Origin of the sequence: Thermomonospora sp. CIF 1 (genome assembly GCF_001896795.1) — a bacterium.
In the GTDB taxonomy this organism is placed as follows: Bacteria; Actinomycetota; Actinomycetes; order Streptosporangiales; family Streptosporangiaceae; genus Thermomonospora; species Thermomonospora curvata.
Map to the genome: position 1 here is coordinate 1 of NZ_MOYN02000002.1, position 113,054 is coordinate 113,054.

Genomic DNA, 113,054 nt, shown 5'->3' on the forward strand with positions numbered 1-113,054 from the left:
CCAGCCGGTCCAAGTGTTGCGATCCCTCTGAGGGGTGATGAGGACCAGGCTCAGCGCCGCTGTGAGATGGTCCGGCTCGCTGCGTTGCGATCCCTCTGAGGGGTGATGAGGACCCCCAGGGTAAAGCCGCAGGCCAGAGGCACGGAAGCCCACCGGCTACGGTCCGGTTTTGCAGCGGACCGTCGGTTGTGCATCTGCCCAGGTAGGACGCACAAGCACGGCGGGAGTAAGAGCTGCACGACCACGGTAGCTCGCCAGTGGGCATCGTGTCGCTGGGTGAGCGAGCGTGCCTTTCCTCTGGAAGGCTGGGCATGGGTGGTGGTCTCGGGGTTGGCTGTTCAGCGTCTCTTGGAAGCGGACTAGGCGGCTTGGTGGTCGTTTCGCCTCCGAAATGGGGTGGTCGAACCGTCTCCGGGATGGTTCTCGGCAGGGGTGAGGAGCTGCTCGGTCCAGTCGATTCCCGCTGTTGCGATCAGGGTGGTCAGGCGGCGGACGAGGTGGTGTGCGGCCTCGGGGGACAGGCCGAGGGAGCGACGGGCGATTTCGGTGGGGGCGGTGTTCTCGCCTGCGGCGAGAGCGCAGAGGGCGGCGATGATCGGGCGGTGGGGGTGGGAGGTGAGGAGGGCGCGCAGGGTGCTTTGGGCTTGGACGCGCTCTGGGGGTGTGGTGGGGGCGGGGTGGAGCAGGGAGAAGGCCGAGGTGCCGAGGTTGGCGGTGAAGAAGGCGGGGTTGACGGTGTGCAGGGTCTGCAGTGCCTTGCGCATCTTCTCGGTGGCCTGGGTGGGGGTCAGGTTGAGACGCTGCCGCACGTCCTCGGGGACGTGGAGCAGGTCGGTGAGGCCGCGGCGGGCGCGGAACACCGCGATGATCGCCAGGTCCAGCAGGGACGGGTCGGTGCGCAGCGGAGCCGCCCAGCGGGCCTGGCGCAGGTCGCGCTCGGGGCGGGCGGCCGCGCCGCGGGCCACCGCGTCCTGGCGGCGGACTCGTCCCTCCAGGTGCCGCAGCGGATAGTGGACGAGCTGGGCGCGGGCGGTGCGCAGCCAGCGGGGGTCGGTGTCGGTGGTGGGGCGGGTGAGGTCGGCGGCGTCCTGCTGTTCGGCTTCGGGGGAGGCCAGGTGGGTGCGCAGCACGAGCCACTCCCGCACGGGTTCGCCGTTCCGGGTGGTGGGTACCGGGCCGTGCAGGGCCTTGCGGAGCCGGCGGAAACTGGTCGTCAGCAGGTCGTCGGCCGTGGCCTCGCAGTCGGCGCACCATCCCCGGCCGGTTGGCGCCTGGCAGGCGCGGCCGGCGTGCCGGGCTCGGCTCAGCGGATTGTGGGCGGCGGCGCACGGCGCGGGTCTGACCAGGGTGCAGAACGCGGCGAAGGCGACGATCTCGTCAGAGTCGGCCAGCTGGGCAGCTGGGCGACAGGCCGCATGCGGTCCCCTTCTGGGGCGGTAGAACTCGGCCGCGTTCTGGACGTGATGTCCGAGAACAAGCCAAGCTCAGGATGCCGATAAACCTCGAAACTCTCTCAGGCAGCAGCTGTTAGATGACACCGCTTCCTTATGTCCTTATGTCAGGGATGGCGGATGAGGAGATCTCTAAGGTTATCTCGGGGATCGCATCTGATATATGCCGCTGGCTATTCCAATTAGATTGGAGACAAGTCCGATTGTGGCGAGTATAGGGTTTTGTGAGTCGATGAAGGTTAGTATTGAAAAGCAGATGATGCCAACTATCAAAGTGGCTGTTGTCGTTCGCAAAATCCTTCGCACGTGGATGAGTTTTCGGAAGACAGATTGTACTGCCGGGGATTGTCTGAGTGGATAGTAGGAAAATCCCCCAGGTGGGATAAAGAAGTACAAAGACTTCTCGGGGTGTGCTCTGTCTGGTTGCTTGTGCAGCTCAAAAGCATACGTTTCGTGGCCGCCGGCAATTCCGATCAGCATAACGTGGGACATGAGAACCTTTGGTAGCCCGGTGACATCAATGAAAAGTCTTCCAGGCCTGGCCTGCTTTGATTGTCTTTCTAGGAACTTCTCCAGTTCTTCCAGTGGAACTGGCTGAGCCAGCTCCTGGTTTGACTGGCTTGCCTTGAGATTGTCTACAGTAGCTGCACAGCGAGATTTGATCCTGTCATCGATCTCTATGGAGGAATTCTTATATATTCCTGCCGAGAGGTCTTCTAGTCCAGATACGATCTTGTCGGCGAAGTCGGTTGAGGGGCCCTCTATTGTTGCTCCTGTGACGAATATGAAGGAGAATTTTGAGACAGCATATTTGTCGCCAAGGTGCAAGATGGAATTAATGTAGATGTCAACGTTGTTTGAGAAGGTAAAGATAAGCGCGGTATTCACCGTAGTGTCTCCGGCGTGAACGGGATGATCTTGTTCTTCCCGGTGGCCTTTGCCAGCTTGAGGGCCAGGTAGGCATCGCGCATTGTCTTTCCGTAGCCGCCGGAAAAGGTAAAGCTTGTTCCTCTGGACGTGGTACGGATCAGGTTGACTGTTGTCTCAATTTCTGATCTTGGCATTTCCAGGAGTATGCTGTCTCCGCCATGCAAGAGGACTTTGATGGAGGGGTTTTTGTTAATTTGATTGAAGAGCTCGTTTATTAGGTTCTCAAATTCTTGAGAGAGTTCCCTTAGCTTATTTTTGTTCTCTGTTATAACGTACACTTCTAGGTGGCGACCAATGTCGTCACCGTCTATCGCTAGGAACCAGTTGGTAGCCACTCTGACATCTTGCCGTACGTGTGGGGTATGTGCACACCGACTGGGACTGTTGAAGCTGTTGGGCCCTAGTTAGGGGATCCCTCTGTCGTGTGCGGTGGTGTGTAGCCATGGTGCGTTAACAGAGTTCCTGGGGGTGTGGGTTTTGTGGTATTACCCAAATTTGGGCGACCGAATTCCCCTATAAGGGATGTCTTATATTAAGGTGGAGTGAGAGCGGTGAGCCGTGAGCGGCGAGGGGGGTAGCGCTGAGGGTTCAGGAGTGTGTTCGAATTAGTGATATAGAATGGTTCTCTTCGGGTGTTGCGGCCCTGGCGGGGTGAGGACGTCAAAATTTCCCGTTCTGTTTGTGCGGGTGTAGTCCCTGCCGGAGAACCTAGTGCTCCCTGCTTATCTGCTTTCTTCTGAAACGTTTGGTGGCCGTGGTCGTCGGCAGGATCGGCGGGTGGGACAGGCCAACGCTCATGAGGACCAGCACGTCGCCACTGCCCGGGACCGGCCAGGGGGCAGACCGGTACTGGACAGCAGGGAGGGGACGAGGCCGCCGGTCTCCCAGGCGTCGGCCTGCTCGATGATCGTGCGAGGAATGGGCGTACTTCGGCGCCCGGTTCGCGGAAGTGGGTGCTGTGGGTGGCAGCGTCACGGTTGAGGGCCGTCAGCTCGGTGTCACGTAGCATCGCCGCGCACTCGCTGCTCACTGCGGGGGGAAGCAGCCGCCGGACCTGCTCGATCAGGTCTGCACCGCAGCGTTGTCCTTCGGCGCGCTGGTGCAAGCGCGTCCACCAGGGCGAAGATCAGCATGCCGGTGCAGCGTGGGAGCCGGTCGCGTTCCTTGTCTAGCCGACTGGCCAGACGCCGCCGGTGCCAGGCGCGCAGCAGGGACTGGTCGATGGCTTCGCCGTGGGCGACGCGTTCAAAGAACGTCGCCTGCACGGTCGGCCGGGACTCGGTCAATTTCTGCAGGTGCCTGGCGGGCGGCGGTGACGGCGCCGTGCTGCCGGGCCGCCAGCAGGCGCCAGGTCTCGGCATGTTGGGGGTCGAGCACGGCCAGCTCGTCCCAGAGACGGTGCCGCACCAGCCAGGCGTGCAGCTTTTCTGGTCATAGTACGGAGAATTTCGTCGGTTCTGGGACTTGCTGTCTGTGAAAAACTGAAGAAGGGGTGGATATGCGATTACGTGTGAAGATCGCGACGTCCGCGGAGAGTATTCCGTGGTCGGTGGTGTTGGCGCCCGGGCGGTCGTTGGTCTATGGCCTGCTGGCTCGTGTGGCGCCGGAACTGGGGACCAGGCTGCACGATTTCGGGTGGGGGCCGTATGGGATGGCGCCGTTCGGGTACGGGGCGCCGATGTTTCCGGAGGCGAGGCGGCGTCGTGGGGTGTATGCGGCCGGAGGGAAGGGATTTTGGGAGTTGGGGAGTCCGCTGCCGGCGGTGGTCGAGGTCTGGGCGGCGGGGTTGCGGCGGCGGGAGCTGATCGACTGGGGCGGGGTGGCGTTTCGGCTGCTGGGGGTCACGGTGGTGGAGCCGCCGGCGTTCGCCGCGGGGCGGGCGCGCTGAGGACGGTCACGCCGGTCGTGTTGAAGGGGTCCGGGCGGGACGAGTGGGGGGTTCGCCAGACCCGGCAGGCTTGGCTCATGCCCACAGATTCGGAGTTCCCCGCTTACTTCGAGGGGAATTTGCGGCGCAAGGCCGAGACACTGGGGTTGGACCCGGAGATCAGTCTGGAGAGGATCACCTGGGTCGGGGCGCGGCGTTCCTATGAGACGGGCAAGGGCAAGAAGCCCGGGGCGCTGATCGAGGTCGAGTTGCGCGGGGCGCCCGAGGTGCTGCGGGCGTTGTGGAGCTGGGGGCTCGGGCAGGCCAACTCGGCAGGCTTCGGGTGGGTGGCGGCGTGAGGCCGGGCGAGGTCGCTGTCGGCCGGGCGTCCGCTTCGACAGGTCGGCGCGTAATGCCATGGCGGTGCCCTCGTCGGCGCCGAGATGTGCGGTGAGCGCTTTCCATGTGGGCGGGGGATTTTGTGGAGGGCGTCCCGTGCGGTCGGCGGTGGGCCGGGAGCGGGCACAAGGGACCGGCCGGGGTGGTGCCGGCCGGTCGTTGTGCGGGTTCGCGGGTCAGGCGGGGACGGGTGTCTTGCGGCGCTGTTTGAGGATGCGGAGGGCCTCCAGCAGGTAGAGGCGGAAGACCGGGTAGTTCTCGCTCATGGGGAAGTGGCCGATCTTCTCCATCTTCAGGAAGGTGCAGTTCTTGATGGCCTTGGCGGTGCGGGCGCTGTCTTCTGGGGTGGTCAGGTAGTCGTACTCGCCGGTCATCATCACCAGCGGGCAGCGGTCCCCGTCGATCTCGCCGAGGCGGTCGCGCAGGTCGTGGTCGACCGAGTAGAAGTACAGGTCGCCCTTGAACGCCTCAGAGCCCTGGGTGTAGTAGAACCAGGTCTTGCGGCGGTCGGCTTCGGGGGACTGGGGTGCCATCAGGTCCCACACCCCGCTGGCGCACACCTGGGCGGCGTTGGCGTGCGGGTGCTGCCACCAGTCCAGGTAGAAGCCGGGCGAGTAGTCGGCGCCCTCCACCGCGATGATGCCGGCGAAGCGGTCCGGGCGGCGCAGGGCCAGTTGCAGGGCGACGTTCCCGCCGAACGAGCAGCCCATGAAGATCGGGTCCTTCAGGTCCAGGGCGTCGCAGAAGGCGATGATGAAGTTGGTGTAGTGCTCGGCGGTGAGCTTGTACTCCTCCTTCCACCACTCGGTGTTCTCGGGCGGGTCGGACTTGCCGTGGCGGGGCAGGTCGTAGGCGATGATCCGGTAGTCGGAGGCGATCTGTTCGTCCTCCAGCAGGCCGCGCCACTGGTGGTTGTGACAGCCCGCGGTGTGCTGGCAGACCAGCGGCTGTCCGGTGCCGTTCTCCAGGTAGAAGACCTTGTATTCCAGGCCGTCCACCTCGACGGTCACATAGTGCCCGGTTACCGGAGAGATCCTGCTCATGGCGGTGTCCTTCCTCAGACTGGGGAGCCGACGGTGCGCAGCAGCTCCAGCTGGCGGGTGATGCAGCGCAGGTTCTGCATGAGGACCAGCAGGTCGCCTTCCAGGCGCATGTCGCGCTGGAAGCTGGCGGCCCAGATCCCGTGGAACATCGGCGGCGGTTCCGGCTTGCTGAAGTTGCGCCAGGTCTCCGCGCTCGCCCGGATGGCGAACTGGTAGCGCACATCGAGCGGCCCCGGGTCGACGGCGACCTGGACCACCCGCCCGGACTCCACGCGGATCACGAAGGCGTGGTCGGTGGCGTCCAGCAGGTACGAGCAGGTGAAGTCCTTGCCGTGGGCCTGGATCTCGGGGTCTTCGTTGCTGGCTTTGGCGAAGGCGTCGGCCCACTGCTGGGCCGTGCGGGTCAGGGTCGGTGCGGTCATCGTCATGCTCCTCCTTGAGCTGGACGGGGCTGACCGCCGTCGCGTACGGCGTTCGGGCAGGTCTTTCGCGGTGTGCTCGCCGTGCCCGTTACGTCGCCCATACCCGCAGGACGACGCCCAATAGTTCACATAAAGATTCCTTTGACAGCGATTACCGGTGATTTACGGGCATGGGAAGGTTGCGGCATTTGCGCTGGTCGGGCGGCCAAAGAGGGGCAAGGGTCAGTGCCGCGCCGTGCCGGGGGTGTCCCGGGAAGGGCCGAGCACACCGGTGAAGAAGTCGGCCACGGCCAGGCGCAGCTCCTCCAGGGTCGGCTCGGTGCCGGCGCCGGCGAGCACGTAGAACATGACGCCCTCGCAGAACATCACCAGCTGGCGGCCGTGGCGGTCGGGGGCGCTGGAGCCGGCCGCGGTCATCAGCGCGATCGCCAGGTTGCGGAAGCGCCGGCCGCTTTCGTCGTAGAGCGTGCGCAGTTCCGGGCGGCGGGTGGCCTCCAGGGCCAGTTCGTAGCGGGCCAGGGTGCGCCGGCGGTCCTCGGTGAGCTGGGCGTGCAGCAACCGGGCGACCGCTTCGATCAGGACGTGCCTGCCGGGGCGTTCGGGCAGCGGTCCGGCGGCGGCGAATTGCCGTTCTTCCAGTTCGTTCAGTCGTTCCAGGGCCAGTGCCAGCAGGGCGGCGCGGGTGCGCGCCACGTTGGAGGCCGACCCGGGCGGCAGGGCGGCCGCCTCGTCCACCGCCCGGTGGGTCAGCCCGCGCATCCCGCGCTCGGCCAGCAGCGTGAGGGCGGTCTCGGCGACCAGCTCGGCGCGCGGCGATTTCATGCCCCCGGATACTACTTCCGTAGTGCCACTACAGCTATAGTGAAATCACTACGGATGTAGTGAGGAGTGGAAGTCATGCGGAAGGCGATCGTGATCGGCGGCGGGATCGGCGGGCTCACCGCCGCGGCGGCGCTCAAAGGCAAAGGCTGGACGGTGCGCGTCTACGAACGCGCCCCCGGCCTGGAACCGGTCGGCTCGGGCCTGGCCATCGGCCCCAACGCGCTGCGCGCCCTGGACACCCTGGGCATCGGCGACCGGGTGCGCGACCTGGCCGCCCTCGCCGGGGACGGCGGGCTGCAGCGCCCCGGCGGCGGCTGGCTCAGCCGCACCAGCGCCGAGGACGCCGCCGTGCGCTATGGCGACCTCACCGTGATCATGCTGAGGTCCCGGCTGGTCTCCCTGCTCAGCGGCCTGCTGGAGACGGACGATCTGCACCTGGGCGTCACCGTCGAGTCGGTCTCCCCCGACGACGGCACCGTGATCACCGACCGGGGGGCCGACCGCGCCGACCTGATCGTGGCCGCCGACGGGATCGGCTCCCGCACCCGGGCCGCCCTTTTCCCCGGCCACCCCGGGCCGCGCTACTTCGGGCTGACCGCCTGGCGGCTGCTGACCGCCGACCCCGGGACGATCGAGGCGTTCTCCGAGACCTGGGGCCGCGGCCTGCTGTTCGGCGTCACCCCGCTGGCCGACGGCATGCTGTACTGCTACGCCGCCGCACCCGCCCCCGCCGGGCGGCGCGCCCCGGACGAAAAGCGGGAACTGCTGCGGCTGTTCGGGACCTGGCACGACCCGATCCCCGGCCTGCTGGCCCAAGCCGACCCGGCGCGGATCCTGCGCAACGACATCTACTTCATGGAGCGTCCCCTGCCGGCCTTCCACCGGGGCCGCGTCGTCCTGCTCGGGGACGCCGCCCACCCCATGACCCCCCACCTCGGGCAGGGCGCCTGCCAGGCCATCGAGGACGCGATCGTGCTGGCCCACGAGGTCACCGACGGCGGCGGCCCGGCCGCCTACACCGCGGCCCGCCTGCCCCGCACCACCGAGATCATGCGCCGTTCCCGGCGGATCGGACGCCTGGCCGCGCTGCAGAACCCGCTCCTGGTGGCCCTGCGGGATGCGGCCATGTGGACCGCCAACCGGCTGGGCCCCTCCCTGGTGCTGCGCCAGGGCGACCCGGTTTTCGCCTGGCGTCCCCCGGCCGCGGCGGCGGGCCTCATCCGGCGGTAGGGGTCGATCCGTCCCGGATGCGGGCGGGATACGCGACCGGGACGTCGCTCATCCGCTTTTGGCAGTGGTCAGCAGGACGGCGGAGTCCTCGACCGCCTCCAGGGCGTGCCGGGCCGGTGGTATCACGAGCAGTTCCCCGGCCGTCCCTTCGATAGAGGCGTCGCCGCTGCGCAGCCGCACCCGGCCGCGCAACACCAAGAGCGTGGCCTCGCCGGGGGACTCGTGCTCGGCCAGTGCGCTGCCGGCACGCAGGGACAGCACGGTCTGCCGCAGGACGTTCCCCTGCCCGCCGTAGACGGTCTCGGCACCGCGTCCGCTGGAGGAGGACGCGGCCCGTTCCAGGAGCCGGTGTTCGATCTCGTTCAGGGAGAACTTCTCCATACCGCCGAGTCTGTCACCGCCGCCGGCGTGGATCTCGGCGCCCCGTTTTCCCGCGTGGCCGGACACCGGTCCTAGCTCTCCAAGCCCTTGGGCGCAGGGCGGTGGGCGGCGTGCTGATCACCGGTACGTATGATGCACGCGGTATGCATCCGTGCATATCTCCCGGTTCCGGCTCCTGGAAGGAAGCAGTCCGGTGAGCGACGCCCCTGAGCTTACGGACGAGACGATACGCGTCGCCGAGCTGCCCGAGGAGCAGCGCGAGTACGTGCAGTCCATGTTCCAGTCGGCGCAGCTGAGCGCGCTGCTCGACCTGCGGCTCGTCGAGATGAGCCCGCGGCACGCGCTGGTCTCCATGCCCATCGCCCCGCAGGCGTTCAACAGCGCCGGCCGGCTGCACGGCGGCGCCATCGCCACGCTGATCGACCAGGCCGCCGGGACCGTCGCCGCCCGCGCCGGCGACCTCGACCTGGCCACCCACAACCTGGTGACCGTGGACATGCACGTGCGCTACTTGGCACGTGCCAAGGGCGAGCGGGTGTACGCCAGGGCCGAGATCATCAAGGCCGGCAGCCGGCTCATCACCGTCGAGTGCAAGGTCACCGACGACGAGGAGCAGCTGGTGGCCTCCGCCGACTTCGCCATGATGATCATCCCGCGCACCGACCGTCCCCGGGCCAACGGGCAGGCGCCCGAGAGCTGAACCGGCCGTTCGGCGTCTCCACGCGCGGTGACCCCTGGCCGTTGGCGCGGCCTTGGCGGGCTGCACGTCTTTGAGCGGTGAGGTCCGCGGCGCCTCAGGCATGTCCCTTCAGTCCCGGGAGTTGAACTTCGCCCCGTCCCGGAGCCGTATCGCCCGGACGTAGGTCCAGACATCGAAGCCGGGAGGGGCCATGAGGCGTCCGGGTGCAGGTGATGAGAGCCGTCTGCGCACCGTGGTTCTCGCCGCCGGAGTGGTCGTCGGGACCGCCGGGCTGGCGGCCGGATCGCTGTATGCGGTGCAGGCCGGGGAACCGGCCGAACGCCCTGCGGGAACGGCGGACGCCGCGCTGACGGGAGCCGGCGGCACCCCGGGCGAGGCGGTGCGGGCGGAACCGGCCACGGCGGACCGGGTCGGCGCCGACGTCCTGGCCGCCCGGCTGGCCCGGCGGCTCGGCGACCGCACGGCCGGGGCCTACCTCGACGACGCCGGCCGCCCGGTCGTCACGGTCACCAACGCCGCGGACGCCGCCATGGTCCGCCGGGCGGGCGCGGTGCCGAAGCCGGTGCCCCGCAGCCCCGCCACGCTGAACAGGATCACCGGCACCCTGCGGCGCTCGGTGGGGAGCATCCCCGGCACCGGGTGGGCCATCGACCCCGCCGCCGGCCAGGTGGTGATGTGGACGGACGACACGGTCACCGGGGCGCGGATGGCGAGCGTCCGCCGGGCGGCGCGGCAGATGGGCCCGGCGGTGCGGATGGTGCGCATCCCCGGCCGGCTGCGCACGTTCGCGCTCGGCGGCGACGCCATTTTCGGGCAGGGCGCGCGCTGCTCGCTGGGCTTCAACGTCCGCCGCGGTCGGCAGAACTTCTTCCTGACCGCCGGGCACTGCGGCAACGTGGTCCGCACCTGGACCGCCGACCGGCGGGGCGCCCAGGTGCTGGGCACCACGGTGCGCAGCAGCTTCCCCGGCAACGACTTCGCGCTCGTGCGCTCCGCCCCGGGTGCCGCCGGGCGGGGCGCGGTCAACCTCTACAACGGCCGGGCGCAGGACATCGTCCGGGCCGCAGACCCCGTGGTGGGCCAGCGGGTGGTGCGCAGTGGAAGCACCACCGGGGTCAGCACCGGCCGGGTCACCGCCGTCAACGCCACGGTGAACTTCCCCGAGGGAACCGTCACCGGCATGATCCAGACCACCGTCTGCGCCGAGCCGGGCGACAGCGGCGGCCCGCTGTTCAGTGGCACCACCGCGCTGGGCCTGACCTCCGGCGGCGCGGGCGACTGCCGGATCGGCGGCGTCACCTTCTTCCAGCCGGTGACCGAGGCGCTGCGCGCCTTCGGCGTCGAGGTCTTCTGACGTCCCCGCGCCCACCTGATGGAGATGTCCGGGGACCGGGAGGCGGCCCGCGAGGCCATCAACCTCGCCCGGCAGCGCTGCCTCTACGGCCGGGCGGCCCGCCCGGCCGATGCCGCGGACGGCTCACAGCGGCCGTGGCGCGCTGGTTGAGGACGCCGAAACCGGGCATGCACAGCACTCACAGCGGACCTTTGTGCAACACGTGGCCTCCGGCCCTCACGCGGTGGACGGGTGCGGAAAGAAGGTTCGGGGCGGGCGAAGACTTCCGCGTCCATCCCCGGCCGGGGAACGCCTGAGGGCCCGAGGCACCGGGCGGATGCCGCCGTGAACGAGGAAGGGGCACGTCGATGACGACCAGCGAGTCGAAACCGGTCACCAGGCGGCAGGCGGAGGCCGACCGGACGGGTGCGCACCGGGCCGGGGACGGAGGCGGCGTCCAGACCGCCGAGCCCGCGGAGCGCAGGCGCGGCGCGCCGAGCCCCGAGGAGCTGCGGGCCGACATCGAGCGCACCCGCGCCGAGATCGGCGACATCGTGGAGGCGCTGGCGGCCAAGGCCGATGTGAAGGCCCGCGTCAAGGACAAGATCGGGCGGGTCAGGGGGAACCTGGCCGGCAAGGCGCAGCGGATCTCCGCGCCGCAGGCGCGTTCCACGGCGGCGGTCGTCATCGGCGCCGGGGCGGTGACGGCCGGGACGTGGATGTGGCGTCGCCGCCGGGCCGCCCGGCGGGCCAGGGCGCGGGCACGGGCCGCGGCGGTCGCGCTCGCCCTCACCCGCCCCGTCCTGACCTCGGCCGCCGCCAGGAACCCCTGGGTGCGGGGAGTCGCGGCGGCGTCGGTGGGGGCGATGGCGATCCGGCGCATGCGGCGGCGCCGCCGGGTGCACCGGATGGTCGTCGCGCCGAAGTGAGCCGAAAAGGGAACGGGACCGGCCTTGATGAAGACCGGTCCCGTTCAGGCGTTCCGCGGCCCGCTCCACCGCGGAGGCGCCGTGCGGCGATCAGCTCACGCCGAGCAGTTCCTTGATCGGGTCGAGGGTGAAGTAGATCACGAACATCAGCGAGATCACCCACATCAGCGGGTGGATCTCGGCGAACTTGCGGCGCGCGGCCTTGATCACCACGTAGGCGATGAAGCCGGCCCCGATCCCGGCGGTGATCGAGTAGGTGAACGGCATCAGCACGATCGTCAGGAAGGCCGGGATGGCCATGTCGTAGTCGCTGAAGTCGATGTTGCGGATCTGGGTCATCATCAGGAACCCGACCACCACCAGCGCGGGGGTGGCGGCCTCGAACGGCACCATCGACACCAGCGGCGAGAAGAACATCGCCACCAGGAACAGCAGCCCGGTCACCACGCTGGCCAGCCCGGTGCGGGCGCCCTCGGCGACACCCGCCGCCGACTCCACGTAGGTGGTGTTGGACGACACCGAGCCGACGCCGCCGGCCGCGGCGCCCACCGAGTCGACCAGCAGGACGCTCTTGACCCCGGGCAGGTTGCCGTCCTTGTCCAGCAGCTTGCCCTCGGCGCCCACGCCCACCACGGTGCCCATGGTGTCGAAGAAGTCGGCCAGCATGATGGTGAAGATGAACAGCAGGGCGGCCACCACGCCGGCCCGTTCGAAGCTGCCGAACAGGCTGAAGTCGCCGATCAGGCTCAAATCCGGCATGCCGATGATCTCATCGGGCAGCTTCGGCACGTTCAGCTGCCAGCCGTCGGAGTTGATCTGCGGCTTGCCGTCGGGGCCGACACCGGAGTTGAAGGGGCCGACCTTGGCCACCGCCTCCACGATGATCGCGATGATCGTGGTGGAGATGATGCTGATCAGGATGGCGCCCTTGACCCGCAGCGCCACCAGCACCACGGCGGTCAGCAGCCCGATCACGAAGACCAGGGTGGGCCAGCCGGACAGGCTGCCGCCGGCCCCGAGCTGCACCGGCACCGAGGATTCGCCCTCGGCGCCGGGGATGCGCCGGATGAACCCGGCGTCCACAAAGCCGATCAGCGCGATGAACAACCCGATGCCCACCGCGATGGCGGTCTTCAACCCGGCCGGGATGGCGTGGAAGACCGCCACGCGGAAGCCGGTCAGCACCAGCACCGCGATGATGATGCCTTCCAGCACCACGATGCCCATGGCGTCTTCCCAGGACATGCCGCTGGCCACGCTGTAGGCCAGCACGGCGTTGAGTCCCAGGCCGGCCGCCATCGCAAACGGGTAGCGCCCGAAGACGCCCATCGCTATGGTGAGCAACCCGGCGATCAGCGCGGTCGCCGCGGCCACCAGGGGGATGGCGGACCCGGGCTCGGTCAGGTCACCGAGGTACTGCCCGTCGGCGTCCAGAGCGGTGCCGATGATCAATGGGTTGAGGACCACGATGTAGGCCATCGTGAAGAAGGTGGCGAGCCCGCCGCGCACCTCCTGGCCCACGGTGGATCCGCGTTCAGAGATCTTGAAGAATCTGTCCAGTGCGTTGGCCGGCTGGGCGGTCTGCCGCCCGTCGGTGGACTTGGTGTCCTCGCCGGCACTGAGGTTCTCACTGCTCACGGCCGCAGACTGGCAGACGCCGACAACGCCCAAAAGGGGACGAGCAGCACGACTTCGCAACGAAAGCGTTACTGCATCGTCCCAGTTCACGACGGTTTCACCGACGTGGTGGCATCGCTCACATTTCAGCTCGTCTGCTGCCGGTCGGCGTCCTGCTTTCCGGCGGCCGACCCCCCGGCCGGGCGTATCCGCACGCCCGTGATGGCGTGCCGGTCGACCGCGGTGACCTCGATGATCCAGCCGCCGGCCCGCACCCGGTCGCCGGGGCGTTCGGGGATGCGGCCGAGCGAGGCCAGCACCAGCCCGGCCACGGTGGTGTAGCCGCCGGGCGGCACCGTGCCGAGCACCACGCCGATGTCGGGCAGGTCGTGGATGGGAAAACCGCCGGGCAGCAGCAGCGCCCCGTCCGGTTCGCGCCGCACGGCCATCACATCGCGGTCGGTCTCGTCGTAGATCTCCCCGACGATCTCCTCCAGCAGGTCCTCCATGGTGACGATGCCGTCCACCGCGCCGTGCTCGTCGATGACCAGGGCGAACTGCTGGCGGCCGGCCTTGAACTGCCGCAGCGCCTGGGAGACGCGCAGGCTGTCGGGGAGGGCCACCGCGGGACGGGCCACCTCGGCGACCGGTGCGGTCTCGTCGTAGGTGATCAGTTCCCGCAGGTTGACCACGCCGACGACGTCGTCCACATGCCCGGCGCGCACCACCGGCGCCCGGGAGTGGCCCGAGTTCGCCAGCTCCGTGCGGGCCCGCCCGACCGGGGTGTCGGCGGTCAGGGTGAACACCTCGCGGCGGGGCACCAGGATCTCCCGCAGGGTGCGCTCGTGGATCTCCAGCGCACCGGAGATGATCAGGCGCTGCTCGGCGGTCAGCCCCCGGTTGCCGAGCACCAGGTCCCGCAGCTCTTCGGGGGTGAGCTGTTCTTTGACCGCCTGCGGGTCGCCGCCCAGCAGCCGCACCACCACGTTGGTGGACGCCCCCAGCAGCCACACCACCGGGCGGGAGATCATCGACAGCAGGTCCAGCGGCCGGGCCGCCAGCAGCGCCCACCGTTCGGCGAACTGCATCGCCAGCCGTTTGGGCGCCAGCTCCCCGATCACCAGCGTCACGAACGTCAGCAGCGCCGTGACCAGCGCGATCGCCGCCGGCTCGGCCGCCTGTCCCAAGAACCCCAGCACCTCCACCAGCGGCCGGGCCAGCGACACCGCCGCGGTCGCCGAGGCCAGGAATCCCGCCAGCGTGATCCCGACCTGGATGGTGGCCAGGAACCGGTTGGGGTCGCGCGCCAGCCGCACCAGCCGCCGTCCGCCCGGCCCGCGCCGCTCCAGTTGCCGCAGCTGCCCTTCGCGCAGCGACAGCAGCGCGATCTCACTGCCCGAGAAGGCGGCGTTCACCAAGATCAGCGCACCGACCAGCGCCAGCACGGACCAGTAGCCGTCCATGGGCTGCCCCCATCCACTCCCGTCGGCGGGCCGCCTGCGAGCCACACTCGCGGGCGGCCCGCGCCCAAGACCATTCCTCTTGCCGCACGGCCCCGGCCGGGCCGGTCGCGTGCGGGCCGGCCCGCCCGTCCGGACGAGCCGCCGCTCATCGTCCGGGGGACGAGCGCACAGGGTATCGGTCGTCTTTCCAGGGGGGCCGACCGCACCGCGGCCGAGCCGCGCCGGCGCGTCCGGGCGCTCCCGGGCCCGGTGAACGTCGGCGCGGGCACGTTCTGGAAGGCAAGGCGCGAGAGCCTGCGGGTGGCCGTGCCGACGGCTCCGCCCGCGGGCCGGGGGTGCTCAGCCGGCCCCGGGACGGCTGTGCCAGGCGTGCAGGAAGGCGGCGGCCAGGTCCTGGGCGCGGGCGGTGAGCGTGTCCACATCGCCGTCCTGGTCGCCGGCGATGCAGCGGCGGGCGAGGCCGGCCAGGCCGTCGGCGGCCTCGTTGAGGGGGTGGCCGCTGTGCCCGGCGACGTGTTCGAAGCGCAGCCCGGGCCGGGAGGCCACCTGCTCGGCCAGCCGCACCAGGGTCGGTTTGGTGCTCTGGGCGGCGGCGCCGAAGCGGGGGCGCAGGCTGTAGCCGTTCGGCATCAGGCCGACCCGGCCGGACTGCCAGGCCCGCAGGAAGCGCAGCGCGCCCCTGCTGTCGATGAGGAGGGTCATCGGCCGGTCGGTGTCCAGGTCGGTCAGCAGCATGTGGACGGCGCGCAGCTCACTGATCATCGCCCCGGACCTGCCGTTGGGGTTGAGCATCCCCCGGTAGGTGCCGCCCGCGCATCCCCAGTGGCCGGCGCTGCTGACGTATCCCCAGCCGACGTGGGGGTGCTTGAAGCTGGCGTCGGTGGCGGCGATGAGCACGGCCGCGTCCGCCCAGCGGCGCTGCTGCCCGCGCAGGCCGCGCCGCACGATGGCGGCCGGCTTGCGGGGGCGGGCGGGCAGGGCGCGCACCAGCGCCTCGGCCCGCTCGATCATCAGCTCGGCCGAATGCTGGTCGCCGAGGTAGGCCGCGTCGAAGGCCAGGGACACCGCCTCGGCGATCTGCCCGGGGCGTCCGGCGCCGAACACGTGCGGGCGCAGCGCGACGGCCCGGGCCCGCAGGTGCTCGGCGAGCAGGTCCAGCGACTTGTCGAAACCGGCGGGCGACAGCGTGGACATGGGGCCTCTTCGGCTGGGCGGCGCTGCTGGGGGACGGGCGGTTTACTTCACAGTAGCGAGGTCCGGGCGGGATGGACATATTCCCGGGCGGCTCGCTGTCAGATGGCGTTGACCCGGGCGGGGACGGCGCCGGCGGGCGCCGATGCGTGCATTCACGCGGGCGTAAGCCGAAGGAAGAGTTTTCTACGGCGATCTTGCAGAGCCTCTTAAAGGGGAGGGGCGTTGCGGAAAGAGCGCCGACGTCGGGGTGATGCAAAAGCTCTGGAAGAGGAGTTTTCGAAAAGGGGCGCCATTGGCGTCGGCAGGGCGCGGGCGCAGATCCTGAAAGCGGGTCTGCATTCGAAAACCGGTGCCTGGAGCACGCGGGTGGAAAAGGCCGGGCAGAGCGTCTTGCGGGGACGGCGGGCCAGGTCAGGCGCTTCGGCTCGGCCGCGAGCGCATGCTCTGGGCGGCCCTGCGCTGGGCGGCGGCGCGGCGGGCCCGGGCCATGCTCTCCCGCACCCGGGCCGCTCCCCGGGCGGCCACCGAGGCGTCTTTGACCCGGTCCCCATAGACGGCCAGGACCTCTTTCACGGGAGGCGGTGACCATTCCTCCCGGACGGGCTGCGCCACGGACTTTCCGTCGGCGGTGGAGAGCGTCAGCGGCGTGCGGCAGTGGGGGCACCGCACCGCCGAGTGGGCTTCGGTGCTCATACCGCAAATCATTCCCCAGGGGTCTGACAAAACAATCATTCGCCCGGCGCAAGAACCGGCCCGCCGGCCCGGCCGGGAACGATGAGTTCTGCGGGCCCGCCGGGTCGGTACGGGCGGACGAAGGGGGAAGACCATGACGATCAAGGAACCGGTGACCGAACTGAACCCGGCTTTCAGCAGCGCGACGGCGACCGCGACCGAGTGGTCGCAAGGGGAGGCGACCCTGGCGGAGGCCGAGCTGTACTGGCTGGCGACCGTGCGGCCCGATGGGCGTCCGCACGTCACGCCGCTGCTGGGCGTCTGGCTGGACCAGGCCCTGCACTTCGTCACCGGACCGCAGGAACGCAAGGCCCGCAACCTGGCGGCCAACCCGCACTGCGTGCTGCTGACCGGGCGCAACTCGCTGCGGGAAGGGCTGGACGTCGTCGTGGAGGGCGACGCCGAGCGAGTGGACGACGAGGCCTATCTGCGGCGGCTGGCCGGCGCCTTCGCCGGCAAGTACGGCCCCCAGTGGCGGTTTCAGGTGCAGGAGGGCGCGCTCCGGCGCTCCGAGGGCGGCCGGGTGTGGGCGTTCAAGGTGACGCCGGTGAAGGCGTTCGGCTTCGGCAAGGGCGAGACCTACAGCCAGACCCGCTGGCGCTTCCAGCCGCGGCCCGCCGGCTGAGGCCGTCGCCGCCCCCGGCCGGGCGCTGAGGGCTCACTCGTCCAGCTCGCGAAGCAGCCCGTGCAGCAGATCCGGCGTCCGGTCGGGCGGGGGGATCTGCGCGCACAAAGCGTCCAGGGTCCGTGAGTAAAGGTCGATGTCCTGGCCCCTGTCGAGGTACTGGGCGCTGTCCAGGTGCTCCAGGTAGACCACATCGGGCAGGTCGGGCTCCTGGAAGCGCAAGAGCGTGAACGGGCCGCCGGGCGCGCCCAGCCCTTGGCCGAGGGGCGCCACCTGCAGCGTCACATGGGGCAGCGAGCACAGCTCCAGCAGGTGGGCGAGCTGCTCGCGCATCACCCGCCGGCCGCCCAGCCGCCGCCGCAGCACCGCCTCGTCGAGGACCGCCCACAGCTTGGGCGGGTCCGGCCGGGTGAGCAGCCGTTGCCGCGTCTGCTCCAGGGCGACCATGCGCTCGTGCTCGGCGGCCTGGGAACGCGGATGGCGCAGCCGGGCCACCGCCCGGGTGTACTCCTCGGTCCGCAGCAGGCTGGGGACGAACTGCACCTCGTAGATGCGCAGCCGGGTGGCGGCCTCTTCCAGGGCCACGTACAGCTCCAGCCAGCCGGGCAGGATGTCGCCGAACTCATCCGACCAGTGCGGCATGGCGGCCCGGTGGCACAGCGCCATCAGCCCGGCCCGCTCGGGCCCGTCGGGATCCCGTAGAAGGTGAGCAGGTCGGCCACGTCCCGTTCCTTGATGCCGACCCGCCCCAGCTCCAGCCGGCTCATCTTGGAGGCCGAGCCGCGGATGACGTAGGCGGCGTCCTCGCGCGTGATGCCCCGCTCCTCGCGAATGCGGCGCAGCTGGGCGCCCAGCAGCATGCGCAGGACGGTCGGGCCTCCCCGGGACGAATTGAACATCCGGCTTATAGGCGGCTCGTCAACCGGGTCGGCCATGGACATCAATGCTCCTTTGCATGACGAGCCGGACATTACCTGGCAGGGGCGCTCGGGAGGGGCCTACCACCGTATCGTGCATTGCCTGACAAGTGGCATGGGATCTGCGGTTTTGCGGAAACATTGCGAATTCTGTCGCTCTCGGCAATGGCTTGCCGGGCGGCCTGGGAGGGGGCGGGTGCTTTCGTGCGCGCTTGTGCGGCTGAAAACTTCCGCTCCCGCACCGTGTCCGATAATGGCTCGACGCCGCATCCGCAATATGCCGCCCGGTCGATGGTAGAGAGGCCCTCGCCGTGCGGGTACCGACTATGAGAAAGCTCACAAGCGGTCTTTCCGTTCCGTGAGCATGCCGTTCACGGAGGCCTCTCCGACTTTACCGGTGGGGTTTATGGTCCGTCCACAGGACGGCGCGTGAGAGGACTCGGAGGCGGCGGCCGGGTCATCTCTGCGGCGCGGACGGCCGCTCGGGCGGCTCCCCGAGGGGGCGGGTCGCGTCCGGACCCGCTCCGGCTCCGCCGTCCACCGGGCCTGGCCGCGGCGGGGCGCGCCGCGGTTGAATCGGGGCGTGGAAAACCCGGCCCGTCCTGGGGACAACCCTGGGGACAGGCGGTGTACAACCACGCCTCTGCGCTGGTCGGGGCCTGTGGAGAGAAGTTATCCACAGGCTGTGGACAGTCATGTTCCCGGCGAGTATCCACAGCGTGTTCCACAGCGTCTCCTCCGGGCGTGGACAACCCCCGCGAATCTGGGGATTGTCCTGGGGAAACACTGTGGGCGACCTGTGGGTTCCGCAGCTCAGCGGCTGTGTAGAACGGTTATCCACCGCCTGTGGATAACTCCCGTCGCGGGGATGGCGGACGCTGTGCACGACCGCCTGTGGATAACTCCCCGCCGCCCGCTCCGCCCCTCCTCCCGCCTGGCACTCTGGCAGTAGCGGCGCAGGCCGCAAGCGGACGAGGACCGGCAGGGCGGATGAGGCTGGAAGAGGAGCGCCGGGAACGGTACGGCCCCGCAGCGAGCAGGGACGACGGCCGCCCCGGATGGGCACGGAGCGGCCGGATCGGCGAGCTCGACGCGGTGCGGGGCCTGGCGCTGTGCGGAATCCTGCCGGCCAACATCGTCGCCATGACCGGGATGGCCGGGGACGAGATCAAAGCCGAGCCCGGCGTGCTGCGGCACCTGTACGAATGCCTGGTGCACCAGCGCTTCTTCCCGGTCTTCTCGGTGCTGTTCGGGATCGGCGCGGCGATCTTTTTGCGGACCGCGCGGACGGGCGCGGAATCACCGCGGGCGGTCCTGCTGGCCCGCTTGGGGTTCTTGCTGATGTTCGGGCTGGCGCACCAGCTGCTGCAGCCCGGCGAGGTGCTGGTGTACTACGCCGTCACCGGGATCGGGGTGCTGCTGCCCGCCACGTTCCTGCCCCGGTGGGCCGTCCTGGCCTGCGGGACGGCGGCCGTGCTCGCCTCCCTGCTCCTCGCCGGCGGAGGCGTCACCTTGATCCCCGGCCTGTTCCTGCTCGGGCTGGCCGCCGTCGACTACGGCGTGCTCGACCTCATCGCGCGCCGAAGCCGCCGGATCACGGCGGCCTTCGCGGTGACGGCGCCGACGGCCGCCGGGCTGGGCCTCTGGCAGGTGCTCATGGGCGCCTCGGCCTTCGGCACCCCGCTGCCGGCGGCCGCCGGGGTCGTCACGGGCGCCGCCTACGCGATGGGACTGCTGGTGGTGCTGCGACATGAGCGCGTGGCCGCGTTCCTCTCCCCCGTCCTGCAGCCGCTGGGCAGGCTGGCGCTGACCAACTACATCACCGCCTCGGCCCTGGTGCTGATGGCCGACCGCCTGCTCGACCTGGGCGGCGACCCGCGCGTCGCGGCCCCGGCCGGCACCGTGGCGGGGATCCTCGCCGCGCAGACGGTGTTCAGCCGCGCATGGCTGCGGCACTACCGCTACGGCCCCCTGGAGTGGCTGTGGCGCTGCCTCACCTGGTGGCGGATCGTCCCCAACCGGCTGCCTGCACGCCCTGCCGCCGGCTGAACACCGAACCTTATGTCAACACGCCGCCTCCGCAGGCCGGGACGGGGACGCCGCAGCGGACACCACCCGGGCCCTTGGCGCAGGTGTTGAAAAGTTCACCGCCGGCGCGCCCGTTCAGCGGGCCGCCGAGAGGATCTGCGGGGGAGAGGGCAGGCGGGTCAGCGCCGCGGGAAGCGGATGCTCGCCGGTGTGCACAATGCCCATGCGTTTCGTCGCTCTGGTCAACGCGACGAATAGGTCGTTGGGACCCTGCGCGCCTTCGGCCAGAATCCGGGCCGGCTCGACGACCAGGACGGAGTCGAACTCCAGCCCTTTGACCCCGCCGGCCGTCAGCACCACGAGCCGTTCCCGCAGGTCCGCCTCTTCGCCCGGGCCGGTGGACGCGCCGAGCGCCCCGGCCAGCTCCTCCCGCAGCGCCGCCGGCGTCACGACGGCCAGGTGACCGCCGCCCAGCGCGGCCAGCTCGGCCGCCACCAGGGCGGACAGGCGGGCGGGCAGCTCACCGGCGGGAACCTGCGCCAGCCACGGCGGTGAGCCGGCGTGGCGCACCGCCGCCGGCGGCCGAAGGTCCTCGCCGGTCAGTTCGGCCCGCACGGCGGCGGCGAGGTCCATGAACTCGGCGGGCGTCCGGTAGTTGACGGTCAGCCGCTCCAGCCGCCAGCGGCCGGGAACGCAGGCATCCAGCACCTGCGCCCAGGACCAGACGCCGCCGGCGCCGCCGGTCTGGGCCGGGTCGCCGACCACGGTCATCCACCGGGCCGGGCAGCGGCGCAGCAGCAGCCGCCAGGCCATCGGCGACAGCTCCTGCGCCTCGTCCACGACGATGTGACCGAATGCCCAGGTCCGGTCGGCCGCCGCGCGCTCGGCGGCGGTCCGCGGGTCCGGCTCCTCGTGCCGGTCGGCCAGCGCCGCGGCGTCCACCAGGTCGCCGGCGGTCAGCGCGGCCTCGGCGTCGTCGTCCAGGTCGGTGGAGCGGGAACCGAACGTCACATCCAGCACGCCCTGGGCGTAGGCGATCCGGCGGCGCCGCTCGGCCTCGGCCCGGGCCCGGGCGGCGCGGTCGTCTGCACCCAGCAGTTCGGCGGCCTCATCGAGCAGCGGGACGTCCGCGGGCGTCCAGGGCGCCGACGGGTCCCGCAGCAGCGACTCCCGCTCGGCCCGGGAGAGGCCGGGGGCGGCCGAGGCCAGCCGGTCGGGGCAGGAGTACAGGTCGGCCAGCAGCCGCTGCGGCGTCAAGACGGGCCACAGCCTCTCCAGTGCGGCGTGCACGGCCGGGTCGCCGGCCAGCTCCCGGCGGATGGCCGCCACGTCCTCGGCATCGAACAGGTCGTCGACCCGTTCGCCGGGCTCCAGGTCGGCCAGCACCTCGGGCACCAGGATGCCGGCGTTGAGCCGGTCGGCGGCCTGGCGGGCCAGCGCGTCCAGGATGTGCCGGACCACGATCGGCCGGGCCCGGTTGTGCGGCAGGCGCGAGCGCCGGGCCGCCTCGCGGGCGCGCTCGCAGGTCGCCCGGTCCAGGTGCAGCACCAATCCCTGCTCGGTCTCGATCCGTAGCGCCTCGCGGGGAACCCACTGGCGGTCCTTGACGGCGGCGGCCACCACTTCGGCCATCATCGCCCGCCCCTTGATCTCGGCGACCTGCGGCGGCTCCGTCCCGTCGGCCCGCACCCCGGGGAACAGCTCGCCGATGGTCGCCGCCAGCACTCCGGTCTCTCCCAGCGCCGGCAGCACCTCCTCGATGTAGCGCAGGAACGTGCGGTTGGGGCCGACGATGAGCACTCCGCGCCTGGCCAGCAGGTCCCGGTGGGTGTAGAGCAGGTAGGCGGCGCGGTGCAGGGCGACGACGGTCTTGCCGGTGCCGGGGCCGCCCTCCACCACCAGCACGCCCCGGTGGCCGGAGCGGATGACGGCGTCCTGCTCGGCCTGGATGGTGGCCACGATGTCCCGCATCCGGCCGGAGCGGTCGGCCTCCAGCGCGGCCAGCAGCGCGGCCTCGCCGATCTGCGGGGCGTCGGCGTCTTCCCGCCGGGCGTCGAGGAGTTCGTCGTTGAGGTCGATGACGCGCCGGCCTTGGGTGCGGATGTGCCGGCGCCTGTGCACGCCCTGCGGGGCCACCGCGGTGGCCAGGTAGAACGGCCGGGCGGCCGGCGCCCGCCAGTCCAGCAGCAGCGGCTCGGCGTCCGGGTCGTCTGCGGCGTCCTCGGCGGGCAGGCCGATGCGGCCGATGTAGCGGCTGGGGCCGTCCCGGAAGTCGAGCCGGCCGAAGCACAGCCCGCGCTCGGCCGCCGTCAGGCGGGCCAGCCGCTGGGTGTAGCGGGACGCGGCGGCCTCGCGGTCCCAGCGTCCCTGGGCGGTGCCGTCGGAGTGCCGCAGCACGTCCGCCAGGCGGGCCGCGGTCTGCTCCCTGAGCCCGTCCAGCCGCCGGTAGAGCCGCGATACGTATTCCTGCTCGCGCGCCATTTCGGCTTTTGACAAAATGCCCTCCGAGGGGTATAATTAAAGAGAGGGTTTTGTTTTTGGTGGCGGGGTGAAGAAATAACGATAACAGCCCGCCGTGCATTCCCCGCGACTGGATTCCATCAAGCCTTTTCAGCGCGCCGTCTTCATCGCTCGCTTACGGTTCCGCGACGTTGCGGACGGTACGGCGACCTGGGAGAACCCCGCGCGGGCAGCCGAGGCTCCCGTTCCGGCAACGGGCCGTCGCGCGCCGAAAGGAGCTGCTCCCTCTTTCCCCGGAGGGGCGACGGGATGAGCCCACGACCGCGCCGCGGGCGCATCCCGCCTCTTATGGTGAACCGCCGATATGCGGTTCAGGCCGCCTTGCCGAGCTGGGCGACCTCGTCGTCGGTCAAGGAGATCGTGGCGGCGGCGAGGTTCTCATCGAGATGGGCCACCTTGGAGGTGCCCGGGATGGGCAGCATGACCGGCGAGCGGTGCAGCAGCCAGGCCAGCGCTATCTGGGCCGGAGTGGCCTCATGCCGGGAGGCGACCTGCGCCAGCGTGCCGCCGGCCTCGGCCAGGCGGCCGGTGGCCAGCGGGAACCACGGGATGAAACCGATGCCGTGCCGCTCGCAGTGCTCCAGCACCGGCTCATGCTGGCGGCTGGTGAGGTTGTAGAGGTTCTGCACCGTGGCGATCTCGACGATCTTGCGGGCCTCCTCCAGCTCCGCCACGCTGACCTCCGACAGCCCGATGTGCCGGATCTTGCCCTCGCTTTGCATGTCGCGCAGCACGCCGAGCTGCTCCTCCAGCGGCACCTTGGGGTCGATCCGGTGCAGCTGGTACAGGTCGATGCGCTCCAGCCGCAGCCGCCGCAGGCTCATCTCCACGCACTGGCGCAGGTACTCCGGCCGGCCCAGCGGCTCCCAGATGTTCGGCCCGTGCCGGGTGAAGCCGCCCTTGGTGGCGATCACCAGGTCGTCGGGGTAGGGGTGCAGCGCCTCGGCGATCAGGTCCTCGCTGACGAACGGGCCGTAGGAGTCGGCGGTGTCGATCAAAGTCACGCCCAGCTCGACGGCACGGCGCAGCACCCGGATCGCCTCGTCCCGGTCGGCGGGCTCCCCCCACACCCCGGGCCCGGTGATCCGCATCGCCCCGAAGCCCAGCCGGTGCACCGGCAGGTCGCCGCCGATGCGGAAGGTGCCGCTGGCCGCGGCGGGACGCTCGGTCAGGCGGGTCATCTATGCCTTCTCCCTATCTCGATGCCACAGACGGTGAACCTTGTTTCCGCCACGCGGTTCGCAGGGGACGGGCCTTCACCCGAGCCCCGCCCCGACTGCGGCGTACCCGCACGGGACCTGCGAAGACGGCGTGACGGAAACGGTTCGGCGACGATCTTCAGTCTGGCAAGCGCCCCGGGCGCGGCGGCCGGTCAAAGACCGACCCGCCACAGCAGCAGGATCAGCCCGGCCAGGATCAGCCCGGCCACGGCCAGCGGCACCCTGCCCAGCAGGAGCGTGAGAAGGTACCCCAGCAGGATCACCCCGGTGACCGCCAGCATGGCCCGGCCCCCCGGCCGCCTGGCGTCCAGGTCCTCCTCGTCGTCGAATTCGCCGTCCGGACGGTGCGGATCCGCCGGGTCCGTTTTCCGGCCGCCAAGGCCCGCAAACCGGTCATCGATGCCCGGATTCGGCTTGTCCGGGCTTTCCGGGACCGAATCGTCCCCGCGCCCGTCAAGATTCCCCCCAAGCTCGCCCAAGGTTCCATTCCCCGGGCGCGGGCCCGTGTCCTCCTCCTCCGGCCATCGGTCGTCCATGCCTCCGGGACCTGTGGCAGGCCAGGAGATCCCCGCCGACTCCTGCAGCTCGCGCTCCCAGAGGTCGAAGTCGTCCTGTACACCCATGAGGACTCCCTGACCGTCGCCCGGACACTTCACCCGCAATCTCCATCATCCGTCCTTCCCTGTCCGGGGGCGATGAACGGTCCGGTGGACGGGTGAAATTGGGCGACGGGGTGCGGAGGGGGCCGTTCCGGTTGCTAGGCTGCGGAGAGCCCGGGGAAGCGGCCACTTGCCCCTCCCGGGCGGGAATTGTCGAGGCGAAGGGGTCCACCATGAAGAAGCTGATCGTTCTCGCTGTCATCGCTCTCGGCGGCCTGGTGGTGTGGCGTCGCCTGCAGCAGGACCGCGCCGAGCTGGACCTGTGGACCGAGGCCACCTCCTCCGAGAGCTGACCGGCGGCCCGTGGGGCGTGCGTCCCCACCCGGGTTCAGCCGCACGGGAGCGCCTGAGCTTCCGTGCGGCCGGATCGCACGCGGCGGGGCGGCAGACCGCTTGAGCCGCGTGCCGGGCCATGGCGGGACGCCGGGGAAGACCCCGATGCCGCCCTGGGCCGCGTCCCTCCCGGTGATCGCGCCCAAGCAGCCGGGCTGCACCGGACGCGGCCCGTTCGCGGCGGCCCGCCTGCCATGACCGTGTTCTTCCGCGTTTTCCACACGGGATCCTGAGGGCCGGGGAGGGAGCCCAAGCGGTCTCAGGCAGCCCTCAGGACACGTGCTCGACTTCAGCGACCCCGTCCCGACCCGTTTTACGCACCGGGACGTCGAAGCGGCCCCCATCCAGAACACCTGACCTGGATGGGCGGCGCGTGCGTTCCGTCCCCGCCGTCAGGTGATGGGCGCCTCCCAGGCCTGCCGCCAGGTCACCGGGCCGACCACGCCGTCGACGGCCAGCCCTTTCTCCTCCTGGAAAGCCCTGCACACCTGCTCGGACCGAGGGCCGTAGGCCCCGTCCACGGTCAGGCGCCATCCGCGCTTGCGCATCTGCGCCTGCCACCGGCGGACATCGTCCCCGCGCATGATGGGCGGCTGCTTCAAATAGCGGCCCGGCCACGGCGGAGCCTTCGCCGCGGGAGGCTTGGGCTTGTCAGGGGCCGCATGTCCCAGGGCACGCGCCAGCGCGGCGGCGGTCTGCGGCCCGTACCGCCCCGTCACCCGGTCGACCTCATCGGGGTGCTTGCTCTGGAAGGACCTGACCGCCGCTTCGGTCTCCGCGCCGAAATCCCCGTCCACCCCGTACTCGGGCAGACGCTCACCGGCCTTGAGCAGGGCGCTCTGCAGATCGCGGACGCGATCCCCGGTGTCCCCGCGCTTCAGCTCCGGCTCGCCGGAGGGGGCCTTGCCGTTCCACTTGTAGGGCTTGTACGCCGGCCGGCCGTACCCGGCGATCACATCGGCGCTCCGGACGCGCCGCTTGACGGCATTGCCGGTGTTGCCCTCGATCGTCTGCACCCGGCCGCCGCCGAGCACCTTCTCGACGACGCCGACATGGTCGATGGCGCCGATCGAGTCGCTGCGGCCCCAGTCGAAGAACACGATGTCCCCCGGCTCGGCCCTGTTCACGTTGGCGACGGTGCCGGGGTACCAGCGTCCGATCTTCTGGAAGTCCTGGGCGTGCCAGACCGTGTAGGCCCGGTCCCCGCCCGGCAGGACGGCCGCCTCGTTGCCGCTCTTACGCGCCCAGTAGGTGACCGCCATATCGCACCACGCCGCTTTCCTGAACTCCTCCCCGTGCCGCCCGGCGTAGTCCAGCGTGATCGCGTTCGGCACTCCCGACATGCCGAGGGCGGCCCGGGCCGCGGCCAGCATCCCGCTCGCGTCGCCCATCAGGCCCCCTTCCCGCGGAAGATCCCGTCCTGGTCCGGCTCCCCGTACAGTTCGCGCAGCACCTGCTCCTCATCCGGCTCGGTCGCCCGGTGGACGCCCGGATGCACGTCCACCTCGCTCATGCGGGCGGCCTCCGCCGAGCCTTCCGGTTCCCTGACGTCGGGCATGATTCATCCTCGCTTTGATCTTCGAAGCCGGGAATCGACCGTGGCACGCCCGCAACAACCGGCAAGGACGTGCCACGTCTCCATCACGACGACGCGCCCAACGCACCGGGCCACCGCGGCACTTCGACCTTGCGACCGGCAGCGCCCGACGAGCACGGCGCCGCCACGCCCCATCCTCCGACGCCCCCGGGCCTCCTGCCAGCCGATCGGGTCAAGTCGGACCCTTTCGACACATGGGTCTCCCCCTCCCCGCCACCCCTGCGGGGGCGACTCGCCACCCCGCCCGCACGGTGTACGATCGGTCGCGTTCTCCATCACAACCTCATAGGCACCCCACCGGAGAACAAGGGGCCTTAGCTCAGTTGGCAGAGCACTGGCTTTGCAAGCCAGGTGTCAGGGGTTCGAATCCCCTAGGCTCCACCTGCGACAACGCCCCCATCCGGATCATGGACGGGGGCGTTCGTGCCATTAACGTGCCATTAGCCCACCGGCGCCAGCACCCTCATCACCGTCACCGTCACCGTCAGCGACCGCCGCCGCCTCGATCTGGGCGTCCAGCGATGCCGCGATGGCCTTGTCCGCCTCCGACGTGGCGTGCTGGTAGATCAGCGCCGCCCGCACCGAGTCGTGACCCATCCGGCGCATCAGGTCCCGCAGGCTCGCACCGCTCCGAGCGGCGATCGTGTTGCCGGTATGCCGCAGGTCGTGGAAGTGCAGGCCCGGGACGCCGAGCGCCGCCACCGCCTCACCCCACCGGGACGCCCGCCGGAAGTTGCCCCGCCGCAGCACACCACCGTTCGCCCCGGTGAACACCAGCGCCGCCGGATCGTCGGCGGTGTACCGGTCGAGGTGATCGCGTATTGCCGGAACGATGCCCGCCGGGAAGACGACGGTACGGGCACCGGCACGGGACTTGGTCGGCCCGAGCACCAGGTCCCCGGAGTCCATCTCCAGGTATTGCCGCCGTACCGTCACCGTCCGGGCCGCCAGGTCGATGTCCTGACGCTGGAGCGCCACCGCCTCACCCCAACGCAGACTCGCGAACGTGGCCAGCAGGACCAACGCCCGGAACCGATCATCACGGCGAACGTTCGCCTCCCCCTTGTCGGCCAGCTCGGAGAGCATCTGTTCGGCCGCCGCCTTGCTCGTGAAGGTGGTCGGGAAGGCGCGCATGGTCGATCCGTCCGGGAGCTGGTAGCGCAGCCGGTAGGCACCCGAGGGCAGCTTGCGGACATTGCCGACCGGCCGCCGGCCGATCCGGTCCGCCAGCTCGAACACCTGGGGAACGGTCAGCACCGGCCGCTCATCCGGCTTTTCATCACCGGCACCGCGGATTCGGCACGGGTTGCGTGGGATGATCCGGTCGTCTTCGGTCGCCGTGGTCAGGACCGCGCGCAGCAGCCGGTACGCCTTGGCGGTCACCGAAGCCGACACGCCCTCACTGAGCAGCGTCATACGCCACTCCCGGATCATGGGAGTGCTCAGCTTGCCCAGCGCGACACCGCCCAGGTACGGCGCGATGTGCCGACGCAACAGCCGCTCGTACAGTTCCACCGTCCGGGGCCGCAGGCCGGGACGCTGTTCGATCCACTTCGCGGCGTAGTCCCCAAGCTTGACTTTCGCCCGGTCCGGGTCCGTCCACTCCCCGTTGAGGATCTGCGCCTCGACAAGGGTCAGGTACCGATCAGCGTCGCCCTTGGTGGCGAACGTGCTGGGAGCGGTACGCATCTTGCCGTCCGGCCCCGGATACCGGGCTTGGTAGCGCCCTGACGGCAGCTTGCGGATATTGCCGAAACGCCGGTGGCCCGCCCTGTTGGCCATCAGGCCGCCCTCCAGACATCGGACGCCGTCAGGGGCTCCACCACACCGCCGGCGATGAACTCACGAAGCGCCGACTCGGGGATGCGGACATGCCCGCGCTTGCCCTCCTCACCGAGCCGAACGAACCGGATCCGCCGCTCCGCGATCAGCCGCCGAGGGAACCGCTCGGAAGTGTTGAGCAGTTCAGCCGCCTCCGCCACGGTCAGCAGCCGATCACCGGGCGGGAGAGGGTTGGTCTTCGGGGGGTTGCTGGTCACGCTGCCTCCGGAGTTGCCGAAAGTTGAGTGGCCATCTGTGTCGCTTGGTCGAGTTGCCGTCGTCGTTGGATGCGTTCGTCGATCAGGTGCAGCAGCCGTTCATCCAGCGGTCTGACGTCCGGGTCACCAGGCCCCGCCCGCTCCCAGGCGTAGACGCCGTCCGGGTCGTCGGGCCGGGCGGCCGGGATGCCCGCTTCGGCGAGGCGGGCGAGGACCCAGGCTTTGCGGTCGGCTTTGTGGTCGGCCAGGGTTTTGCCGGACCACTTGCGGGAGACCAGAATCCGCCGGCCTCCGTAGCCGAGGTGTTCGCGGCGGTGTGCTTTGCCTTTGCAGAAGCCGGGGACCAGGCCGGGCCGGGGGTTCTTGGGCTGGATGCCGTAGCGCAGCCAGTTCGCGCACGTCGGGGAGCACGGCTCATACCGCAGGGCGTCCGCCAGCCGGTCGACGTGCGCCCGCTGGGCTTCGGTCTGCGGTGTGTGGCATTCGGCGACGTTCTTGACCAGGTACTTGGTCAGGTAGCCGATGCAGCGCCGCGCATCCGGAGTGTCCGCCAACACCCCCTCGGCGTGGACCTGAGGACCGAACCGGACCACGTGCAGCGGCTCGGCGTCCGGGTCCGCCCCGAGGGCGTCCAGGGCGTCATCCCAGGTGGGCAGCACCTCCCCGGTGTCCGGGTCCACATAACCGCCCACGCCGTCATCACCGGCCGCCGCGTCCCAGATCGGAAGCCGCCCGTTGGGGTAGACGATCCGATCAGTAGGGGGCCACCACACTTGGTGGTAGGTGGCCGCCGCGACCCGGCGGAGGTCGGCGCGGGAGATGGTGCCGCGGATCGCCATGTGCAGATGCGGCGCCAGCCGGCGTTGCGGTTCGACGGTGGCGAAGTACTGCACGTCGTAGCCGACGAAGCGGCGCAGGTTCTGCACGAACCGGTCGATCAGCTTGGAGAAGTGCAGTGCGTCCCTGGCCGCCCGCCGGTAGTCGTAGGTGGCCGGGTCGACCGGGGTGCCGTCCGCCCGCACCTTGCCGTAGCTGTCGAGGGTGAGGGTCAGGAAGATCGACGGCCGGAAGGTCTTGCCGCCCTTGCCGAGGAACGTCCGCCCGACCGTGCGGTTCTCCACCGGCCGGCGGGGCAGGTCGGGCACGTCCTGGCGGCGGCGGGTGGAGCGGGTCCGCCGGGACCGCTGGTCGCCGGTGCGGAGCCTGCCCGCGACGCCGGTGCGTTCGATCTCCCGATCGAGTTCCAGCAGGAGCCCGTCCCACCAGGCAAGGTCCCCATGCTCGTCCGGCCGCCCCGTGGCCTCCACCGCATCCCGCCGCGCCTGGGCGTGGGCGCGCAGTTGCATCAGGTGGCGCTGTTGGGCATCCGGGTCGGCCCGCTCGATGACCGGTTCGGAGTCGAGGTGCCAGCCCTGGCCGCACTGCACCGCCCGGAGCTTGCGCTTGCGCTCAGCGCACGAGGGGCAGACCGAGGCCAGGGTGTGCCCGCAGGGCACGTCGAAGCGTTCGCTCTCGCCGGTGGTCAGGTTGACCCGCCGCATCGGCACCGGCCGGATGCACACCCCGTGCTCGACCGCCACCGCCTTGACGACCTCCCGCGCCAGCGGGGCCAGCGTCTTGACCGGCGCTGTCGTCTGTTCGGGACGGCCGGTCATGCGGCCTCCGGCCGGTAGGTGCCACCCGACAGGGCGTAGGCGACCATCTGCCGGATGTCCTCGTCCAACACGTACGCCGCCCGCACCCGCACCGGATCCGGGCAGGTCTCCAGCCGGACGAACCCGACACCGGCCCCGACCTCCGGAACGGTCGAGATCTGGTCGGCCAGCGCGCCCCGGTCCCGTGCCCCGTCGCCCAGGACCATGTCGACCTGTTCGTCCTCATCCAGCCGCAGCGCGATCCGGTCGGGGAACAGGTTGCGCAGGTTGTTGACCTCTTTGCGGGCGTCCTGCTGGGCGCCGAGCACGCAGTAGCCCACCGACCGGCCCTGACTGGTCAAGATCGCCAACGCGGATTCGGCCCGCTTGCGCAGGTCGCGTTCGGGGCTGTAGGCGGTCAGGAACGCCAGCTCATCCACCACGATCAGCCGGAACGGATGCTCCACCGAGGGGACGAACGTGCGGGTGTGGCCGGCGAACTGGTCGGCGCGGGCGTTCATGTCGCCAGCGGCCTCCTCCAGCAGCGCGACCATCCCACCGCCAGGGTCGGAGGAGTACCGGCCGAACCGCTCGAACAACACGCGGCCGTAGGACAGCTCCATCCGTTTGGGGTCGATGGCCCACACCTCGACCAGCCCGGCGACCATCAACGGCAACACGCCACGGATCACCGACCACAACACCGAACCCTTGCCCGACCCGGTCGCGCCCGCCACCAGGACGTGCGTGCCGAGGAGCCGCAGCCGCCACGGCGAACCGTCCTCCAGGCGGCCGACCTCCACCGCCCGCAGGTCCACCGCAGATGCGTCCGGAATCGGCAGCGCCGGAATCGGGGAGGCCAGGGCGTCGATGCGGACGAACTCCAGCCACACACGGCCCGGCCGATCCCCCTCCCGGACCCGCACCAGGGTCGCGCCGAAACCGTGCGCCAGGTTGGCCGCCACCTTCTCCCAGGCGTCGGGAGCCTGCCCGCGAAGCATCTGCACCAGCAGCCGGTCCGACGCGGCCCCGCACTCGACCCGCCGCAGCGTCGGCAGGTACTCGCGGCCACGGTGGGTTTTCGTGAGTCCGGCGGTGACCAGGACCGGTTGCCAGTGCCGCCGGTACACCCACCAGCCCCGCCACCACGACCACGCCGGACGGTAGACCCGGCGCACGAACGACGCCCGATCCACCGCCGCCCACACCCCCAGGCCGACCACGACCACCAGGCCGACGAGGGCGGGCACGTGCCAGCCGTACCGCCAGGCCAGCCAGCCGGCCCCCACCACGGCACCGGAGACGATCGGGTGGCGCAGGCAGAACACCACCGCGCGGGCCAGGAGGCGGAGCAGGTTGACGAGCAGGACCAGGCCCTCGGGCATGTGCCAGATCGGCGGCGCTCACTTCGGCGCGGCGAACGGATCCCGTTGGGCTTCGACGGCGACGTTGTCGCCCGGCTTGACCTTGCGGAACTCCCACGACATACGCTTGTTCACCTCTTCACTTCTGCACTGGTTGGGGAGAGCGACGTAGGCCGTGATCGCCTCGGCCAGCCGGTGCGCCGTGGCCAGGTCGTCATCGGTCGCCAGGCCACGGGTCGCGGGCGAGATCATCAGGCTGAGGTCACCGGCGCTGATGCTCAGGATCGGCCCGCTCTCCGGCCGGTCCGGGTACGTGGAGCAGGCAATGTAGGCGTCCGCGCCCAACAGCACGCTCAGCGACATGAACGAGGACCGGGTCACGCCGCCGCCCCCTTGCCGGTCCGGGCCGAGGAGCGTCCGGAGCGGTAGAGCCGTTCGACCTCAACCGCGTAGGCCGCCGCCTGTTCGGCCAGCCGCCGGGCGAACTCGACCTCACCGGCCCCGAGCCGTTCCGGAAGGGTCAGGGTGACCAGCAGCCGACCGGCCGAGACGGTGAACAGCGGTGTGCGCGAGCGGAACGCCTTGAACTCGCTGGAGGCCCCGGACCCGACCGGCAGCGACAGCGCCGACACCCGCCCCGCCATCAGGCCGCGTCCTTACCGGCCGCCGGACGAGCACCGCCCCGACCCGCCGCCGGAGTGTTGGGAGCCTGGACGCCGGTCGCCCGGTAGGAGTAGGCGATACGGGTGATCGGCTCACCCTGCGGGTTCTTGCCGGACACCTCGACGTACGGCGTCACCGTCATTCCGGTGAACTCCACCGGCCTAAACGGCCCCATCACCGGCTCCGGCAGCACCGGGCACTCCCGCGCGATGACCCGGACCCGGATCGCCGACGCCTTGTGCTTGGCGGCCGGGTCGGCGTCGTACACGTCCACCACCCACACCGGCAGGCCGGTGTCCTTGTCGATCTCCTGCCGCTTGGTGTCGAAGTTGGTCAGCGGCTCGGCCTGCCCGGTGGCGTAGACGCCGTGCGGGAACACCTGCCCGAACTCCACCGGGATCCGTCCCTGGATACCCATCCACATCACTCCTTCTCCGTATGTCCACTCGTCCGATCAAGTGGACTACTGTCAGCATAGGTGACCAACTCATGCGGACAAGTGGTGGAGTAGGTGACCTAGATCACATTGGAGTGATCAGTCGGGGACGCTGTAGACGTCTTCCAGCTCATGGAGCGTGCCGGGCATGACGACCTCGACCGCGAACAGCGCCGCATCGGTGGCATCATGCGCGGTCGCCAGGATCGACAAGACCGGATCAGAGGAACCGACCTGGAGCAACGTCGGCTCGTCGGCATCAGGCAGGCGAAGCGGTGAGCCGTTCGGCGATGTGGTCGATGCGCAACTGCCTGACAGAGCGCAGGTGCGCGCGGACACCGACCGGCAGCGGTGAGTCCGATCCAAGATCGGTGCCGTAGGCCAGTTCCGGCGGAAACCAGCAGGTCACCAACTCGGAGGGCACACCGTCCCGCGTGCTCACCCAGCGCCGCATGACCAGCGAGGCGCCCTCGCCCAGACCCAGCACGGCCACCACGGGCGAGGGTGCCGGCACCGTGCCCACCTGGACGAGACTCACGCCGTCGCGGGTCTCTGGTTGGTCGAGCACCGCCAGGCCGGGCCGGGTGACCTCACGTTCGGATGCAGGCCGCCCCTTCACGAACGAGCCCCGCCCGTGCTCACGGACGATCCACCCGTCCTGTTGGAGCATCTGCAACGCCCGGACCACGGTGGTACGTCCGACCGCGAACTCTCGCACGAGCTGCGATTCCGAGGGCAGCATCGAGCCGGGCGGGTACTGGCCCTCCTCGATCCGCCGCCGCAACTCCAGCACGACACGCGCGTACTTGGGAGGCTCGAAATCCAGACTCGGCATGGCGACCACCTGACGACTTGGGTACATGAGCGCACAAGCGCCTACGGCACTCTAACGCCCCCCGCCCCAGCCCGTCACCCCCGACCCCAGCCCTGACCAGGACTTTCAATCAGCCCACGAGGGGAAGAGGTCATCAATCCGTCTCACGGCACAGGGCCAGGCAGACCGTCACATGCAGATGGACCAGCGCCATCGCCGGGGCGAGCGGCGCATCCGCCGGAGGCGGTGACCACGCGGCACCCGGAGGGGTGCGCATGACCTCGGCCATCCACTCCCGAAATCCGCGATCGGAGCAAAACCCGGTGTGCTCTGCGGCGATGTCGTCCGGGGACCGGCCGGTCAACCGCGCCAGCTCCCACACCCCGCCTTGCACCGTGGCCGCCAGCATCCCCAAGAACCGCAACTGACCGTGCCGACGAGACAACTTGACGGCCAACCGTTCCACCTCAAGGAACGCCTGTTCGCTGACCCGGCCCCCCTCGGAGTCGCCGTAGGGGAGGCGCAACCCCGCATCCAGCAGCCGACGAACATCACGTGCCGCACTGGCCCGCCCCACCACCTCACCCCGTTCCCATGCTGCCGTGCCCTCGATGGTGCTGGGAGCCGTACACCGGCCAGAACCCCAGTGCCCCGCGGATCTGCATGCGCAGGTCGTCCGGTTCGGGTGATTCGAGCATGCGCCAGCCGCCGGGGCCGGGCACCATCGCCCGCCACAGGCCGGAGGCCAGCCCGTACCAGATCGTGATGTTGGGGAACTCGTCGCCGAACTCCCGTCGCGTCAGCCGCCAGACCGCTTCCAACTGGTCGGCGCGTACGGCGGGAACCCAACGGCCCGCCTCGTCCGTCGCTGCTGCTGCCCCGCTCACGCCGGTTCCCTCCAGGGGTCAGTGACGATTGCGCGCGCTACGCCCTCGGGGTCATCGGCCGGGCCGATGGTCCGCCCGTCGCTCCAGACGAACCACCATTCGCCGTCGGTGAAGTCACAGGCGATGTCCTCCGGCGGCCGGACCGAATGCGGGTAGATGACCCGCAGCACCACCGGGCCGTGCCAAGCCCGCACCAGCGAAGCGCCGAACCCGTCGCCGTCCTTTTCCAGACAGAGGCGCAGGGCCTCCAGGTGGGTCACACGCGGGTCAGACGCCGACCCCTCAGCGCCCGCCACCACATGCAGGTCAACGCCATGCAGCGCCGCGCGGCGAGCGTGCCTGCCGCTACGCCCCGGCATCGGGCACCGCCAGGCCCTTGACCGCCACGACCGCCTCATGCAGGTGCGCGTCATCGGCCGGAGCGATCATCACGCCGTTCGCCGATCGGAACCACAGCTCACCGCCGCAGTCGTCCCGGACCTGGCAGCGCACCTGCACCAGCACCCCCGGCCCGCCGGAGACCACCAGCAGCGGATCGGACTCCGCCAGCTCCACCGCGAACCCATGCGCCCGCAGCGCTTGCGCCAACGCCCACAACCGCACCCGCTGCAAGTCCCGCTCCCGAGGGGCATCCATCGCCCGCCCCGCACCACGCATGAACCCATCACCTCCTGGCCGCTCCAACAGCACGCCAAGCACGCACCTCGACCACCGATCAGCGATCCGATCCCGGCGACCGAGGCAGCCGGCCGCCTCCGTAAACCCCGCAGGCTCCTCACGCCGCCCGCGTCGCCCGTGGAGGGCTGCACTTCAAACAAGGCGTACGTGCCAGCCCAGGCCCCGACCGCTCATCCCGCCGCCCGACCAACACCGCCCGGCGAGGATGAAGCCACTTCCAGCCACGCCCACCGCAGGACGTGCACTCCCTTACGGAACGCTCACCCCTCATACCTCTAGGCTTCCGAGGCACCGAGCGAGTTCCCATGTCTCACCCCCGCCTCAGCGCTGAACTTTGACTGCACTTCGGTTAGATCACCCGCCCTCCGCGGGCTCACTGATCAGCCGCAATGTCAGACTTGAGCGCATGGCGGAACTCGACGGCGCACCTGTCGCCCCCGAAGCGCTCCAGGCCCTAGGGCTGATCAACTATGGTCACTTCACGTCCATGCGCGTCGATGACCAGCACGTACGCGGACTCTCGCACCACCTTGACCGACTGGTTCGTGATTGCCGAGAAGTGTTCGATGCCGACCTGAACCGTGACAAAGTGCGCGAATACATCCGGCGCGCGATCAGAGACAAGCCCGGATCGTTCGTGGTCCGGGTCACCGTCTTCGACCCGGACCTAGAGCTGGGACGCCCCGGAGCAACGGCCGAACCTCGCATCCTGGTCACCACGCGTCCGGCCGGAGCCTGGCCGCCGCCCCCGATGCGCGTCCAGTCAGCCAGCTATCGCCGCGATCTGCCCCACGTTAAACACATCGGTCTCTTCGGCCAATTGTGGTGCCGCCGGAACGCCCAGCTCAACGGGTTCGATGACGCCCTGTTCATCGACAGCTCATCCTTTGTCACCGAAGGTGCGACGTGGAACATCGGTTTCTACGACGGTGACCGCGTCATCTGGCCGAGCGCCGATGTCCTGCCAGGCGTGACCATGCGACTGATCACCCAAGTTCACGAGCAGACCATCACGGCTCCGGTCAACCTTCGCGATGTGCCCAGCATGGAAGCCGCGTTCGCTACCAACACCACCGTAGGCGTTCGCCCGATCACCGCAATCGACAACGTGCAACTACCGGCCGAGCATCCCATCTTCGAGACACTCCGCAAGGAATACGAAGAGATCCCGCCAGAGCGCATCTGACGGTCAGCGATCCCCTAAAACCCTCCAGGAGAATTGTTGCCCATCACCATCAAACTCTGGTCAGGCCGTGAAGCGCGAGCCCTCCGCGAGGCAAAGCGGATGAGCATCCGTGATTTCGCTGCACATCTGGGCGTCAGTGAGCGCATGGTTTCCAAGTGGGAGAAAGAAGCGGAGAACATCCATCCTCGGCCGGTGAACCAACAGGCCCTCGACTCATCCCTAGCGGCTTCCACCCCGGAAGAACAAGAGCGGTTCGCCGCATTGGTCGGCGAAACGGTCCAGCACACCCCCGCCGCCGTACCCGACACCCAGGCCAGTGCACCACCAGGCGAACCGCTCCCGCTGAACGAACCACACCAAGTCCGCCACCCCATCGACGGGAAGCTAATGACCCTGGTCGATGCTGGTGTCTTCCTGGCGGGAGAGAAGGACGAGCCCGTTTACCTGCCCGCGTTCTATATTGACGTTTTCCCCACCACGAACGCCGACTACGCCCGTTTCGTCGCAGCAACCGGCCACCCTGCTCCCCAGCACTGGAAAGACAACAGCCCGCCGGACAACCTGCTAGACCACCCCGTGGTGTTCGTCACCTGGCACGACGCCACCGCATACGCCCAGTGGACCGCCAAGGCTCTACCCACCAGCCAACAATGGGAGAAGGCCGCCCGAGGCACCAGAGGTGACACCTATCCTTGGGGTAGCCAGCTCACCCCCGCGAAATGTAACGTCCGCGAAAGCGGAATCCGTACCACCACCCCCGTCAACCGCTACCACAGCGGCGTAAGCCCATATGGCGTCTACGACATGTGCGGCAACGTCTGGGAGTGGTGCTCCACCCAGTCCGAGCCGGGCCGCTACGAACTCAAGGGCAGCGCCTTCACCAGCCCGTTCAAACGCTGCACGCCTGCGAACTTCAACGATGCCTCCGCCGACATGCTTGACGATGACACCGGCTTCCGCTGCGTCACCCCCGCCGAAACCATGCGCGCCCTCCTGAAGATGAACAGCTAGCGGCCCCCGCAATCGTTGCCGAATTCAGCTTTTTGAGATCAAGGCGGCGGCGCTGCGCGCCGCCGCTGCGGCCCGCCGGCCACGCCGCCCGGCGCGTGCGGCGTGGGCGCCGGTCCCCGGGCGGCGAACCGCCGGGCCGCACACGACGACATCGCTACGTCATGCCTCCCGACCTACTCGCGCTTCGGCTGTGCATCGGTTCCCCGGGGTACAGTGACGGCCTCCGAGTAGACACCGAAGGTGACCATGGCCGCGGAACTGGCCCCGGAGTTGAAGCATGCGCTGAGGCACTTGCGCAAAGTCCGTTCACGACGACCGTGTGAGTCCGAGGGCTTGGCGGCATTTGCGGACTGGCGTGAGGAGATGGCCGGGGCTCTGGAGTTGCTTGCCCGCCATCTCCTCTACGAGGAGGACCGTGCGCAGGCCGCAGCAGAGGCCGCCCAGGCGCGAAGCGAAGCCGCGCAGATCCGAGCGCAGGCCAGACCTTAGAACGGTGCCTCCGGCGGGGGCACTCCGGCTCCGAGAAGCCCAGGCGTACCCGTGACGGTGGTCTGTGGTGACGGTGGAAGCCTGGTCTGCCCGCCTACCGCCGTCCCAGGCACAGCCGAGCAGACCAGGGCCAGGCCGCGAAGGTCGTTCGTCCAGTGGGGCGCTCCACCTTCACGGCCTGGCCCTGGCCCGCTCCCCGGAGGGTGGGACGACGGCAGACGGGAAGACCAGGCAGGGTGAGCCGTGCCGCGAAGCGCGGCGAACAGCCAGATCAGAGGCCCGCCGTCGTGCCATTAGCGTGCCATTAGGGGTGGTGATCAGGGGGCAATCACGGTCACTTGCGGATCATGGGGTGCGCTGGTCAGAGGGGGGATCGGGGGTGATCTCCGCGGATTTGCAAGCCAGGTGTCAGGGGTTCGAATCCCCTAGGCTCCACCCAGCCGAAAGCCCAGGTCAAAGCCTCATGCTCCGCCTGGGCTTTGATCGTTTGAGGGGGCTTGCCGGCGTGTGCGCCCGGTGCATGCCCGATCGGGTACGGCGTGCGGTGATCGCGTTGGGCTCGTTCGGCGCATGCGGGGTGGGCGCCGGTCGCCGGGCGGTCGCAAGACGTCGGCTATGTGATCATCTAGCGGTGAGCTACGACCTGCCGTATGGGAGGGCGAACGCCCTGAAAGCGACGAGCAGGCCCTCCGAATCCATAAGGCCTTGTACAACAAGTACATCGCCAGTCGCGTCGACATCCCGCCGACGCCTTTGATCGCCGGTTCGTCCGGCTCCTGTTGCAGCGCTGGCCCGAGCTGAGCGAGGACGAGAACACGCCGTGGTCGACGGCGCCGCTCATCAACGAGGCCTGCGGTCCCTACATCTATTTCCCGTGTCGCTCAGCCGAGCCGGTGAGGCGTCCGCCTACGCGGCCGAAGTCGCGGCACGGCTGGGTCTGGTCTGCTTCGACGTGCAGTCGTGTCGGCTCTGCTGACGCCGGGCCCTTGACCGGACCCCTCATGGTCTGAGGCAGAGGAGCTGCGGTTTTTTCAGGGAATTGACCCGGTGGTGACGGCGTGGTCCTTCACAGATCGCTCCTGTGCCGTCCTTCTCCTGTCTTCGCGAGTGCTCAGGCGCCGGCTTGCGGGCCGGTGCCGCTTCTCGGCGGCAGCGGTCGCTGGGGAAACCTCCCCTGCATCCGGACGCCCGAAGCGGCCGGGCGCATGGCAAGGATGTAAATCGCTGGAACATGTGTCCCGCGCCGTGCGAACGTTGAGAAGCGGTGGGTTCTGGGCGCCCGGGAATGATCTGAAGAGGAAGGGCATGACCGACACGCTGCTGCTGACGGGAGTGGTCGGGTCCACCGCCTACGGCCTGGCCGGGGCCGATTCCGACGTGGACGTGCTCGGCGTGTACGCGGCCCCCACCACGGTGTTCCACGGGTTGCACCCGCCCACCGAGAGGACGGCCACGAAGGTGAGCACCGACCCGGACCGCACCCTTCATGAGGCCGGCAAGTTCGCCAGGCTGTGCCTGTCGGGCAACCCCACGGTGACCGAGCTGCTGTGGCTGCCGGAGGAGCTGTACCAGGTCCGCACGCCGCTGGGGGAGGAGCTGATCGGCATCCGCACGGCGTTCTTGAGCGCGCCGCGCGTCCGTGACGCCTACCTGGGGTATGCCACCCGGCAGTTCCGGAGGCTGGAAGCCCGGGGGGACGGGTCGTTCAGCGCCGACACCCGCAAGCGGGTGGCCAAGCACGCCCGGCACCTGGCCCGTCTCGTCCACCAGGGGCTGGAGCTGTACCGCAGTGGGCGCCTCACCGTCCGGCTCGCCGACCCCGAGTGGTACCTGGACTTCGGGGCACGGGTCGCCGCCGGGGATTTGGATGTGGCACGGGCGCTGATGGCCCGGGGGGAGGCCGACTACGCCGCCGCGCGCACCGTGCTGCCGGAGCGGCCCGACGAGGATGCCGTCGAGCGGTGGCTGCTGAAGGTCCGCGCCGCCCACTACACGCACCCGTGCTGCAAGGGGGATTGAGGTGACGTCCCGGACGGCGAGCGCACTTTCCCTGACAGGCGGCCTCCAATAGATTACTCTCTGTGATTTCAGGGAGTGGGGAGCGTGTGTCCGGGACGTTCCCGTTGACGCGGCGCAGGGTGCTGCTGTCCGGGGCGGTGGCCGCCACGGTGGCGGGGATCTGCGGCGGGACGTCCCGTCCGGTGTCGGGCCGGGGGCGGCCCAACGTGCTGCTGCTGGTCACCGACGATCAGCCGCTGCATACCGAGTGGGCCATGCCGGTTCTGCGCGACATGATCAAACGGAGCGGTGTGCGTTTCACCCGCGCCTATGCCACGACGCCGCTGTGCGGGCCGTCCCGTGCCTCGATCCTGTCGGGGCGGTACGCCCATAACCACGGGGTGCTGCAGAACGGCCGTCCCGAGCGGCTGGATCAGAGCACCGTCCTGCCCCGCTACCTGCGGGAGGCCGGGTACCGCACCGCGATGTTCGGCAAGTACCTCAACGGCTGGGACGTCCACCAGGCTCCGCCGCACTTTGACGAGTACGCCCTCATGCACCCGCCCAAGTACGGCGAGACCTGGTGGAACGTCAACGGGAAGGTGAGCAGGAAGCGCGCCTACAGCACCTCCCTCATCAGGGACCACGCCGTGCGGTTCCTGCGGCGGCACCGCGCGAGCGGACGCCCGTGGTTCCTGTACCTGACTCCCTACGCCCCCCACGCGCCGTTCACCCCTGAGGCGCGGTATGCGAATCTGAGCGTCCCTTCATGGCGCGGCAACCCCGCCGTCGCCGAGTCGGATAAGCGGGACAAGCCGTTCTATATTCGGCGGTCCGACCCCGATCTTCACCGTGCCCGCCGCATCCGCGCCGGTCAGCTGCGCACCTTACGCTCCGTGGACGACCTGCTCGGCGCGGTGCGGGACGAGCTGCGCGCCCAGCGCCGGCTGGACGACACGCTCATCATCGTCATCAGCGACAACGGCTACTGCTGGGGAGATCATGGCTGGCACGCCAAGAGCGTCCCCTACTCCCCCGCGGTCCGCATCCCGCTGTACCTGTCGTGGCCGGCCGGCGGGCTCGGCAGGGGCACCACCGACGACCGGCTGGTGGCCAACATCGACATCATGCCCACGATCTTGGACGCGGCGGGCATCGATCCCGGCGCCGCGAGACTGGACGGCCGGTCGCTGCTGCGTCCCGGGGAACGCGACCGGCTGCTGTTGGAATGGTGGAAGAGGGGCCCGGGGCAGGCCGGGCATAGCTGGGCGGCCACGGTCACGCGGGACTACCAGTACATCGAGCACTACGACACCATCCTGCGCCGGGGCAGGCCGGTGGGGTCGGGAGCGGTGGTGCATCGCGAGTACTACGACTTGCGCAAGGACCCGCACCAGCTCACCAACCTGCTGCACCGCACGGGGTCCGGCGTGGCGCGGCGGCTGGACGTGGCGGGTCTGTCCGCCCGCCTGGCGGCCGACCGGAGGGCCTGACCGCGAACCGCCGTCCCGCATCCGCGCGAGTTCCGCTTCGGGGCGTGCCCGGACCCGCTGAAGCGGTCGCCGGACGAGTCGTTCCCGCAAGGGCCGCGGCCGGGCTCAGCCGGCGGCCTCCTCGCGGAGCTTGTCCTGGAGGATCTGCATGTCCTCCTCGGCGGCGCCGGTGGCGAGCTGGGACAGCTCCTGCAGCGAGACCACGGAGGAGCGCTGGCGCAGCGGCGGGACCCAGCCCTTCTCCGGGTCGTGGCGGCGGAGGATCTTGGCGGGGACGCCGCCGATGACGCAGTGGTCGGGGAACTCGCCGCGGACCACCGCGCCGCCGGCCACCGCCACGTTCCGGCCCAGCTTGGTGCCGGGCAGGATGATCGCGCCGGTGCCGATCCAGCAGCCGTCCCCGATGACCACCGGTTTGTTCTCGGGCCACTGGCGTCCGATCGGGGTGTCCAGGTCGCTGTAGCTGTGGTTCTGGTCGGTGATGTAGACGTTCGGCCCGGTGAAGACGTCGTTGCCGATCTCGATGGACTGGTGGCCGACGATGTAGGTGCCGCGGCCCAGCGAGCAGCTGTTGCCGATCTTGACGATGATGTCCGGGCCCAGGTCCAGACCGGGGACGAACCCGGCGGAGATGGTCACATGGGTGCCGATCAGGGTGTGGTCCCCGATGGAGATCCACCGCTCGCCGTAGATGGCGCCGGTGGGGAATCCGATGCAGGCGCCTTCGCCGAAGTAGGCGAAGCGGTACCGGCCCGGGGTGGACGGGGTGATCTCACCCTGCCGTTGAATCCATTCCCAGCCGCGGTGCACGGCCGCGTGGAGGCAACGGCGGACCCCCGAGACCAGAACGTGTTTCAGCGACATGCGGCACACGCTACCCGCTGGTAAACCCTCGCAGGAAAGTACCCCCATTGACAAATCCGGAGCTTCCGGATGCCAAAACTCTCAGTGGCCGCCCGCCACGGGGGTTCTCACCGCGGCAGGGGCACGCCGGTGTGCCGCTTCCGCCGGTTGAGGAGGGCAGTGACGCGATGCCGAAGGCCCGCCGGCGGGCGTGAGGGTCTTCCCCGTGCGGGCTTCACCGGTCAGAGGGGCGGCCCGGCCGGTGAACCTTGTCGGCGCGTCGGGGACGGGGACTTCAGCGGTGTCCCGTGCCGTGCCGTTGTCCGGGCTGCTCGCCTTAATCCGCGGAGATGGCGTGGCGGAAGGGCGCGCCGCCGGGCGGTCGTGCCGTTCAACACCTGGCCCCGGGGCATCGGGGACGGGAGCCCAGGCGGTGTCCGAGGCCATGACGTTGCAGGTCACAGCACCTCTTTGACCCCGAGGCCCCCGTCCTCACCAGTGGGAAGGTCGTGTTGAGAGGTTCAGCGGAGCCGTGGCGGCATGGGCTAAGGCGTCGTCGTCGGCTCCGGCATCCGCTCGCCCAGGGTGTGCGCTGCGGAGCGCCGGGATGCGAGGGCCCCGGCGGCCCCCGCCGCCGCGATCATGCCCAGCATCACCAAAGCGGCGTTACGGGCGCGGTTCGCCGGTTTCGGGGGTTCGAGCCGGTGGGCGGTGTCTGCCAGCATGGCGCTCAGCCGGGGCGCCAGGTCCCGCTCCACATAGCCGGCCGCGCGTTCCAGGCGGGGGGCGCTCCAGCCGCGCGCCTCCAGCAGCCGCTCGGCGGCGAACTCGCGGGAGTGCCGCATCGCCGGGCCGAGCCGGACGGCCGCGGTCACCGCGCCCTGCCGGGCCGCCTCCTGCATCCGGCGCAGCGGGGATGCGTCGACTTCGACCTGCGGTCTGCGGCGGACTGATATCAAAGGGGACACGCTACCCTCCCTGTCTGCGAGGTACCGCCCAGCACCCTTCCCGCAGGGCGCCGGGTAAACCACGCCTGTGGGATGATGCGATCACGCACCGTAAGGCAGATACCGGCCCGAGCCCTGGGTAGGAACGGGCGGGTCATGAAACCGGGGTCCGGCCGGACGGGGCGGGACGCCCGGTGGGACCCGACCCGCAGGGCCCGTCTCTCCCACCGCGGCGGGCGCCCAGAACGTTAAGGAGGCGGCCTTTCATGGCTGAAGAGCTCATCGCGACCCTGAACACCACCTTCGGGCCGATCTCGCTGCGGCTCTTCCCCGAGCACGCGCCCAAGACGGTGGCGAACTTCGTGGGGCTGGCGGAGGGCACGCGGCAGTGGACCGACCCGCGGACCGGCCGTCCCTCCAACGCGCCGCTCTACAACGGGACGATCTTCCACCGGGTGATCGACGGGTTCATGATCCAGGGCGGCGACCCGCTGGGCACCGGCACCGGCGGCCCCGGTTACCGGTTCGAGGACGAGGTGGACTCGGGGCTGAAGTTCGACCGCCCCTACCTGCTGGCGATGGCCAACGCCGGGCCCAACACCAACGGCTCGCAGTTCTTCATCACCTTGACGGTGGAGCAGACCGCGCACCTGACCGGCGCGCACACCATCTTCGGGGAGGTCATCTCCGGGCACGACGTGGTGGACCGGATCGGCAAGGCCCCCACTGGCCCGCGCAACCGTCCGCTGCAGGACATTACGATCGAATCGGTGACGATCGAGCGTCGCCAGTCGTAAGTCAAGGGTGTGAACGGCACGTCCGCACCCGTGCGAGGAGCATGAGCGGTGGACGCACAAGCCCCTGGGGCGCCCGCGGAGGCGCCGACCTGCTACCGCCACCCGGGCCGGGAGACCTACGTCCGCTGCACGCGGTGCGACCGGTACATCTGCCCGGACTGCATGCGCGACGCCGCGGTGGGCCACCAGTGCGTGGAGTGCGTCCAGGAGGGCAGCCGGACCGTGCGCCGGCCGCGCACGGTCTTCGGCGGTCAGATCCCGGCGACCCCCGTGGTCACCTACACCCTGATCGCGCTGAACGTGCTGGTGTACCTGGCGCAGCTGTCCTCGTCGCGGATCGTGTACGACTTCGCGATGGTGGGGGTGCGGTTCGACCCCTACGGCGAGATGCACGGGGTGGCCGACGGTGAGTGGTACCGGCTGATCACCGCGGCCTTCCTGCACTCCCAGCCCGGCGGCGGCTCCTTCGGCGTCACCCACATCCTGTTCAACATGTGGGCGCTGTGGGTGATCGGCCCGCAGCTGGAGCAGGTGCTGGGGCGCTGGCGGTTCACCTCGCTGTACCTGCTGTCGGCGCTCGGCGGCTCGGTGCTGCTGTACCTGGTCGACCCGACCGGCGCCGCGGTGGGCGCCTCCGGGGCGATCTTCGGCCTGTTCGGCGCGTTCTTCGTGATCGCCAAGCGGCTGAACGCCCCGGCCGGGGGCATCGTGTTCCTGCTGGTGCTCAACCTGGTGATCACCTTCACCGTGCCGGGGATCTCCTGGGAGGGGCACATCGGCGGGCTGCTGACCGGCGGGCTGCTGACCGCCGTGTACGCCTACCTTCCGCGCGTCCAGGGGAGCGATCACCAGCGTCGCACCGTGATTCACGCGGTGGCCGTCGCCGCCCTGCTGGCCCTGTTCATCGCGCTGGTCGCGGTCAAGACGTCCGAGCTCACCGGGCTGCTTTCCTTCTGAGCGGCCCGGCGCCCCGGGCACGGTGAAGTCTCCACGGCACGGGTGTGGAAGTCGTGTCCACACCCTGTGGATAACTTTCGTGGATTGGGACGGGCCGAAGATGGGTAAAGATTCAACCCCTTGAATTCGCCGAAACCGGCCGGGGCGTCAACGCCAGCGAGTGGACAAGATGACGCCCAGGATGATGGAGCCGAACCCGATCCCCAGGTTCCAGTTCCCCAGGTCGCTCATCAGCGGCACGTCCGTGGCGGTGCTGGCCGTCACGTAGAAGGTGGCGATCCACACCAGCCCCGCCAGCCACAAAAAGAGCATGGTCGGCACCAGCCAGCGCGGGCTGACGGCGGCCTTCTGCGACCGCTGCGGCGGGGTGTAGACGGCCTTCTTGCGCACTTTCGACTTGGGCACGGTGGCTCGTTCTCCTCACGGCGGACGGCACGCGGCGCGATGGTCCGCGCATGGCTGTTTCGTCGGATAGCGTAGCCGCTGGTGAGCAGCGTACGGCCTGACGGCCGATGGGGCGAGACCCCGGCGGGCGAACGCGCGCAGGCCGCCCTCATCGCAGCCGGCCCATGTGCCCGGTCACGGCCGGAACGCCCCGCGGCGCGGTTGCGGCACAGTGGATCTTTTTCGACACTCGTTTCGGGCCGGCCCCTCCAGCGGGCCGGTGCGCCGCGCAGGCGAAAAGAATCGGTACGGACCTAGCCGGGACGAGTCGAGGACGGAACACTGCGAGTCATCATCCGCGGCCTGGGCGAGCTGTGCATCACCGCCGGGCTGATCCTGCTGCTGTTCGTGACCTACCAGCTGTGGGGCACCGACCGGTACACCCGCCAGCAGCAGGACCGGCTCAACAAGGAGCTGCTGCGGTCCTGGAACGCCCCCGACGAGAAGATCACCACCGAGAAGGTCAAGCTCGGCGGCGGGCTGGCACTGCTGCGCATCCCCCGGCTGGGGAGCAAGTACCGGTATGTGATCGTCGAGGGCGTCGAACCCGAGGACCTGCGCAAGGGCCCCGGCCACTACCCGGGCAGCGCGATGCCCGGCCAGATCGGCAACTTCGTGGTCTCCGGCCACCGCACCACCTACTCGGCCCCCTTCAACCGCATCGACCAGCTGCGCCGCGGCGACCGCATCCTCATCGACACCCGCCGCAAGCAGTACGTCTACAAGGTCACCGGCCACCGCATCGTCAAGCCCACCGCCGTCGAGGTGACCGCGCCCGTGCCGTTCCACCCCGGCCGCAAGCCCACCAAATCGCTGATCACTCTCACCACGTGCCATCCCAAGTACTCCGACGCCAAGCGCCTCATCGTCTTCGGGGAACTGGCCGAGCAGCGTTCCCGCCGGGTCGCGGCCCCGGCCGGGCGGTAACCTCCCATCGGGATAGGAGGTCCCGTGTACGGATGGATCTGGCGGCACCTGCCGGGGCGGGGACCGGTCCGCGCACTGATCGCCGCGGGGCTGGTGGCGGTGGCCGTGCTGCTGCTGTGGTACGTCGTCTTCCCCTGGGCCGAGTCGAAGGTCCGCTTCGATGAGAACACCGTCGAAGGCGGCTCCGTCGGCACTCCCGGCCCGGCCCCGGCCCGGACGGCCGATGAGCGCTGACGGCCCCCGCGTGCTGGTCGTGGACAATCACGACAGCTTCGTGTTCAACATCGTCCAGTACCTGCTGGAACTGGGCGCCGACTGCGTGGTCAAGGACCGCTCGGATGTGACGGTGGACGACGCCGCCGGCGTGCACGGCGTGCTGCTGAGCCCCGGCCCCGGCCATCCCGCCGACACCGGCGTCTGCCTGGAACTGGTGAAGGACGCCGAGCGGCGGCGCCTGCCGCTGCTGGGGGTCTGCCTGGGGCACCAGATCATCGGCCATGTCTACGGGGCCGCGGTCCATCGGGCGCCCGAACTCGTCCACGGCTACACCAGCCCCATCGAGCACGACGGCGAAGGGGTCCTGGCGGGCCTGCCGAGCCCGTTCCAGGCCACCCGCTACCACTCGCTGGCGGTGGACCCGGCCTCCGTCCCCCGCGCCCTGAAGGTCACCGCACGCACCCCCGACGGGGTGGTCATGGGACTGCGCCACCGCGACCGCCCCATCGAGGGCGTGCAGTTCCACCCGGAGTCCGTGCTGTCCGAATGCGGCCACCGCCTGCTGGCCAACTGGCTCGCCACCTGCGCTTTCGTGCCCTGAGGGGCGCGTCCGCCAGGCATTGCGAGGATTTTTCAAAAAAATCGGCCGATGTCTGTAACGACCGGCCCGTGAGAGGCGAATCACTCGATGAGGGCCTCCGCCATTGCCCCCGAGTGGCGGAGGCCCTCCTTCGTTTCCCGGCTCCACCCCCGTAACGGGCGGCGCCCCGGCCTCAGCGAAGAGACCGGGGCGCCGAAAGCCGTCAGGGCCGACCGGCCCTCCGGCGGTGCGGATCAGCCGCCACCGCCACCGCCGCCGCCCGGCGGGCCATGATCGTCGCCGGGATCGCCGCCATCGGGGTTCTGCACCACCAGGATGATCACCGTGGTGCCCGGCAGGACCTCACGCCCCGGCTCCAGGCTCTGCTGGACGACCGTGCCCACCTGCTGGTCGGGCGACCGCTGCGGCACCACCTGCACCTGCACCCGCAGCCCGGCCGCGCGCAGCGTGTTGACCGCGTCGGCCTCGGTCTGGCCCACCACGTTCGGCACCCGGACGTTCTCCGGGCCGGACGAGACGATCATGGTGATCGTGGAGCCCTTGGGGGCCTGCGTTCCGGCGGCCGGCGAGGTCTGGATGACCATGCCCTCCTGGACCTCGGAAGAGGGCGAAGAACGCTGGGTGACCTTGAAACCGCTCGCCTCCAGCACCTGCCGGGCGGCGTCGGCCGGCTGGCCGGTGACGTCCGGGACCGCGACCTGCTCGGGCGGCTCGGGGCCCTTGGAGACCACCAGCGAGACCTCGCTGCCGCGCTCGACGCTCTCCCCGGGGGCCGGATCGGTGCTGATCACACGGCCCCGGCGGACCGTGTCGCTGTACTCCTCCTCCACCGAGCCGACTTTCAGCCCGGCCTCCTCCAGCTCCTCCTCGGCGTCCTGCCGCCGCTCGTTGCGGACATCCGGCACCTCGACCATCTGCACGGACGCCGAAGGGCTGGCGGTCGCCCCGCCCTTGCCGCCGCCGCTGGACAAGGCGTAGCCGATGAGCGCGGCACCACCGATGAACAGCGCCACGACCAGCGCCCAGATGGCTATCTTCTTGCCGTTGCGGCCGGACGGCTCGGGGTCCTCATAATTCACCGGGGGCAGCTCGTAACCGGTGTTCACCGGGTGCTGCATCCGGGTGTGCGGAGGCACCCCGCCGGGGCCCGCCGGGCCGCCGGGGACCGGGCTCATCACCCGGGTGCCCTGCGGGGCGGCCCCGCCCATCACCATGGTGGACGCCGCGGGCGCCGACACCGGCATGCCCTGCAGGGCCCGCTGGATGTCGGCGCGGAACTCCGCCGCGCTCTGGTAGCGGAGGTTGGGGTCCTTGGCCATCGCCTTCATGACGATGTTGTCGCACCACTGCGGGATGGCCGGGTCCAGCTGGGACGGCGGGACCGGCTCCTCCCGGACGTGCTGGTAGGCGATCGCCACGGGGGAGTCCCCGGTGAACGGGGGACGGCCGGTCAGCAGCTCATACAGCACGCAGCCGGTGGAGTACAGGTCGCTGCGGGCGTCCACCCGCTCGCCGCGGGCCTGCTCCGGCGACAGGTACTGGGCGGTACCGATGACCTGCGCGGTCTGCGTCATGGTGGCGGCCGAGTCGGCCATCGCCCGGGCGATGCCGAAGTCCATCACCTTGACCTCGTGATTGCGGGTGAGCATCACGTTGGCCGGTTTGATGTCCCGGTGGATGATCCCGCCGCGATGGCTGTAGTCCAAAGCCCGCAGGATGCCGTCGGTGATCTCCAGCGCCCGTTCGGGGACCAGCCGCCCGCCCTCGCGGAGCAGGTCGCGCAGGGTGTTCCCCTCGACGTACTCCATCACGATGTAGGGGATGGAGGTATCGCCCACCTGGTCTTCGCCGGTGTCGTAGACCGCGATCACCGAAGGGTGGTTCAGCGAGGCCGCCGACTGCGCCTCCCGGCTGAAACGGGCCTGGAAGACCGGGTCGCGAGCCAGGTCGGAACGGAGGGTCTTGACCGCGACGACCCGGTCCAGCCGCAGGTCCTTGGCACGGTAGACCTCGGCCATGCCGCCACGCCCGACCACTGTCTCGAGCTGGTAGCGGCCACCGAGTAGCCGAGGCTGAGTCATGTCGAATGCACTTTCCCTCGTACGTCTACGCCTACTCCGAACCTAGCCCGTCACCCGTCGTCGGCTCCTCCGGCTCCGGCTCCGGTTCCGGTGGCGGCTCCACCGGTGGTGATGGATCGGGTGAGTTGCCACTCTCCGAAGGGGTCGGCGACGGGCCTTGGGGGGTTGGACTGCCTGTTGTCGGAGAAGGCCTGGGCCTCCCCGTAGAGGACGCGCTGGGCGTCGGAGTCGTTGACGCGGTGAAGTTGTTGCCTGGAGGTCTGGGACCGGGCCAGGCGGGCAGGCTCGGCGTGCCCGTTGGCGATGGTACCCGGCTGGGAACCAGTGAGGACGGCTCGGGGACCACCGATGGAACACGATCCCTGGTCTCCTCGATGCCGGCCGACGGGCCCCGTGACAGCGATCCGGCGGCCACCGCGCCGAGCGCCAGCACCCCGGCGGTCACCGAGGCGATCGCCACCACGGTGCGCCGTTGCACCCTCACCTTCGTGCCCGCGAACGCGACCCGGGATCCCGCGGCGGCGGAGAAGCCCGCCGGGTGCACTCCCGTGAGGGTATCCGCCGTCTCCCCGTCCTCCAACTCCGACCACGTGGCCAGGCCGCCGCTCGGCCGCAGCGCGTCCACGGCGGATCCCCGGACGGTGGCCGGTTCCATGCCGGCCGCTTCGTCCAGCAGGCGGGTGCGCGCCACTTCGGACGTTCCGTCACGGACGTCGCCGTAGCCGTCGTCGAACGCGTCATCGAACGGGTCGCCGAAGCGATGGGCGGGCAAGGACGCGCCGGAGCCCGCGAGCAGGTCGCGAAACGAGCTTTCCACCGGCTCGCCGGCCTGCAGCGCATCGTGGATCCGGAACGCCTCGTCCGCCACGGCCTGGGCGCTGGGCGGCCGGTCCTCCGGATTCTTGGCCAGCAGGACGCGCACCAGCGTCCGCACCGCCTCCGGGATCTCCTCCGGCAGCTCCGGAGGCGCCTCCCGCACATGCTTGAGGGCGATGGCGACCGGCTGCTCGGCGTCGAAGGGCGGCCGCCCGGTCAGGCATTCGTACGCCACCACCCCCAGGGAGTACAGGTCGGTGGCGAAGGTGATGGGCTGGCCCGAGGCCTGCTCGGGAGAGACGTAGTGAGCGGTGCCCATCACCATGCCGGTCTGGGTGAGGGTGGCGACGTTGAGGCCGCGGGCGATGCCGAAGTCGGTGATCTTCACGACCCCGCTCGGGGTCATCATCAGGTTGCCGGGCTTGACGTCGCGGTGGATGATCCCGGCGCTGTGGGCCACCTGCAGCGCCCGGGCCGCCTGGGCCACCACGTCCAGGGTGGTCTCCACCCCCAGCGCGCCCTGGCGGGCCAGGATCCGCGACAGCGACTCCCCCGACACCAGCTCCATCACCAGGTAGGCCAGGTCGTCGTGCTCGCCGTAGTCGTAGACCTGGGCGATGCCGCTGTGCTGGAGGGCCGCCGCATAGCGGGCCTCGGCGCGGAACCGGGCCCGCGCCTGCTCGTTGCCCACATGTTCCTGGCGCAGCAGCTTGACCGCGACGGGACGGCTGAGCAGCTCGTCGCTGGCCTCCCAGACCTCGCCCATGCCTCCGGTGGCCAGCCGCCGCAGCAGCCGGTACCGGGAGTCCAGGACGAGGTCGGCCGTGGTCACTTGCGGAGAACCTCCCGCATGACGCTGACCGCGATCGGCCCGGCGGCCTGCCCGCCGGAGCCGAGGCCCTGGGTGAACACCGCGAAGGCGTACCGCGGTTCCTGCGCCGGGGCGAAGCCGACGAACCAGCGGTTGTTGTACTCGACGCCGTCGATGTCGGCCGTGCCGGTCTTGCCGGCCACATCGCCCAGGCCCTGGGCGGTGCCGGTGCGGGTCACCTCGCGCATCATGTCGGCCAGCTGGTCGGCGGTGTCCTTGGAGATCGGCCGGGCGTACACCTCCGGCTCGGCCTCCTCGATGACGCTCTGGTCGGCGGCCCGCACCCGCTGCACCAGGTACGGCTTCATGATCTTGCCGCCGTTGGCCGCGGCCGCCGCGATCATCGCCATGTGCAGCGGGGTGGCGCGGTTGTCGCCCTGCCCGATGGAGGCCAGCGCGGTCTTGTCGTCACCGGCGTCGGGGAAGGAGCTCTCCACGGTCGGCATGTCCGGCTCGACCGGGATCTTCTTGCTGAACCCGAACTCCTCGGCCAGCTTCAGCACCCCGTCGGTGCGCAGCCGCTCCACGCCGAGGATCGCGTAGGTGGTGTTGCAGGACTCGGCGAAGGTGAGGATCAGCGGGGCCTGGCCGGAGCCGCCGCAGGCGCCGCCCTCGTGGCTGTTGGGCATCTGGGTCCTGGTGCCGGGCAGCGTGTAGGCCGACGGCGCGGGCACGGTGCTGCTTTTGTTCAGGCCCTGCTCCAGCGCGCCGGCGGCGATCAGCGTCTTGAAGGACGACCCCGGGGAGAAGGTGTCCTCCATCGCGTTGTTGATCAGCGGCTTGAGCCGCCGGTTGCGCTCGTTGACCTGGCCGTCCTTGTTGGGCTTGCCGTCCAGCTCGTTCAGCCGCTCGGCGCCCTTGAGCCCGGTCTGCGGGGCGACCTCGTTGGGGTCGTAGGAGGGGTAGCTGGCCATGACCACGATCGCCCCGGTCTTGACGTCCATCACCACGATCGCGCCGCGCAGGTTCGGGTTGGCCCGGCTGAGCTGCCGGTAGGCCTCGCGCTGGGCGTCGGGGATGATCGTGGTCTCCACGTCGGCGCCGATCGCCGGCCGGCCGATGAACTGGTCGAACCAGCGCTGGTTGGTGATGCGCTTGTCCCGGCCGTCCAGCAGCGAGTGGTAGGCGCGCTCGATCCCCTTGGCGCCCCCGTTGAAGTAGCCGGTGATCGGCGCGAAGACCTCGCCGTCCTTGTAGGTGCGGGCGTAGTTCTCGCTGTCCTCCCGCTTGGAGGAGGAGACCAGCACCTCGCCCCCGGCCAGGATCTTGCCGCGCGGGCGCTTGAAGACGTCCAGGTACTGCCGGTTGTTGAGCGGGTGGGTCTGCAGCTTCTCGGCCTGGCTGCCCTGGATGTAGTTGACCTGCACCATCAGGGCGCCGATCAGCAGCAGGGCGAAGACCGTGACCTGCCGCAGCGGCTTGTCCATGTTCATGCTCGCGAACCCCCGATCGCCGGCAGCGCTCCGTCGGTCATCGGATGCTCACCACCTGGGTGAGGCCCTCGTCCTGGATGGCCTGCGGGGCGGGCTGGCGCGCCTGGTGGCTCATCCGCACCAGGATGCCGATCAGGATCCAGTTGGCCATCAGGGACGAGCCGCCCTGCGCCAGGAAGGGCGTCGTCAGACCGGTGAGCGGAATGAGGCGAGTGACGCCTCCGACGATGACGAACACCTGCAGCGCCAGGACGAACGAGACGCCCCCGGCGAAGAGCTTGAGGAAGGGATCACGGGCCGCGATGGCGGTCTTCATGCCCCGTTGCACGATCAACGCGTACAACAGCAAGATCACCATGAGCCCGGTCAGGCCGAGCTCCTCGCCCATGGAGTCGAAGATGAAGTCGCTGAAGGCCAGCGGGGTGCGCCACGGCTCGCCCTGGCCCAGGCCCTTGCCCAGCACACCGCCCTCGCCCAGCGCGAACAGGCCCTTCATCAGCTGGGCGCTGTCGGCGTACTCGCCGCCCATCCGGATGCAGGCGGTCAGCCCGGAGCCGATGGTGTTGCCGGCCTGGATGTAGGGCTCGGTGCCCGGCGCCACCGAGACGACCTTGTCGCCCACCAGGCAGCCGCCGTCGAAGTAGGGGTCGGGGTTCTGCCAGATGCTCAGCCGCTGGTTGACGTGGCCCAGGAACGGAAGCTGGGTGGCCACCAGCACGCCCAGCGCCAGCATGCCCACGCCGATCAGCACCCACGACAGCCGCTGCGTGGCGATGTAGAGCATCGACACGAACAGCCCGAAGTACAGCAGCGCGGTGCCCAGGTCCTTCTGGATGAACAGCACGCCCAGCCCGAACAGCCAGATCACCATGATCGGGCCCAGGTCCCGGGCGCGCGGCAGCGACAGCGGGCCGATCTTCTTGCCCACCAGCGACAGCGCCTGCCGCTTGTTGACCAGGTACCCGGCGAAGAAGACCACCAGCAGCAGCTTGGCGAACTCGCCCGGCTGCACCGAGAACGGGCCGATGAAGATCCACACCCGGGCGCCGTTGATCTCCGCGCCCAGCCCGGGCACGATCGGCAGCAGCAGCAGGACGATCGCGCAGGCCCCCAGCGTGTACATGTAGCGCTGCAGGATCTTGGAGTCCTTCAAAAACAGCACTGTCAGCGCGAACAGCAGGATGGCCACGAAGGTCCACTGCAGCTGGGTGCCGGCGGAGGCCAGACCCGAGGTGACCACCTTCTTGCCGTCCCGGATGGCGTCCTGGACGTCCTTGCTGGTGGACAGGTCCAGCCGGTAGATCATCGCCAGGCCGAGCCCGTTCAGCGCCACCGCCAGCGGCAGCAGCAGCGGGTCGGCGTACGGGGCGAAGCGGGCCTGGATGTAGTAGGCCGCCCCGGCCAGCACCGCCAGACCGCCGCCATAGCCGACCAGGCCGGCGGGGATCCGGCCGTCCCGGGCCAGGCCGACCTCGGCGAACGCCGCCAAGGTCATGACCATCGCGAAGATCAGCAGCGCCAGGCAGGCGGCCTTGCGCGGCTGATGCTGCACGGGTACCTGGTCGGGGAGCTGCTCGGGGGCTGAGCTCATCTACGGCCGCCTCACTCCGTCACTGGCGTTGTTGCCGCCGGGGCAGTCGTCGATGCCGCTGCCGGCGGCGTCGTCACTACAAGCCCTGCCGCGCCCGTCCAGCTCCTCCAGCTTGGCCAGGGCGGCCTGCCGGTCGCCGAACTCCAGCGTCCCGTCCTGCACCGCCTTGCGGTCGGAGGCCGGCAGTTCGGCCAGCCTGACCTGAGACTCCTTGATCCGGGTCGGCTTGCAGCCGTCCTGGCGGCTGCCCCGCATCACCGCGATCCGGTCCCCGACGGACTCCAGCGAGTACTTGCACACCTGGCTGGCCAGCTTCTTCCAGCCGTCGGCGCCGCTGAGATCGACGTATCCGGGGCTCTTGAGGTTCGACTGCAGCGCCTCCGGCAGGTCCTCCACCCGGATCGGCGGGTTGGGCTGCTGGTGCGCCGGGGCCTTGCTGTTCAGCTTCAGCCCCAGCAGGCTGTTGGGCGACCCCTTGTAGACCACCACCATGCCGTTTTCGGCCTGGGCGTAGAAGCCGTCGTTGCGCATCGAGTACACGGCGAAGGCCGCGCCCCCGCCCACCAGGACCACGAACACGCTGACCATCACGATCAGCCAGGTCCAGCGGCGGCGCGGCGCCCGCGGCGGGGCCATCGGCATCGGCTCCGGCGGGCGTCCCATCGGCTGCGGCTCGCGTCTGGGCGCCGGAGCGGCCTGCGGCGGCGGCATCTCCTCCACCGCCACCGGCGGTTGCGGCCTGGTGTCGCGCAGCTGGGCGGCGCGGCCCGCCGGGGTGTCCGAAGACGGCGGCGCCGGCGGCGGTGGCGAGCCGCCGGCCAGCTCGGCCAGCTCGCTGTGCTGGACGTTGGCCGCGGCGCCGACCGCCTGCGGGCTCTGGTTCGGCGGCGGCGCGCCCGGCGGCAGTTCGATCACATCGGCGACCACGCAGGTGATGTTGTCCGGGCCGCCGCCCCGGTTGGCCAGGTCGATGAGCTGGTGCACCGCCTGCTCGGGGTCCTGGTACTCCGACAGCACCTGGAAGATGGTCTCCGCGGTGACCACTCCCGACAGCCCGTCCGAACACAGCAGATAGCGGTCGCCGACCTTGGCCTCGCGCAGCGACAGATCCGGATCGACCTCGCCGCGGCCGTCCAGCGCCCGCAGCAGCAGCGAGCGCTGCGGGTGGGAGGCGGCCTCGTCCGGGCTGATGCGGCCCTCGTCCACCAGCGACTGCACCAGCGTGTGGTCGTGGGTGATCTGGAAGAGGCTGCCGTCGCGCAGCAGATAGGCGCGCGAGTCGCCGATGTGCACCAAGGCGACCTGGGTGCCCGACCACAGCATCGCCGTCAGCGTGGTGCCCATGCCCTGCAGCGCGGGGTCGGACTCTACGATGCGGTGCAGCTTGTCGTTGGCGGCCTTGACGGTGTGCTCCAGCGCGCCCAGCAGCTCACTGGCCGGCAGGTCGGTGTCGAGCTTGCGCAGCTCGCCGATGGCGGCGGCGCTGGCGATCTCACCGCCGACATGCCCCCCCATGCCGTCGGCGACCGCGAGCAGGTGTGCGCCCGCGTACGCCGAGTCCTCATTGCCCTCGCGCAGCATGCCGACGTCGGAGCGTGCGGCGTATCGGATTCCTATGGTCATGGGCGCAACTCGATGACGGTCTGTCCGATACGGATCGGAACTCCGGGGGGGACGGGCGTGGGCTGATTCACCCTGTTACGACCGAGGTAGGTCCCGTTGGTCGAGCCGAGATCTTCCACGATCCACTGACCGTTCTGCGCGTAAAGCCGGGCGTGCCGGCTCGAAGCGTAGTCGTCGGCGACCACGATCGTGGCGTCATTGGCGCGACCGATGGTGATGGGCACACCGGGCGACAGCTCCATGGTCAGGCCGGCCCGGTCGCCCTGGGTCACCACAAGCCGGCGCGGCCCGGCCGGCTGGGGGGGCCGCCGGGATCCCTCCGGGCGCTGCCGCGGACGGGCCGTGCGCCGGGGAGCCCGGGCACGACCCGCCGCCCGGGCCGCGGCCTTGGAGGAGCCGAACATGTCGGCCCGGATCACGCCGACGGCCGCGATGACGAACAGCCACAGCACCGCGAGGAACGCCAGCTTGATCAACGTGAGGGTGAATTCGGACATCGGAGTGGGGGCTACTCCCTATCGCGGCGGAACACGAGAGTGGTCCGGCCCATCGTGACCCGTGCCCCGTCGACGAGAGTCACCCGCCGGATGGGATTGCCGTTCACGAAAGAGCCGTTCGTCGACCCTAGATCCACCAGGACGACTTCGGGACCCTCTACGCGAATCTCGGCGTGATGACGTGAGACCCCCGGGTCGACCAGGCGAAGATCGCAGTCGGTGCCGCGGCCGAGCAACGTCACCGGCGTGGTGATCTCATAGGTCTGCTGGGTGCTGGGCCCGACGTCCTGCGCGGTGGTGACCAGCAGCCGCGGCCGGCCGGGGAACCCGCCAGTGCGCCCCTGCGGGATGTCGCTGGCCGGCTTGCGGATCTCGCCGCCCTCGACGATGGCCCCCCGAACCACCCCCGAGCGGATCCGGAACAGCCCGGTGGCCAGATCGCCGGCGCTTTCGAACCGCACCTGCACCGGTCCTACGAAGGAGTAGCCCTGCTCCTTGGCGTACTCCCGGGCCAGGTTGGCCAGCTCCTGGCTCAGGCTGTCGGCGTAGACCGCCAGCCGCTGGCTGTCGGCCTGCGAAATCTCGACGACGAAGTCGTTGGGCACCAGTGTGCGCCCGGCCGCCACGATGGCGGCGCGCTCGTCCATCTCCCGCTGTACGGCGCTGGCCACCTCGACCGGCTGCAGCTCCGACTTGAACGCACGAGCGAAGGCACCCTCCACCATGCCCTCAAGACGTCGCTCGAAGCGCTGTAGGACACCCACGGGCACCTCCTTTCTCCACTGGTAGACGATCGTATCCGTGCTCCGGTTCGCAGGAAGTATCCGTGTGGCGAACCAGTGCCCGGACCGTGCTAATCTTTTCGAGCAACCCCGGGCGGGTGGCGGAACGGCAGACGCGCACGGTTCAGGTCCGTGTGTCCGCGAGGACGTGAGGGTTCAAATCCCTCCTCGCCCACTTCGAGCGTAGGGCCAGTGTGGTCGGCGGTGGTACCGCCTTCCCCGCTGGCTCTTCGTCGTGTTGGCCCGGGGGGACGACCCCCCGGACCCCCCGCGTGTGGGGGCTTCGCCCCCACGCCCCCGGTCCGTCGGGGTTCTGTTCTCCCCCCTTGATGTGGAAGGTGCCGCGGGCGGGGGTTTTGTGCCGGATGAAGAGCTGTTTGATGCGGGCTCCTTTCTGATCTTTGTTGGTGATCTTCGGGGGGCTGCTGTCGCCGGGTTTGGGTCTCCCTTGTCGTTGTGAAGAGCCGGGGCTTGGAGCGTTGGGGATCTCTGTTGCCTGGTGGGCTGTGGAGATCCCTGTTGTCTTGTGCGGCTGGTGGGGTGATTCGCTTTGGCGGGGGCGGTTGTTTGCGGGCTGCTCGTTAGTGCTGGTTGGGATGGGGCTTGACGGTGGGTCTCGTTGTGCCTCCTTTTGAAGATGGGGGTGGCGGTCTCAGGTTATGCGTCGCGCCTGGTCGTGGTGGGTGGCTCGAAGGTTTGGAAGCTCTTCCCACTGTCTCGCGAGAAGAAAGCCATGACCAGGGGTCTGGGGGATGTGGATAACCCTTCATGGAGAGGGCTGACCTCTGGGGGAGCGGGTGGCCGGTAGGGGCGTGCGGGGGCGGGAGCGGTGGTGCGGGGCGGCCGGGGCGTGGGTCGGGGCTGATCACGTTGCCTGTGGCCGGCTGGGGGAAGGCGCGTTCTGCTTGCCGCGTCAGGGGGGCGGGGAGCGAAGCGGCTTCCGGCGGTTTGGGGTGGGATGTTCGGGCCGTCTCGGTGATGCGCTCGCCGGATTTCCCGCCGGGGTGGGGATGCGTCGTTCGGCGGGAAAACGGTGCGCTGCCCTGAGCTTGTGGTGTTGGGTGGGTCGGTGAAGATTCGGCGAAGGTGGACGCCTTACGTCGGCAGGTATTTTCTGAAGCTGGTTTTTGTGTGTTGGGTTGGTGCCGCCGGTTGGTGATTCACGGTTCGGGGGCGATGACCGAATGGAACGCCGGCCCGGGCTGTGCTGGTGCAGCGTGTGGGCCGGCGTGCGGATGTTTTTGGGTTCGAGGGTTATGTGGTCTCCCTGAGAGCCTGTCGGTTTACGGGCTGAGGGCTCGGTGAGGTGGCGGGGCCTGCTCAGGGTCGAGTGACCGTTCACGGGTGGGGTGCGCGGTCACGGGGAGGTCTTTTCCGGCTGCTGTACGGGTTGGTCCTTTTGAACTTTCGGGAGTCGCTGCGTCTGCTCGGAAGCGGCCGCCGGTGCGGACGCATCGCCGGGCAGGTCGGGGGCCGAGGTGGTGAACAGCAGGGCCGGGAGGGGGACGTCGAGGATGCGGCTCAAGGCCAGCAGGTCGTCGGCGTCCAGGGAGCAGGAGGGGTTGGCCGGGTCCAGGTCGGCCGGGGTGCGGGGGCGGCCGGTCAGGGAGCCGAGGGAGGAGGCCACCTGCTCGGGGGACAGGTTGCGGGTCTGGCTCCACCAGGCGACGTTGGCGGCCACGGCCTGGTTCATCGTGCGGGGCGGCAGGCCGGTGGCGGTGAGGGCGGCCGGTGGACGGCGGAGCGCGTGCTTGCCGCGGCGGGCGGTCAGGCCGGTCAGCGGGAGGACGAGGGCAGCCAGGACGGGCAGCGCCCACGGGTAGGAGGAGGTGTGCGCGGTGAAGGAGATGGGCTCGTCCAGGCCGGTGATCTCGCCGCGGACGGTGTAGCGGCCGAAGGCCGGGGCGCCCACCGAGAAGGGAATGGCGTAGGTGCGCTCCTGGCCGGGGGCCAGCGTGCCCAGGGCCGGGGCGGTGATGGGCTCGGTGGGCTCGGGGCCGCGTCCCACGGTCAGCGACAGCGGCGGGTCGGTGAGGGTGGCGGTGCCCTCGTTGCGGAGGGTGACGCGCAGGGTGCGGTGGGCGGTGCCGCCGAACCACGCCTCGCCCGGGCCGCCGCCGGTGACGGTGACCTTGGTGGCGGTGAGCTTGCGGGAGGAGCCGGCGGCGGTGGCGGTGCGGCGTTCCGCCTCCGACAGGGTCGGCACCCCGCTCACCTTGATGGGGACGGTGCGGGCGGTGCCGCCGGAGACCGGGCGGACGGAGACCACGCACGGGCAGCCGATCGGGGGCTTGCCGACGCTGAGCATGACCGTGGCGGTCCTGCCCTCCTGGACGTAGGTGCTGGCCGAGGAGGCCACGGCGCAGTCCACCGTGCCGCGCAGGCCCTCGTTGCCGCACAGCTCGACCAGCACGTTGCCGGCCGGCCAGCCGACGAGGCGGACGGTCAGCGTCTGGCCCACCTTGACCGTGGTGCGGTCCAGGCGGATGGCCGGCTCGGCGTGGGCCGGGGCGGCCGGCAGGGCCAGCAGCGCCACGGCGGCCAGCGCTCCGGCGCGCCGGGCCCTGCGCAGGAGGGACTTCACCGGGCGTACCCGGAGCGGCGGCGCCGGGCGTACAGGACGGCGGCGAGGAGCAGCAGGACGGCGGTGAGCGGGAGCCATGGGATGTTCCAGATCGAGGACTTGCGGATGATGGGTCGGGCGGCCAGCGGGGCGCCGCTTTGGGCGTCGGTGGGCGACAGCCGGATCGAGGAGGTCAGCCGTCCGGCGGGGAGGATGCCGTCGAGCTCCTCGCTGAAGGTGTAGCTGTTGCCGGGCAGCAGCTCGGGAACTTTGCGCGCGGCCTGCTCGCCCAGCGGCAGCCCGAAGGGACCCTGGGCGCGGATCCTGGCCAGGGCGGTCACCCGGATGTTGCCGGTGTTGCGGACCGTGTAGGTGACCTTCATCCGGCCGCTGCCCACGGGCGGGGCGGAGTACTCGGCGCGCAGGTCGGAGATCTGCAGCGAAGGCGTGATGGGGCCTTTGACGCGCAGGTAGATGCGGGCCGCCACGCGCCGGTCGACGTTGACGAGCCGGCCTTTGGCGTCGGTCTCCTGCTGGGTGATCGAGGCGATGACGCCTCCGCCGTGGTCGCCGGGGGTGGCCTGGTGGGGCACGGTGAGCGTGAACGGCACCCGGACGGTCCTGCCGGCCTTGACGCGCTGGACGCCCCGGTCGAACTTGACCCACGTGCCCACGTCGGTCGGCTGCCGGTCGGCGGTCAGCAGGGCGAAGGAGCCGTCGGCGGTGTTGAAGGCGTCGGTGGCGTAGACCCGGAACGTCAGCGTCCGGTCGCTGAGATTGGAGATGGCCACCTCGTCCTTGATCGTCTGTCCGGGCGAGGCGTTGTAGACGAAGTAGTCGCGTCCGCTGGGGCCTTTGGGACCGACGGGACGCACCGCCCAGGTCATCCCACCGGCCCGGGGGTCGGGGGCCGTGCCCGGGCGGCCCGCCGTCGGGACGGCGGCGGAGACCTCGGCGGGGGCGGCGGCCGATGCGGCCGGGGAGGCGGCGGCGAGGAACGCCGTCAAGGCGAGGCCGGCTGTCAGGGCGGCCGTTTTGGTCATGTGCGGGCTCCGCCGAAGATGCCGGGTGGCGCCGTCCCGGGCGTCCGGGACGGCGCCACGGCCGGGGGTTTCAGGACAGGGTCAGGGTGAGGGTGCCGGTGTAGGTGCCGGTGGCCACACCGGCCGGGATGAGCAGGTCGAGCGCCGCGCCGGCCTCGAAGACGCCGCCGCTGCTGCCGCCCTCCGAGGAGGCCAGGGTACGGGCCACGTCCAGGCCCCGGACGGCCGGCCCCGGGGTGACCGTGGCGTTGGAGCCGTCGTTCACCACCGAGGCGGTGGGGGTCCAGCCCATGTTGGCGGCGGGAATGATGTCCCCCTCGGCGGAGGCCAGGTCGCTCATCTGGCCGACCAGGCTCCAGCCGGCGTCGGTGCCGCGGGCGTCGGTGACGGTGGCCTTGTTGAGCCGGCCGGTGGCGTTGCCGCCGGGGGCGGCGTCGCTGAGGGTCACCTCGGTGCCGGCCACCGACAGGGTCAGCGCGCCGGTCCGGGTGACGTTGGCGATGATCACCTGGTCCTTGCTGTCGCCGGCCGGGGGCTGCCCGCCGCCGTTGTCGTCGCCGCCACCGGGGTTGTCGCCGCCGACGAACGTCACCGGGATGGCGGTGTCCTGGCTGCGGTCGGGCAGGCCGTGCGCGGCGAAGGTGAGGATGTAGCACTGGGTGACCAGGCAGTCGACCTGGTTGCCGTCACCGTCGGTGTAGCGGGCCTTGATGCCCGTGAGGGTGATGTCGAAGGTGCCGTCGGCGTTCATCTTGGCCTGGCTGGGGCTGCCGGAGGCGTTCTTGTGCACCCACTTGGTGGCCTGGAAGGCGTTGGCGTTCAGGTACCACTGGTCGCCGTTCTTGGGGCCGAAGGACACGTAGATGCCGAAGCCGTTGTTGGCGTTGGGGTCGAAGCCCGAGCCGACGACGCGGATGTCCTGGCCGTCGGGGTTCAGCTCGCTGGTCGGGGTGACGGTGATCGAGGGGCCGGCCGCGGCGGCGGGGGTGGCCGCCAGGCTGAGCCCGAGCAACCCGGCGCCGGCCACGACGGCGGTGGCGCGGGTGAGCCGCCGGAGGTTGAACTTCATGTGGTTCTCCTTAACGGGGGGTACCGGCATGCGGTCATGCCGGAGTCGGGGGTATGCGGGGCCGCTGCCGGGCGGACGGCCGGTCGTGGCGTCGGCGGGCCGGGAGAGCGGGAGCGGCGGGGCCGTGCCGCCCGCGGTGGGCTCACCGGTCCGCCGGGGTCGGCCGGAGGGTCAGGTCCGGCGGAGCCTGCGCCGGATGATGAGCCGCCGGGCGGTGAGCCCGGCTGCCACCAGCACGGCGGTCGTCAGCCAGAACGGCCAGGGGGATTGGGCGGGCGGTCCGGAGGCGGTCTGCCGGAACGGCTGGACGGCCAGCGGCGTGGCCGCTCCGGCGGCCCCCGCCGCCGGCGCCGCCATGCCCGGGGACGGCAGGGGGGAGGCGCTGGAACCGGTCAGGGCGCCGGTGGAAGGGGAGGCGCTCGACCCGCCGCCCGGCCCGGTGGAGCCGCCGGAACCCGAGCCGCCGGAGCCGGGGTTGTCCGGGTCGGAGCCTCCCGGGTTCGGGGAGTCCGAGCCCTTGAAGGACACCGGGATGAGGGTGTCCTGGCTGCGGTCGGGCACCCCGTGGGCGGCGAAGGTCATCACGTAGCAGCGGGTGCGGGTGCAGTCCACGGCACGGCCGCTGCTGTCGGTGTAGCGGGCCTTCACCGTCAGGCTGACTGAGAACGTTCCAGACGGGCTCATGCGGGCCTGGCCGCTGCCCGCACCGCCCGGGTGCACCCACAGCGCGGCCCCGTAGTTGCCGGAGTTGGTGTAGTAGTCGGCCCGGCGGGGGCCGAACACCACGTACACGCCGAACTTGTTGTTGCGGTTGGGATCGAACCCCGAACCTGAGACCGATATGGTCTGTCCGTTGGGGTCGAGCCCCGTTGATGGGGAAACGCGCAGGGAGGCTGCGGCGGCGGGCTCGGCCAGGGCGAGCAGGCCCGTGCCCGTGACGGCCACCATCGTGGCCGCGGCGAGGGCACGCTGGAGCCGGCCCATGACGATCCTCCTTAGGTAAGCCTCACCTAAATCAGATTAGGCATGCCTAAGCTAAGGTATTGGTCCATCCAACGTAAAGAGGACACGCGACATCAAACGCTACGACGGCTGGATGGACAATGAAAACGTTCGCGACCTCCATCACAGTAGGCGTCTTGGGCCTGAGTGTATGGACAGCGCCACTCGCCAACGCCGACGGCTCCTCGGTCACCGGGCCCCAGGGGCAGACCCTCACGGTCTCCAAGGCCGCCGGCCTGTCCCCCGACGGCGAGAAGATCACCGTGACCGGCCGGGGGTATGACCCGAACAAGGGCATCTACGTGGCCTTCTGCAAGGACAACGGCCCCGACAAGGCCCCCTCGCCGTGCGGCGGCGGCGCCGACACCTCCGGCAGCACCGGCGGCTCGGTGTGGGTGTCGTCCAACCCGCCGCCCTACGGCAAGAGCCTGGTCGTCCCGTACGGGCCGGGCGGCTCGTTCGAGGTCACCATCAACGTATCGCCCAAGATCTCCGACGAGGTGGACTGCACCAAGACCAAGTGCGTGGTGGCCACCCGCGCCGACCACACCCGCAGCGGCGACCGCACCCAGGACGTGCGCATCCCCATCGCCTTCGACGAGGGCGGCCTGCCGGTGCCGCTGATCGCGGGCGGCGCGGCGGCCGTCGCCGTCATCGCGGTCGCGGGCGGGGCGCTGCTGATCCGTCGTCGCTCTCGCGCCGCGGCGGCCGCTCCGGCGGACGGCGGCGCCGGGGGCGACCGGTGAGCCGTGGGCCGCTGCGCGGGAGCGGCGGCCGAAGGAGAGCGCGCGCCGTCGTGGCACTCGCCCTGCTGGCCGGGCTGGGGCTGAGCGGATGCGCGGCGGGCACCGCGCCCGCCGCCGGCGGCGGCCAGGACCCGGCGGCCGGGTGCGGGCCGTCGTCGATGAAGGTCTCCTACGAGCCGGACCCGATCGAGCCTGCGCCCACTCCCAAGCTGCCGGTCACGGTGAAGTCCGCCGACGGCCGCAAGGTCACCGTGCGCAGCGCCGACCGCATCCTGGCGGTCAACATGTACGGCTCGATCGCCGAGATCGTCTTCAGCCTGGGCCTGGGGGACCGGCTGGTCGGCCGGGACGCCTCCACCACCTTCGCCGCCGCCCGCGACCTGCCGCTGGTGACCGTCAACGGGCACGACCTGTCGGCCGAGGCCATCTTGCGGCTGAACCCCACCGTGGTGCTCACCGACGCCGGGATCGGGCCGGCCGAGGTCCTGGACCAGCTGCGCGCCTCGGGCATCCCGGTCGTCCTGATCGGCGACGAGCAGACCCTGCCGGCCGTCGGCGAGCACATCACCGAGGTCGCCGCCGCGCTGGGCGTCCCGGAGGCCGGCCAGAAGCTCAAAAAGCGGGTCGATGAGGAGATCGAGTCGGCCAGAAAGCAGGCCCCGTCCGGCGGTGAGCCGCTGCGGGTGGCGTTCTTGTACCTGCGCGGCACCGCCGGGGTCTACCTGATCGGCGGGCGGGGCGCCGGCTCGGACGCGCTGATCGAGGCGATCGGCGCCGTCGACGCCGGGTCGGCCGCCGGGCTGACCGAGTTCCGGCCGCTGACCAGCGAAGGCATGATCAACGCCGCACCCGATGTGATCTTGGTGCTGACCGCCGGGCTGAAGTCGGTCGGCGGCGTGGACGGCCTGGTCAAGCTGCCCGGCATCGCGCAGACCCCGGCCGGCCGCAACCGCCGGATCGTGGACGCCGACGACGGCACGCTGCTGACCTTCGGCACCCGCACCGGCAAGACCATCAAGGCCCTGGCCGACGCCGTCTACCGGCCCTGTGAGTCGTGATGTCGCGTCCATCGACGATGCCCGGGCCCGCGGAGGGCGCGGACGCCACCGGAGAGCCGGCCGCCAAGCCGTCCGTCCGGGCGGTGGACGGCGCGGGGCCGGCGGGTGCCTTGCAGAACTCGGGGCCGAGAACGCCCGAACGGGCCATGAGCGGGGTTTCAGGCGGCCCGGTCGCGGACGCGTCCGGCCGGGCCGTGGGGGGTGAGGTCGTGAACGGCGTGGAGCCGGGACGTCTTTCGAAGGGAACGGTCGCGCCCGCGGCCGGGCCGGCGACGGAAAAGGGCGGGCGGGCGCAGCAGGCGCAGGTCGCCGCGGCCAAGGGGGGCGTGCTGCGCGGCGGGCTGCTGATCGCCGTGCTGGCGGTCGCGCTCGGCGCGATGATCGTCGTGGCGGCGAGCCTGGGGCAGGTCAACATTCCGCCGGCAGAGGTGCTGGGGTCCATCGCGCACCGGCTCGGGCTGGACATCGGGCCGCTGCCGTCCGGGCCGCAGGCCGAGAACGCGCTGTGGGTGGTGCGCTTTCCGCGCGTTGCGCTGGCCGCGGTCACCGGGGCGGCACTGGCCTGCTCGGGCGCGGTGATGCAGGGGGTGTTCGGCAACCCGCTGGCCGAGCCCGGCGTCATCGGGGTCTCCTGGGGCGCGGCGGTGGGCGCGGCCACGGTGATCGTGTTCGGCCTGAACGCGTTGGGCAACTGGACGGTCGTGCTGGCCGCCTTCGCGGCCGGGATGCTCACCACGCTGCTGGTCTATGCGATGTCCCGGCAGGGGGGACGGACCGAGGTGGTCACCTTGCTGCTCACCGGCATCGCGGTGAACGCCATCGCCACCGCGGCGCTGGGCCTGCTGATGTTCATCTCCAGCAGCGACGCGCTGCGCTCCATCACCTCCTGGCAGCTGGGCAGCCTGGCCTCGGCGACCTGGCCGGCGGTGGCGACCGTGGCGCCGTGCGCGCTGGCCGGGATCGCCGTCTCCTGCGCCTGCGCCCGCAGCCTGGATGTGCTGGCGCTCGGCGAGCGGGTGGCCCGGCAGCTGGGCGTGGACGTGGAGCGGCTGCGCTTCACCGGCATCGTGATCATCGCGTTGACCACCTCGGCGGCGGTGGCCTTCAGCGGGATCATCGCCTTCGTCGGGCTGGTGGTGCCGCACCTGATCCGGATGGCGATCGGCCCGGGGCACCGCACGCTGATCCCGGCCAGCGCGCTGGGCGGGGCGGTGCTGGTGGTCACCGCCGACCTGGTCGCCCGCACCTCCATCCCCTACCAGGAGCTGCCGCTGGGGGTGCTGACCTCGCTGGTGGGCGGCCCGTTCTTCTTCTGGCTGCTCCGCCGCACCCGCAGCAAGTCGGGAGGCTGGGGATGATCGCGCTGCGCCGTCGGCCGCGGCTGCCCGAGCCCGCCGCACCGGGCACGGTGGCGCTGTCCGCTCGCGGCCTGGCCGTCCGCAGGGAGGGCCGCACCGTGCTGTCGGGGATCGACCTGGAGGTCCGCCACGGCGAGATGCTGCTGCTGGTGGGCCCCAACGGGGCGGGCAAGTCCACCCTGCTGGGAGCATTGTGCGGGGACATCCGGCCCGCCGAGGGCCGGGTGACGATCGCGGGCCGTCCGCTGGAGTCGTGGACGGCGCGCGAGCTGGCCATGCGCCGGGCCATGCTGCCCCAGCACCATGCGGTGGCGTTCTCCTTCACGGTGGCCGACATCGTCCGGATGGGCCGCTCGCCGTGGGTCGGCACCCCGCTGGAGGAGGAGGACGAAGAGGCCGTGCAGCAGGCCATGCGCGAGGCCGACATCGACGCCTTCGCCGACCGGCCCTTCACCGCGCTGTCGGGCGGCGAGCAGGCGAGGGCGGCGCTGGCGCGGGTGCTCGCCCAGCGCACCGCGACGCTGCTGCTGGACGAGCCGACCGCCGCCTTGGACATCAGGCACCAGGAGCTGGTGTTCACGGTGCTGACCGCCCAGGCCGCCGCCGGCCGGGCGGTCGTGGCGGTGGTGCACGACCTGGACCTGGCCGCCACCTACGCCGACCGGGTCGCGGTGCTGTCGGGCGGCGCCGTGGTGGCCTGCGGGCCGCCGGCACAGGTCCTCACCGCGCCGCTGCTCAGCGAGGTCTACCGGCACCGCATCGAGGTGCTGCCGCATCCCCGCACGGCCCGTCCGGTCATCCTCCCCGAGCGATGACGAGCGGGCCGCCGGATGAAACCCCAGGAAGGAATGAGGACGTGGAGCAGGAACCGTTCACCCCGGACGTGGTCGAGGCGATCGCCCGGCACATGAACGACGACCACGCCGAGGACTCGGTGCTGATCGTGCGGGCGCTGGGCGGGCAGCCCGAGGCCACCGCCGCGGTGCTGACCGGTCTGGACGCCGACGGCGTGGACTTCTCGGTGGAGGTGGAGGGGCGGACCGTCCCGGTGCGCATCCCCTGGAGCAGGCGGCTGACCGAACGCTCCCAGGTGCGGGTCGAGGTGGTGCGGATGTACGACGAGGCGCGCAAGGCGCTGGGGCTGCCCCCGCGGGAGCAGAACCGTTCGCACTGAGACCTTTTCGGTGCGCCGTCTCCGCAGGTCGCGTGCGGGCCCCGGCAGGGCCCGCTCCCGGCGTCGGAGACCGCGCGCTTGAGGGGGCACAGCGTCCGTCGCCGGCGAGCCGGGACGGGGGCGCCCGCCAGGGTCCTCGTCCCGGCCGGCTGGAGATCTTCCGGAGGAGGGGGCCGGGTCTTCCCGCCGGGAACGGCCCCTCTACCGTTGCCGGGGGCGCCGTAACCCGGTCGCGGTCGTCGTTTCTTCAGCGTCCGGCCGGTCCGCATCGCCGGATCGGCGGGCGATTCGGACAGAAAGTTCCGATAAAAATGATCAGACCTCTTCCGTAGATCCTTAGGCAAGGCTAACCTAAACTCGCTTGATCTGCGGTTTCTAAGGGAGGGGCCAGTGGGCGAAGCGCGCCCGGAGAGCACTTTGGAACGTTTCTCGATCCGGTTGCGGGCGGCCACCCGCACCGATCACAGTGACAACGAGCACTCGGCCTACATGAGCGCTCTGCTGGACGGCCGGCTGGCCCGCGAGCAGTACGCCGCCCTGGTCGGGCAGCTCTACTTCGTCTACGACCTGCTGGAGCAGGCCGCCGACCGGATGCGACGGGACGCGGTGGCCGCCTCGTTCGACCTTCCCGGGCTGCGCCGCCGTGAGGCCCTGAAAGCCGACCTGGAGTTCTACTACGGGCCGGACTGGGCCGAACGCGTGCAGGCCAACGACGCCACCCGCCGCTACTGCGACCGGCTGCGCGAGGTGTGCTTCGACTGGCCCGGCGGGTTCGTGGCCCACCACTACACCCGCTACCTGGGCGACCTGTCCGGCGGGCAGGCCATCGCCACTCTCGTGACGCGGACCTACGGCCTCAGCGACGACGACGGCGTGCGCTTCTACCGTTTCGCGGAAAAGCCCAAGCACCTCAAGGACCGCTACCGGCAGCTCCTGGACGAGGCGCCCTGGGACGAGCCCGAGCGGGCGCGGATCATCGAGGAGGTCAAGGTCGCCTACCGGCTGAACGCCGAGCTGACCGCCCGCCTCGCCCACGACCTGCGCATCGACCCCGCCGCCTGAGGAGGGGCGGGCCCACCGGCGGGTTTCAACGAAGACGGGGCATGGAAAACAGCACCTCATCGGGCCGAGATTTCACGCTGGGTGCCTGACCGATCGCCTCACGTGCGGGCGCCCACGGTTGCCGAGTGAGGCCGTCATGCATGTGCTCCGTCTGTGTCCGGTGTTCGAGCCCCCGGCCACCGCCCTGCTGGGGCGCGGCGCGCGCTTCGCTCCGATCGGCGGCATGCACAGCCACACCGCGCAGCTCACCCGGGCCCTGGACGAACTGGGCGTCCGGCAGACCGTGGTCACCACCCGTCCCCCGACCGCGCCGGCGGTCGCCAGGCTGGGACGGCACTGCCGGGTGGTGCGGCTGGGGGCGTCGGGACCGCTGTCCCGCCACTGCTACGGCCCGGCGGCCTGGCGGCGGGCCCCGACCCTGGTACGGGGCGTGGACCTGGTCCACGCGCACCTGGGCGAGGACCCGGTCGTCATGCCGCTGGCCCTGCGCACCGCGGCGTGCGCCGGGGCGCCGCTGGTGGTGACCGTTCACCACAGCCTGCAGCACACGCTGCGGGTGAGCGGGCCCCGGTCGCTGCTGCTGAAAACCGTCGGCGGAGCGCTGGAGCGGCGCCTGCTGGAACACGCGGACGCGGTGATCACGCTGACCGAGCGGCTGCGCGACCTGCTGCCCGGCGACGCCGTTCACGTCATCCCCTCCGGGCTCGGTCCCGAGTTCACCGCGCGATCGCCGGCGCGGACATGGCGGATGCCGGACGGCGATGCGGTGCGTCCCAGGCTCGGCTATGTGGGCAGGCTGCAGGCCCACAAGAGCGTCGACGTCCTGCTGCGGGCCTTCGCGCTGCTGGGCGGCGACGGCGGGCGCCTGCTCATCGTCGGGGACGGGCCGCAGCGGCCCCGGCTGCGGCGGCTGGCCGGCCGGCTGGGGATCGCCGAACGCGTCACCTTCCTGGGCGCCCTGTCCCACGACCAGATCCCGGCCGTCCTGCGCACGCTGGATGCGGTGGTGCTGCCGTCCCGCTGTGAAGAGTTCGGCTCGATCCTGCCGGAGGCCATGCACTGCGGCGTCCCCGTGGTGGCCACCCAGGTCGGCGGCATCCCCGAGCTGATCGAGCACGGCCGCAGCGGGCTGCTGGTGCCGCCCGGCTCCCCGGCCCGCCTGGCGGACGCGCTGCGCCGGCTGCTGGGCGATCCCGGGCTGGCCGCCGCCATGGCCGGCCGCGCCCGCCGCCGGGTCCGCGGCCACACCTGGGACCGCCTGGCCCGGCGCGTGCTGAAGGTCTACCAGTCGGTCCTCACGACTCCGGCGCCACAGCCCTTGCCCGCGTCCAAAGTCGTTCCGATCAAATGACGGCACGCCTCCCGAAAAGGACCGGCCGCTATGCCGGTGGGCTCAAGGCGCTGTCGACGATCTCGCGCAAGGCGGCGCAGTGGGAGGCGAAGGCGGAGCGTCCGGCGGGGGTGAGGGAGAGCCAGGTGCGGGGGCGCTTGCCCACATATCCCTTGGTGACCTTGACGTAGCCGGCCTTCTCCAGGGTGGAGACCTGCTTGGACAGCGCCGAGTCGGTGATCTCGACGGTGTCGCGGACGAAGGCGAACTCGGCCCGGTCCGCGGCGGCCAGCGTCGCCATGACCGCAAAGCGCACGGGCGCGTGGATGACCTCGTCGAGCCGGTGCCGGGGGTGGTTCATCGCCGTCCCTCCAGACGGGCGCCGAGGAAGGCGGGCAGGGAGACCACCACCGCACCGGGCAGCCACCACAGGAGCTCGCCCTCGAACCAGAGGACGCCGGGCATCAGCACGGCGGCGTAGAGAACCGCCCAGCTGGCGATGATCATCGCGTGCCGGCGGGCGAACCCGTGCCGGCTCACCGGCTGGCGGACGGCGTAGGCCGACAGTGCGGCGACGACCGCGCCCCACACCGCGACCGACGCGGCGACCCCGCGCGGGCCCAGCCCGAGCAGAAGGGTCGCCACGAAGGCCCCGGCGCCGTAGATCTGCAGGTAGCGGACGTACCAGCGGGAGCGGCGGCGCACCCGGCGCTGCAGTGTCTCGGCCCGGGTGAGCGCGGCGCCGGCGGCCTCGGCGTCGATGTTCGGCATGACCATCCCCTTGCTCTTCGGCGACTATGTGATTCTAAGAAAGTACTTTCCAAAGTGGCAAGTACTTTCCGTGCAATGTCACGCCCGGCGCCGCCACTGCATTCGCTGAATTGTTTGACCAGGTCATTACTCTCAAGCAGCAGCCCAATGGCCGGGCGGGTCCACCCGGCCACAGGCGGGGGACCGGTCGGGGTTCATGCGGGGGCCGCTGCACAGAGCCCTGGTGCGACGGCGGCCGGAAGCCGGTTTGGGCTGGTTGGCATGGCGGAACCGGGCTCTGGAATCATGGCCGACGCTCGGGCGAGACATGATCGGCCCGGCTCGGAAGGAGAGACAGTGGACGTAGAACGGACGGCGCTGCCCGGCATCGGACTGCAGCATGTGTTCACCACCCGCCGGGGGCGGCAGATCGGGGTGGTCTCACACCGCAATGGACAGCGGGACCTGGCCGTCTACGACAAAGAAGACCCCGACACCTGCGTGGTGATGGTGAAACTGACTCCAGAGGAGGCGAACGTGCTGGCGGAACTGCTGGGGACCGAGCGGGTGGTGGAGCGGCTGGCCGAGCTGCACCGGCAAGTGGAAGGGCTGGTCACAGAGCAGATACCGATAACAGCGGGCTCCCCCTACGACGGCCGCACCCTCGGCTCCACTCAGGCCCGCAGCCGGACCGGCGCCTCCATCGTGGCGGTGGTCCGGGACGCCCAGGTGATCGTCAGCCCACGCCCCGACTTCGTGTTCGCCGCCGGTGACAAGGTCGTCGTCGTCGGCACCGGAGAGGGTACGGCTGCGGTGGCCCGTATCTTCTCGGACGGGTGATCGATGCATTCGGTCGCCGTCCAACTCATAGAACTCGGTGCGATCATCCTGGCGCTGGGGCTGCTCGGCTCCATCGCCGTGCGTTTCTCCATCTCGGCCATCCCGCTGTACCTGATCGCGGGCCTGGCGTTCGGGTCCGGCGGGATCCTGCCGCTGACCGACAGCGAAGAGTTCGTCTCGCTGGGCGCCGAGGTCGGAGTCATCCTGCTGCTGTTCACCCTGGGGCTGGAGTACTCGGCCGACGAACTGGTCGGCACACTGCGCACCTCCGCCCCGGTGGGCCTGGCGGACCTGGTGCTCAACGCCGCCCCCGGCGTGATCGTGGCGCTGCTGATGGGCTGGGGCCCGGTGGCGGCGCTCGCGCTCGGCGGCGTCACCTACGTGACCTCCTCGGGCATCACCGCCAAGGTCATGGGAGACCTGGGCTGGCTCGGTAACCGCGAAACCCCCGCGGTGCTGTCGGTGCTGGTCTTCGAAGACCTGACGATGGCGGTCTACCTGCCCATCCTGACCACTGTGCTGGTCGGGGCCGGGCTGGCCGCCGGGGCCCAGAGCCTGGCCATCGCGGCGGTGACGGTGGCGGTGATCCTGTTCATCGCCCTGCGGTACGGGACGGCGGTGGAACGCTTCGTCGCCAGCCCCAACGACGAGGTGCTGCTGCTGAAGGTGCTGGGGCTGACCGTGCTGGTCGCCGGGCTGGCCCAGCAGCTGCAGGTGTCGGCCGCGGTCGGCGCCTTCCTGGTGGGCATCGCCCTGTCGGGGCCGCTGGCGCACACCGCCCGCGAGATCATCACCCCGCTCAAGGACCTGTTCGCGGCGGTGTTCTTCGTCTTCTTCGGCCTGCACACCGACCCGGCCACCCTGCCCCCCGTGCTGGGCATCGCGGCGCTGCTGGCCGTGCTGGGCATCGCCACCAAGCTCGGGACGGGCTGGCTGGCGGCCCGCCGCGCCGGGGTCGGCCTGAAGGGCCGGCTGCGCGCCGGCGTCTCGCTGGCTCCGCGCGGCGAGTTCAACATCGTCATCGCCGGCCTGGCCGTCTCCGGCGGGGTCGATCCGCGGCTGGGCGCGCTGGCCGCGGCCTACGTGCTGATCCTGGCCATCGCCAGCCCGCTGCTGGCCCGGTTGGCCGAGCCGCTGGCCCGCAAGATCGAAGGCCGCGGCAAGCCGCAGGCGCAGATCGACGAGGACCTCCCGCCGGAGATCCCCGTCCCGGCCCCCGCCCTCGACGATGCGGCCGGGAAGGCCGCCTCCGGCACCGAAAGCGGCGACGAGGAACCCCGGGACGACGTCAAGGAGGCCAAAGAGGTCACCTGAGGCCCCGCCGCCCCGGCGGAGAACCAGCCGTCCGACGTCGTCCAAGTGACCCTTCCGAGGTTGCCGGGCATCGGCCCGCACCCCCTTTCCGGGAGGCCGGGGGTGCGGGCCGATGCCGGTTGAGGTCCGGGCGGCCTCCGGCGAAGGGAGGCCGCATGCGTTCGCGCCCTGCGGAGGGCGGTTTCTTTGGGCGTTCCCGTTGTGGGGAGCATCGCTCACCGGGATGCTCCGGGCGGCGCGGGTCAGCGCCTTTGGGAGGTGAGCCGTTTCTCCAAGGCCGCCAGGCGGCGCTCCAGCTCGGTGATCCGGTCGACGATCGGAGGGTCCTGCAGGAGCTGGGCGAGCTGGTCGGCCTCGTCGCGGTCCAGCTCGATGGTGTGCCGCGGGGAGTCCGGGTCCTCCCCGTTGTAGATCATGAGCGTGCGGTGGCCCTCATGGTCGATGAGCACACCGAGCCGATGCCCACGGCGGGTCTCGTAGTGGTGCACCGTGCCGGTGCCGGGAATCGTGTGCATGGTCTCGGCTCCGATCAAGTGGGAGAGGTAGGGGCGGGGTCGGGATCGCCGTACTCGCCGTACCAGTGGGCGAGCCGGCCCTTGCGGCCGACGGCGCGCAACCGCCGTTCGGTGGCTTCACGAGTGGCGCTTGTGGTCACGATGAGCAGCTCATCTCCTTCCAGTAGCGGGGTGGTGTCGGTGGGCACGAGGGTGCCGCCGTCCCGGACGATCAAAGTGATCGCCGAGGGAGCGGGCAGCCGCAGCTCGGCGATCTCCACGCCGTGCAGCCGGGACCCCTTCGGGACGGTCACGGTCAGCAGCTCGGCGCCCAGCAGGTCCAGCGGGGCCGCCTCCACCTGCAGCTCGCGGGCCTGATCGGCGCGGGTCACCCCCAGGTGCCGGGCCATCGCCGGCAGGGTCGGCCCCTGGACCAGGGTGAACACCACGACCAGCACGAACACGATGTTCAGCAGCTCGCGGCTGCCCGGCACGTCCGCCACGATCGGGAAGATCGTCAGCACGATGGGGACCGCCCCGCGCAGCCCCGCCCAGGAGATGAACGCCTGCTCGCGCCAGGGCACCTTGAGCGGGATCAGGCAGACCGCCACCGAGATCGGGCGGGCCACAAGCAGCAGCACCGACCCGACCACCAGCGCCGGCAGCAGCGCTCCGGGCAGCTCGCTGGGATCGACCAGCAGGCCCAGCAAGATGAACAGGCCGATCTGGGCGAGCCAGGCGGCCCCCTCGGCGAAGGAGCGGATCGCCGCCCGGTGCGGCAGCACCGCGTTGCCCAGCACGATCCCGCACAGGTAGGCGGCCATGAAGCCGCTGGCGCCCGCGACACCGGCGGCGGCGAACGCCACGATGCCCACCCCCGCGGTGGCCAGCGGGTACAGGCCGGAGGCCGGCAGCGCCACCTGCCGCAGCGCGGTGGTGCCCGCCCAGCCGGCCAGCAGCCCGATGACCATTCCGGCGACGAGCTGGTAGGTCACCTGGGCGAGGACGCCGGGCGGGGACGGCAGCGCACCGGTGGTGCTGAAGACCGTCACCAGGATCACCGTGGGGGCGTCGTTGAAGCCGGACTCGGCCTCCACGATTCCCGACAGCCGCCGGGGCAGCGGCAGCGACCGCAGCACCGCGAACACCGCGGCCGCGTCCGTGGAGGAGACGACCGCGCCCAGCAGCAGCGCCAGCCGCCACTCCATGCCCAGCAGCAGGTGCGCTCCGGCGGCGGTGACCAGGACGCTCACCGCCACTCCCACGGTGGCCAGCACCCCCGAGGGGGTGAGCAGTCCGCGCAGATCCGACCAGCGGGTGGTCAGACCGCCCTCGACCAGGATCACCGCGAGCGCCAGCGTGCACAGCGTCTGCGCCAGCTGGACGTCGTCGAACTGGACGCCCAGCACGTCCTCCCCCAGCAGCACGCCCAGCGCCAGGAACAGCAGCAGGCTCGGCAGCCCGATGCGCGCGGCGGCGCGCGCCGCGGCCAAGCTGACCAGCAGCACCACCCCGCCGGCCAGCAACACTTGGTAGAGCTGCTGCAGAGTCACGCCCGTGCGGCTACCACTGGCACAGGGGGAACGAGGGCGGGGTCGCGCGCTTGTGATCGTGCTTTTTCAGGCGTGCCTCCCGGTGCTCCGTCCGCCGCGTTCGTCGGCTCGATCCCCAGTCTGACCAGGTGGGAGGCGATTCGGGATGGGGGCGGGCCCCCATTTGGCAGGGCGTTGATCATGTACTTGAACAGCATGCGGACACCCATGCCCTGACGACTGCCGATGCATGAGAGCCGCGCGCCCGCCCGAGGCGGAAAGATCTCGCCGAGCCGTCATCCGGGAGGGGCCTGTGCCCTGGGACGGCCGGTGACCGCCCCGGGGCACGGCATCTTCCCCGACTGCCGGGCACCATAGGCGACCTGCGGAAACGGTGCGCAAAGACGGTGCAAAGAGGTCAGTCCAGCACCCGCCGCACCGGCTGCCCGGTGACCGCCGCGATGCAGTCGAAGTCCTTATCGTCGTGCAGCACGGTCAGCCGGTACTCCTCGGCCGTGGCGGCCAGCAGCAGGTCGGCCAGGCCTGCGGAGCGGTGCGTCCCTTGTGCGAGCATTGCCTCCTGCACTTCCAGGGCACGCTGAAAAGCGCGTTCAGGAACGGGAACCCACCCGAAGACCTCGCGCAGTCGGGCGCTGACGCGTTCGTAGTCGCGACTGGATCGGGCGCTATAGAAGATCTCGATCTCCGTCACCGGGCAGACGGAGACCAGGCCCGCTCTGAGTTGGTCTTCCCAGTTCCGCGCTATGGCAGGGATTCCGTCGAGTCGGTGGAATGCGCTGGTGTCCGCGAGGAATGCCTCTGCCGCCATGGCTGCTCCAATGCCTCCAGGTCAAGTGCTCCCGAGGCGAAGAGTTCGGCCAACTCCCGCTGCGCGGGCTTGGCCAGCCGGACGCGCACCGCCGTCGCCTGCACTGCCAGGTTCACCGCCTTGTCGCGGTCATCGGTCTCAAGGAGCTCCATCAGCTCCGCGAGGGCCTCTTCGTCGATGTCGATGTTCATCCGTGTCATCTCCGCCCTCCCGGACCGGCCGATTGCCATGGCCGTTCCATGGTAGGCAGCGGTCCGGGCTGTGACGGCGACGTTACCGTGTGTCAGTGGACCTTGCGGGCGATTTTCGATTTGTCCCCTGCTTCGTGTGAGACTTCGGATATGAGCCTGGCCGCGCATCTGGAGGAGATCGGCCGTCCGCTGGTCGAGGAGCAGTTGAAGCATCCGACCGTCCAGGGGATCGCCAAAGGGGACCTGGACGAGCGGGTGTTCCGGTCGTGGCTGGAGCAGGACTACCTGTTCCTGCTGGACTACGTGCGGGTGTTCGCCAGGCTGGCCTGGCAGGCCCCGGACGGGCACCTGGGCGACCTGGTCGATCTGGCCCACGCGACGTTTCACGAGGAACTTTCGCTGCACCGCACGCTGGCCGCCGAGTTCGGAGCCGACCTGGAGGGGGCCCGCAAGGGACCGGCCTGCGCGGCGTACACGTCCTTCCTGCTGGAGTCGGCCGCCTCCTACGGCGAGGGCCTGGCCGCCCTGTACCCCTGCATGTGGGGGTATGCGACGCTGGGCGGCATCCTCGCCGCCGACCCTCCGGCAGAACCTCGCTACAAGCGCTGGGTGGACACCTACGCGGACCCGGGCTTTGCCGCACTGGGCCGCCGGATCGCCGAGATGATCGATGAGGCGGCCCCCGACCCCGAGCGGGCCGAACGGAAGTTCCTCGAGGGCATGCGGCACGAGCTGGCCTTCTGGGACGTGCCGCTGCCCTGAGGGACGGTCAGGGGGCCACGGGGGTCTTCCGCGCGGCCGGGGCCGGCGCGGCGGCGTGCCCCGCCGTGCCGGACAGCGGCCGGAAGCGGCGCAGCCGCAGGCTGTTGCCGACCACGAAGACCGACGAGAACGCCATGGCGGCACCGGCGATCATCGGGCTGAGCAGGCCGGCGGCGGCCAGCGGCAGGGCGGCCACGTTGTAGGCGAAGGCCCAGAACAGGTTGCCCTTGATGGTGGCCAGGGTGCGCCGCGACAGGCGGATGGCGTCGGCGGCGGCCCGCAGGTCGCCGCGCACCAGCGTCAGGTCGCCGGCCTCGATCGCCGCATCGGTGCCGGTGCCCATCGCCAGCCCCAGGTCGGCCTGGGCCAGGGCGGCGGCGTCGTTGACCCCGTCGCCGACCATCGCCACCGTGCGGCCCTGGGCCTGCAGGCGCTTGACGACCTCCACCTTGCCGGCGGGCAGCACCTCGGCGATGACCTCGTCGATGCCGACCGCCTCGGCGACCGCCCGGGCCGCCGGCTCGTTGTCGCCGGTCAGCAGGACCGGACGCAGCCCCAGCTCGCGCAGGCGGGCGACGGCCTCGGCCGAGGTGGGCTTGATCTGGTCGGCCACGGTCAGCACCGCGCGGGCGGCGCCGTCCCAGCCGACCGCGACGGCGGTGCGGCCCCGGGCCTGCGCCTCGGCCATGGCCTGCTCCAGCTCGGCGGGCAGGGCGAGGGACCACTCGGCCAGCAGGCGGGGCCGGCCCACCACCACGGCGTGGCCGTCCACCACGCCCTGTACGCCCAGGCCCGCGACGTTGCCGAACTCGGTGACCTTCGGCAGCGCTCCGGTGCGTTCGGCGGCCCCGGCGGCGATGGCCCGGGCGATGGGGTGCTCGGAGGCGCTCTCCAGCGCCCCGGCCAGGCGCAGCGCCTGCCCGGCGTCCACCCCGTCGGCGGGGATCACCTCGACCAGGGCCATCTTGCCGGTGGTGACGGTGCCGGTCTTGTCCAGCACGACGGTGTCGATCGCGCGGGTGGACTCCAGCACCTCCGGGCCCTTGATCAGGATGCCGAGCTGGGCGCCCCGGCCCGTCCCGACCATCAGCGCGGTGGGGGTGGCCAGGCCCAGCGCGCACGGGCAGGCGATGATCAGCACGGCCACCGCGGCGGTGAACGCGGCGGTGGCACCGGCTCCGGCGGCCAGCCAGTAGATCAGGGTGGCCAGCGCCAGGGCGATCACGACGGGCACGAAGACGCCGGAGATCCGGTCGGCCAGCCGCTGCACCCGGGCCTTGCCGCTTTGGGCCTGCTGCACCAGGCGGGCGATCTGGGCGAGCCGGGTGTCGGCGCCCACGCGGGTGGCCCGCACCACCAGCCGCCCGCCGACGTTGACGGTGGCGCCGGTGACCGCGTCGCCGGGACCGACCTCCACCGGGACGGACTCGCCGGTCAGCATGGAGACGTCCACCGCCGAGGAGCCTTCGATCACCTCCCCGTCGGTGGCGATCTTCTCGCCGGGACGCACCAGGAACGCATCGCCCACCTTGAGCCGCTCGACGGGGATGCGTTCGGTTCGCTCGCCGCGCAGCACGGTCACGTCCTTGGCGCCCAGTTCCAGCAGGGCGCGCAGGGCGGCGCCGGCCCGGCGCTTGGCGCGGGCCTCGAAGTAGCGGCCGGCCAGGATGAACATGGTCACCCCGGCGGCGGTCTCCAGGTAGATGGCCATCGCGCCGTCGCCGCGGGTGAGGGCGAGCGTGAAGTCGTGCCGCAGGCCGGGCATGCCCGCCTCGCCGAAGAACAGCGCCCACAGCGACCAGCCGAACGCCGCCAGGGTGCCCATCGAGATCAGGGTGTCCATGGTGGCCGTGCCGTGCCGCAGGTTGATCAGGGCGGCGCGGTGGAAGGGCCAGCCGGCGTAGACCACCACGGGCGCGGCCAGTGTGAGCGACAGCCACTGCCAGTACCGGAACTGCAGCGCCGGGATCATCGCCATCGCGATCACCGGGACCGACAGCGCGATCGCGGTGATCAGCCGCTGCCGCAGGGGGCGCAGCTCGTCGGGCTCGGCGGGGCGTTCGGGTTCGGCCGGGGGTTCGGGGAGCGCGGCGGTGTAGCCGGCCTTTTCGACGACGGCGATCAGCTCCTCGACGGTGATGTCGCCGGGCGCGCTGATCGTGGCCTTCTCGGTCGCGTAGTTGACCGTCGCGCTGACCCCGGGGAGTTTGTTCAGCTTGCGTTCGATCCGGTTGGCGCACGACGCGCAGGTCATGCCGCCGATCTCCAGTTCGATGCGCTCGCTCGCCGCACCGGTGGTCATCGCAGTCTCCTTGGGGCCCGCGGGTCCTCCGCCGTCGGTGGATCGTGGGGGCGGGCTGTTTTCTCGGGGGCGGGACGGCCCGTCAGTCCTTCAGCTGGTATCCGGCCTCTGCGACGGCCTCTCGGATGCGGGCGGCCTCCAGCGGGCCGTCGGAGGTGACCGTCATGCGGCCGCTGTCCAGGTCGACTTCGACGCCGGTGACGCCGGGGACCTGGCCGACCTCTTCCTTGACCGATGCCACGCAGTGGCCGCAGGTCATTCCGGTGACCGTATAGGTGCTGGTGATCATCCTCGTCCTCCTCGGTTACCCCTGGGGGGTATCTTGTCATCGATGCTGCCACTCCCTCCGGCGGGGCTGCAACCCCTACCCCCTACCCGTTTATGAGACATGCGTCATAGGAGGTGGGTGAGGGTGCGCTCCCCGCCTTGCGGCCCGCGCTCGGGCGGCTGCTGCGCGCCGTCTGCGTCAAGGGAGCGGATGGACTTCGCAGCCTTTTTGGCAGGGCTGTTGCGAAGAAGTTATCCACAGCCTGTGGAGCGCCATGATCCGTATGAGGGCAGAGTTATGCCCCTGTTTGTACAGGTATGCAGCGTGTAGGCACCGGGAATCCGGGCTCACTCCACGTTATCCACAGCTTCGTCCACAGCTGTCCACAGGCATGTGGACACAGCCTTGCGTACCGGCTACCCCTTCTGGGTCAAGGCAAGCTCAAACTTCTTTGACCTGCTCGATGCGCCGCCCCATGCCCGGAGGGTTCGAGGGGGACGCTGCCGGGACGAGACACAGCGGAGAGCGGCTTTCCCGCCGGATCAGGGCATGGATGGGGACATTCGCGGCCACACCGCGCAGGCCGAAAGTCTCGTCCGGGAGCCGGCGGGCCCGGGACCGGCTCCGGAGCCGCCCGCACCGCGCATCGGCGACCGGCGGCTCCGGAGCGGTCAGCCGGCGAACAGCGCCGCCACCTCTTCCCAGCGCTGAATCTCGCAGCCGTTGAGACGGTTGAACCGGGCGTTCACCGAGGCGCCCCGCCAGGTGCCGGTGACGGTGGCCACCTGGTCACCGCCGTGGATCTGCGTGCACAGGGCGTCCTTGGGGACGGGCTTGAACGGATCTGTGGCCTTCTCCAGGGCCTGGCAGGCGGCGTCGGCCTTCGGGTGGGTGCCGCCGGCGGGATCGCAGGTCAGGGTCCAGGTGGTGGCGGAACCCTGAGGCGTGGAGCGTACTTCGATGGTCAGCCGGGTCTGGGCGGCCGAGGACGGCGACACCTTGGCAGAGCCTCCGCCGTCGTCCGCAGCGCCGCATCCGGCCAGTGTGGCGGCGGCCAGAGCGCTCAGGCAGGCCGCTGTGGCGAGGGGCATACGGTACCGCATGCGCATTGGACGCACCGAGGCCCGATCGGGTTCCGCCGAATTCTGTGAAAAGCATCGCCCGCTTCGGCCCGCCGCCGCCGGACGGGTAGCGTGTGCGGGACGCCGCCGGTGACGGCGGGCATATGGCTGAAGAGAACCATGCCGCCGGTGCCGGGTTCCGGTGCGCGGCGGAAGGGTATGGCCGCGCACGGCGGCATCGGCGCAGCGGCCGACATTCTCAGGGCGGGGCCCGTCTTCGCCGGCCCGTGGAAATCGGCCCGGTGAGGGGCCGCTCCCGGCAAGGAAGCGGAGGAGTCGCGGCAACGTGATGTTTTTCGGGGAAGACGTTCCGGCCGTCGCTGTCACGGACGTACCGCAGGACGCCTACCTTCTCGACGTCCGCGAGCAGGACGAGTGGGAGGCCGGCCACATCCCGACCGCGGTGCACATCCCGATGGGAGAGCTGAGCGACCGGGCCGCGGAGATCCCGCGCGACCGGGACGTGTATGTCATCTGCCGGTCCGGGGTGCGTTCGGCCCAGGTGACCGTGGCCCTCAACAACGCCGGCTGGCGGGCCCGCAATATCGACGGCGGGATGAAGGAATGGGCCGGCGCGGGGCTTGCGATGGTCGCCGAGTCCGGCGCCGCGCCCCGCGTCATCTGACCGCACCCGCCGGAGCGTTCCGATTCCGCGGCCGTCACGCGGGTGTGGTGTGCGTTACGGCGGTCGTCCTCCAACGTGCGCATCATTTCCTTCACCAGGGCTCCGACTCGCTCGCCGGCGGCTCGTCCGGCTCGCAGAAGCCCAGGTCACCGGGGTGGTCGCGGCCGAACCGGAGAGGACCCGGCAAAGCCGCGGTGGCCTTTTCACAAACACCGGGCAGATCGGGTGGAACGCTTTCCAACCGACTTCACCGGCGCGGTGCGGGAAGCGATGGCACGATGACAGACGTGGGGCAGGCTCCAGGCGGTCAGGATGCGATCGTCCGTGCGGTCATCGAATGCGCGGCCGACGCGATCGTCGCCATTGACCCCCGCTTCCGGGTGACGCTGTGGAACCCGGCGGCCGAGCGGCTGTTCGGCTGGAGCGCCGCCGAAGTGCTCGGCCAATTGCCCCCGATCATCCCCGATGAGCTGCGGGCCGAGCAGAACGCGGTGCTGGAGCGCGTCCGCGAGGGCGGGCAGCTCTCCGTGGCGACCCGGCGGCTGCGCCGCGACGGGCAGCTGATCGACGTGCGCATCGACACCAGCCCCCTGCACGACGCCGACGGCAGGCTGCTGGGCTGGATGGGCGTCTACCACCCGGTGGCCGAGACGGACGCCGCCCAGCACCAGCTGGCCGAGCGGGCCCGCCTGGTGCGCCGGCTCAACGACGTGGTGGCCGACCTCAACGCCGAACGGGACCTGCCGGCGGTGCTGGACCGGATCACCACCGCGCTGGTGGAGCTGACCGGGGCCGACGCCGGCGGTTTCGTCCAGATCAAGGGCCGGAGCCTGGAGCTGGTCAGCGTGCAGGGCCTGCCGGAGCGGCTGCGCGGCACCGTCACCGAACTGGACTCCAGCCTGGTCGATGAGCTGCTGCGCTCGGGCAAGCCGGTGCTGCTGGCCGGCGCCCGGCGGGTGGACGAGGCGATCCGCGCCCACCTGCCGGGGCTGCACACGGTCGCCCTCGGCCTGTCGTACCTGCAGAACCGGCCGTACGGGGCGCTGTATGCGCTCTTTTCCGGGCGCAAGGCCGGGGACACCGAGCTGGAACTGCTGGAACTGCTGGCCGGGCACGCCGGGGTCGCCGTCGGCAACGCCGTGGCCTACGCCGATGCGGTCCGGCAGCAGGCGCACGAGCGGGCGGTGATCGACTCCAGCGCGGACGGCATCGTGGTGCTGGACGCCGCCGGCATCGTCCGGCAGTGGAACCCGGCCGCCGCCCGGCTCACCGGCCTGCCCGCCGAGCAGGTGATCGGCCGGCCGCCGCCGCTGCAGATCCCCGAGCCCGGCTGCACGCTCACCGTGCGGCTGGAGTCGGGGACGTGGGTGAACATGCTGTGCTCGCAGGTCGAGGAGACCGGGGAGCTGGTGGTCGACCTGCGGGACGTCACCGAGGCCAAGGCCCTGGAGGAGGCCAAGGACCTGTTCCTGGCCACCGCCGGCCATGAGCTGCGCACCCCGATCACCGTGGTGCAGGGCTTCGCCAGCACCCTGGTCAGCCGCTGGGACAAGCTGGGCGACGCCGAGCGGCGGGCCGCGGTGGAGACCATCGCCGAGCGGGCGCGGGCGCTGGCCCGGCTGGTGGAGCACCTGCTGCTGGGGTCGCGGGCGGGCACCGGCGAGCTGAAGGTGACCATCGAGCACTTCGATCTGGGCCGGTTGCTGGAGGCGTCGGTGGCCGGTTTCCGGTCGCTGTCGGACCTGCACCGGGTGGAGCTGGAGGTGGCCCCCGACCTGCCGAAGGTGGCGGGGGACTGGATGGCCACCGACATCATCCTCGGCCAGCTGCTGGAGAACGCCTTCAAGTACTCCCCGGACGGGGGCACGGTGACGGTGCGCGCCTGGGCCGAGGGGGACGAGCTGGTGGTCACCGTGGCGGACCGCGGGGTCGGCATCGCCCCCGGCGACCATGAGCGGATCTTCGAACGCTTCTTTCAGGGGGACTCCGGCGACCGCCGCCGCTTCGGCGGCATCGGCCTGGGGCTCTACATCGTCAAACGCCTCGCGCAGGCCCAGCGCGGCGATGTGGCCGCTCACTCCCGGCCGGGCGGCGGCACCGTCATGCGGCTGACCCTGCCCGCCGCTCACGCCTCCGGCGACTGATCCGATATTTCCGATCGGGGCGGTTTGGGGTGTGAGGCGACGAGCCGAGTGTTGTGTCCAGGATGTGACAGACGAAACGTCTCCGACAGGAGTAACCCCCGCTGTGAGTGGATAGGTCCACATGAGGGATCATTGGTACCTGTGTCTGCTTCTGGGGGGTGATCGGCCGTGATCGGAGGATCACTCGCCCATTGTGGGGAAATGGCATTTCCCTCAGGTTTCCGGTCGTCCGCATCGGGGCATTTCGGTCGTAGCACGAGAGTAACCGGCTAGTCCCGGAGGGTACGGGGAGGTGAGGGCGTCGAGCGTCGTACTGCTACCGCACGCGCCGTCCAGCGTCGCGATCGCCCGCCGGCGCCTCAGCTCCGAGCTTCGCGCCCTCGGTGTGCGTCCCGGAGCGGTGGACGACGCCGTCGTCATCCTCAGCGAGCTGCTCAGCAACGCCCTCCGGCATGCGCGGCCCCTGGAGTCCGGGCAGATCCGGGTGCGCTGGGAGTGCAACGGGGACGACATAGAGGTCTCGGTGAGCGACGGCGGGGCGATGACCGAACCCCGGCGCGGCCGGCCCACGCTGTCCTCCCTGGGCGGACGAGGCCTGGGCATCGTGGAGGCGCTCGCCGAGTGCTGGGGCGTCCACCACGATGGCGACTGCACCACGGTCTGGGCGGTGGTGCACGTCCCGCAGAAGACGGAGGACGGCGACTCGGCCCCCGGCATGGCCCACGCCGCGGCGTTCGCCGAAGAGTTCGCCGAGGACATCGCGGAACTGCAGCGCACCTCCTCGGGGGTGGACGGCTCCCGCCACGGCCTGCACTGAGCCTTTTCGGCAGGTGGCCCAAGGCGGGGCCGTGAAGGCGTCCGGCACCGCGTTCGGCTCACGGCATCGTCCCTGACTGCGACCTCCCCGTCACGACCCGAGGACACGAGGTGCCGGAAAGGTCCACCGGTGGGCACCGTCCCTCCGGTGAATGTGGCGTGGCGCACATTTTCGCCGAAAATCCTCGATGAGCTGTAATGTCTTGCACAGCTCGGGCGCTGTCGTGCCCCCGTCGACACCGCCCGAGCATCCAAGACTTGCGCGCGCCGCACGTTAGAGCGGGTCGCGCAGCAGAGGGCAGGACATGCACCGCGGGCCGCCCCGGCCGCTGCCCAGCTCGCTTCCGCTGATCCGGATCACCTCGATGCCCGCCGCCTCCAGACGGGCGTTGGTCTCGACGTTGCGTTCGTAGGCCACCGCCACGCGCGGCGCCACGGCCAGGGTGTTGTTGCCGTCGTCCCACTGCTCGCGTTCGGCCGTCACCGGATCCAGCCCGGTGTCGATCACACGCAGCCGCTCCACCCCCATCGCCGCCGCGGCGGCCTCCAGGAACGGACGCTCCTCGGAGATGAGCAGCTCACCGTCGTCCCAGGTGATGGTGTAGGCGGTCAGCGAATGGGCCACCGGCGGGTACATGACCACCGTGTCGACGTCGACCATCGTGCAGACGGTGTCCAGGTGCATGGTGGCCCGCTCCTGGGCGATCGGCACGGCCAGCACGGTGTGCGCGGCGCCGGTGGACAGCACTCGCCGGGCCAGCCGCTCCACTCCCGCCGGCGTGGTGCGCTCCCCGGTGCCGACCGCGATCACCCCGGGGGCCGGCAGCAGCACATCGCCGCCCTCCAGCGGCTCCAGACGCGGGTCGTAGATCGTCTCGATCCCGCGGAAACGGGGGTGGAAGTCGTAGATCAGCCCGGTCAGCGAGGTCTCCCGGCGGCGGGCGGGCATCGCCAGGCTGGTCACCGCCACCCGCGGGCCGATCCAGGTGCTGGAGTCCCGGGTGAACAGCAGATTGGGCAGCGGGTCGATGATGAAGTCCTGCGGGTCCATCAGCCGGTAGACCAGGCCGTGCGCGGACTTGAGCTCCTCGTGCGCCAGCCCCGCGATCAGCGTGTGCGCCAGTTGCTCGGGGTCCAGGTCGCTCAGGTACTCCCGGACGTTCTCGCGCAGCCGGTCGCCCAGCCGGGGGTCTGCGACGGCGGCGGTGATGGCCTGCTCCCGGGCGTCGGCGTACTCCAGGACGTCCTGCAGCAGCTCGGTCAGGTACAGCACCTCGACGCCGCGCTCGCGCAGCGCCTCGGCGAAGGCGTCGTGCTCCTCCTGGGCCCTGCCCACCCACGGGATCCCGTCGAACAGCAGCTTGTCGTTGTTGCGGGGGGTGAGCCGCTTGAGCTCGGCCCCGGGCCGGTGCAGCAGCACCGTGCGGAGCCGGCCGACCTCACTGTCAACCCGGTACGAAGGGGTCACCCTGTGCAGTCTATGTCGGTATGCACCATATGTGATCAATGGATCGGCCAACGGATGCCCCGAGCGGCCTCAGGGCTCGCCGGTGAGCAGGGTTTCGCCGGAGGCGGGCGATTTATGCTCACTTACGCCATGCGTTACTTCGATCCGCCGCTGTGGTGCTGATGCTCCGGGTGGTCCGGCGTCCCTCCGCGCACACGGTGCATCTCGGGGCCGCCACGCTGCTGAGGATCTCCGCCGAAGGGCTGGGCACCGCGCTGGTGCTGGTCGTCCAGGCCCGAACGGGACAGGCCGCGACCGCCGGCTTCCTCCAAGCGGCGATCATGCTCCCCTATGTGCTGGCCGGCCCGATCACCGGCCACACCCTCGACCGCACCGCCCGGCCGCGCGCCTTCGCGCTGACGATGACGGCCTGCTACCTGCTGGCCGCCGCCTTCCTGCTGCTGACGGCCGGGCGGGTGCCGCTGCTGCTGGCGCTGGCCTTCGCCGTCGCGATCGGCTGTACCGAGCCGGTCGTGGTGGCCTTCACCGGCCTGCTGCCCCGCTTCGTCCCGGCCCACCGGCTGACCTGGGCCTACGGGCTGGAGGCGGCGACCTACAACATCGCCGCCATCGCCGGCCCGGGACTGGCGGCCGGGCTGACCGCGGCGCTCGGGGCGGGCTATGCCGGTGCCGCGGTCGTCGGCTGCGCCACCCTCGGCATGACGCTGCTGCCGCTGCTGTCCGTCCCTCCCCCCGGCCATCGTCCCGCCCCCGCCCGGCGGCCGGAGGAGACCGGGGAGCGACCGGCCGCGGAACTCGCTCCGGCGGTCGGCCCCGACACCGCCGGAACCCGCTCGCAGGACGCCGGGCGCCGGGCGGCCGGGGAACATTCCGAGCAGCCCGCCGCGGCGATCGGCCGCGGCGGCGCCGCGGCCCGTCCAGAGCCCGCCGAGGCGCGGGAGGAAGGGCGTCCGGCGGGGAGCGCCGGGCCCGGCGGAGCGGCCTGCCACGCTGTCACCGCTGAGGCGCAGGGCAGCGGCGGCCCCTCTGCGGGGAACGCCGGTCCCGGCGAGGCGGAGACACCGCGCGATGAGCGGGTTGGAGCGGCCCTCTCCAAAGAACCCGCCCCCGAGATGAAGAAGGACGTCCCGGCACTCAAGGGACGGGCCCCGGCGCTGGATGTGATCGCCGGGGGGATCGTGGTGCTGCTGGGCAACCCGGTGCTGCGCGCGGTGACCGTGGCGACCACCCTGGCGTTCCTGGGCATGGGGGCGGTCGCGGTCACCGCCGTCCTGTTCGCCGAGCACATCGGGCGCAGCGCCGGGGTGGGCGGCCAGCTGATCGCCGCCTTCGCCGCCGGGTCGCTGATCGGGTCGCTGGGGTCGGCGCGCTGGCTGTCGGCGCGGCGGGCCGAATGGGTGCTGATGGCCGGCATGGCGGCCTTCGGGACGGCACTGGCCGTGACCGTCTGGGCGCCCTCCCTGCCGTGGGCGCTGGCCGGTTTCCTCCTCGCCGGGATCTGCGACGGCCCGGTGTTCGCCGCCACGCTGACCGTCCGCCAGCGCGAGGCCCCCGCCGACCGGCTCGGCCAGGTCAACACCACCGGCGGCAGCCTCAAGATCGGCTCGGCGGCGGTGGGCGCCGCCCTGGCCGGTGCCCTGGCCGGCTCGCTCGGCGGCCCCGGCCTGCTGCTCGGCATGGCCGCCTTCCAGTTCACCGGCGCCGCCTGCGGCGTCCTGCTGCTGTTGCTCGCCCGTCGCCGCGGGGAGTGAGCACAGCAGGTGACGGCGGGGGGTGTGAGAGCGTCACTTTCCGGAGGGCGGCCGTCGGGGCGGGCCGAGGCGGCCGATTATGGTTCGACGCTATGAGTGCGCTTCTGGACGGCAAGGTCGCGATCGTCACCGGTGCCGGGCGGGGCATCGGCCGGGGCGAGGCCCTGGAACTGGCCCGGCAGGGGGCCGCCGTGGTGGTCAACGAATTCGACGCCGAGGCGGGCAAGGCGGTCGTCGACGAGATCACCGCGATGGGCGGGCAGGCTGCGTTGCACGTGGGCGACGTCAGCGAGATCGACGACGCCAAGGCTCTCATCGACACCGCCGTGGAGACGTTCGGCGGGCTGGACGCGCTGGTCAACAACGCCGGCATCCTGCGCGACCGCACCCTGGTGAAGATGACCCCCGAGGAGTGGGACGCCGTCATCAAGGTGCATCTGCGCGGCCATTATGCGCCCACCCACTTCGCCTGCGAGTACTGGAAGAACAACGGGCGGCCCGGACGGATCGTGTGCACCGCGTCCTCCTCCGGGCTGCTGGGCAACTTCGGCCAGTCCAACTACGGGGCGGCCAAGGCCGGCATCGCCGCGTTCTCCACGATCGTCGCGCTGGAGATGGCCCGCTACGGGGTGACCTGCAACGCCATCGCCCCGGCCGCCCGCACCCGGATGACCGAGGGCGCCTACGGCAAGATCGAAGGCGGGGACGGCGGGGGCTTCGACTTCTGGCACCCCGACAACGTGGCGCCGTTCGTGGCGTTCCTGTGCAGCGACCAGGCCGGTTCCATCAGCGGCAAGGTCTTCGGCGTGCAGGGCGATGCGGTGGAGCTCTACCGGCCGTATGAGTCCGCCGCCGTCATCGAAAACGGCGGGGCGCGCTGGGACCCGGCTGACTTCGCCGACCGGGTCGGGGAGCTGTTCGAGACCTCCGGGATCAAGCCCGAGATCGAAAACCCGATGCGCCGGCTGCGCTACAGCATGACCAAGCGCGCCTGACGCCTGGTGCGCCGGTGCCGCGAGCCGCATGCGCGGCACCGGCGCCGCTCAGGCTCAGCCGGTCTTGATCAGCAGACCGCCGTACTCGTACACGGTGCGGCGGAGCGTGGCCGTCTTGACGAACGGCTCCAGCTCCTTGGGCACGGGCGGCAGCGGCGGCTGGTTGGGGTCGGGGCGCCAGTCGTTGATGTCGAGCAGGCCCGGTTCGACCGGCTCCAGCCCGCCCCCGAGCAGCAGCGCGTCGACCTCTTCGGGGCTGCGGGTCTGCCAGGGCACGCCGCTCTTTTTCATCTGCTCGTTGGACTTGGCGCGGGCGTCCGGGTCGTCGCTGACGACCTGGGTGAAGGCCAGGTGGCTGCCGGGGACGGCGCGGTCGATGACGCCGTGCAGCACGGTGCGGGGGTTATCGGCGTCCAGCAGGTGGTGGCCGACCGACAGGTACAGCACGGCCAGCGGCTCGCTGAAGTCGATCAGGCGCTTGGTGTCGGGGTGCTCCAGGATGGCCTCGGGGTCGCGCATGTCGGCGGTGATGACCACGGTGGAGCCGTCCCCGGCCAGCAGGGCGCGGGCATGGGCGAGCACGATCGGGTCGATGTCCACGTAGACGACCCGGGCGTCGGGTGCGTGCTTTTGGGCGACTTGGTGGGTGTTGTTGTCGGTGGGCAGGCCGCAGCCCAGGTCGATGAACTGGCGGATGCCGGCCTCGGCCGCCAGGTAGCGCACCACCCGGTACAGAAACAGCCGGTTCTCCCGGGCCATGTTGATGCCTTCGGGGAACAGCTTCGCGCCTTCCAGCACGAACTGCCGGTCGATCTCGTAATTGTCCTTCCCGCCCAGGGCCCAGCCGTACATGCGGGCGGATGCCGGGACGTCCGTGCGGATTTGCGGGATCGATTCGTCAGCGGCCACCATGCACTCCCGTCTGCTCAGGACGGCCGGTCGGTGGCAGCAGACTACTGGGCGAATGGGGACGATTCCGTCTTTTTTGGTGATCTTCGGTGGCGTCCTGCGGCGGGCCGGTTCGCCGTCCCAATAACACTCGATCCGAAAAGATGAAATTCGATCATCCTTATTTCGGGTGACGCGAGCGGCTCCGGTCTGCCGCGCCCCATGGCCGAGGTGGCGCGGACGAGGCCACCGCTGTTGTTTCCGCGTTCACGCAGCGGCGGCCTTCTTCGGCGGCCCCCGCTCGAACGGGTCCTGGCGGCGCTTGGACGCCCCTTCAAAGGGTTTCAGCTCCTTGGAGGCGGCGCGGTGGATGACGCTGCGCAGCACGGCGGGAGCATGGGTATCGAGACGGACGTCCCGGGCGTCGGGGGCGTACTTTCGAGCGGCTTGGTTAAAGGTCACACTGGCGGGACGGCCTGCTCTTCCATGGATATTCTCTGAATTTATAGGACGGCTACTAGAAATTCGTTCGGTTATAGCAGGCGCGCGTGGATATGCCCCCTGGCAGCCGGCGTCCATCTGCTCGCAGGGTTCGGCCGGGCGACCGATCGCCTCGGTCTTGACGTGCTGCAAGGCCGTTGTTCTGCTGAAAGAACCGGGAGCCCGCAGCATCCGGGAACGCCAAGCTCCGGCGAAACCATTCGGCGCCCGGCCCTGGTACAGGGGGCTGGAGTTTTGGCGGCACCCGTGACGTTCCGGGACGCGGCATCCTCCCTGATCGTGACGCACCGCAGAGACGGCGTGATGAAGAGGATCCGGTGGACTCGCCGCAAAGCCCTGGTCACCGCGGCTGCGGCCACGCTCCCCTGCCCGCTCGCCCCGCATCCGGCCCTCTCCGGACCGTGCGACCGGCCTACGAGGCGACGATCCGCGGGCGGCCGCTGGTGATGACGGCGGACCGACATGCCGCAGATCGCCTGGCTGGCCGCATGGGGCGTCGTCCCCGGTGAGCGGCTGCGGCGGCGGTGCGGCACGGAGCGCGGCTCGCCTTCCACTGCTTGGACATCGGCGCCTTGCGCGTCGCCGAGCCGACCAACGGGTGGGGCGGGGCAAAGGCATGGGAGCCTTCGGCACCGGCTGCTTCACCCGCACCTGTATCAGGCTGAACAGCCTCGGCGCCGACCTCGCTGCGGACGCGCCGTACCCGATCCGCCGGTTCGACCCCAGATTCGGCCCCCTGAACGGGCGCGACACCTGCCGGGTGCGCTTCCCCGCCGGTCGAGGCGTTCTGATCGCTCACCCTCTGCGGGCCGGACCGGTTCCCGGCCGGCGACCCGCTGAACCGGTGCGTGCTCGGTGGCGGCGACCCGCCGGCCGGCGCGGGCGGCGGCACCGAGATCGTCATCGCCGCCGGACCACCGGCGCGCCCAGGCCGGTGGTCCGGGCGCCCGGACGGCGCCCCGTGGGCTGAGGCGTCCGTCCGGGCGGGAACCGCTTACGGCTTCTTGAGCAGGCCGCCGTACTCGAACCGCTCCTTGCGGAGCTTGGAGGCGCCCTCGTACGGCTTCAGCTCCGGGGGGACGGGCGCCAGCGGCGGCTGGTCGGGGTCGGGGCGCCAGTTGTTGATGTCGACCAGGCCCGGCTCGACCGGCTCCAGACCGTGCCCCAGCAGCAGCGCGTCGACCTCTTCGGGGCTGCGGGTCTGCCAGGGGACGCCGCCGGCGTTGGCGATCGCGTCCAGCTCGGCGCGCCGCTCGGGGGGATCGGTGCTCACCACCTGGGTAAAGGCCAGGTAGCTGCCGGGGACGGCGCGGTCGATGATGGTGTAGAGGACCCGGTGCGGATCGTCCTCGTCCTTGATGTGGTGACCGACCGACAGGTACAGCACCGCCAGCGGCTCGCTGAAGTCGATCAGGCGCTTGGCGTCGGGGTGCTCCAAGATGGCCTCGGGGTCGCGCATGTCGGCGGTGATGACCACGGTGGAGCCGTCCCCGGCCAGCAGGGCGCGGGCATGGGCGAGCACGATCGGGTCGATGTCGACGTACAGCACCCGCGCGTCGGAGACGAACTGCTGGGCCACCTGGTGGACGTTGTTCTCGGTGGGCAGGCCGCAGCCCAGGTCGATGAACTGGCGGATGCCGGCCTCGGCCGCCAGGTAGCGCACCACCCGGTACAAAAACAGCCGGTTCTCCCGGGCGGCGTCGACGATCTCGGGGCTGTAGTGGATGTTCTGCAGCGCGAACTGCCGGTCGATTTCGAAGTTGTCCTTGCCGCCCAGCGCCCAGTTGTAGATCCGGGCGGAGGTCGGCACGTCGGTGGGGATGTCGGTCGGGACGGGGCCGTCAGCGTCCAAGGTCTGCTCCCATGCTCCACGAGGATCCTGCACCGGATCTCGGCAAGATCAGACTAACGGCATGATCACCGACATCGGTGGCTTTCCTTCGGGTTTCGGACGGTGTCGGCAAGCAAGTCCTTTCTTATCGGGCGGACCGCTACCGGCGACCGCGAAAACGCGCGGTGGCGCCCGGCCCGCAGAGGACCGGGCGCCACCGTGAGAGCTCCTGCGGCGTCCGCTCACCGGCGCGGCGTCATCCGCCGCGCGGGCTCAGTGGACGGCGCGTTCGTGGCCCTCCCAGTAGGGCTTGCGCAGCTCGCGCTTGAGGACCTTGCCGGTGGGGTTGCGGGGGATGACGTCGATGAAGTCCACCGAGGTGGGGCACTTGAAGTGGGCCAGCCGCTCGCGGCAGTAGTCGATGATCTCCTGCTCGGTGACCTCGCCGGCCTTGACCACGATCGCCTTGGGGGTCTCGCCCCACTTGTCGCTGGGCACCCCGATGACCGCGCAGTCGGCGACCTTGGGGTGGCTCATCAGGACGTTCTCCACCTCGGCGGGGTAGATGTTCTCCCCACCGGAGATGATCATGTCCTTGACCCGGTCGTGGATGTAGAGGTAGCCGTCGGCGTCCAGGTAGCCGGCGTCGCCGGTGCGGAACCAGCCGTCCCCGGGCAGCGCGGATGCGGTGGCCTCGGGCATGTTCCAGTAGCCCAGCATGTTCTGCGGGGAGCGCACCCAGATCTCGCCGACCTGGCCGGTGGGCAGCTCCTCCAGGGTGGACGGGTCCACGATCTTGATCTCGGTGCCCTCGTTGGGGACGCCCGCGCTGGCCAGCCGGTGCGCGTTGGGGCCGTCGGGGTCGTGGTCCTCCGGGGGCAGCGCGGTGACCGCGCCGGTGGTCTCGGTCAGCCCGTACACCTGGAAGAACTTGGTGCCCGGCAGCAGCTTCATGGCGCCGCGCAGCACCTCCTGGCTGATCGGGGACGCCCCGTACAGCAGCACCTGCAGGCTGGACAGGTCGCACTCGGCGACCTCCGGGATGCTCTGCCAGAACAGCAGCAGCACCGGCACCAGGAACAGGTGGGTGACCTGGCGGCGCTCGATCTCGCGGGCGATGCCGACCGGGTCGGGCTCGCGGCAGATCACCCCGGTGATGCCGTCGAACACCACGGCGACGCTGAGCGCGTTGCCCGCGATGTGGTACATGGGCATCGCGATCATCATCCGGGTGTGCTCGTCCAGCTCCCACAGCTCGGCGGTGCTGGGCAGGATCGACAGGAAGTTGTCGTGGGTGAGCATCACCCCCTTGGGCCGCCCGGTGGTGCCCGAGGAGTACAGCTGCACGAACACGTCCGAGGTGGCCGCCTGGTGGGCGGGCGGGGCCGGTTCGTGCGAGGCGACCCACTCGGCGTAGTCGAGCCGGGGGGCGGCGGTGTGCTCGCCGCCGATCACCACCAGGTGGGTGGTGTGCTCCAGGTCGCCGGCCACGGCGTCGAGCAGCTCGGTGAACTCCGGTCCGACGATGAAGACCTTGGCGCGGGCGTCGTTGACGATGTAGGCGACCTCCGGCGGGGCCAGCCGGTAGTTGACCGGGACCTGGACGGCGCCCAGCCGGGCCGCGGCGAACAGCTGCTCGACGTATTCGATGGAGTTCTTGTCCAAGATGGCGACGCGGTCGCCGGGACCGACCCCGGCCGCGTGCAGGGCGGTGGCCGCCCGGTCCACCCGTTCGTCGAATTCCCGGTAGGTGATCTCGCGGTCGCCGTAATAGAACGCGATCTTGTCGGGGGTGGCCTGTGCGCGTTCGCGGAGCACATCGGTCAGAGGCTGCATGGGTGGGGCCCCCTTCGGCCGTTCCGGCTTATGGTGCGCCCCATCCTGCGATAACCGGATACTTGCCGACAAGGCCTTGATCGGGGGCTTTGTTCAGCGCTTGGTGATCAATGTGACGACCAGCATCACGACGGCCGCGATCAGGCCCACCAGCAGGAAGAACTTCACCGTCGACAAGATCGCGCCGAGCACCGAAAAGATCAGCCAGGCGGCCAGCAGGATTCCCGCGATCTTCAAAACCGTTTTGCTCATGTCCTCCACGCTATGCCCCGGTCCGGCCGGTGGCATCCGCCCATGGCCCGGCCTTCTCTCCTCCTCCAGGGGGAGGACGCGGGCTTGAGCACGCGACTCGGCCCCGCCGCCAGGGCTTCCTTGCGGCGTTCGGCCGCGGCCGGGGGAGTTCCATGGTTCGCGGCGATGCGCGAGAGGACGCGGAGTGATGACCGGGCCACTTCCGGTCACTTTTGGAGTGGTTCTGATTTGTCGGGAAAGTAGTGTTATGCGGGTTTTCCTCTGTGGGTTCGCGGGAACAGAGCCGCCCCTGTGAGGGGCGGAGGGTGAACGACGTTCGGAATGGGTGGCCATTCCGGCTGTTTCCCATGCGGCGCGAACCCGCGGTATCAAGGGCGGCTTCGCCGCCGGCTGCAAGGCCGCCGGGAAGAAACCGGCGATGACGCCCCGTACGTGGAAATCCAGCCGGTCTGCGCGTTCACTCGAGCACGGCGCGGACGACGGCGCCGGCCTCGGTGCCCGCCTGGGCGAGCACGGCTCCGCCGGGCGCCCAGATGCCCGAGCCCCCGGCGGCACGGGTGAAGCCGCCGCCGGTGGAGCCGGCGAAACTGGCCACCGCGACCCAGACCCGGTGATCGGCGGCGATGCGGCGGGCGCGCTCGTCCCGGACGGCGGCGTCCTTAGCGTGCTCCAGCACCCCGGCGACATACACGTCCATGCCCAGCGCCGCGGTGTCGGCGGAGTGCCGGACGATGCCGGTGTCCTTGCAGATCGCCAGGCCCAGCCGGCGTCCATCGACCTCCAGCACGGCCGGCTCGCCGCCCGGGGCGAACCGCTCGGCCTCGGCGGCGCCCAGCCACATCTTGCGGTAGGCCACGCGCGCGCCGGTGCCCTCGAAGGCCAGGATCGCGATGTGCGCCGCGCCCGACTCGCCGCGCACCGGGGCGCCCGCCAGCGCCACCGTCCCGGTCCGGGCGCACGCCCGCACCAGCGGCGCCAGCCGCGGATCGCCGGCCGTGATCGCCGGGGCGTCCAGCTCGTACCCCGTCAGGGACATCTCGGGGAAGACCACCACCCGCGCGCCCGCGGAACGCACCACGTCCGCATGCGTCGCCGCGTTCGCCGCGACGTCGTAGGAGACGCACGGCGGCTGGGCCACGGCGATGCTGAGCGGCTTGCGCATGGGACCCCCTGTCGCAGCGGAGCCTTCATGGTCGCACGAGGACGGGGGATCCGTCCCGGGCCGCAGGACGCCGCGGGCCCGGAACCCGGCGGGTTCCGAGCCCGGGACGGGAGGCGCCGCCCGGCCGCGGGACGGCCGGGATCAGGAGGGGTAGTTCGGGTTGTTGGAGTAGGGGATCTCGATGCTGATCGGGAACTGCGCGCCGGACAGCACGGTCAGCACGCCCAGGCGCAGGATCTCATCGAAGGTCCAGTAGAACTTCGACAGGGCGCCCGGAGCCTTCTCCAACGACAGCAGGCCCTCGCGGACGGCGATGAAGGGCTCCCACAGGGTGTTGAAGACGTTGTCCCAGAACGGGTCCCGCCGGATCTTCAGCCAGTCGGCGATCTGGTCGCCGAGCGTGTAGCGGGTCAGCGAGCCCAGGATGGGCCGGGTGACGTACTTCAGCGGCCCGCCCGGCACCAGCGTGCCGATGTTGAGCAGCATGTCGGCCAGCTTGATGCCCTCGGGCGTGGGGCCCAGGATCGGGTCCAGCACTTGCCGGGCCTGGGACTCGGCCTGGTCCCAGGAGTTGGGGATGTACTCCTCCTTGATGCCGAGCATGTAGGCGCACAGCTGCCAGGAGTGGAGGAACGCCTCGGCCTCGTTGTCCGGGATCGGCACCTTCCAGGTCTTCAGCTGCCGCATGACGCTGGTGGGCAGGCTGTGCCAGGTGACCATCATGTCGGCCTGGCTGATCGGGATCTCTTCTTCGGCGACCTTGTTCCAGTAGGGGGACTTGGGCAGCAGGTGCCGCACGCCCGCGTGGGCCAGCCGGGTCTTGATGCAGGTCACGATCAGCTCGCCGTCCGGCTCGTAGGCGTTGGCGGTGCCGATGTCGTACCCCAGCTTGGCGGTCTTGGTGATGCGGTCCCGCAGGTTCGCGCCGCCCCAGGAGTAGTAGACCGCCCGCGCCTCCCGGGGGATGACGGTGCTCATCATCCCGCTGACGAAGCCGTAGGTGACACCGAGGTAGAGCCCGCGCTTTTCGTTGAAGTGGAAGGCGGTGGCCAGCTTGTTCTTGTCGGCCCACGGCGGCAGCTGCTTGGCCTTCTCAATGAAGTCCTTCAGGTCCTTGGGCAGCCCTGAGGGCAGCGGCTGGCCGTTCTTGAGCCACTTGCGCAGCTCCTTGTTGACCTTCTGCACATCGCCGCGCTGGATGATGTCGGCCACCAGCTGGTCGGCCTCTTCGTCCCACACCCCCCTTGGGTCGGCACCCGTCCCGGTGCCCAAGACCGAGCCTTCGGGAGACCACGTCCACACGGGCCGGGCCTGCGCGGGGGTGGCGATGCCGAGCGCGCCGGCCGCGCCCAGCGCGCCGCCCGCCGCCAGCACGTTGCGCCTGCTGGGTGTCTTCATGCCTGCGTTCCTCCTCGGGGCGAGAGCAACGTCTTGATACGGTGAAACGTGATCTGCTTCTGCGTATCATCGACGGTATGTCTAATAACAGCACACTGTGTCGGTGCTCACAAGACCCACCGCGTGAGGGATCCACCGGGCCCCCGGAAGCCCTCGGTTGGGGCAAAATCAGTCGTCTCAGGGGTGGGGTCGGGTCGTCTCAGGAGGAAATCGTGGAGCCTACGTTGTCCTTCCTCATGACGACCTCGGGGGACGAGTCGCTGATCGAGCGCGCCTACACCGATGCCGTCGAACAGAACGACGACATGGACGAGACCAGCGCGCGCATTCTCGACGCCGCCTACGAGCAGTTCTGCCGGATGGGCATCCAGCGGTCCACCATGGAGGACGTGGCCCGGCGGGCCGGGGTCTCGCGGATCACCGTCTACCGGCGTTTCGCCACCAAGGACGCGCTGGTCGAACAGGTGGTGCGCCGGGAGTTCCGCCGCTACTTCGACCAGTTCCTCATCGACATCCAGCAGGCCGAGACCGCCGCCGACCGGGTGGTGCTGGGCTTTGTCAGCTCGCTGCGCGCCATCCGGCGCAACCCGCTGATCGGCGGGCTGATCGAGACCGAGCCGGACCTGGTGGTGCCCTCCATGATCAGCGACGGCGGGCGGACGCTGGCCGTGGTGCGGCAGTTCGTCGCCGGCCAGCTGCGCCGCGAGCAGCAGGCCGGCAACGTCTCACCGGACCTGGACACCGACCTGGTGGCCGAGATGATGGTCCGCATCTCCGCCTCGTTCCTGGGCATCCCCAGCTTCATCGTCGACCTGGACGACGAAGAGCAGCTGGCCGACATCGCCCGGCGGTTCCTGGTGCCGATGCTGCAGCCGCCGGCCCCCCGCGAGAGCTGAGCGGAGGGCCGCAGGCTCAAAACACCGAGGGGACGACCGCCTCGATCAGGTGCGGCCCCGGCTCGCTGAGCGCCTTGCCGAACTGCGCCGCCAGCTCCTCGGCCGTGCGGGCGCGGCCGGCCGGCACGCCCATGCCCTGGGCCAGCGAGACGAAGTCCAGATCGGGGCGGGACAGGTCGAACATGCTGCGCGCCGCCTCGCCGGCGGAGTTGGGGTCGGCGCCGACGCGGGCCAGCTCCATGTTCAAAACGGCGTAGGAGCCGTTGTTGAAGATCACGGTGGTCACGTCCAGCCCCTCCCGGGCCTGCGTCCACAGGGCCGAGAGGGTGTACATCGCGCTTCCGTCGGCCTCCAGGCAGACCACCGGACGGGACGGGCAGGCGATCGCCGCGCCGGTCGCCAGCGGCATCCCCTGGCCGATCGCACCGCCGGTCAAGGTGAGCCAGTCGTGCGGGGGAGCCCCGGCGGTGGCGCCCGCCAGCCACAGCCCCGAGGTGTTGGACTCATCGGAGACGATGGCGTCCTCCGGCAGCAGCGCGCCGATCACGGCGGCGGCCTTCTCCGCGGTCAGCGGGCCGGACGGCGGCTCGGGCCGGGACGGTTGCTGCACGGGCGGGGCGACGCCCCCGGCGACCAGGTCGGCCAGGTGGGCGAGCGCACCGGCCGCATCGTCGCCGTCCCCGGCGAGCACATGCACCTGGCAGCCCTCGGGGACCAGGTCGCTGGGCTGGTTCGGGTAGGCGAAGAACGACACCGGGCGCTTGGCGCCGGCCAGGATCAGGTGCCGCAGCCCGGTCATCTGCGCGGCGGCCATCTCCCCCAGGTAGGCCAGGCGCTCGACGGCCGGCAGCCCGGCGCCGCGCTCCAGCCGGGCCGGGAAGGTCTCGCACAGCAGCTTGGCCCCGGTGGCGGCGGCGATCCGGCCGGCGGCCTCCAGCCCGTGGCGGCGGGTGGCGCCCCCGCCGAGGAGCAGCGCGCACGGCTCACCGCTCTTGAGCACGGCCGCGGCCGACTCCACCACCGAATCGTGCACCGGCGAGGCCGGGCGGGAGCGCACCGGCGTCGCCGGCTGCGCGCCCTCCGACCAGCACACGTCCGCGGGCAGGATGAGCGTGGCGACCTGTCCGGGAGGCGTCAGCGCCGCCGCCACGGCCTCGGCGGCGTCGGCGGGAACGTCCCGGCTGCGGGCCGAACGCCGGATCCAGCCGGAGACGGAACCGGCCAGCGCGTGGATGTCGGACTCCAGCGGGGCGTCGTAGCGCTGGTGGTAGGTGGCGTGGTCGCCGACGATGTTGAGGATCGGAGTGCCGGCCCGCCGTGCGTTGTGCAGGTTGGCCAGCCCGTTCGCCAGGCCCGGGCCCAGGTGGAGCAGCACCGCGGCGGGGGCGGAGGCCATCCTGCCGTAGCCGTCGGCCGCGCCGGTCGCCACCCCCTCGAACAGGCACAGCACACCGCGCATCCGCGGGACCGTGTCCAAGGCGGCCACCAGGTGCATCTCCGAGGTTCCCGGATTGCTGAAGCACACCTGGACGTCTGCGTTCACCAGGGTGTGCAGCAGCGCCTGTGCACCGTTCACGTCACTCTCCGAACGTTTCAGTCGAACAGGACACCGGGGTTCAGGATGCCCTGTGGGTCGAAGACCTGCTTGATCTGCCGCATCAGCCGCAGCTTGACCGGGTCCTCCAGGTCCAGGAAGTAGGGGCGCTTCTCCCGGCCGATGCCGTGCTCGCCGCTGATCGCCCCGCCGCGCCCCATGGCCTCGGTGAAGATCTCCCGCAGCACCGCGGTCAGCTTCTCGGGATCGGGCTGGAAGACCGACAGGTGCACGTTGCCGTCCCCGGCGTGGCCGCACCCGACGATCAGCGTGCCGCGCCGCTCGCCGATGCCGCCGACCGCCTCGAAGAAGTCGGCCAGGTCGGCGCGGGGGATGACGGCGTCGACGATGGCGTCGGCCCCGGCGCTCTTGGCCGCCCAGAACGCCTTCTCCCGGGCCGTGATCAGCTCCCGGGCGGCGTTGCTCTCCAGCACGTACACATCGGCGGCGCCGAGCTCGGTCAGCAGCCCGCCCAGGGCCTCGATGTCGGCCTCCAGCCGCTCGGCCGAACGGTTCTCCAACGTGACGATCAGGTACGCCTGAGTGGTCTGCCGGACCTGCTCCGGCACCCCCAGGTCCACGTCGGCGTTCGCGGTGATCGCCGCCATGGCCAGCATGTCCACGTACTCGAGGATCAGCGGGTCCAGCCCGCTGCCCACCAGCTTGGGCACCGCGGCGGTGACCTCGCGCAGGGACGAGAACGGCGCCAGCACGCTGGCCTGGTGGGCGGCCCGCGGCCGCAGCCGCAAGGTGGCCTCGGTGACCACCGCGAGGGTGCCTTCGGAGCCGACGATGAGCTGGGTCAGGTCATAGCCGGTGGAGGTCTTGACGTACCGGCCGCCGGTGCGGATCACCTCGCCGCCGGCCAGCACCGCCTCCAGCCCCAGCACCTGGTGCCGGGTGACGCCGTACTTGACCGCGTGCATGCCGCCGGCGTTGGTGGAGACGGTCCCGCCGATGCTGGCGCTGCTCTCGCCGGGGAACACCGGGTAGATCAGGCCCGCCTCGGCGGTCAGCCGGTCCAGCTCGCCCAGCGTCACCCCGGCCTGCACCACCGCCACATGGTTGGCGGTGTCGATCTCCAGCACCCGGTTCATCCGCTCAAGGGAGAGCACCAGGCCGCCCGGGACCGGCACCGCCCCGCCCGACAGCCCGGTGCCCGAGCCCCGGGGGGTCACCGCGAGCCCGTGCTCACCGGCCACCCGCAGCACCCCGGCGACCTGCTCGGTCGTCTCCGGGCGCACCACGAAGGCGGGCGGCTGCGGGGCGACGCCCAGCGCCTCGTCCCCGCCGTAGTCGGCCGAGATCTCCTCACCCGACAGCACATGCTCGGCTCCGACGACGTCGGCCAGCGCCGATCCGACATCCGCCAAGGCAACCCCTCCTCCGCCGTTTTCGCGCCCGCCGGGCCTGGCCCGTCCGACTCGGTACAGAAGGCCGGCGAAGGCACCATATGAGACTTACGGCACTTTCCGGTAGGGCGGAAGGCCCCGCCTCGGCCTGCTCGTGGACGGCCTTCGCCGGTGCGTGCGGGCGGTCGTCTTGCGCGAGGCCCGGGAGGCCGCGCGGTCGTCCGGCTTCAGGGGAGAGCCGCTGCGGCGGCGGCCGCTCTCGGGGGATACGGCGGACGGCCGGTGACGCGGGCGGGCGCTTCGCCCGGGCCCGCCTCACCGGCCGGCAGGTGCTTGCATCACATCGACGGCGAACCCTTTCCGCCCGCCTCCGCCATGGACTGCAGACGGTGTGCGCAACGGTCGAAAGCGGCGGCGTGGGGCCATGCGGCATACGGCCGCTGTTTCTCTTCCCGGTGCCTGCGGCAGCCGGCTGAAAGGGTTCGTCGGGTCGCCGGCGGCCGTGAAGCGGCGATGTCCGCTGAAATTCTTCGGGATCACCGAGGTTTTTCAGTGGATGCCGTGGTGCTTTTTCTTATATCGGTGCTCCTTGGGCTTCGGTGCTTGCCCTTGGTGTGCTGCTGCTCAGGGCCGCGGTGCCGGGCCCGTTAGCGCTGGAACCCGTACTGGGGACTGTGAGCGTCCTCGTGTCCGTACCAGTTGTCGTGGTAGGAGTCGTTGTACTGAGGGCCGTACCAGTAGCCGAAATCGTCCCAGGGGCCGTAGTTGCGGCCGCACTCGCCCCGGCAGGCCCGCTGCCCGGCCTGCTCCACGGCGGCGGCGCCGTGCTCGGCCGCCGCGGCCGCCGACGCCGCCGGCAAGGCGCCGCCCAGTGCGAACGCCGCGAGTGCCGCTGCCGCCAGACTTTTCCTCATCTGAGCCTCCCAGCTCATTGCAGAGAATGTTTTTCTACCTGATGAGACGCACCAGGAATAACACGTTCACCGGCGGCTTCCAAGGGTGGTGGAGCTGGAATTTATGAGCTTGGCGAGACTATTGCAATTCTGCGAGGACATGTCCCCGTGAGATGTTCAAAAAAGGCGGGATATGGCCATTTGAGAATGGTCGGCGAGATGAGTGCGTTGCCTGCCGCCGGGGCGGCCGCGGGGCTATGACGACAGCCAGCCGGGGCTGACCATGCCGGACTCATAGGCCAGCACCACCAGCTGGGAGCGGTCCCGCACGCCCAGCTTGCTCATGATGCGGCTGACATGGGTCTTGGCGGTGGCCGGGCTGAGGACCAGGCGGCCGGCGATCTCGTCGTTGCTGAGCCCGGCGGCCACCAGCCGCATGACCTCGCGTTCGCGCTCGGTGAGCGCGTTCAGCCGCGGGTCGGGGGCGGGGGCCTTCACCCGCCCGGCGAACTCGGCGATCAGCCGCCTGGTCACGGACGGGCTGATCAGCGCGTCGCCGCGGGCCGCCACCCGCACCGCGCGGATCAGCTCCTGCGGCTCGGTGTCCTTGACCAGAAAGCCGCAGGCCCCGCCGCGCAGCGCGGCGTAGACGTAGTCGTCCAGGTCGAAGGTGGTCAAGATGACCACCCGGACGTTCTCCAGACGCGGGTCGGCGGTGATCCGGCGGGTCGCCTCCAGGCCGTCCATCCCGGGCATGCGGATGTCCATCAGCACCACGTCGGGGCGCAGCCGGCGGCAGGCCTCGACGGTCTGCTCGCCGTCGCCCGCCTCGCCCACCACCGCGATGTCGTCCTCGTCGGCGAGGATGGAGCGGAAACCGGCGCGCACCAGCCGCTGGTCGTCGGCGAGCAAGACCCTGATCATGGCTGACTCCTCTGCGGCCTGCGAAGAGCGGGGACGGTTCACCGCGCAGACGCCCCGTTCCGGTAGGGCAGGCGGGCCCGGACGGTGAACCCGCCGCCCGGACGGGGCCCGGCGACCAGCTCCCCGCCCAGCGCCCGGGCGCGTTCCCGCATGCCGCTGATGCCGCTGCCGGGCGGGCCGGCCGGCGGGACGGGGCCGCGGCCGTCGTCGGTGACCTCCACCGTCAGCTCCCCCGGCCCGTGGTCGAGGCGGACGGTGACCGCGCCGGCGCGGGCGTGCCGGGTCACGTTGGTCAGCGCCTCCTGGACGATGCGGTAGGCGGCCAGATCCACCTCGGTGGGCAGCGGGCGCTGCTCGCCGCCGGTCTCGGCGTGCACCTGCAGCCCGGCCAGCCGCGCCGACTCGATCAGCTCCTCCAGCCGCGCCAGCCCCGGGGCGGGCGCGGTGGGCGCCTGTTCGCCGCTTTCCCGCAGCACCCCCAAGGTGGCGCGCAGGTCCCGCAGCGCCGTCCGGCTGGACTCCTTGATCGCGCCGAGGGCGGCCTTGGCCTGTGCCGGGTCCTTGCCGATGCGGTGCAGCGCCGCCGCCGACTGGACGTTGATGAGCGACAGGTGGTGGCCGACCACGTCGTGCAGTTCCCGGGCGATGCGCAGCCGCTCCTCCCCGGCGGCCCGCCGCTGCACCTCCTGCAGGTAGGCCAGGCGGCCGTGGCGGACCTGCCCGAGCGCCACCACCGCCACCAGCCAGCCGGCCAGCATGAACAGGGCGATGCCGTTGACCTCGTCGTTGCCGGCCAGCGTCCCGGCGCCCACGCAGATCAGCGCCAGCGCGGCCAGCGCGACGGCCGCCTGCAGGCGTCCCTCGGCCGCGACGGTGTACAGCGCGACGATGAACACCACCAGCAGCGGCCCGTCGTAGGCGCTGCCGAGGTAGTAGGCGATGGTGACGGCCAGCACGAAGACGGCGACGGCCACCGGACGCCGGCGCCGCAGGTACAGCGCCCCGCAGGCGGCGGCCGTCAGCGCCCAGCCCGCGACGGTGACCGGCCACGGCTCCAGGCGCTCGCCGATGAACGCCCTGAGCCCGGTGACGGCCATCAGCGCGAACATCCCACCGGCGATCGCCGCGTCCGCCGCGCGCCCCTGCGGCAGCCGCACCCCCGCAGCCCTACCGAACGCCATGGGGCCAGAGTAGGTCGGTTCCGCGGCCCCGGCCGTCCCGCGGGGCGAGGACGCAACCACGGGTGTACGCCGCGCGGCGCGGCCGCAACTTGGGCGGTACGGCGGGTGTCGACGCAGGGCCGATGACCGGGGGCGAGCCGTGCGCCGAGCCTGACGGCCATGAACACGCCTTTCACGTCCGGCAGGGCCGCATCCGCCCTCGTCGGCCTGCTGGTCGGCGGGGCCGCGGGGTTCCTGCTGATCGAGACGGTGGGCGCCGTCGTCACCTTCGTCCTCGGCCGCACGCCCGGTGCGGGCGGCGGCGGCGCGCCGCCGGCCGCCTTCATCGCCGTTCCGGTGCTGTGCGCCCTGGCCGGTGCCCTCATCGGGGCCCGCCGGGCCGGCCGAGGTTCCCGACCACGCGACCAGAGGTGAACGAGCATGTCTTCGACCCCCCAACCGACCGTGGCGAGCGGCCCGGCCGCCGTCCGCGCCGCCCCGGGCCGTTTCGGCGAGCTGGCCGCCTGGTCACAGCGGCACCGCTGGAGCGCCCTGCTGCTGTGGGTGCTGCTGGTGGCCGCGATCACCGTGGCGGCGCAGGCCGCCGGCGGCGGCTACCGCAACGACTTCTCGCTGCCGGGCACCGACTCCCAGGCGGCCGCCGACCTGCTGAACGAGCACGGGTCCGCGCAGGCGGGCGGCGCTCTCCAGATCGTCTTCAAGGGCGCAGGCGGCCTGGCCGCCGACCGCGCCGGCATCGAGCGGACGCTCGAGCGGGTGCGCGCCCTGCCCGGTGTCGCCGAGGTGCGCAGCCCGTTCCAGGACCGCGCCGCGCTGTCCGCCGACGGCACCATCGGGTACGCCACCGTCACCCTTGCCGGCAGGCCCGAAAGCGTGCCCAAAGAGCACGTCGCGAAGATCGTGGACACCGCCCGCTCCGCCGCACGAGACGGCCTGCAGGTCGAGGTCGGCGGGGACGCGGTGCGCGAGCTGGCCGAGGAGGAGGGCGGCGGAGGCGCCGAGGGCGCGGGCATGATGGCGGCGCTGGTGGTGCTGGTGCTGCTGTTCGGCTCGCTGCTGGCGGCGGCGCTGCCGCTGCTGACCGCGGCGCTCGCGGTCGGCGGGGCGGTCGGGCTGATCGCGCTGGCCTCGCACGTGTTCACCGTCGCCGACTTCACCCCGCCGATCATGATGCTGGTCGGGCTGGGCGTCGGCGTGGACTACGCGCTGCTGATCTTCCACCGCTACCGGCACGAGCTGATCGGTGGCGCGGACCGGGACGAGGCCACCCGCATCGCGCTGGAGGCGGCCGGGCGGACGGTCTTCTTCGCCGGCTGCACCGTGATCGTCGCGCTGCTGGGGCTGGTGGCGCTGGGCCTGGGGTCGCTGCAGGGCGTGGCGCTGGCCGTGGCGCTGACCGTGCTGGTCACCATGGCGGCCTCGCTGACCCTGCTGCCGGCGCTGCTGGCGGTCTTCGGCGGGCGCATCCAGCGCCTGGTGCTCAAGCGCGCCGCCAAGGCCCACGCCAAGGGCCGGGTCGAGGGGCGAGGCTGGCGGGCGATCGCCACGGCCGTGCAGCGGCGTCCGCTGGCCGCCCTGCTGGTCGCCGTGGCGGCGCTGCTGGCGCTGGCGGCCCCGGCGCTGGACATGCGGCTGGGCTTCGCCGACGCGGGCACCGACTCGCCGGAGTCCACCAGCCGCCGGGCCTACGACCTGCTGGCCGAGGGGTTCGGGCCGGGGTTCAACGGGCCGCTGATCGTGGTGAGCGCCGGCGAGCCGGCCGCGGCCCAGGAGCTGCGGGCCGCGCTGGCCGGCACGCCCGGTGTCGCCGCCACCACCCCGCCGCTGCCGGCCCGCGACGGCGCGCTCTCCACCGTCATCGTCTTCCCCAAGACCGCGCCGCAGGACGAGGGCACCGCCGAGCTCGTCCGCACGCTGCGCCAGGACGTGCTGCCGCCGCTGGCCGAGCGCACCGGCGCGCGCTACCTGGTCGGCGGGTCCACCGCCGCCGCGCAGGACTTCGCCGAGTCGGTCGCGGCGCGGATGCCGCTGTTCGTGGCGATCGTGGTGGGACTGTCGGCGCTGCTGCTGATGGCGGTGTTCCGCTCGCTGCTGATCCCCCTCAAGGCCGCGCTGCTGAACCTGCTGTCGATCGCCGCCTCGCTGGGGGTGATCACCTTCGTCTTCCAGGACGGGCGGCTGGGGGCGCAGCCGGGTCCGATCGAGGCGTTCATCCCGGTGATGATCTTCGCGATCGTGTTCGGGCTGTCCATGGACTATGAGGTGTTCCTGCTGTCGCGCATCCACGAGGAGTGGCGGCGCACTCAGGATCACTCCCATGCCGTCCGGGAGGGCCTGACCGCCACCGGCCGGGTGATCACCGCGGCGGCGGCCATCATGATCGTGGTGTTCGCCGCCTTCATCCTCAGCCCCAGCCGCATGCTCCAGCAGTTCGGCCTGGGCCTGGCGGTGGCGATCCTGCTGGACGCGGTGGTGATCCGCTGCCTGATCGTCCCGGCCGCCATGCAGCTGCTCGGCCGCCGCGCCTGGTGGCTGCCGTCCCCGCTGGCCCGCCGCCTGCCCCACCTGGCTCTGGAGCGTCCGGACGGCGCCTGACCGCCTTAGGCCGCGGCGGCGCGCTCTAGGACGCCCGGCGACGGCATCGGAAACGGATCCGCACAGGCCCGCCCGGTAGGGGCGGGCCTGTGCCCGTGTCGGTGGTGAGGTGGCCGGATGCGGGCGCGTGGACCGCCGGTGGCCGGTTGATCAGGCCGGACGGGGACGGCACGGGGCGTCGGCCGCGGCGCGGCTGGTGGCCAAACCCAGACCGTCCACCGCGCCTACGAGGCCGGCCGGGTGAACACGCCCCGCTGAACGCCGGATTTCAGCGGGGAGCGGACTCGTCGATGATGCGGAAGGTCGGGCAGGGCCAGCGCCACATGCAGGCCCGGCAGCGCCGGCTGAGGTGGGTGGGGTCGCTGGAGATGCCGCCGGCGTCCCGGGGCTGGTGAAGCTCCAGCAGCCGCAGCGCCAGGTCGGTGAGGGCGATCACCTCGTCGCGCGCACCGGTCAGAAACTCCAGGTCCTCTCGGCTGATATGGGTATTGACCGGGACGTAGCCCTCCCGGTTGACCAGGCGTGACAGGTAACGGCCCGCCGAGTGCCACGAGGTGGACTTCTCCGAGCGGGTTCGGATCGCCTCCAAACGTTCCCGAAGGCGCACCAGGTGCGGGTCGCCCCCGGTATGACCAAGCCGCTGATGCACGTGCACAGCATTCCGTACTCGCGGCGCGGGTGAGGGGCAAATCCCACAGTTCATCACCCCGAGAAGTGCGCAAACATGCACTTACACGACAAGTCGGCCATGCGATCAGCGCCGGAGATCGGCCGGACACTCCCCGCCACACGGGAGTCGCCGAGCGTCTGGCCCCGGCGGGCGGCGGCAGATAGTGTGCGGCTCGTGGAGCTAAACGTCACAACTTCGTCTCAGGGGGATTACGCCGTCGTCACCGCGACCGGCGAACTGGACCTGTACACCGCGCCGCGCCTGCAGACCGCGCTGGCCTCCCTGATACGCGACCGCGCCGACCGGGTGGTGGTCGACCTGAGCGGGGTGGAGTTCTGCGACTCCACCGGAGTGAACGTCCTTCTGGCGGCGATGAAACGGCTCCAGGAACAGGGCGGCACCCTCGAACTGGCCGGGCTGCGCCCGCCGGTGCGGCGCATCCTCCAGGTCACCGGGCTGGACTCGGTCTTCACCATCGCCGAGGCAGTGCCCACCCGCGGCGTCTGACGCCGCCCTCCCGGCCCCGATGACCGGGGACGCCCGGCAGGCGCGCACTACGATCGGCTGCATGGAGCCACAACAGGGATCGGACGGCCCACCGCAGGCCGGGGACGTGGCGGTCATCATCCCCGCCAAGGACGAGAGCGAGCGGATCGCCGCGACCGTCAAGGCCGCCCTCGACCTGCCCGGCGTGGATCTGGTGGTCGTCGTGGACGACGGCTCCTGCGATGCCACCGGGCGCCTGGCGGCCGAGGCCGGCGCCCGCGTCGTGCGGCACAGCCGCAACCGGGGCAAGGCCGCCGCCATGGAAAGCGGCGCCGAGGCGGTCAAGCTGCTGGACGAGGGCCGCGCCGCCCCCCGCCACCTGCTGTTTCTGGACGCCGACCTGGCCGAGACCGCCCGCGAGGCGGCCCCGCTGATCGAGCCGGTGCGGCGCGGCGAGGCCGACATGACCATCGCCACCTTCACCACCACGGTCAAGCTCGGCGGGCACGGCTTCGTGGTGCGGCTGTCGCGGGAGGGCATCCGCCGGGCCACCGGCTGGCAGGCCACCCAGCCGCTCAACGGCCAGCGCTGCCTGACCCGGGCCGCCTTCGCGGCCGCGTTGCCGCTGGCCCCCGGCTTCGGCGTGGAGACCGCGCTGACCATCGACCTGCTGCGCGCCGGCTTTCGCGTCCAGGAGGTCAAGGTGCCGCTCGCGCACCGCGCCACCGGCACCGACTGGCGCTCCCAGCTGCACCGCGCCCGCCAGTTCCGCGACGTGGCCCGCGCCCTGGCCGCCCGCCAGCCCGTGCTCACCCGTCTGGCCCACCGCCGCAGGTGACCCCGCCCCCTCCTCAGCCATCGGGCTCCCCCGGAGCCCCGCCCGCACGTCCCGGCGGGACCGCGCGGGACGGCCGGGACGCCAGTGCGGCCATGAACACCGGTGACACCAGGCGGGACGGACACGCCACGGGCACCCGCCCGGCGGATGGGACGCACAAGATGGGAACGGCCGGGCTGGCCGGGATCGGGATCTCCCTGGCCTGCTTTCTGCTGACGGCGCTGCTCGGCCCGTCCGCCATGCAGCCGGCGCTGCCCGGCGAGCGTGGGCAGCCGCCGTACTCGCTGGATGCGGCAGCCCCCCCGCACCTGGTGATCGGGCTGGTCGCCGCCGGAGTGCTGGCCGGCGCGGCCGGGCTGGGACTGTGCCTGCACGCCGTGCGCCGGGGCTGGCGGTGCTCGCCGCGCCCGCTGCTGGCCGCCGGGCTGCTGGCGGCGGCGGCACTGGCGCTGATGCCGCCGATCGGCTCGGCCGACCACCTCAACTACGCCGCCTACGGACGGATGGCCGTCACCGGCCACGACCCCTACGGCACCCGCGCGGCCGATCTGCCCGGCGACCCGATCGCCGACGCCGTGCAGGAATGGCGCCACGTCCCCTCGGTGTACGGGCCGGTCGCCACCGCGCAGGAGGCGCTGGCGTCCTGGATCGGCGGCGAGTCGGTCCGGCTGACGGTGTTCGCGCTGTCGGTCACCAACGCGCTGGCGTTCGCGCTCACCGGCTGGATCCTGCACCGGGCCTGCCGCACCCCGCTGGGGCGGCTGCGCGCCGCCCTGCTGTGGACGTGCAACCCGCTGCTGCTGTACCACCTGGTCGGCGGCGCCCACAACGACGCGCTGGCGATCGCGGCGGCGGCCGGGGCGCTGGCGGTCTTCGCCGGGACGTCGCATCCGGCGCGGCGGGCGGTGGCGGCCGGGGCGCTGGCGGGCCTGGCCGCCGCGATCAAGTTCCCCGCGGCGGTGGTGGGCGGCGGACCGGCCTGGGCGATGCTGCGCCGCCGCGCCGCCGGCCGGCTCCTCCTGCTGGGCGCGGGCGCCGCCGCGGTCGCCCTGCTGGCTTATGCGGCGGCCGGAGACCAGGCCTTCGACCAGGTCAGGCGGGCCGCCAACGCGGTGTCGCTGGCCAGCCCCTGGCATCTGGTGGACGTGGCGCTGGGAGTGGGCCGGCACCGGATGCTCATCCGGATCGGCTCGCTGGCGCTGCTGGCCGCCTTGATCTGGCTGCTGGTGCGCGCCCTGCCCCGCGACGCAGAGCGCGACCCGGACGCGGCCGAGGGCCTGGTGGTGGCGGCGGCGCTGGCGCTGGCCTGGCTGCTGACCGCCACCTACGTGCTGCCCTGGTACGACGGGCTCGGCTGGGCGGTGCTGGCGCTGCTGCCCTGGTCGCGGTTCGACTGGGCGCTGCTGGCGCACACCACCGCGCTCAGCCTGGCCTACCTGCCGGCCCGCGACCCCGCCCTGATCGGCCTGCCGGACGAGCTGGGCTGGCTGGTCACGGTGCTGCGTTCGGACGTGGTTCCCTGGCTGCTGACGGGGCTGCTGCTGTGGGTGGCGGTGACGGCGCTCCGCCGTCCGGCTCATCCAGCTCCAGCGCCCGCACACTCGCCGCCAGCGTCAGCGGGACCGCCAGGCTGAAGGCCACCGCCGGGACCACCACCCCCGAGTCGTTGACCAGCATCCCGACGATGGCCAGCGTCAGCGCCGCCATCAGCGCCGGGCGCAGCGCCGGGCCGCGCCGGTAGGCCCGCTGCAGCAGCGCCGCCCGCCACCGCAGCGGCCTGGCCAGCACGAAGTACAGAAAGCACAGCGCCCCCAGCGCCGCCACCGTGAACGGCCAGTAGCCCAGGCTGCGCAGCATCGCCTCCGCCTTGCGCGCGATGACCTCCCCGGCCTGCCCGCTCACCAGGTCGTCCCAGAACCGTCCCAGGTGGGAGGGGTCGGCGCGGCGGGCGTCGAGGAACGAGATCGCCAGCACCAGCGCGGCCCCGGCCAGGCAGCACACCGCCAGCCACAGCGGCGAGACCCGCCGTCCGGCCACCAGCAGCCCCAGCACCGCGAACGCCGGGACCATCGCGATCACGCCGCCGAAGTCGCTGCCCCACCCCGGCCAGCCGTCGATCGCCACCGCCACCACGGCCAGTGCCGCCACCACGGCGAGCGCGGCCGTGCGCCGCCCCTTGCGCAGCGGACGCTCGGCCAGCCAGGCCGCCGACAGCAGCGCCGCCACCGCGAACAATGCGAACGCCTGGTTGCCGAACCCGTAGAAGCGGCCCGCCACCAGCGCCGTGTAACCCATCAGCGCGTTGAGCTGCAGGTGCGAGCCGGTCAGCACGTCCACGCCCAGCACCAGCGCGGTGACGGCGGCGATGACCAGCCCGCCGCCCACCGGCGAGCGCCGCCACGGCCCGGCCAGCGCCAGCGCGGTGAGCGCCGCCATCCACGCCGTCACGCTGCAGATCAGCAGCGGCAGCGGATGCTCCGAGCGCCACCACGGCAGCAGGTTGGCCAGGAACGAGGCCACCGGCGCCGCCGCCCCCGCCAGCGCGACCACCCGGGTCCCCGCCAGGATCCGCCGTCGCGTCAGCGCCGGGGCCGATGCGGGCGCTCCCGCCCAGCGGCGGCGCAGCGCCACCGTCGCCAGCCCGTACAGCAGCAGCTGCCCGCCGAACAGCACGATGAAGAACGCCGGCTGCACCCGGCGGATCGCCTGGGCGGCGACGTCCTCATCGTCGAGGTCGTGGACCTTGGCGGCGGCCGGGGCGTCGGTCGGCTCGGCCCGCCAGCGCGACCCGATCGCCTGCTTGGGCTGCGGCAGGCCCAGCGCCCCCAGCGCGGTCGCCGTCAGGTCGGTCAGCGTGACCAGGCCGTCCTGCCGGGTGGCGGCGGAGGTCAGCAGGGCGGGGCCGAAACCGGGACCGGTGGCCAGCGCGACGTGCAGGTGGGGCGTGGTGCCGCTGTCCGACAGGCCCGCCACCAGCACGGTCGCATCGTCGGGCAGCGCCTTCAGCACCGCCGCCAGCTGCCGGTCGGCCGCCGTGGCCGCCGCCGCCCGGCTGCGCCGGCTCACCGGGATCGGCACGCCGTCGGCGTCCACCCCGGCCCTGATGTGGGCGCGGTGCACGGCGTCGATCTCCACCATCGTCAGCGCGCAGCCCGACCAGTCCGCGGCGGGCACCCGCGCGGGGGACGGCGCGTACCGGTCCACCCGGCCGCTTGCGTCGGCCGCCCCGAGCACCGCGCCCGGGCCGACCGCCATCGTGCATCCGCCGGCCCGGTGCACGGCGTCCCCCAGCAGGCCGAGCTGAGCCTTGTAGGAGGTGGCCGCGTTGTCGGCGACGAGCCGGGACCAGTCGCGGACGCTCGCCGAGGAGCCGGAGACCAGCGGGGTGGGCGCCAGCGCGCACTCGCTGTGGGGGAAGCGGGCGCGCTGTCCCGCCGACACGGTCAGCCACCCGTCGGCGGGGCAGGTGTTCCCCCGGGTGGTGCGGACGCTCAGCGCCCCGGCGGCCCCCTCCCGGGTCAGCCGCCACAGCGTGGGGGTGCCGTGCTCGCTGACGTCGCTCCAGCGCAGCCCGGGGATCCCGATCACCGCCACGCGCCCGTTCACCTGGGCGTGCGCGGCGGCCGGGAACGCCAAGGCGACCGCCATGACGAGCGTCAGCAGGGCGCACAGGGACACCGCACCGCCCCTGCCGCCGGAAAGTCTCCTCCCGCGCTGCGCCAACCCGGGCACCTCCATCGTCGGAATCCGTCCCAGGCTAGTCAGCGTGCGGCCCGCCCATGCCGGTCGCCGTACCCTGCTGTGCCGTCGGGAGGACAATGAGCCTTTTCCGGCAAGGTTCATCACGGCGGCGACGAGACGGGCGCGTGGGCATGGGCGGACGAAGCGGCAGGACGGGCGGATCAGCGGCCGATCTGGCGATCCTGCTGGCCGGGGTGGCGCTCGCCGCGGCGGCGATCGCCCCGATCGCGGTGCACTGGCTGACCAACCCCCCCGACCAGCGGCTGGTGGACCTGGAGGTCTACCGGGCCGGCGGGGAGGCCGTGCTGCGGGGGGCGTCGGTGTACGACATGCTCACTCCGCCGCCGCAGCTGCTGCCGTTCACCTACCCGCCGTTCGCGGCGCTGCTGGCGGCGCCGCTGGCGCTGCTGCCCTGGCCGGTGGCGCAGGTGGTGTGGGTGACCGCCATCTACCTGGCGCTGGGTGTGGCGGTCTGGTACTCCTTCCGCCCGCTGCTGGTGCGGGCCGGACGGTACGCTCCGCTGGCGGCCGGGGCGCTGGTGGGGGCGCTGGCCCACCTGCAGCCGGTGCACGACCAGACCCGCTTCGGCCAGGTGGGGGTGTTCCTGCTGGTCATGTGCGTGGCCGACTGCCTGTCGCCGGCCCCCCGCTGGCCGCGCGGGATGCTGGTCGGCCTGGCCACCGCGATCAAGCTGGTGCCCGGGGTCTTCCTGATCTACCTGCTGCTGACCGGGCGGCGGGAGGCCGCCTGGAACGCGGTGCTCACCGCCGCCGCCGCCACGCTGGCCGCTTTCGCGCTGCTGCCGGCCGACTCCATCGACTTTTGGTTCGACGCGGTGCTCAACAACGACCGGGTCGGCGCCAACAACGCCACCACCAACCAGTCGATCAACGGCATGCTGCTGCGGCTGTACTGGCCGGACGCGGTGACCAAGGCGCTGTGGCTAGTCTGCCTGGCGCTGATGGCCTGGATCGGTTTCCGGCTGGCCCGCCGCGCCTCCCAGGCCGCCGCGCGGCTGGACGGGGCGTCCGCATACGGCCTGGAGCTGGCCGGGATCGCCATCACCGGGCTGCTTTCGGTGCTGCTGTCGCCGGTGGGGTGGGTGCACCACCTGGTGTGGATCGTCCCGGTCCTCGGCGCCCTGGTGGGCGACGGGCGGGACCTGCGGCGGTGCCTGGTGGCCGCGGGTGTGGCCGTCTTCTTCGCCTTCCGCATCCCCTGGTGGGGGACGCGGCTCATCGGCGAGGGCCACAGCGCCCTGGAGCGCTTCACCGGACGCGTCGTGCAGGACGCCTTCGGCCTGGCCGCCATCGCGTTGGTGGTGCTCTTGGGTCACTGGTTGGTCAACCGCGTTCAAGGACAATCTGACCGGAGGGTTCCTTCTCCTGACCAGCCGGAGGTCGGTACCCTCACACCGTGATTCTTGTCGCACTGGCCATAGCGGGCATGGTGTCGGGGGTGGCCGGCCTGACGATCGCGGTGGTCGCCCACAACCGGGCCAACCAGGTCGTTCAGGAGTGCGCGGACATGCTCCGCAGACACCTGCAGTCCGTCAATGGGCCAGTGGACGGCCAGGCGCTGCGCGACCTGGCGGTCGTGCACTACGACGCGCTCAAGGAGATGTCCGGCCGCCGCTCGTTCTCGCTGGCGCTGATCAACTCGCTCGGCGACGGGGTGGTCCTCAGCTCCATCAACGGCCGCACCGAGACCCGCACCTACGCCAAGGTGGTCCGCGGCGGGCGCAGCCTGGAGGTGCTGTCGCCGGAGGAGGACCAGGCGCTGCGCGGCGCCCGGCTCGGCAAGGGCCCGGTGGTGAGCATGGACGACCCGCTGCCGGACTTCGGCGGCAACACCACCTCGGCCCGTACCTGATCTTTCGCCCGCCGGCGATGTCGCCGAGCCCGCGCCGGGACGTGCGGGCGACGACGTAAACTCGGGTCTGCTGAATCCACTGTCGTCTCACGGTCGTCGCGTGCACTCTCCGCCTCGGCGGAAGGAGCCCGCCGGACCAGTGGGCCTTTTTTGCGGCCCGCACTCCCGAGAACCTCAGGCGGCCGCCCGGGGAGGCGGCTCGGCGTCGCCTCGCGCCGCCGGCCGCGGGGCCCTTGCGCGCCGTCTTCGGGAGGGACGGGCCTGAGAAGGGTTCATCGGTGAAGGTCGTCGCCGCCGCGACGGGGCGGTCCCGGGCGGCGAGACCGGGACGGGTTCGGACGCTCCCGGCGAAGGCCGCCGGGCTCGCTGAAAGGTTCACGGATGCGTTACGCCTATCTCGGTCCCCAGGGCACGTTCACCGAGGCCGCGCTGCACGCCGTCCCGGAGGCCAAGGACGCCGAGCACGTCCCCTACAGCACCGTCCCGGCCGCGCTGGACGCGCTGCGGCGCGGCGAGGTGGACGCCGCGGTGGTCGCGCTGGAGAACTCGGTGGAGGGCTCGGTCCCCACCACCTTGGACGAGCTGGCCACCGGCCAGCCGCTGCAGATCGTCGGCGAGGTGCAGCTGCCGGTCTCGTTCGCGCTGCTGGTGCGGCCGGGCACCGACTTCGCCGACATCAAGACCGTCGCCTCGCACCCGCACGCCCAGCCGCAGTGCCGCCGCTGGCTGGCCGCGCACATCCCGGACGCCGAGTGGCGGGCGGCCACCTCCAACGCCGAGGCCGCCCAGATGGTGGCCGACGGGCACTACGACGCCGCACTGGCCGGGGCGTTCGCCGCCGCCCGCTACGGGTTGTCGGTGCTGGCCGAGGACATCCACGACGTGCCGGATGCGGTGACCCGTTTCGTGGTGCTGCGCCGCCCCTGCCCGCCGCCGGAGCCCACCGGCATGGACCGCACCAGCGTGGTCGCCTTCATCGGCGAGGACCACCCGGGCGCCCTGCTGG

The 113,054-nt window shown here is 71.1% G+C and carries 106 protein-coding genes, 2 tRNA genes and 2 pseudogenes (1 of these 110 running past the window's edge); 44 read left to right on the plus strand and 66 right to left on the minus strand.

From position 1 onward, the window contains the following. Window positions 1-359: 359 nt before the first annotated feature. From BUE48_RS00065 to BUE48_RS00075, 3 genes are all read right to left on the minus strand, one after another. Window positions 360-1,145, minus strand: coding sequence for a hypothetical protein (locus BUE48_RS00065; protein ID WP_041439107.1), 786 nt, complete (start codon window positions 1,143-1,145; stop codon window positions 360-362). A 444-nt stretch (window positions 1,146-1,589) separates the two neighbouring features. Further along, on the minus strand, window positions 1,590-2,339 hold the full coding sequence (locus tag BUE48_RS00070) for a hypothetical protein (RefSeq protein WP_012850406.1): 750 nt from the start codon (window positions 2,337-2,339) through the stop codon (window positions 1,590-1,592). After that, window positions 2,336-2,716: a mCpol domain-containing protein gene (locus BUE48_RS00075; RefSeq protein WP_148232871.1), complete on the minus strand. Its 381-nt coding sequence runs from the start codon at window positions 2,714-2,716 to the stop codon at window positions 2,336-2,338. Before BUE48_RS00075 ends, BUE48_RS00070 begins: the two co-directional genes overlap by 4 nt. A gap of 1,406 nt (window positions 2,717-4,122) precedes the next feature. On the opposite strand from BUE48_RS00075, the gene BUE48_RS00080 reads away from it, so the two are divergent. Together BUE48_RS00080 and BUE48_RS00085 are read left to right on the plus strand one after the other, a co-directional pair. Further along, complete coding sequence (locus BUE48_RS00080; protein ID WP_245536941.1) at window positions 4,123-4,269, plus strand: hypothetical protein; 147 nt, start codon at window positions 4,123-4,125, stop codon at window positions 4,267-4,269. Window positions 4,270-4,286: 17 nt separating this feature from the next. Beyond that, entirely contained in the window at window positions 4,287-4,607 is a 321-nt protein-coding gene (locus tag BUE48_RS00085; RefSeq protein WP_245536942.1) for a CRISPR-associated endoribonuclease Cas6, read from the plus strand. A gap of 216 nt (window positions 4,608-4,823) precedes the next feature. On the opposite strand, the gene BUE48_RS00090 is transcribed toward BUE48_RS00085, so the two are convergent. From BUE48_RS00090 to BUE48_RS00100, 3 genes are all read right to left on the minus strand, one after another. Beyond that, a complete protein-coding gene (locus tag BUE48_RS00090) occupies window positions 4,824-5,690 on the minus strand; it encodes an alpha/beta fold hydrolase (RefSeq protein ID WP_012850408.1) in 867 nt (288 codons plus the stop codon). Window positions 5,691-5,704: 14 nt separating this feature from the next. Then, complete coding sequence (locus BUE48_RS00095) at window positions 5,705-6,112, minus strand: hypothetical protein (RefSeq protein ID WP_286988213.1); 408 nt, start codon at window positions 6,110-6,112, stop codon at window positions 5,705-5,707. A gap of 222 nt (window positions 6,113-6,334) precedes the next feature. Continuing rightward, complete coding sequence (locus tag BUE48_RS00100; RefSeq protein WP_012850410.1) at window positions 6,335-6,934, minus strand: TetR/AcrR family transcriptional regulator; 600 nt, start codon at window positions 6,932-6,934, stop codon at window positions 6,335-6,337. A 75-nt stretch (window positions 6,935-7,009) separates the two neighbouring features. Here BUE48_RS00100 and BUE48_RS00105 point away from each other — a divergent pair, with 75 nt between their 5' ends. Continuing rightward, window positions 7,010-8,164: an FAD-dependent monooxygenase gene (locus BUE48_RS00105; protein WP_286988216.1), complete on the plus strand. Its 1,155-nt coding sequence runs from the start codon at window positions 7,010-7,012 to the stop codon at window positions 8,162-8,164. Between the two features lie 48 nt (window positions 8,165-8,212). Here the strand turns inward: BUE48_RS00105 and BUE48_RS00110 are convergent, their stop codons facing one another. Further along, window positions 8,213-8,545, minus strand: a complete 333-nt coding sequence (locus tag BUE48_RS00110; protein ID WP_041440401.1) for a cupin domain-containing protein — start codon at window positions 8,543-8,545, stop codon at window positions 8,213-8,215. 193 nt (window positions 8,546-8,738) lie between these two features. On the opposite strand from BUE48_RS00110, the gene BUE48_RS00115 reads away from it, so the two are divergent. The 3 genes from BUE48_RS00115 to BUE48_RS00125 all read left to right on the plus strand — a co-directional run bounded on the left by BUE48_RS00115 (window position 8,739) and on the right by BUE48_RS00125 (window position 11,507). Continuing rightward, window positions 8,739-9,245 (plus strand): PaaI family thioesterase, encoded by a 507-nt coding sequence (locus BUE48_RS00115; RefSeq protein ID WP_012850413.1) that lies wholly within the window; start codon window positions 8,739-8,741, stop codon window positions 9,243-9,245. 190 nt (window positions 9,246-9,435) lie between these two features. After that, window positions 9,436-10,599, plus strand: a complete 1,164-nt coding sequence (locus BUE48_RS00120) for a S1 family peptidase (RefSeq protein WP_286988220.1) — start codon at window positions 9,436-9,438, stop codon at window positions 10,597-10,599. Window positions 10,600-10,946: 347 nt separating this feature from the next. Then, window positions 10,947-11,507 (plus strand): DUF3618 domain-containing protein, encoded by a 561-nt coding sequence (locus tag BUE48_RS00125; RefSeq protein ID WP_286988221.1) that lies wholly within the window; start codon window positions 10,947-10,949, stop codon window positions 11,505-11,507. A gap of 90 nt (window positions 11,508-11,597) precedes the next feature. On the opposite strand, the gene BUE48_RS00130 is transcribed toward BUE48_RS00125, so the two are convergent. The 4 genes from BUE48_RS00130 to BUE48_RS00145 form a co-directional block, all read right to left on the minus strand. Further along, the gene (locus BUE48_RS00130; RefSeq protein WP_012850417.1) at window positions 11,598-13,145 is read right to left on the minus strand and encodes an NCS2 family permease; all 1,548 of its coding nucleotides are present in this window, start codon (window positions 13,143-13,145) and stop codon (window positions 11,598-11,600) included. Window positions 13,146-13,270: 125 nt separating this feature from the next. Further along, complete coding sequence (locus BUE48_RS00135; RefSeq protein WP_012850418.1) at window positions 13,271-14,587, minus strand: hemolysin family protein; 1,317 nt, start codon at window positions 14,585-14,587, stop codon at window positions 13,271-13,273. A gap of 339 nt (window positions 14,588-14,926) precedes the next feature. Further along, window positions 14,927-15,781, minus strand: a complete 855-nt coding sequence (locus BUE48_RS00140; protein ID WP_286988222.1) for an RNase H family protein — start codon at window positions 15,779-15,781, stop codon at window positions 14,927-14,929. Window positions 15,782-16,192: 411 nt separating this feature from the next. Next, window positions 16,193-16,474 carry a hypothetical protein gene (locus tag BUE48_RS00145; RefSeq protein WP_012850420.1) on the minus strand — a complete coding sequence of 94 codons (282 nt, stop codon included), beginning with the start codon at window positions 16,472-16,474 and terminating at the stop codon, window positions 16,193-16,195. 133 nt (window positions 16,475-16,607) lie between these two features. Between BUE48_RS00145 and BUE48_RS00150 the strand changes: the two genes are divergently transcribed. After that, window positions 16,608-17,138: a pyridoxamine 5'-phosphate oxidase family protein gene (locus BUE48_RS00150; protein ID WP_286988223.1), complete on the plus strand. Its 531-nt coding sequence runs from the start codon at window positions 16,608-16,610 to the stop codon at window positions 17,136-17,138. Window positions 17,139-17,171: 33 nt separating this feature from the next. Here the strand turns inward: BUE48_RS00150 and BUE48_RS00155 are convergent. Continuing rightward, window positions 17,172-18,079 (minus strand): annotated as a pseudogene (locus tag BUE48_RS00155) (helix-turn-helix domain-containing protein). A gap of 966 nt (window positions 18,080-19,045) precedes the next feature. Here BUE48_RS00155 and BUE48_RS00160 point away from each other — a divergent pair. After that, complete coding sequence (locus BUE48_RS00160) at window positions 19,046-20,104, plus strand: DUF418 domain-containing protein (protein WP_286988225.1); 1,059 nt, start codon at window positions 19,046-19,048, stop codon at window positions 20,102-20,104. A 114-nt stretch (window positions 20,105-20,218) separates the two neighbouring features. Here the strand turns inward: BUE48_RS00160 and BUE48_RS00165 are convergent, their stop codons facing one another. The 3 genes from BUE48_RS00165 to BUE48_RS00175 form a co-directional block, all read right to left on the minus strand. Then, complete coding sequence (locus BUE48_RS00165) at window positions 20,219-22,564, minus strand: HelD family protein (RefSeq protein WP_286988226.1); 2,346 nt, start codon at window positions 22,562-22,564, stop codon at window positions 20,219-20,221. A 350-nt stretch (window positions 22,565-22,914) separates the two neighbouring features. After that, the gene (locus BUE48_RS00170) at window positions 22,915-23,784 is read right to left on the minus strand and encodes an aldo/keto reductase (RefSeq protein WP_286988227.1); all 870 of its coding nucleotides are present in this window, start codon (window positions 23,782-23,784) and stop codon (window positions 22,915-22,917) included. Window positions 23,785-23,975: 191 nt separating this feature from the next. Further along, window positions 23,976-24,446, minus strand: a complete 471-nt coding sequence (locus BUE48_RS00175) for a hypothetical protein (RefSeq protein WP_012850426.1) — start codon at window positions 24,444-24,446, stop codon at window positions 23,976-23,978. A 209-nt stretch (window positions 24,447-24,655) separates the two neighbouring features. Here BUE48_RS00175 and BUE48_RS00180 point away from each other — a divergent pair, with 209 nt between their 5' ends. Continuing rightward, window positions 24,656-24,775 carry a DLW-39 family protein gene (locus BUE48_RS00180; RefSeq protein ID WP_012850427.1) on the plus strand — a complete coding sequence of 40 codons (120 nt, stop codon included), beginning with the start codon at window positions 24,656-24,658 and terminating at the stop codon, window positions 24,773-24,775. 432 nt (window positions 24,776-25,207) lie between these two features. Here the strand turns inward: BUE48_RS00180 and BUE48_RS00185 are convergent, their stop codons facing one another. Beyond that, a complete protein-coding gene (locus BUE48_RS00185; protein ID WP_286988229.1) occupies window positions 25,208-26,206 on the minus strand; it encodes a peptidoglycan-binding protein in 999 nt (332 codons plus the stop codon). Further along, complete coding sequence (locus BUE48_RS00190) at window positions 26,206-26,373, minus strand: hypothetical protein (RefSeq protein ID WP_286988231.1); 168 nt, start codon at window positions 26,371-26,373, stop codon at window positions 26,206-26,208. Before BUE48_RS00190 ends, BUE48_RS00185 begins: the two co-directional genes overlap by 1 nt. A gap of 347 nt (window positions 26,374-26,720) precedes the next feature. On the opposite strand from BUE48_RS00190, the gene BUE48_RS00195 reads away from it, so the two are divergent. Then, window positions 26,721-26,793, plus strand: a tRNA-Ala gene (locus BUE48_RS00195). A gap of 48 nt (window positions 26,794-26,841) precedes the next feature. Here the strand turns inward: BUE48_RS00195 and BUE48_RS00200 are convergent. From BUE48_RS00200 to BUE48_RS00255, 12 genes are all read right to left on the minus strand, one after another. Next, on the minus strand, window positions 26,842-28,194 hold the full coding sequence (locus BUE48_RS00200; protein WP_286988233.1) for a tyrosine-type recombinase/integrase: 1,353 nt from the start codon (window positions 28,192-28,194) through the stop codon (window positions 26,842-26,844). After that, window positions 28,194-28,451 carry an excisionase family DNA-binding protein gene (locus BUE48_RS00205; RefSeq protein WP_182704301.1) on the minus strand — a complete coding sequence of 86 codons (258 nt, stop codon included), beginning with the start codon at window positions 28,449-28,451 and terminating at the stop codon, window positions 28,194-28,196. Before BUE48_RS00205 ends, BUE48_RS00200 begins: the two co-directional genes overlap by 1 nt. Continuing rightward, window positions 28,448-30,106 carry a replication initiator gene (locus BUE48_RS00210; RefSeq protein WP_286988235.1) on the minus strand — a complete coding sequence of 553 codons (1,659 nt, stop codon included), beginning with the start codon at window positions 30,104-30,106 and terminating at the stop codon, window positions 28,448-28,450. The genes BUE48_RS00205 and BUE48_RS00210 overlap by 4 nt, the downstream gene beginning before the upstream one ends. Beyond that, a complete protein-coding gene (locus BUE48_RS00215; protein ID WP_286988236.1) occupies window positions 30,103-31,470 on the minus strand; it encodes an FtsK/SpoIIIE domain-containing protein in 1,368 nt (455 codons plus the stop codon). Before BUE48_RS00215 ends, BUE48_RS00210 begins: the two co-directional genes overlap by 4 nt. A gap of 18 nt (window positions 31,471-31,488) precedes the next feature. Further along, the gene (locus BUE48_RS00220; protein ID WP_286988238.1) at window positions 31,489-31,812 is read right to left on the minus strand and encodes a hypothetical protein; all 324 of its coding nucleotides are present in this window, start codon (window positions 31,810-31,812) and stop codon (window positions 31,489-31,491) included. Window positions 31,813-31,826: 14 nt separating this feature from the next. Continuing rightward, on the minus strand, window positions 31,827-32,093 hold the full coding sequence (locus tag BUE48_RS00225; RefSeq protein ID WP_012850436.1) for a hypothetical protein: 267 nt from the start codon (window positions 32,091-32,093) through the stop codon (window positions 31,827-31,829). Next, entirely contained in the window at window positions 32,093-32,530 is a 438-nt protein-coding gene (locus tag BUE48_RS00230; RefSeq protein WP_012850437.1) for a hypothetical protein, read from the minus strand. The genes BUE48_RS00225 and BUE48_RS00230 overlap by 1 nt, the downstream gene beginning before the upstream one ends. Before the next feature lie 277 nt (window positions 32,531-32,807). Beyond that, entirely contained in the window at window positions 32,808-33,383 is a 576-nt protein-coding gene (locus tag BUE48_RS00235; RefSeq protein ID WP_286988239.1) for a GntR family transcriptional regulator, read from the minus strand. Window positions 33,384-33,516: 133 nt separating this feature from the next. After that, the gene (locus tag BUE48_RS00240) at window positions 33,517-33,939 is read right to left on the minus strand and encodes a hypothetical protein (RefSeq protein WP_148232873.1); all 423 of its coding nucleotides are present in this window, start codon (window positions 33,937-33,939) and stop codon (window positions 33,517-33,519) included. Window positions 33,940-33,943: 4 nt separating this feature from the next. Continuing rightward, the gene (locus BUE48_RS00245) at window positions 33,944-34,249 is read right to left on the minus strand and encodes a hypothetical protein (protein WP_012850440.1); all 306 of its coding nucleotides are present in this window, start codon (window positions 34,247-34,249) and stop codon (window positions 33,944-33,946) included. Then, window positions 34,246-34,509 (minus strand): hypothetical protein, encoded by a 264-nt coding sequence (locus tag BUE48_RS00250; protein WP_148232874.1) that lies wholly within the window; start codon window positions 34,507-34,509, stop codon window positions 34,246-34,248. Before BUE48_RS00250 ends, BUE48_RS00245 begins: the two co-directional genes overlap by 4 nt. Window positions 34,510-34,594: 85 nt before the next feature. Then, on the minus strand, window positions 34,595-34,885 hold the full coding sequence (locus BUE48_RS00255) for a hypothetical protein (RefSeq protein ID WP_286988242.1): 291 nt from the start codon (window positions 34,883-34,885) through the stop codon (window positions 34,595-34,597). Window positions 34,886-35,333: 448 nt separating this feature from the next. Here BUE48_RS00255 and BUE48_RS00260 point away from each other — a divergent pair, with 448 nt between their 5' ends. The 4 genes from BUE48_RS00260 to BUE48_RS00275 all read left to right on the plus strand — a co-directional run bounded on the left by BUE48_RS00260 (window position 35,334) and on the right by BUE48_RS00275 (window position 41,104). Then, entirely contained in the window at window positions 35,334-36,113 is a 780-nt protein-coding gene (locus BUE48_RS00260) for an aminotransferase class IV family protein (protein ID WP_012850443.1), read from the plus strand. A gap of 36 nt (window positions 36,114-36,149) precedes the next feature. After that, a complete protein-coding gene (locus BUE48_RS00265; RefSeq protein ID WP_217265431.1) occupies window positions 36,150-37,124 on the plus strand; it encodes an SUMF1/EgtB/PvdO family nonheme iron enzyme in 975 nt (324 codons plus the stop codon). 1,794 nt (window positions 37,125-38,918) lie between these two features. Continuing rightward, the gene (locus tag BUE48_RS00270; protein ID WP_286988244.1) at window positions 38,919-39,632 is read left to right on the plus strand and encodes a nucleotidyltransferase domain-containing protein; all 714 of its coding nucleotides are present in this window, start codon (window positions 38,919-38,921) and stop codon (window positions 39,630-39,632) included. An 86-nt stretch (window positions 39,633-39,718) separates the two neighbouring features. Then, window positions 39,719-41,104, plus strand: a complete 1,386-nt coding sequence (locus BUE48_RS00275) for a sulfatase family protein (protein ID WP_286988245.1) — start codon at window positions 39,719-39,721, stop codon at window positions 41,102-41,104. 105 nt (window positions 41,105-41,209) lie between these two features. Here BUE48_RS00275 and BUE48_RS00280 read toward each other — a convergent pair whose 3' ends face one another. Together BUE48_RS00280 and BUE48_RS00285 are read right to left on the minus strand one after the other, a co-directional pair. Further along, complete coding sequence (locus tag BUE48_RS00280; RefSeq protein WP_286988247.1) at window positions 41,210-41,968, minus strand: acyltransferase; 759 nt, start codon at window positions 41,966-41,968, stop codon at window positions 41,210-41,212. A 524-nt stretch (window positions 41,969-42,492) separates the two neighbouring features. Next, on the minus strand, window positions 42,493-42,906 hold the full coding sequence (locus BUE48_RS00285; RefSeq protein WP_286988248.1) for a hypothetical protein: 414 nt from the start codon (window positions 42,904-42,906) through the stop codon (window positions 42,493-42,495). A 254-nt stretch (window positions 42,907-43,160) separates the two neighbouring features. Between BUE48_RS00285 and BUE48_RS00290 the strand changes: the two genes are divergently transcribed. Next, window positions 43,161-43,691 (plus strand): peptidylprolyl isomerase, encoded by a 531-nt coding sequence (locus BUE48_RS00290; RefSeq protein ID WP_012850449.1) that lies wholly within the window; start codon window positions 43,161-43,163, stop codon window positions 43,689-43,691. 48 nt (window positions 43,692-43,739) lie between these two features. Beyond that, window positions 43,740-44,648 (plus strand): rhomboid family intramembrane serine protease, encoded by a 909-nt coding sequence (locus tag BUE48_RS00295; RefSeq protein WP_012850450.1) that lies wholly within the window; start codon window positions 43,740-43,742, stop codon window positions 44,646-44,648. A gap of 147 nt (window positions 44,649-44,795) precedes the next feature. Here BUE48_RS00295 and BUE48_RS00300 read toward each other — a convergent pair whose 3' ends face one another. Next, window positions 44,796-45,053 carry a cell division protein CrgA gene (locus BUE48_RS00300; RefSeq protein ID WP_012850451.1) on the minus strand — a complete coding sequence of 86 codons (258 nt, stop codon included), beginning with the start codon at window positions 45,051-45,053 and terminating at the stop codon, window positions 44,796-44,798. 342 nt (window positions 45,054-45,395) lie between these two features. On the opposite strand from BUE48_RS00300, the gene BUE48_RS00305 reads away from it, so the two are divergent. From BUE48_RS00305 to BUE48_RS00315, 3 genes are read left to right on the plus strand one after another with little or no spacing between them, the layout of a single operon-like run. Next, window positions 45,396-46,019: a class E sortase gene (locus BUE48_RS00305; protein WP_281055226.1), complete on the plus strand. Its 624-nt coding sequence runs from the start codon at window positions 45,396-45,398 to the stop codon at window positions 46,017-46,019. 24 nt (window positions 46,020-46,043) lie between these two features. After that, window positions 46,044-46,253: a hypothetical protein gene (locus BUE48_RS00310; protein WP_012850453.1), complete on the plus strand. Its 210-nt coding sequence runs from the start codon at window positions 46,044-46,046 to the stop codon at window positions 46,251-46,253. Continuing rightward, window positions 46,243-46,836 carry an anthranilate synthase component II gene (locus BUE48_RS00315; RefSeq protein ID WP_012850454.1) on the plus strand — a complete coding sequence of 198 codons (594 nt, stop codon included), beginning with the start codon at window positions 46,243-46,245 and terminating at the stop codon, window positions 46,834-46,836. Before BUE48_RS00310 ends, BUE48_RS00315 begins: the two co-directional genes overlap by 11 nt. A gap of 233 nt (window positions 46,837-47,069) precedes the next feature. Here the strand turns inward: BUE48_RS00315 and pknB are convergent, their stop codons facing one another. Genes pknB through BUE48_RS00350 form a run of 7 tightly spaced genes read right to left on the minus strand, consistent with a single transcriptional unit; the run spans window position 47,070 to window position 56,512 of the window. Beyond that, the gene (gene pknB, locus BUE48_RS00320) at window positions 47,070-48,917 is read right to left on the minus strand and encodes a Stk1 family PASTA domain-containing Ser/Thr kinase (protein WP_052305355.1); all 1,848 of its coding nucleotides are present in this window, start codon (window positions 48,915-48,917) and stop codon (window positions 47,070-47,072) included. Between the two features lie 31 nt (window positions 48,918-48,948). Continuing rightward, a complete protein-coding gene (locus tag BUE48_RS00325; protein ID WP_012850456.1) occupies window positions 48,949-50,565 on the minus strand; it encodes a serine/threonine-protein kinase in 1,617 nt (538 codons plus the stop codon). Beyond that, on the minus strand, window positions 50,562-52,037 hold the full coding sequence (locus tag BUE48_RS00330; protein WP_286988257.1) for a penicillin-binding transpeptidase domain-containing protein: 1,476 nt from the start codon (window positions 52,035-52,037) through the stop codon (window positions 50,562-50,564). Before BUE48_RS00330 ends, BUE48_RS00325 begins: the two co-directional genes overlap by 4 nt. A gap of 37 nt (window positions 52,038-52,074) precedes the next feature. Then, window positions 52,075-53,628: an FtsW/RodA/SpoVE family cell cycle protein gene (locus BUE48_RS00335; protein WP_012850458.1), complete on the minus strand. Its 1,554-nt coding sequence runs from the start codon at window positions 53,626-53,628 to the stop codon at window positions 52,075-52,077. Further along, on the minus strand, window positions 53,629-55,251 hold the full coding sequence (locus BUE48_RS00340) for a PP2C family protein-serine/threonine phosphatase (RefSeq protein WP_012850459.1): 1,623 nt from the start codon (window positions 55,249-55,251) through the stop codon (window positions 53,629-53,631). Beyond that, window positions 55,248-55,748 (minus strand): FHA domain-containing protein FhaB/FipA, encoded by a 501-nt coding sequence (locus BUE48_RS00345; RefSeq protein WP_012850460.1) that lies wholly within the window; start codon window positions 55,746-55,748, stop codon window positions 55,248-55,250. The genes BUE48_RS00340 and BUE48_RS00345 overlap by 4 nt, the downstream gene beginning before the upstream one ends. Window positions 55,749-55,759: 11 nt before the next feature. Continuing rightward, window positions 55,760-56,512: an FHA domain-containing protein gene (locus BUE48_RS00350; RefSeq protein WP_012850461.1), complete on the minus strand. Its 753-nt coding sequence runs from the start codon at window positions 56,510-56,512 to the stop codon at window positions 55,760-55,762. A gap of 110 nt (window positions 56,513-56,622) precedes the next feature. Between BUE48_RS00350 and BUE48_RS00355 the strand changes: the two genes are divergently transcribed. Next, window positions 56,623-56,705, plus strand: a tRNA-Leu gene (locus BUE48_RS00355). Window positions 56,706-57,887: 1,182 nt separating this feature from the next. On the opposite strand, the gene BUE48_RS00360 is transcribed toward BUE48_RS00355, so the two are convergent. From BUE48_RS00360 to BUE48_RS00375, 4 genes are all read right to left on the minus strand, one after another. Next, window positions 57,888-59,114 carry a COG1361 family protein gene (locus tag BUE48_RS00360; protein WP_286988261.1) on the minus strand — a complete coding sequence of 409 codons (1,227 nt, stop codon included), beginning with the start codon at window positions 59,112-59,114 and terminating at the stop codon, window positions 57,888-57,890. After that, the gene (locus BUE48_RS00365) at window positions 59,111-60,136 is read right to left on the minus strand and encodes a WxL protein peptidoglycan domain-containing protein (RefSeq protein ID WP_012850463.1); all 1,026 of its coding nucleotides are present in this window, start codon (window positions 60,134-60,136) and stop codon (window positions 59,111-59,113) included. Before BUE48_RS00365 ends, BUE48_RS00360 begins: the two co-directional genes overlap by 4 nt. Window positions 60,137-60,206: 70 nt before the next feature. After that, window positions 60,207-61,205 (minus strand): WxL domain-containing protein, encoded by a 999-nt coding sequence (locus BUE48_RS00370; RefSeq protein ID WP_012850464.1) that lies wholly within the window; start codon window positions 61,203-61,205, stop codon window positions 60,207-60,209. 171 nt (window positions 61,206-61,376) lie between these two features. Continuing rightward, the gene (locus BUE48_RS00375) at window positions 61,377-62,189 is read right to left on the minus strand and encodes a neocarzinostatin apoprotein domain-containing protein (protein ID WP_012850465.1); all 813 of its coding nucleotides are present in this window, start codon (window positions 62,187-62,189) and stop codon (window positions 61,377-61,379) included. Between the two features lie 155 nt (window positions 62,190-62,344). Here BUE48_RS00375 and BUE48_RS00380 point away from each other — a divergent pair, with 155 nt between their 5' ends. From BUE48_RS00380 to BUE48_RS00410, 7 genes are all read left to right on the plus strand, one after another. Then, window positions 62,345-62,953 carry a neocarzinostatin apoprotein domain-containing protein gene (locus BUE48_RS00380; protein WP_245536944.1) on the plus strand — a complete coding sequence of 203 codons (609 nt, stop codon included), beginning with the start codon at window positions 62,345-62,347 and terminating at the stop codon, window positions 62,951-62,953. A 50-nt stretch (window positions 62,954-63,003) separates the two neighbouring features. Next, the gene (locus tag BUE48_RS00385) at window positions 63,004-64,011 is read left to right on the plus strand and encodes a heme/hemin ABC transporter substrate-binding protein (protein WP_012850467.1); all 1,008 of its coding nucleotides are present in this window, start codon (window positions 63,004-63,006) and stop codon (window positions 64,009-64,011) included. Window positions 64,012-64,220: 209 nt separating this feature from the next. Beyond that, entirely contained in the window at window positions 64,221-65,369 is a 1,149-nt protein-coding gene (locus BUE48_RS00390) for a FecCD family ABC transporter permease (protein ID WP_245536945.1), read from the plus strand. After that, window positions 65,366-66,184: a heme ABC transporter ATP-binding protein gene (locus BUE48_RS00395; protein ID WP_012850469.1), complete on the plus strand. Its 819-nt coding sequence runs from the start codon at window positions 65,366-65,368 to the stop codon at window positions 66,182-66,184. The genes BUE48_RS00390 and BUE48_RS00395 overlap by 4 nt, the downstream gene beginning before the upstream one ends. Window positions 66,185-66,225: 41 nt before the next feature. After that, on the plus strand, window positions 66,226-66,543 hold the full coding sequence (locus tag BUE48_RS00400; protein WP_012850470.1) for a DUF2470 domain-containing protein: 318 nt from the start codon (window positions 66,226-66,228) through the stop codon (window positions 66,541-66,543). A gap of 390 nt (window positions 66,544-66,933) precedes the next feature. Further along, window positions 66,934-67,605, plus strand: a complete 672-nt coding sequence (locus BUE48_RS00405; RefSeq protein ID WP_012850471.1) for a biliverdin-producing heme oxygenase — start codon at window positions 66,934-66,936, stop codon at window positions 67,603-67,605. A gap of 136 nt (window positions 67,606-67,741) precedes the next feature. Further along, entirely contained in the window at window positions 67,742-68,956 is a 1,215-nt protein-coding gene (locus BUE48_RS00410) for a glycosyltransferase (protein ID WP_286988263.1), read from the plus strand. 28 nt (window positions 68,957-68,984) lie between these two features. On the opposite strand, the gene BUE48_RS00415 is transcribed toward BUE48_RS00410, so the two are convergent. After that, entirely contained in the window at window positions 68,985-69,296 is a 312-nt protein-coding gene (locus BUE48_RS00415) for a winged helix-turn-helix domain-containing protein (RefSeq protein ID WP_012850473.1), read from the minus strand. Next, on the minus strand, window positions 69,293-69,706 hold the full coding sequence (locus tag BUE48_RS00420) for a hypothetical protein (RefSeq protein ID WP_041440437.1): 414 nt from the start codon (window positions 69,704-69,706) through the stop codon (window positions 69,293-69,295). Before BUE48_RS00420 ends, BUE48_RS00415 begins: the two co-directional genes overlap by 4 nt. A gap of 336 nt (window positions 69,707-70,042) precedes the next feature. Between BUE48_RS00420 and BUE48_RS00425 the strand changes: the two genes are divergently transcribed. Next, complete coding sequence (locus tag BUE48_RS00425) at window positions 70,043-70,525, plus strand: cation:proton antiporter regulatory subunit (RefSeq protein WP_012850475.1); 483 nt, start codon at window positions 70,043-70,045, stop codon at window positions 70,523-70,525. Between the two features lie 3 nt (window positions 70,526-70,528). Beyond that, a complete protein-coding gene (locus BUE48_RS00430; protein WP_286988266.1) occupies window positions 70,529-71,839 on the plus strand; it encodes a cation:proton antiporter in 1,311 nt (436 codons plus the stop codon). A gap of 242 nt (window positions 71,840-72,081) precedes the next feature. Here the strand turns inward: BUE48_RS00430 and BUE48_RS00435 are convergent, their stop codons facing one another. The 4 genes from BUE48_RS00435 to BUE48_RS00450 form a co-directional block, all read right to left on the minus strand. After that, window positions 72,082-72,354, minus strand: coding sequence for a cation:proton antiporter regulatory subunit (locus BUE48_RS00435; RefSeq protein WP_286988268.1), 273 nt, complete (start codon window positions 72,352-72,354; stop codon window positions 72,082-72,084). Window positions 72,355-72,368: 14 nt separating this feature from the next. Continuing rightward, complete coding sequence (locus BUE48_RS00440) at window positions 72,369-73,886, minus strand: potassium/proton antiporter (protein ID WP_012850478.1); 1,518 nt, start codon at window positions 73,884-73,886, stop codon at window positions 72,369-72,371. A 397-nt stretch (window positions 73,887-74,283) separates the two neighbouring features. Beyond that, window positions 74,284-74,694 carry a PIN domain nuclease gene (locus BUE48_RS00445; RefSeq protein WP_012850479.1) on the minus strand — a complete coding sequence of 137 codons (411 nt, stop codon included), beginning with the start codon at window positions 74,692-74,694 and terminating at the stop codon, window positions 74,284-74,286. After that, on the minus strand, window positions 74,628-74,885 hold the full coding sequence (locus BUE48_RS00450) for a hypothetical protein (RefSeq protein WP_148232875.1): 258 nt from the start codon (window positions 74,883-74,885) through the stop codon (window positions 74,628-74,630). Before BUE48_RS00450 ends, BUE48_RS00445 begins: the two co-directional genes overlap by 67 nt. A gap of 150 nt (window positions 74,886-75,035) precedes the next feature. On the opposite strand from BUE48_RS00450, the gene BUE48_RS00455 reads away from it, so the two are divergent. Next, a complete protein-coding gene (locus tag BUE48_RS00455; protein WP_012850481.1) occupies window positions 75,036-75,647 on the plus strand; it encodes a TenA family protein in 612 nt (203 codons plus the stop codon). 7 nt (window positions 75,648-75,654) lie between these two features. Here the strand turns inward: BUE48_RS00455 and BUE48_RS00460 are convergent, their stop codons facing one another. The 3 genes from BUE48_RS00460 to BUE48_RS00470 all read right to left on the minus strand — a co-directional run bounded on the left by BUE48_RS00460 (window position 75,655) and on the right by BUE48_RS00470 (window position 79,308). Next, entirely contained in the window at window positions 75,655-77,949 is a 2,295-nt protein-coding gene (locus BUE48_RS00460; RefSeq protein ID WP_012850482.1) for a heavy metal translocating P-type ATPase, read from the minus strand. An 82-nt stretch (window positions 77,950-78,031) separates the two neighbouring features. Continuing rightward, window positions 78,032-78,238 (minus strand): heavy-metal-associated domain-containing protein, encoded by a 207-nt coding sequence (locus BUE48_RS00465; protein WP_012850483.1) that lies wholly within the window; start codon window positions 78,236-78,238, stop codon window positions 78,032-78,034. Window positions 78,239-78,888: 650 nt separating this feature from the next. Continuing rightward, window positions 78,889-79,308 (minus strand): SSI family serine proteinase inhibitor, encoded by a 420-nt coding sequence (locus BUE48_RS00470; RefSeq protein WP_169312970.1) that lies wholly within the window; start codon window positions 79,306-79,308, stop codon window positions 78,889-78,891. 319 nt (window positions 79,309-79,627) lie between these two features. Here BUE48_RS00470 and BUE48_RS00475 point away from each other — a divergent pair, with 319 nt between their 5' ends. The 3 genes from BUE48_RS00475 to BUE48_RS00485 all read left to right on the plus strand — a co-directional run bounded on the left by BUE48_RS00475 (window position 79,628) and on the right by BUE48_RS00485 (window position 82,924). Then, entirely contained in the window at window positions 79,628-79,963 is a 336-nt protein-coding gene (locus tag BUE48_RS00475) for a rhodanese-like domain-containing protein (protein WP_041439129.1), read from the plus strand. Between the two features lie 278 nt (window positions 79,964-80,241). Further along, entirely contained in the window at window positions 80,242-82,107 is a 1,866-nt protein-coding gene (locus BUE48_RS00480; protein ID WP_012850486.1) for a PAS domain S-box protein, read from the plus strand. Between the two features lie 292 nt (window positions 82,108-82,399). Next, entirely contained in the window at window positions 82,400-82,924 is a 525-nt protein-coding gene (locus BUE48_RS00485) for an ATP-binding protein (protein WP_012850487.1), read from the plus strand. 273 nt (window positions 82,925-83,197) lie between these two features. On the opposite strand, the gene BUE48_RS00490 is transcribed toward BUE48_RS00485, so the two are convergent. Continuing rightward, window positions 83,198-84,391 (minus strand): arginine deiminase, encoded by a 1,194-nt coding sequence (locus tag BUE48_RS00490; RefSeq protein ID WP_012850488.1) that lies wholly within the window; start codon window positions 84,389-84,391, stop codon window positions 83,198-83,200. 161 nt (window positions 84,392-84,552) lie between these two features. Between BUE48_RS00490 and BUE48_RS00495 the strand changes: the two genes are divergently transcribed. Together BUE48_RS00495 and BUE48_RS00500 are read left to right on the plus strand one after the other, a co-directional pair. Next, window positions 84,553-86,142 (plus strand): MFS transporter, encoded by a 1,590-nt coding sequence (locus BUE48_RS00495; RefSeq protein WP_286988364.1) that lies wholly within the window; start codon window positions 84,553-84,555, stop codon window positions 86,140-86,142. Window positions 86,143-86,234: 92 nt separating this feature from the next. Continuing rightward, window positions 86,235-87,137 (plus strand): SDR family NAD(P)-dependent oxidoreductase, encoded by a 903-nt coding sequence (locus BUE48_RS00500; protein ID WP_012850490.1) that lies wholly within the window; start codon window positions 86,235-86,237, stop codon window positions 87,135-87,137. Window positions 87,138-87,191: 54 nt separating this feature from the next. Here BUE48_RS00500 and BUE48_RS00505 read toward each other — a convergent pair whose 3' ends face one another. From BUE48_RS00505 to BUE48_RS00530, 6 genes are all read right to left on the minus strand, one after another. After that, window positions 87,192-88,046, minus strand: coding sequence for an SAM-dependent methyltransferase (locus BUE48_RS00505; protein ID WP_012850491.1), 855 nt, complete (start codon window positions 88,044-88,046; stop codon window positions 87,192-87,194). 1,474 nt (window positions 88,047-89,520) lie between these two features. Further along, entirely contained in the window at window positions 89,521-90,378 is an 858-nt protein-coding gene (locus BUE48_RS00510; protein ID WP_012850493.1) for an SAM-dependent methyltransferase, read from the minus strand. 252 nt (window positions 90,379-90,630) lie between these two features. Then, a complete protein-coding gene (locus BUE48_RS00515) occupies window positions 90,631-92,193 on the minus strand; it encodes a long-chain-fatty-acid--CoA ligase (RefSeq protein ID WP_286988278.1) in 1,563 nt (520 codons plus the stop codon). A gap of 93 nt (window positions 92,194-92,286) precedes the next feature. Next, window positions 92,287-92,445, minus strand: a complete 159-nt coding sequence (locus BUE48_RS00520) for a hypothetical protein (protein WP_169312971.1) — start codon at window positions 92,443-92,445, stop codon at window positions 92,287-92,289. Window positions 92,446-92,902: 457 nt separating this feature from the next. Beyond that, window positions 92,903-93,607 (minus strand): carbon-nitrogen hydrolase family protein, encoded by a 705-nt coding sequence (locus BUE48_RS00525; protein ID WP_012850496.1) that lies wholly within the window; start codon window positions 93,605-93,607, stop codon window positions 92,903-92,905. A 141-nt stretch (window positions 93,608-93,748) separates the two neighbouring features. Further along, on the minus strand, window positions 93,749-95,005 hold the full coding sequence (locus BUE48_RS00530) for an oxygenase MpaB family protein (RefSeq protein ID WP_012850497.1): 1,257 nt from the start codon (window positions 95,003-95,005) through the stop codon (window positions 93,749-93,751). A 212-nt stretch (window positions 95,006-95,217) separates the two neighbouring features. On the opposite strand from BUE48_RS00530, the gene BUE48_RS00535 reads away from it, so the two are divergent. Continuing rightward, a complete protein-coding gene (locus tag BUE48_RS00535; RefSeq protein ID WP_012850498.1) occupies window positions 95,218-95,901 on the plus strand; it encodes a TetR/AcrR family transcriptional regulator in 684 nt (227 codons plus the stop codon). 16 nt (window positions 95,902-95,917) lie between these two features. Here BUE48_RS00535 and BUE48_RS00540 read toward each other — a convergent pair whose 3' ends face one another. The 5 genes from BUE48_RS00540 to BUE48_RS00560 form a co-directional block, all read right to left on the minus strand. Then, window positions 95,918-97,477, minus strand: a complete 1,560-nt coding sequence (locus BUE48_RS00540) for an acetolactate synthase large subunit (RefSeq protein WP_012850499.1) — start codon at window positions 97,475-97,477, stop codon at window positions 95,918-95,920. 17 nt (window positions 97,478-97,494) lie between these two features. After that, a complete protein-coding gene (locus BUE48_RS00545) occupies window positions 97,495-98,868 on the minus strand; it encodes an FAD-binding oxidoreductase (protein ID WP_012850500.1) in 1,374 nt (457 codons plus the stop codon). Between the two features lie 626 nt (window positions 98,869-99,494). After that, window positions 99,495-99,761 (minus strand): hypothetical protein, encoded by a 267-nt coding sequence (locus tag BUE48_RS00550; RefSeq protein WP_286988284.1) that lies wholly within the window; start codon window positions 99,759-99,761, stop codon window positions 99,495-99,497. Window positions 99,762-99,995: 234 nt separating this feature from the next. Then, the gene (locus BUE48_RS00555) at window positions 99,996-100,664 is read right to left on the minus strand and encodes a response regulator (RefSeq protein WP_286988286.1); all 669 of its coding nucleotides are present in this window, start codon (window positions 100,662-100,664) and stop codon (window positions 99,996-99,998) included. Between the two features lie 38 nt (window positions 100,665-100,702). After that, window positions 100,703-101,845: a sensor histidine kinase gene (locus BUE48_RS00560; protein WP_286988288.1), complete on the minus strand. Its 1,143-nt coding sequence runs from the start codon at window positions 101,843-101,845 to the stop codon at window positions 100,703-100,705. Window positions 101,846-102,004: 159 nt separating this feature from the next. Between BUE48_RS00560 and BUE48_RS00565 the strand changes: the two genes are divergently transcribed. Next, window positions 102,005-102,259, plus strand: a complete 255-nt coding sequence (locus tag BUE48_RS00565) for a hypothetical protein (protein WP_012850504.1) — start codon at window positions 102,005-102,007, stop codon at window positions 102,257-102,259. A gap of 6 nt (window positions 102,260-102,265) precedes the next feature. Further along, window positions 102,266-104,440 carry an MMPL family transporter gene (locus BUE48_RS00570; RefSeq protein ID WP_286988290.1) on the plus strand — a complete coding sequence of 725 codons (2,175 nt, stop codon included), beginning with the start codon at window positions 102,266-102,268 and terminating at the stop codon, window positions 104,438-104,440. A gap of 268 nt (window positions 104,441-104,708) precedes the next feature. Here BUE48_RS00570 and BUE48_RS00575 read toward each other — a convergent pair whose 3' ends face one another. After that, the gene (locus BUE48_RS00575) at window positions 104,709-105,029 is read right to left on the minus strand and encodes a hypothetical protein (RefSeq protein ID WP_245536947.1); all 321 of its coding nucleotides are present in this window, start codon (window positions 105,027-105,029) and stop codon (window positions 104,709-104,711) included. Window positions 105,030-105,284: 255 nt separating this feature from the next. Between BUE48_RS00575 and BUE48_RS00580 the strand changes: the two genes are divergently transcribed. The 3 genes and pseudogenes from BUE48_RS00580 to mptB all read left to right on the plus strand — a co-directional run. Beyond that, a complete protein-coding gene (locus BUE48_RS00580; RefSeq protein WP_012850507.1) occupies window positions 105,285-105,617 on the plus strand; it encodes an STAS domain-containing protein in 333 nt (110 codons plus the stop codon). Window positions 105,618-105,678: 61 nt separating this feature from the next. Further along, window positions 105,679-106,434: a glycosyltransferase gene (locus BUE48_RS00585; protein ID WP_286988293.1), complete on the plus strand. Its 756-nt coding sequence runs from the start codon at window positions 105,679-105,681 to the stop codon at window positions 106,432-106,434. 239 nt (window positions 106,435-106,673) lie between these two features. Next, window positions 106,674-107,414, plus strand: a pseudogene (gene mptB / locus BUE48_RS24585) (polyprenol phosphomannose-dependent alpha 1,6 mannosyltransferase MptB); the annotation flags it as partial. Window positions 107,415-107,925: 511 nt separating this feature from the next. Here mptB and BUE48_RS00595 read toward each other — a convergent pair. Continuing rightward, window positions 107,926-110,112 (minus strand): hypothetical protein, encoded by a 2,187-nt coding sequence (locus tag BUE48_RS00595; protein ID WP_286988295.1) that lies wholly within the window; start codon window positions 110,110-110,112, stop codon window positions 107,926-107,928. Between the two features lie 194 nt (window positions 110,113-110,306). Between BUE48_RS00595 and BUE48_RS00600 the strand changes: the two genes are divergently transcribed. The 3 genes from BUE48_RS00600 to pheA form a co-directional block, all read left to right on the plus strand. Next, window positions 110,307-111,596 (plus strand): glycosyltransferase 87 family protein, encoded by a 1,290-nt coding sequence (locus BUE48_RS00600; protein ID WP_012850510.1) that lies wholly within the window; start codon window positions 110,307-110,309, stop codon window positions 111,594-111,596. Next, window positions 111,593-112,048 (plus strand): DUF4446 family protein, encoded by a 456-nt coding sequence (locus BUE48_RS00605; RefSeq protein ID WP_012850511.1) that lies wholly within the window; start codon window positions 111,593-111,595, stop codon window positions 112,046-112,048. The genes BUE48_RS00600 and BUE48_RS00605 overlap by 4 nt, the downstream gene beginning before the upstream one ends. A gap of 381 nt (window positions 112,049-112,429) precedes the next feature. Continuing rightward, a protein-coding gene (gene pheA, locus BUE48_RS00610) for a prephenate dehydratase (RefSeq protein WP_286988297.1) crosses the window boundary here: on the plus strand, window positions 112,430-113,054 show its 5' portion. 215 nt of this gene lie beyond the right edge of the window; only the first 625 of its 840 coding nucleotides appear in the window; its start codon is at window positions 112,430-112,432; the stop codon falls past the right edge of the window.

Bases quoted from the DNA above. Each gene is read 5' to 3' on its own strand.
- BUE48_RS00090 (WP_012850408.1), bottom strand. From the start codon at position 5,690: ATGAGCAGGATCTCTCCGGTAACCGGGCACTATGTGACCGTCGAGGTG.
- BUE48_RS00095 (WP_286988213.1), bottom strand. From the start codon at position 6,112: ATGACCGCACCGACCCTGACCCGCACGGCCCAGCAGTGGGCCGACGCC.
- BUE48_RS00100 (WP_012850410.1), bottom strand. From the start codon at position 6,934: ATGAAATCGCCGCGCGCCGAGCTGGTCGCCGAGACCGCCCTCACGCTG.
- BUE48_RS00105 (WP_286988216.1), top strand. From the start codon at position 7,010: ATGCGGAAGGCGATCGTGATCGGCGGCGGGATCGGCGGGCTCACCGCC.
- BUE48_RS00110 (WP_041440401.1), bottom strand. From the start codon at position 8,545: ATGGAGAAGTTCTCCCTGAACGAGATCGAACACCGGCTCCTGGAACGG.
- BUE48_RS00120 (WP_286988220.1), top strand. From the start codon at position 9,436: ATGAGGCGTCCGGGTGCAGGTGATGAGAGCCGTCTGCGCACCGTGGTT.
- BUE48_RS00125 (WP_286988221.1), top strand. From the start codon at position 10,947: ATGACGACCAGCGAGTCGAAACCGGTCACCAGGCGGCAGGCGGAGGCC.
- BUE48_RS00135 (WP_012850418.1), bottom strand. From the start codon at position 14,587: ATGGACGGCTACTGGTCCGTGCTGGCGCTGGTCGGTGCGCTGATCTTG.
- BUE48_RS00140 (WP_286988222.1), bottom strand. From the start codon at position 15,781: ATGTCCACGCTGTCGCCCGCCGGTTTCGACAAGTCGCTGGACCTGCTC.
- BUE48_RS00145 (WP_012850420.1), bottom strand. From the start codon at position 16,474: ATGAGCACCGAAGCCCACTCGGCGGTGCGGTGCCCCCACTGCCGCACG.
- BUE48_RS00150 (WP_286988223.1), top strand. From the start codon at position 16,608: ATGACGATCAAGGAACCGGTGACCGAACTGAACCCGGCTTTCAGCAGC.
- BUE48_RS00160 (WP_286988225.1), top strand. From the start codon at position 19,046: ATGAGGCTGGAAGAGGAGCGCCGGGAACGGTACGGCCCCGCAGCGAGC.
- BUE48_RS00165 (WP_286988226.1), bottom strand. From the start codon at position 22,564: ATGGCGCGCGAGCAGGAATACGTATCGCGGCTCTACCGGCGGCTGGAC.
- BUE48_RS00170 (WP_286988227.1), bottom strand. From the start codon at position 23,784: ATGACCCGCCTGACCGAGCGTCCCGCCGCGGCCAGCGGCACCTTCCGC.
- BUE48_RS00175 (WP_012850426.1), bottom strand. From the start codon at position 24,446: ATGGGTGTACAGGACGACTTCGACCTCTGGGAGCGCGAGCTGCAGGAG.
- BUE48_RS00180 (WP_012850427.1), top strand. From the start codon at position 24,656: ATGAAGAAGCTGATCGTTCTCGCTGTCATCGCTCTCGGCGGCCTGGTG.
- BUE48_RS00185 (WP_286988229.1), bottom strand. From the start codon at position 26,206: ATGGGCGACGCGAGCGGGATGCTGGCCGCGGCCCGGGCCGCCCTCGGC.
- BUE48_RS00190 (WP_286988231.1), bottom strand. From the start codon at position 26,373: ATGCCCGACGTCAGGGAACCGGAAGGCTCGGCGGAGGCCGCCCGCATG.
- BUE48_RS00200 (WP_286988233.1), bottom strand. From the start codon at position 28,194: ATGGCCAACAGGGCGGGCCACCGGCGTTTCGGCAATATCCGCAAGCTG.
- BUE48_RS00210 (WP_286988235.1), bottom strand. From the start codon at position 30,106: ATGACCGGCCGTCCCGAACAGACGACAGCGCCGGTCAAGACGCTGGCC.
- BUE48_RS00215 (WP_286988236.1), bottom strand. From the start codon at position 31,470: ATGCCCGAGGGCCTGGTCCTGCTCGTCAACCTGCTCCGCCTCCTGGCC.
- BUE48_RS00220 (WP_286988238.1), bottom strand. From the start codon at position 31,812: ATGTCGCTGAGCGTGCTGTTGGGCGCGGACGCCTACATTGCCTGCTCC.
- BUE48_RS00225 (WP_012850436.1), bottom strand. From the start codon at position 32,093: ATGGCGGGGCGGGTGTCGGCGCTGTCGCTGCCGGTCGGGTCCGGGGCC.
- BUE48_RS00230 (WP_012850437.1), bottom strand. From the start codon at position 32,530: ATGGGTATCCAGGGACGGATCCCGGTGGAGTTCGGGCAGGTGTTCCCG.
- BUE48_RS00235 (WP_286988239.1), bottom strand. From the start codon at position 33,383: ATGCCGAGTCTGGATTTCGAGCCTCCCAAGTACGCGCGTGTCGTGCTG.
- BUE48_RS00255 (WP_286988242.1), bottom strand. From the start codon at position 34,885: ATGGATGCCCCTCGGGAGCGGGACTTGCAGCGGGTGCGGTTGTGGGCG.
- BUE48_RS00260 (WP_012850443.1), top strand. From the start codon at position 35,334: ATGGCGGAACTCGACGGCGCACCTGTCGCCCCCGAAGCGCTCCAGGCC.
- BUE48_RS00270 (WP_286988244.1), top strand. From the start codon at position 38,919: ATGACCGACACGCTGCTGCTGACGGGAGTGGTCGGGTCCACCGCCTAC.
- BUE48_RS00280 (WP_286988247.1), bottom strand. From the start codon at position 41,968: ATGTCGCTGAAACACGTTCTGGTCTCGGGGGTCCGCCGTTGCCTCCAC.
- BUE48_RS00290 (WP_012850449.1), top strand. From the start codon at position 43,161: ATGGCTGAAGAGCTCATCGCGACCCTGAACACCACCTTCGGGCCGATC.
- BUE48_RS00315 (WP_012850454.1), top strand. From the start codon at position 46,243: ATGAGCGCTGACGGCCCCCGCGTGCTGGTCGTGGACAATCACGACAGC.
- pknB (WP_052305355.1), bottom strand. From the start codon at position 48,917: ATGACTCAGCCTCGGCTACTCGGTGGCCGCTACCAGCTCGAGACAGTG.
- BUE48_RS00330 (WP_286988257.1), bottom strand. From the start codon at position 52,037: ATGAACATGGACAAGCCGCTGCGGCAGGTCACGGTCTTCGCCCTGCTG.
- BUE48_RS00335 (WP_012850458.1), bottom strand. From the start codon at position 53,628: ATGAGCTCAGCCCCCGAGCAGCTCCCCGACCAGGTACCCGTGCAGCAT.
- BUE48_RS00340 (WP_012850459.1), bottom strand. From the start codon at position 55,251: ATGACCATAGGAATCCGATACGCCGCACGCTCCGACGTCGGCATGCTG.
- BUE48_RS00345 (WP_012850460.1), bottom strand. From the start codon at position 55,748: ATGTCCGAATTCACCCTCACGTTGATCAAGCTGGCGTTCCTCGCGGTG.
- BUE48_RS00365 (WP_012850463.1), bottom strand. From the start codon at position 60,136: ATGACCAAAACGGCCGCCCTGACAGCCGGCCTCGCCTTGACGGCGTTC.
- BUE48_RS00370 (WP_012850464.1), bottom strand. From the start codon at position 61,205: ATGAAGTTCAACCTCCGGCGGCTCACCCGCGCCACCGCCGTCGTGGCC.
- BUE48_RS00375 (WP_012850465.1), bottom strand. From the start codon at position 62,189: ATGGGCCGGCTCCAGCGTGCCCTCGCCGCGGCCACGATGGTGGCCGTC.
- BUE48_RS00395 (WP_012850469.1), top strand. From the start codon at position 65,366: ATGATCGCGCTGCGCCGTCGGCCGCGGCTGCCCGAGCCCGCCGCACCG.
- BUE48_RS00410 (WP_286988263.1), top strand. From the start codon at position 67,742: ATGCATGTGCTCCGTCTGTGTCCGGTGTTCGAGCCCCCGGCCACCGCC.
- BUE48_RS00415 (WP_012850473.1), bottom strand. From the start codon at position 69,296: ATGAACCACCCCCGGCACCGGCTCGACGAGGTCATCCACGCGCCCGTG.
- BUE48_RS00420 (WP_041440437.1), bottom strand. From the start codon at position 69,706: ATGCCGAACATCGACGCCGAGGCCGCCGGCGCCGCGCTCACCCGGGCC.
- BUE48_RS00430 (WP_286988266.1), top strand. From the start codon at position 70,529: ATGCATTCGGTCGCCGTCCAACTCATAGAACTCGGTGCGATCATCCTG.
- BUE48_RS00435 (WP_286988268.1), bottom strand. From the start codon at position 72,354: ATGCACACGATTCCCGGCACCGGCACGGTGCACCACTACGAGACCCGC.
- BUE48_RS00445 (WP_012850479.1), bottom strand. From the start codon at position 74,694: ATGGCGGCAGAGGCATTCCTCGCGGACACCAGCGCATTCCACCGACTC.
- BUE48_RS00450 (WP_148232875.1), bottom strand. From the start codon at position 74,885: ATGAACATCGACATCGACGAAGAGGCCCTCGCGGAGCTGATGGAGCTC.
- BUE48_RS00455 (WP_012850481.1), top strand. From the start codon at position 75,036: ATGAGCCTGGCCGCGCATCTGGAGGAGATCGGCCGTCCGCTGGTCGAG.
- BUE48_RS00460 (WP_012850482.1), bottom strand. From the start codon at position 77,949: ATGACCACCGGTGCGGCGAGCGAGCGCATCGAACTGGAGATCGGCGGC.
- BUE48_RS00465 (WP_012850483.1), bottom strand. From the start codon at position 78,238: ATGATCACCAGCACCTATACGGTCACCGGAATGACCTGCGGCCACTGC.
- BUE48_RS00470 (WP_169312970.1), bottom strand. From the start codon at position 79,308: ATGCCCCTCGCCACAGCGGCCTGCCTGAGCGCTCTGGCCGCCGCCACA.
- BUE48_RS00475 (WP_041439129.1), top strand. From the start codon at position 79,628: ATGTTTTTCGGGGAAGACGTTCCGGCCGTCGCTGTCACGGACGTACCG.
- BUE48_RS00480 (WP_012850486.1), top strand. From the start codon at position 80,242: ATGACAGACGTGGGGCAGGCTCCAGGCGGTCAGGATGCGATCGTCCGT.
- BUE48_RS00495 (WP_286988364.1), top strand. From the start codon at position 84,553: ATGCTCCGGGTGGTCCGGCGTCCCTCCGCGCACACGGTGCATCTCGGG.
- BUE48_RS00500 (WP_012850490.1), top strand. From the start codon at position 86,235: ATGAGTGCGCTTCTGGACGGCAAGGTCGCGATCGTCACCGGTGCCGGG.
- BUE48_RS00515 (WP_286988278.1), bottom strand. From the start codon at position 92,193: ATGCAGCCTCTGACCGATGTGCTCCGCGAACGCGCACAGGCCACCCCC.
- BUE48_RS00520 (WP_169312971.1), bottom strand. From the start codon at position 92,445: ATGAGCAAAACGGTTTTGAAGATCGCGGGAATCCTGCTGGCCGCCTGG.
- BUE48_RS00525 (WP_012850496.1), bottom strand. From the start codon at position 93,607: ATGCGCAAGCCGCTCAGCATCGCCGTGGCCCAGCCGCCGTGCGTCTCC.
- BUE48_RS00530 (WP_012850497.1), bottom strand. From the start codon at position 95,005: ATGAAGACACCCAGCAGGCGCAACGTGCTGGCGGCGGGCGGCGCGCTG.
- BUE48_RS00550 (WP_286988284.1), bottom strand. From the start codon at position 99,761: ATGAGGAAAAGTCTGGCGGCAGCGGCACTCGCGGCGTTCGCACTGGGC.
- BUE48_RS00555 (WP_286988286.1), bottom strand. From the start codon at position 100,664: ATGATCAGGGTCTTGCTCGCCGACGACCAGCGGCTGGTGCGCGCCGGT.
- BUE48_RS00560 (WP_286988288.1), bottom strand. From the start codon at position 101,845: ATGGCGTTCGGTAGGGCTGCGGGGGTGCGGCTGCCGCAGGGGCGCGCG.
- BUE48_RS00565 (WP_012850504.1), top strand. From the start codon at position 102,005: ATGAACACGCCTTTCACGTCCGGCAGGGCCGCATCCGCCCTCGTCGGC.
- BUE48_RS00570 (WP_286988290.1), top strand. From the start codon at position 102,266: ATGTCTTCGACCCCCCAACCGACCGTGGCGAGCGGCCCGGCCGCCGTC.
- BUE48_RS00585 (WP_286988293.1), top strand. From the start codon at position 105,679: ATGGAGCCACAACAGGGATCGGACGGCCCACCGCAGGCCGGGGACGTG.
- BUE48_RS00600 (WP_012850510.1), top strand. From the start codon at position 110,307: ATGGGCGGACGAAGCGGCAGGACGGGCGGATCAGCGGCCGATCTGGCG.